General features: G+C 64.1%; 112 protein-coding genes, 4 tRNA genes and 1 other RNA gene (2 of these 117 only partly in view). 46 read left to right on the forward strand and 71 right to left on the reverse strand.

All coding sequences use genetic code 11. The features are described 5' to 3' along the window. The 6 genes from D9R08_RS09610 to D9R08_RS09635 all read right to left on the reverse strand — a co-directional run. Positions 1-1,197, reverse strand: partial view of a cryptochrome/photolyase family protein gene (locus D9R08_RS09610; protein WP_121897832.1) — the 5' portion only. It extends 225 nt beyond the left edge of the window; only the first 1,197 of its 1,422 coding nucleotides appear in the window; the start codon lies at positions 1,195-1,197; the stop codon falls past the left edge of the window. 171 nt (positions 1,198-1,368) lie between these two features. Continuing rightward, entirely contained in the window at positions 1,369-2,358 is a 990-nt protein-coding gene (gene acuI / locus D9R08_RS09615; RefSeq protein ID WP_121897833.1) for an acryloyl-CoA reductase, read from the reverse strand. Between the two features lie 10 nt (positions 2,359-2,368). Further along, positions 2,369-3,478, reverse strand: coding sequence for a dimethylsulfoniopropionate demethylase (locus tag D9R08_RS09620; protein WP_121897834.1), 1,110 nt, complete (start codon positions 3,476-3,478; stop codon positions 2,369-2,371). Beyond that, positions 3,469-3,990, reverse strand: a complete 522-nt coding sequence (locus D9R08_RS09625) for a DinB family protein (RefSeq protein WP_121897835.1) — start codon at positions 3,988-3,990, stop codon at positions 3,469-3,471. The genes D9R08_RS09620 and D9R08_RS09625 overlap by 10 nt, the downstream gene beginning before the upstream one ends. Continuing rightward, positions 3,987-4,703 carry a DUF1326 domain-containing protein gene (locus D9R08_RS09630; protein WP_121897836.1) on the reverse strand — a complete coding sequence of 239 codons (717 nt, stop codon included), beginning with the start codon at positions 4,701-4,703 and terminating at the stop codon, positions 3,987-3,989. The genes D9R08_RS09625 and D9R08_RS09630 overlap by 4 nt, the downstream gene beginning before the upstream one ends. 16 nt (positions 4,704-4,719) lie before the next feature. After that, positions 4,720-5,436, reverse strand: a complete 717-nt coding sequence (locus tag D9R08_RS09635) for a DUF2182 domain-containing protein (RefSeq protein WP_407690605.1) — start codon at positions 5,434-5,436, stop codon at positions 4,720-4,722. 141 nt (positions 5,437-5,577) lie between these two features. On the opposite strand from D9R08_RS09635, the gene D9R08_RS09640 reads away from it, so the two are divergent. Next, on the forward strand, positions 5,578-6,315 hold the full coding sequence (locus D9R08_RS09640) for a FadR/GntR family transcriptional regulator (RefSeq protein WP_121897837.1): 738 nt from the start codon (positions 5,578-5,580) through the stop codon (positions 6,313-6,315). A gap of 89 nt (positions 6,316-6,404) precedes the next feature. Then, complete coding sequence (locus D9R08_RS09645) at positions 6,405-7,448, forward strand: extracellular solute-binding protein (RefSeq protein WP_121897838.1); 1,044 nt, start codon at positions 6,405-6,407, stop codon at positions 7,446-7,448. 128 nt (positions 7,449-7,576) lie between these two features. On the opposite strand, the gene gcvA is transcribed toward D9R08_RS09645, so the two are convergent. Continuing rightward, a complete protein-coding gene (gcvA, locus tag D9R08_RS09650; protein ID WP_121897839.1) occupies positions 7,577-8,491 on the reverse strand; it encodes a transcriptional regulator GcvA in 915 nt (304 codons plus the stop codon). A gap of 104 nt (positions 8,492-8,595) precedes the next feature. Here gcvA and D9R08_RS09655 point away from each other — a divergent pair, with 104 nt between their 5' ends. The 8 genes from D9R08_RS09655 to D9R08_RS09690 all read left to right on the forward strand — a co-directional run bounded on the left by D9R08_RS09655 (position 8,596) and on the right by D9R08_RS09690 (position 12,864). Further along, complete coding sequence (locus D9R08_RS09655) at positions 8,596-8,775, forward strand: hypothetical protein (RefSeq protein WP_121897840.1); 180 nt, start codon at positions 8,596-8,598, stop codon at positions 8,773-8,775. Positions 8,776-8,817: 42 nt separating this feature from the next. After that, positions 8,818-9,172: a transfer-messenger RNA gene (gene ssrA / locus D9R08_RS09660) on the forward strand. A 195-nt stretch (positions 9,173-9,367) separates the two neighbouring features. Next, complete coding sequence (locus D9R08_RS09665) at positions 9,368-9,736, forward strand: DUF4345 family protein (protein WP_121897841.1); 369 nt, start codon at positions 9,368-9,370, stop codon at positions 9,734-9,736. An 81-nt stretch (positions 9,737-9,817) separates the two neighbouring features. Further along, positions 9,818-10,324, forward strand: coding sequence for an SspB family protein (locus D9R08_RS09670; protein WP_121897996.1), 507 nt, complete (start codon positions 9,818-9,820; stop codon positions 10,322-10,324). Positions 10,325-10,416: 92 nt separating this feature from the next. Next, on the forward strand, positions 10,417-10,995 hold the full coding sequence (locus D9R08_RS09675; protein ID WP_121897842.1) for a class I SAM-dependent methyltransferase: 579 nt from the start codon (positions 10,417-10,419) through the stop codon (positions 10,993-10,995). Positions 10,996-11,081: 86 nt separating this feature from the next. Beyond that, the gene (fumC, locus tag D9R08_RS09680) at positions 11,082-12,473 is read left to right on the forward strand and encodes a class II fumarate hydratase (protein ID WP_121897843.1); all 1,392 of its coding nucleotides are present in this window, start codon (positions 11,082-11,084) and stop codon (positions 12,471-12,473) included. Beyond that, positions 12,470-12,649: a DUF4169 family protein gene (locus D9R08_RS09685; protein ID WP_121897844.1), complete on the forward strand. Its 180-nt coding sequence runs from the start codon at positions 12,470-12,472 to the stop codon at positions 12,647-12,649. Before fumC ends, D9R08_RS09685 begins: the two co-directional genes overlap by 4 nt. Beyond that, complete coding sequence (locus tag D9R08_RS09690) at positions 12,646-12,864, forward strand: ribbon-helix-helix domain-containing protein (protein ID WP_121897845.1); 219 nt, start codon at positions 12,646-12,648, stop codon at positions 12,862-12,864. The genes D9R08_RS09685 and D9R08_RS09690 overlap by 4 nt, the downstream gene beginning before the upstream one ends. Before the next feature lie 44 nt (positions 12,865-12,908). Here D9R08_RS09690 and D9R08_RS09695 read toward each other — a convergent pair whose 3' ends face one another. From D9R08_RS09695 to D9R08_RS09705, 3 genes are read right to left on the reverse strand one after another with little or no spacing between them, the layout of a single operon-like run. Then, a complete protein-coding gene (locus D9R08_RS09695; protein WP_121897846.1) occupies positions 12,909-14,249 on the reverse strand; it encodes a cytochrome P450 in 1,341 nt (446 codons plus the stop codon). Continuing rightward, positions 14,246-15,481 (reverse strand): alpha/beta hydrolase, encoded by a 1,236-nt coding sequence (locus tag D9R08_RS09700; RefSeq protein WP_121897847.1) that lies wholly within the window; start codon positions 15,479-15,481, stop codon positions 14,246-14,248. The genes D9R08_RS09695 and D9R08_RS09700 overlap by 4 nt, the downstream gene beginning before the upstream one ends. Positions 15,482-15,522: 41 nt before the next feature. Next, the gene (locus D9R08_RS09705; RefSeq protein WP_121897848.1) at positions 15,523-16,275 is read right to left on the reverse strand and encodes a cytochrome c biogenesis CcdA family protein; all 753 of its coding nucleotides are present in this window, start codon (positions 16,273-16,275) and stop codon (positions 15,523-15,525) included. Positions 16,276-16,370: 95 nt separating this feature from the next. On the opposite strand from D9R08_RS09705, the gene D9R08_RS09710 reads away from it, so the two are divergent. Then, a complete protein-coding gene (locus D9R08_RS09710; protein ID WP_121897997.1) occupies positions 16,371-16,598 on the forward strand; it encodes a sulfurtransferase TusA family protein in 228 nt (75 codons plus the stop codon). 54 nt (positions 16,599-16,652) lie between these two features. Here the strand turns inward: D9R08_RS09710 and D9R08_RS09715 are convergent, their stop codons facing one another. From D9R08_RS09715 to D9R08_RS09750, 8 genes are all read right to left on the reverse strand, one after another. Beyond that, complete coding sequence (locus D9R08_RS09715) at positions 16,653-17,735, reverse strand: ABC transporter ATP-binding protein (RefSeq protein WP_121897849.1); 1,083 nt, start codon at positions 17,733-17,735, stop codon at positions 16,653-16,655. 8 nt (positions 17,736-17,743) lie between these two features. After that, on the reverse strand, positions 17,744-18,544 hold the full coding sequence (locus D9R08_RS09720) for an ABC transporter permease (protein WP_121897850.1): 801 nt from the start codon (positions 18,542-18,544) through the stop codon (positions 17,744-17,746). Further along, positions 18,541-19,425, reverse strand: coding sequence for an ABC transporter permease (locus D9R08_RS09725; RefSeq protein WP_121897851.1), 885 nt, complete (start codon positions 19,423-19,425; stop codon positions 18,541-18,543). The genes D9R08_RS09720 and D9R08_RS09725 overlap by 4 nt, the downstream gene beginning before the upstream one ends. A 65-nt stretch (positions 19,426-19,490) precedes the next feature. After that, a complete protein-coding gene (locus D9R08_RS09730) occupies positions 19,491-19,811 on the reverse strand; it encodes an antibiotic biosynthesis monooxygenase family protein (protein WP_121897998.1) in 321 nt (106 codons plus the stop codon). 248 nt (positions 19,812-20,059) lie between these two features. Then, entirely contained in the window at positions 20,060-20,569 is a 510-nt protein-coding gene (gene rpsI, locus D9R08_RS09735; RefSeq protein ID WP_121897852.1) for a 30S ribosomal protein S9, read from the reverse strand. 2 nt (positions 20,570-20,571) lie between these two features. Then, positions 20,572-21,033 (reverse strand): 50S ribosomal protein L13, encoded by a 462-nt coding sequence (gene rplM / locus D9R08_RS09740; protein ID WP_121897853.1) that lies wholly within the window; start codon positions 21,031-21,033, stop codon positions 20,572-20,574. Between the two features lie 177 nt (positions 21,034-21,210). Continuing rightward, a complete protein-coding gene (locus D9R08_RS09745; protein WP_121897854.1) occupies positions 21,211-21,567 on the reverse strand; it encodes a DUF5368 domain-containing protein in 357 nt (118 codons plus the stop codon). An 18-nt stretch (positions 21,568-21,585) separates the two neighbouring features. Next, on the reverse strand, positions 21,586-22,911 hold the full coding sequence (locus tag D9R08_RS09750) for an NAD(P)/FAD-dependent oxidoreductase (RefSeq protein WP_121897855.1): 1,326 nt from the start codon (positions 22,909-22,911) through the stop codon (positions 21,586-21,588). A 169-nt stretch (positions 22,912-23,080) separates the two neighbouring features. Between D9R08_RS09750 and speD the strand changes: the two genes are divergently transcribed. Continuing rightward, positions 23,081-23,464, forward strand: coding sequence for an adenosylmethionine decarboxylase (gene speD, locus D9R08_RS09755; protein WP_233557403.1), 384 nt, complete (start codon positions 23,081-23,083; stop codon positions 23,462-23,464). A 3-nt stretch (positions 23,465-23,467) separates the two neighbouring features. On the opposite strand, the gene D9R08_RS09760 is transcribed toward speD, so the two are convergent. After that, positions 23,468-23,890, reverse strand: coding sequence for a PaaI family thioesterase (locus tag D9R08_RS09760; protein ID WP_121897857.1), 423 nt, complete (start codon positions 23,888-23,890; stop codon positions 23,468-23,470). 65 nt (positions 23,891-23,955) lie between these two features. Here D9R08_RS09760 and D9R08_RS09765 point away from each other — a divergent pair, with 65 nt between their 5' ends. Next, a complete protein-coding gene (locus D9R08_RS09765; RefSeq protein ID WP_121897858.1) occupies positions 23,956-24,750 on the forward strand; it encodes an enoyl-CoA hydratase in 795 nt (264 codons plus the stop codon). Between the two features lie 73 nt (positions 24,751-24,823). Continuing rightward, positions 24,824-25,543, forward strand: coding sequence for a hypothetical protein (locus D9R08_RS09770; protein ID WP_147450652.1), 720 nt, complete (start codon positions 24,824-24,826; stop codon positions 25,541-25,543). 82 nt (positions 25,544-25,625) lie between these two features. Here the strand turns inward: D9R08_RS09770 and D9R08_RS09775 are convergent, their stop codons facing one another. The 3 genes from D9R08_RS09775 to D9R08_RS09785 all read right to left on the reverse strand — a co-directional run bounded on the left by D9R08_RS09775 (position 25,626) and on the right by D9R08_RS09785 (position 29,120). Continuing rightward, positions 25,626-27,098 carry a carboxypeptidase M32 gene (locus tag D9R08_RS09775; RefSeq protein ID WP_121897860.1) on the reverse strand — a complete coding sequence of 491 codons (1,473 nt, stop codon included), beginning with the start codon at positions 27,096-27,098 and terminating at the stop codon, positions 25,626-25,628. A gap of 5 nt (positions 27,099-27,103) precedes the next feature. After that, on the reverse strand, positions 27,104-28,231 hold the full coding sequence (gene ctaA, locus D9R08_RS09780) for a heme A synthase (protein WP_121897861.1): 1,128 nt from the start codon (positions 28,229-28,231) through the stop codon (positions 27,104-27,106). A 154-nt stretch (positions 28,232-28,385) separates the two neighbouring features. Then, positions 28,386-29,120: an RNA methyltransferase gene (locus D9R08_RS09785; RefSeq protein WP_121897862.1), complete on the reverse strand. Its 735-nt coding sequence runs from the start codon at positions 29,118-29,120 to the stop codon at positions 28,386-28,388. Between the two features lie 97 nt (positions 29,121-29,217). Here D9R08_RS09785 and D9R08_RS09790 point away from each other — a divergent pair, with 97 nt between their 5' ends. After that, on the forward strand, positions 29,218-29,832 hold the full coding sequence (locus tag D9R08_RS09790) for a thiamine phosphate synthase (RefSeq protein WP_121897863.1): 615 nt from the start codon (positions 29,218-29,220) through the stop codon (positions 29,830-29,832). Here the strand turns inward: D9R08_RS09790 and D9R08_RS09795 are convergent. From D9R08_RS09795 to D9R08_RS09805, 3 genes are all read right to left on the reverse strand, one after another. Next, positions 29,804-30,637 (reverse strand): lysophospholipid acyltransferase family protein, encoded by an 834-nt coding sequence (locus D9R08_RS09795; protein ID WP_121897864.1) that lies wholly within the window; start codon positions 30,635-30,637, stop codon positions 29,804-29,806. The genes D9R08_RS09790 and D9R08_RS09795 overlap by 29 nt on opposite strands. Beyond that, positions 30,634-31,407, reverse strand: coding sequence for a GNAT family N-acetyltransferase (locus D9R08_RS09800; RefSeq protein ID WP_121897865.1), 774 nt, complete (start codon positions 31,405-31,407; stop codon positions 30,634-30,636). The genes D9R08_RS09795 and D9R08_RS09800 overlap by 4 nt, the downstream gene beginning before the upstream one ends. Before the next feature lie 147 nt (positions 31,408-31,554). Further along, the gene (locus D9R08_RS09805) at positions 31,555-31,740 is read right to left on the reverse strand and encodes a DUF3553 domain-containing protein (RefSeq protein WP_121897866.1); all 186 of its coding nucleotides are present in this window, start codon (positions 31,738-31,740) and stop codon (positions 31,555-31,557) included. A gap of 15 nt (positions 31,741-31,755) precedes the next feature. On the opposite strand from D9R08_RS09805, the gene D9R08_RS09810 reads away from it, so the two are divergent. After that, entirely contained in the window at positions 31,756-32,367 is a 612-nt protein-coding gene (locus tag D9R08_RS09810) for a histidine phosphotransferase family protein (RefSeq protein ID WP_121897867.1), read from the forward strand. On the opposite strand, the gene D9R08_RS09815 is transcribed toward D9R08_RS09810, so the two are convergent. The 3 genes from D9R08_RS09815 to D9R08_RS09825 are packed head-to-tail and all read right to left on the reverse strand — an operon-like array spanning position 32,364 to position 34,412. Continuing rightward, on the reverse strand, positions 32,364-32,885 hold the full coding sequence (locus D9R08_RS09815) for a gamma carbonic anhydrase family protein (protein ID WP_121897868.1): 522 nt from the start codon (positions 32,883-32,885) through the stop codon (positions 32,364-32,366). The genes D9R08_RS09810 and D9R08_RS09815 overlap by 4 nt on opposite strands. Further along, the gene (gmk, locus tag D9R08_RS09820) at positions 32,882-33,532 is read right to left on the reverse strand and encodes a guanylate kinase (protein WP_121897869.1); all 651 of its coding nucleotides are present in this window, start codon (positions 33,530-33,532) and stop codon (positions 32,882-32,884) included. Before gmk ends, D9R08_RS09815 begins: the two co-directional genes overlap by 4 nt. Before the next feature lie 4 nt (positions 33,533-33,536). Further along, complete coding sequence (locus tag D9R08_RS09825; RefSeq protein ID WP_233557404.1) at positions 33,537-34,412, reverse strand: YicC/YloC family endoribonuclease; 876 nt, start codon at positions 34,410-34,412, stop codon at positions 33,537-33,539. 212 nt (positions 34,413-34,624) lie between these two features. Between D9R08_RS09825 and D9R08_RS09830 the strand changes: the two genes are divergently transcribed. Next, complete coding sequence (locus D9R08_RS09830; RefSeq protein WP_158598970.1) at positions 34,625-35,254, forward strand: PAS domain-containing protein; 630 nt, start codon at positions 34,625-34,627, stop codon at positions 35,252-35,254. Positions 35,255-35,383: 129 nt separating this feature from the next. Here D9R08_RS09830 and D9R08_RS09835 read toward each other — a convergent pair whose 3' ends face one another. Then, positions 35,384-36,757 (reverse strand): class II 3-deoxy-7-phosphoheptulonate synthase, encoded by a 1,374-nt coding sequence (locus D9R08_RS09835; protein WP_121897872.1) that lies wholly within the window; start codon positions 36,755-36,757, stop codon positions 35,384-35,386. Between the two features lie 169 nt (positions 36,758-36,926). On the opposite strand from D9R08_RS09835, the gene D9R08_RS09840 reads away from it, so the two are divergent. Further along, the gene (locus D9R08_RS09840; RefSeq protein ID WP_121897999.1) at positions 36,927-37,916 is read left to right on the forward strand and encodes a GlxA family transcriptional regulator; all 990 of its coding nucleotides are present in this window, start codon (positions 36,927-36,929) and stop codon (positions 37,914-37,916) included. Between the two features lie 167 nt (positions 37,917-38,083). Here D9R08_RS09840 and D9R08_RS09845 read toward each other — a convergent pair whose 3' ends face one another. The 3 genes from D9R08_RS09845 to D9R08_RS09855 are packed head-to-tail and all read right to left on the reverse strand — an operon-like array spanning position 38,084 to position 41,539. Then, a complete protein-coding gene (locus D9R08_RS09845; protein ID WP_121897873.1) occupies positions 38,084-38,359 on the reverse strand; it encodes a hypothetical protein in 276 nt (91 codons plus the stop codon). Continuing rightward, positions 38,356-41,157 carry a [protein-PII] uridylyltransferase family protein gene (locus D9R08_RS09850; RefSeq protein ID WP_121897874.1) on the reverse strand — a complete coding sequence of 934 codons (2,802 nt, stop codon included), beginning with the start codon at positions 41,155-41,157 and terminating at the stop codon, positions 38,356-38,358. Before D9R08_RS09850 ends, D9R08_RS09845 begins: the two co-directional genes overlap by 4 nt. Before the next feature lie 22 nt (positions 41,158-41,179). Continuing rightward, complete coding sequence (locus D9R08_RS09855; RefSeq protein WP_233557405.1) at positions 41,180-41,539, reverse strand: DUF4440 domain-containing protein; 360 nt, start codon at positions 41,537-41,539, stop codon at positions 41,180-41,182. A gap of 77 nt (positions 41,540-41,616) precedes the next feature. Here D9R08_RS09855 and D9R08_RS09860 point away from each other — a divergent pair, with 77 nt between their 5' ends. Then, positions 41,617-42,087: a YbaK/EbsC family protein gene (locus tag D9R08_RS09860; protein WP_121897876.1), complete on the forward strand. Its 471-nt coding sequence runs from the start codon at positions 41,617-41,619 to the stop codon at positions 42,085-42,087. Between the two features lie 48 nt (positions 42,088-42,135). Here D9R08_RS09860 and lpxB read toward each other — a convergent pair whose 3' ends face one another. From lpxB to pyrH, 13 genes are all read right to left on the reverse strand, one after another. Further along, positions 42,136-43,308 (reverse strand): lipid-A-disaccharide synthase, encoded by a 1,173-nt coding sequence (gene lpxB / locus D9R08_RS09865; RefSeq protein WP_121897877.1) that lies wholly within the window; start codon positions 43,306-43,308, stop codon positions 42,136-42,138. Further along, a complete protein-coding gene (locus D9R08_RS09870; protein WP_121897878.1) occupies positions 43,305-44,087 on the reverse strand; it encodes an LpxI family protein in 783 nt (260 codons plus the stop codon). The genes lpxB and D9R08_RS09870 overlap by 4 nt, the downstream gene beginning before the upstream one ends. Positions 44,088-44,091: 4 nt before the next feature. After that, positions 44,092-44,892, reverse strand: a complete 801-nt coding sequence (lpxA, locus tag D9R08_RS09875) for an acyl-ACP--UDP-N-acetylglucosamine O-acyltransferase (protein ID WP_121897879.1) — start codon at positions 44,890-44,892, stop codon at positions 44,092-44,094. Then, positions 44,889-45,365 carry a 3-hydroxyacyl-ACP dehydratase FabZ gene (gene fabZ / locus D9R08_RS09880; protein WP_121897880.1) on the reverse strand — a complete coding sequence of 159 codons (477 nt, stop codon included), beginning with the start codon at positions 45,363-45,365 and terminating at the stop codon, positions 44,889-44,891. Before fabZ ends, lpxA begins: the two co-directional genes overlap by 4 nt. 120 nt (positions 45,366-45,485) lie before the next feature. Then, positions 45,486-46,154: an OmpH family outer membrane protein gene (locus D9R08_RS09885; RefSeq protein WP_121897881.1), complete on the reverse strand. Its 669-nt coding sequence runs from the start codon at positions 46,152-46,154 to the stop codon at positions 45,486-45,488. A gap of 12 nt (positions 46,155-46,166) precedes the next feature. Beyond that, a complete protein-coding gene (gene bamA / locus D9R08_RS09890; protein WP_121897882.1) occupies positions 46,167-48,479 on the reverse strand; it encodes an outer membrane protein assembly factor BamA in 2,313 nt (770 codons plus the stop codon). Between the two features lie 180 nt (positions 48,480-48,659). Continuing rightward, positions 48,660-48,797, reverse strand: coding sequence for a hypothetical protein (locus D9R08_RS19215; RefSeq protein ID WP_199709316.1), 138 nt, complete (start codon positions 48,795-48,797; stop codon positions 48,660-48,662). Positions 48,798-48,930: 133 nt separating this feature from the next. Beyond that, complete coding sequence (rseP, locus tag D9R08_RS09895) at positions 48,931-50,262, reverse strand: RIP metalloprotease RseP (protein WP_121897883.1); 1,332 nt, start codon at positions 50,260-50,262, stop codon at positions 48,931-48,933. A 1-nt stretch (position 50,263) separates the two neighbouring features. After that, on the reverse strand, positions 50,264-51,442 hold the full coding sequence (dxr, locus tag D9R08_RS19220; RefSeq protein ID WP_199709318.1) for a 1-deoxy-D-xylulose-5-phosphate reductoisomerase: 1,179 nt from the start codon (positions 51,440-51,442) through the stop codon (positions 50,264-50,266). 9 nt (positions 51,443-51,451) lie between these two features. Then, positions 51,452-52,243 (reverse strand): phosphatidate cytidylyltransferase, encoded by a 792-nt coding sequence (locus D9R08_RS19225; RefSeq protein ID WP_199709320.1) that lies wholly within the window; start codon positions 52,241-52,243, stop codon positions 51,452-51,454. Positions 52,244-52,257: 14 nt separating this feature from the next. Next, positions 52,258-52,995, reverse strand: a complete 738-nt coding sequence (locus D9R08_RS09905) for an isoprenyl transferase (RefSeq protein WP_121897884.1) — start codon at positions 52,993-52,995, stop codon at positions 52,258-52,260. 37 nt (positions 52,996-53,032) lie between these two features. Continuing rightward, entirely contained in the window at positions 53,033-53,596 is a 564-nt protein-coding gene (frr, locus tag D9R08_RS09910) for a ribosome recycling factor (protein ID WP_121897885.1), read from the reverse strand. Positions 53,597-53,645: 49 nt separating this feature from the next. Next, complete coding sequence (pyrH, locus tag D9R08_RS09915; protein ID WP_121897886.1) at positions 53,646-54,377, reverse strand: UMP kinase; 732 nt, start codon at positions 54,375-54,377, stop codon at positions 53,646-53,648. A 128-nt stretch (positions 54,378-54,505) separates the two neighbouring features. On the opposite strand from pyrH, the gene miaA reads away from it, so the two are divergent. From miaA to D9R08_RS09950, 7 genes are all read left to right on the forward strand, one after another. Continuing rightward, positions 54,506-55,375, forward strand: a complete 870-nt coding sequence (miaA, locus tag D9R08_RS09920) for a tRNA (adenosine(37)-N6)-dimethylallyltransferase MiaA (protein WP_121897887.1) — start codon at positions 54,506-54,508, stop codon at positions 55,373-55,375. Between the two features lie 81 nt (positions 55,376-55,456). Further along, complete coding sequence (locus D9R08_RS09925; RefSeq protein WP_121897888.1) at positions 55,457-56,245, forward strand: helix-turn-helix domain-containing protein; 789 nt, start codon at positions 55,457-55,459, stop codon at positions 56,243-56,245. A gap of 215 nt (positions 56,246-56,460) precedes the next feature. Further along, positions 56,461-58,104, forward strand: coding sequence for an ABC transporter substrate-binding protein (locus tag D9R08_RS09930; RefSeq protein WP_121897889.1), 1,644 nt, complete (start codon positions 56,461-56,463; stop codon positions 58,102-58,104). A 132-nt stretch (positions 58,105-58,236) separates the two neighbouring features. Next, complete coding sequence (locus D9R08_RS09935) at positions 58,237-59,325, forward strand: ABC transporter permease (protein ID WP_121897890.1); 1,089 nt, start codon at positions 58,237-58,239, stop codon at positions 59,323-59,325. Positions 59,326-59,341: 16 nt separating this feature from the next. Then, complete coding sequence (locus D9R08_RS09940) at positions 59,342-60,766, forward strand: ABC transporter permease (protein ID WP_121897891.1); 1,425 nt, start codon at positions 59,342-59,344, stop codon at positions 60,764-60,766. A 133-nt stretch (positions 60,767-60,899) separates the two neighbouring features. Continuing rightward, positions 60,900-62,987, forward strand: a complete 2,088-nt coding sequence (locus D9R08_RS09945) for a dipeptide ABC transporter ATP-binding protein (RefSeq protein ID WP_121897892.1) — start codon at positions 60,900-60,902, stop codon at positions 62,985-62,987. 106 nt (positions 62,988-63,093) lie between these two features. Continuing rightward, entirely contained in the window at positions 63,094-63,900 is an 807-nt protein-coding gene (locus D9R08_RS09950) for a DUF1206 domain-containing protein (RefSeq protein WP_233557406.1), read from the forward strand. Between the two features lie 180 nt (positions 63,901-64,080). On the opposite strand, the gene D9R08_RS09955 is transcribed toward D9R08_RS09950, so the two are convergent. From D9R08_RS09955 to pdxH, 6 genes are all read right to left on the reverse strand, one after another. Beyond that, positions 64,081-64,431, reverse strand: a complete 351-nt coding sequence (locus D9R08_RS09955) for a GrlR family regulatory protein (RefSeq protein WP_158598971.1) — start codon at positions 64,429-64,431, stop codon at positions 64,081-64,083. Positions 64,432-64,590: 159 nt separating this feature from the next. After that, the gene (locus D9R08_RS09960) at positions 64,591-68,292 is read right to left on the reverse strand and encodes a vitamin B12-dependent ribonucleotide reductase (RefSeq protein ID WP_121897895.1); all 3,702 of its coding nucleotides are present in this window, start codon (positions 68,290-68,292) and stop codon (positions 64,591-64,593) included. Positions 68,293-68,768: 476 nt separating this feature from the next. Continuing rightward, a tRNA-Pro gene (locus D9R08_RS09965) sits at positions 68,769-68,845 on the reverse strand. Positions 68,846-68,894: 49 nt separating this feature from the next. Next, the gene (locus D9R08_RS09970) at positions 68,895-69,365 is read right to left on the reverse strand and encodes a DUF192 domain-containing protein (RefSeq protein ID WP_121897896.1); all 471 of its coding nucleotides are present in this window, start codon (positions 69,363-69,365) and stop codon (positions 68,895-68,897) included. 1 nt (position 69,366) lies between these two features. Continuing rightward, positions 69,367-69,888 carry a cold-shock protein gene (locus tag D9R08_RS09975; RefSeq protein ID WP_121897897.1) on the reverse strand — a complete coding sequence of 174 codons (522 nt, stop codon included), beginning with the start codon at positions 69,886-69,888 and terminating at the stop codon, positions 69,367-69,369. A gap of 177 nt (positions 69,889-70,065) precedes the next feature. After that, positions 70,066-70,671: a pyridoxamine 5'-phosphate oxidase gene (pdxH, locus tag D9R08_RS09980; RefSeq protein WP_121897898.1), complete on the reverse strand. Its 606-nt coding sequence runs from the start codon at positions 70,669-70,671 to the stop codon at positions 70,066-70,068. Between the two features lie 154 nt (positions 70,672-70,825). Here pdxH and fabI point away from each other — a divergent pair, with 154 nt between their 5' ends. Continuing rightward, on the forward strand, positions 70,826-71,638 hold the full coding sequence (gene fabI / locus D9R08_RS09985) for an enoyl-ACP reductase FabI (protein WP_121897899.1): 813 nt from the start codon (positions 70,826-70,828) through the stop codon (positions 71,636-71,638). Between the two features lie 2 nt (positions 71,639-71,640). Next, a complete protein-coding gene (gene gpt, locus D9R08_RS09990; protein ID WP_121897900.1) occupies positions 71,641-72,147 on the forward strand; it encodes a xanthine phosphoribosyltransferase in 507 nt (168 codons plus the stop codon). Between the two features lie 73 nt (positions 72,148-72,220). Here the strand turns inward: gpt and aroB are convergent, their stop codons facing one another. Continuing rightward, entirely contained in the window at positions 72,221-73,339 is a 1,119-nt protein-coding gene (aroB, locus tag D9R08_RS09995) for a 3-dehydroquinate synthase (RefSeq protein ID WP_121897901.1), read from the reverse strand. Then, positions 73,336-73,902, reverse strand: coding sequence for a shikimate kinase (locus D9R08_RS10000; protein ID WP_121897902.1), 567 nt, complete (start codon positions 73,900-73,902; stop codon positions 73,336-73,338). Before D9R08_RS10000 ends, aroB begins: the two co-directional genes overlap by 4 nt. Positions 73,903-74,018: 116 nt before the next feature. On the opposite strand from D9R08_RS10000, the gene D9R08_RS19515 reads away from it, so the two are divergent. The 4 genes from D9R08_RS19515 to D9R08_RS10015 all read left to right on the forward strand — a co-directional run bounded on the left by D9R08_RS19515 (position 74,019) and on the right by D9R08_RS10015 (position 78,010). Continuing rightward, entirely contained in the window at positions 74,019-74,144 is a 126-nt protein-coding gene (locus D9R08_RS19515; RefSeq protein WP_267898150.1) for a hypothetical protein, read from the forward strand. After that, positions 74,134-75,651 (forward strand): hypothetical protein, encoded by a 1,518-nt coding sequence (locus tag D9R08_RS10005; RefSeq protein WP_121897903.1) that lies wholly within the window; start codon positions 74,134-74,136, stop codon positions 75,649-75,651. The genes D9R08_RS19515 and D9R08_RS10005 overlap by 11 nt, the downstream gene beginning before the upstream one ends. A 1-nt stretch (position 75,652) precedes the next feature. Continuing rightward, on the forward strand, positions 75,653-76,603 hold the full coding sequence (locus tag D9R08_RS10010) for a tyrosine recombinase (RefSeq protein WP_121897904.1): 951 nt from the start codon (positions 75,653-75,655) through the stop codon (positions 76,601-76,603). Between the two features lie 108 nt (positions 76,604-76,711). Then, the gene (locus D9R08_RS10015) at positions 76,712-78,010 is read left to right on the forward strand and encodes an HlyC/CorC family transporter (protein ID WP_121897905.1); all 1,299 of its coding nucleotides are present in this window, start codon (positions 76,712-76,714) and stop codon (positions 78,008-78,010) included. A gap of 34 nt (positions 78,011-78,044) precedes the next feature. On the opposite strand, the gene D9R08_RS10020 is transcribed toward D9R08_RS10015, so the two are convergent. Beyond that, positions 78,045-79,310, reverse strand: coding sequence for a DUF2254 domain-containing protein (locus D9R08_RS10020; RefSeq protein WP_121897906.1), 1,266 nt, complete (start codon positions 79,308-79,310; stop codon positions 78,045-78,047). A gap of 110 nt (positions 79,311-79,420) precedes the next feature. Here D9R08_RS10020 and D9R08_RS10025 point away from each other — a divergent pair, with 110 nt between their 5' ends. After that, complete coding sequence (locus D9R08_RS10025; protein WP_121898000.1) at positions 79,421-81,835, forward strand: GcvT family protein; 2,415 nt, start codon at positions 79,421-79,423, stop codon at positions 81,833-81,835. A 91-nt stretch (positions 81,836-81,926) separates the two neighbouring features. Further along, entirely contained in the window at positions 81,927-82,499 is a 573-nt protein-coding gene (locus D9R08_RS10030; RefSeq protein WP_325048879.1) for a nucleotidyltransferase family protein, read from the forward strand. Positions 82,500-82,596: 97 nt separating this feature from the next. Here the strand turns inward: D9R08_RS10030 and D9R08_RS19520 are convergent, their stop codons facing one another. Beyond that, positions 82,597-85,938, reverse strand: coding sequence for a Hint domain-containing protein (locus tag D9R08_RS19520; RefSeq protein ID WP_121897908.1), 3,342 nt, complete (start codon positions 85,936-85,938; stop codon positions 82,597-82,599). Positions 85,939-86,244: 306 nt separating this feature from the next. Here D9R08_RS19520 and D9R08_RS19110 point away from each other — a divergent pair, with 306 nt between their 5' ends. Then, entirely contained in the window at positions 86,245-86,496 is a 252-nt protein-coding gene (locus D9R08_RS19110) for a hypothetical protein (protein WP_158598972.1), read from the forward strand. A 197-nt stretch (positions 86,497-86,693) separates the two neighbouring features. Here D9R08_RS19110 and D9R08_RS10040 read toward each other — a convergent pair. From D9R08_RS10040 to D9R08_RS10060, 5 genes are all read right to left on the reverse strand, one after another. Beyond that, a tRNA-Leu gene (locus D9R08_RS10040) sits at positions 86,694-86,778 on the reverse strand. A 95-nt stretch (positions 86,779-86,873) separates the two neighbouring features. Further along, on the reverse strand, positions 86,874-88,241 hold the full coding sequence (locus D9R08_RS10045) for a TRAP transporter large permease (RefSeq protein WP_121897909.1): 1,368 nt from the start codon (positions 88,239-88,241) through the stop codon (positions 86,874-86,876). After that, positions 88,238-88,822, reverse strand: coding sequence for a TRAP transporter small permease (locus D9R08_RS10050; protein ID WP_121897910.1), 585 nt, complete (start codon positions 88,820-88,822; stop codon positions 88,238-88,240). The genes D9R08_RS10045 and D9R08_RS10050 overlap by 4 nt, the downstream gene beginning before the upstream one ends. A 33-nt stretch (positions 88,823-88,855) precedes the next feature. Further along, complete coding sequence (locus D9R08_RS10055) at positions 88,856-90,109, reverse strand: flavin-dependent oxidoreductase (protein WP_121897911.1); 1,254 nt, start codon at positions 90,107-90,109, stop codon at positions 88,856-88,858. An 86-nt stretch (positions 90,110-90,195) separates the two neighbouring features. Further along, positions 90,196-91,248 carry a TRAP transporter substrate-binding protein gene (locus D9R08_RS10060; RefSeq protein WP_325048877.1) on the reverse strand — a complete coding sequence of 351 codons (1,053 nt, stop codon included), beginning with the start codon at positions 91,246-91,248 and terminating at the stop codon, positions 90,196-90,198. A 256-nt stretch (positions 91,249-91,504) separates the two neighbouring features. Here D9R08_RS10060 and D9R08_RS10065 point away from each other — a divergent pair, with 256 nt between their 5' ends. Together D9R08_RS10065 and D9R08_RS10070 are read left to right on the forward strand one after the other, a co-directional pair. Next, positions 91,505-92,083, forward strand: coding sequence for a YqaA family protein (locus D9R08_RS10065; protein ID WP_121897913.1), 579 nt, complete (start codon positions 91,505-91,507; stop codon positions 92,081-92,083). Then, positions 92,080-92,559 carry a disulfide bond formation protein B gene (locus D9R08_RS10070; protein ID WP_121897914.1) on the forward strand — a complete coding sequence of 160 codons (480 nt, stop codon included), beginning with the start codon at positions 92,080-92,082 and terminating at the stop codon, positions 92,557-92,559. Before D9R08_RS10065 ends, D9R08_RS10070 begins: the two co-directional genes overlap by 4 nt. A gap of 4 nt (positions 92,560-92,563) precedes the next feature. Here the strand turns inward: D9R08_RS10070 and D9R08_RS10075 are convergent, their stop codons facing one another. Then, positions 92,564-92,998 carry an Lrp/AsnC family transcriptional regulator gene (locus D9R08_RS10075; RefSeq protein ID WP_121897915.1) on the reverse strand — a complete coding sequence of 145 codons (435 nt, stop codon included), beginning with the start codon at positions 92,996-92,998 and terminating at the stop codon, positions 92,564-92,566. Positions 92,999-93,115: 117 nt separating this feature from the next. Between D9R08_RS10075 and rocF the strand changes: the two genes are divergently transcribed. Then, the gene (rocF, locus tag D9R08_RS10080) at positions 93,116-94,048 is read left to right on the forward strand and encodes an arginase (protein WP_121897916.1); all 933 of its coding nucleotides are present in this window, start codon (positions 93,116-93,118) and stop codon (positions 94,046-94,048) included. Further along, positions 94,045-95,097 carry an ornithine cyclodeaminase gene (locus D9R08_RS10085; RefSeq protein ID WP_121897917.1) on the forward strand — a complete coding sequence of 351 codons (1,053 nt, stop codon included), beginning with the start codon at positions 94,045-94,047 and terminating at the stop codon, positions 95,095-95,097. Before rocF ends, D9R08_RS10085 begins: the two co-directional genes overlap by 4 nt. A gap of 53 nt (positions 95,098-95,150) precedes the next feature. Here D9R08_RS10085 and D9R08_RS10090 read toward each other — a convergent pair whose 3' ends face one another. Continuing rightward, the gene (locus tag D9R08_RS10090; RefSeq protein ID WP_121897918.1) at positions 95,151-95,420 is read right to left on the reverse strand and encodes an usg protein; all 270 of its coding nucleotides are present in this window, start codon (positions 95,418-95,420) and stop codon (positions 95,151-95,153) included. 195 nt (positions 95,421-95,615) lie between these two features. Here D9R08_RS10090 and gyrA point away from each other — a divergent pair, with 195 nt between their 5' ends. The 5 genes from gyrA (at position 95,616) to gluQRS (ending at position 102,538) form a co-directional block, all read left to right on the forward strand. Next, the gene (gene gyrA, locus D9R08_RS10095) at positions 95,616-98,366 is read left to right on the forward strand and encodes a DNA gyrase subunit A (RefSeq protein ID WP_199709322.1); all 2,751 of its coding nucleotides are present in this window, start codon (positions 95,616-95,618) and stop codon (positions 98,364-98,366) included. 523 nt (positions 98,367-98,889) lie between these two features. Next, positions 98,890-99,513: a DoxX family protein gene (locus tag D9R08_RS10100; RefSeq protein WP_121897920.1), complete on the forward strand. Its 624-nt coding sequence runs from the start codon at positions 98,890-98,892 to the stop codon at positions 99,511-99,513. Between the two features lie 130 nt (positions 99,514-99,643). Beyond that, positions 99,644-101,017 carry a methylenetetrahydrofolate--tRNA-(uracil(54)-C(5))-methyltransferase (FADH(2)-oxidizing) TrmFO gene (gene trmFO / locus D9R08_RS10105; protein ID WP_121897921.1) on the forward strand — a complete coding sequence of 458 codons (1,374 nt, stop codon included), beginning with the start codon at positions 99,644-99,646 and terminating at the stop codon, positions 101,015-101,017. Between the two features lie 22 nt (positions 101,018-101,039). After that, the gene (locus D9R08_RS10110) at positions 101,040-101,651 is read left to right on the forward strand and encodes a class I SAM-dependent DNA methyltransferase (protein ID WP_121897922.1); all 612 of its coding nucleotides are present in this window, start codon (positions 101,040-101,042) and stop codon (positions 101,649-101,651) included. After that, positions 101,648-102,538 (forward strand): tRNA glutamyl-Q(34) synthetase GluQRS, encoded by an 891-nt coding sequence (gene gluQRS / locus D9R08_RS10115; RefSeq protein ID WP_121897923.1) that lies wholly within the window; start codon positions 101,648-101,650, stop codon positions 102,536-102,538. Before D9R08_RS10110 ends, gluQRS begins: the two co-directional genes overlap by 4 nt. 35 nt (positions 102,539-102,573) lie before the next feature. Here gluQRS and hisI read toward each other — a convergent pair whose 3' ends face one another. Continuing rightward, entirely contained in the window at positions 102,574-102,930 is a 357-nt protein-coding gene (hisI, locus tag D9R08_RS10120) for a phosphoribosyl-AMP cyclohydrolase (RefSeq protein ID WP_121897924.1), read from the reverse strand. Positions 102,931-102,998: 68 nt separating this feature from the next. Between hisI and D9R08_RS10125 the strand changes: the two genes are divergently transcribed. After that, entirely contained in the window at positions 102,999-103,451 is a 453-nt protein-coding gene (locus D9R08_RS10125; protein WP_121897925.1) for an iron-sulfur cluster assembly scaffold protein, read from the forward strand. Between the two features lie 220 nt (positions 103,452-103,671). Here D9R08_RS10125 and D9R08_RS19525 read toward each other — a convergent pair whose 3' ends face one another. The 5 genes from D9R08_RS19525 to sciP all read right to left on the reverse strand — a co-directional run bounded on the left by D9R08_RS19525 (position 103,672) and on the right by sciP (position 109,478). Further along, complete coding sequence (locus D9R08_RS19525) at positions 103,672-103,803, reverse strand: hypothetical protein (RefSeq protein WP_267898149.1); 132 nt, start codon at positions 103,801-103,803, stop codon at positions 103,672-103,674. Between the two features lie 97 nt (positions 103,804-103,900). After that, a complete protein-coding gene (gene recG / locus D9R08_RS10130) occupies positions 103,901-105,997 on the reverse strand; it encodes an ATP-dependent DNA helicase RecG (protein ID WP_121897926.1) in 2,097 nt (698 codons plus the stop codon). Continuing rightward, a complete protein-coding gene (ligA, locus tag D9R08_RS10135; RefSeq protein ID WP_121897927.1) occupies positions 105,990-108,272 on the reverse strand; it encodes an NAD-dependent DNA ligase LigA in 2,283 nt (760 codons plus the stop codon). Before ligA ends, recG begins: the two co-directional genes overlap by 8 nt. Before the next feature lie 98 nt (positions 108,273-108,370). Beyond that, positions 108,371-109,084: a response regulator transcription factor CtrA gene (gene ctrA, locus D9R08_RS10140; protein ID WP_121897928.1), complete on the reverse strand. Its 714-nt coding sequence runs from the start codon at positions 109,082-109,084 to the stop codon at positions 108,371-108,373. Positions 109,085-109,202: 118 nt separating this feature from the next. After that, positions 109,203-109,478, reverse strand: a complete 276-nt coding sequence (gene sciP / locus D9R08_RS10145) for a CtrA inhibitor SciP (RefSeq protein WP_121897929.1) — start codon at positions 109,476-109,478, stop codon at positions 109,203-109,205. A gap of 133 nt (positions 109,479-109,611) precedes the next feature. Here sciP and mnmA point away from each other — a divergent pair, with 133 nt between their 5' ends. Further along, a complete protein-coding gene (gene mnmA / locus D9R08_RS10150) occupies positions 109,612-110,757 on the forward strand; it encodes a tRNA 2-thiouridine(34) synthase MnmA (protein WP_121897930.1) in 1,146 nt (381 codons plus the stop codon). A gap of 194 nt (positions 110,758-110,951) precedes the next feature. Here mnmA and D9R08_RS10155 read toward each other — a convergent pair. The 3 genes from D9R08_RS10155 to D9R08_RS10165 all read right to left on the reverse strand — a co-directional run. Further along, positions 110,952-111,028, reverse strand: a tRNA-Asp gene (locus D9R08_RS10155). 37 nt (positions 111,029-111,065) lie between these two features. Then, positions 111,066-111,142, reverse strand: a tRNA-Asp gene (locus tag D9R08_RS10160). A gap of 213 nt (positions 111,143-111,355) precedes the next feature. After that, positions 111,356-111,788, reverse strand: the 3' end of a protein-coding gene (locus D9R08_RS10165; RefSeq protein WP_121898001.1) for a DMT family transporter. 524 nt of this gene lie beyond the right edge of the window; only the last 433 of its 957 coding nucleotides appear in the window; the start codon falls outside the window, past its right edge — the gene reads right to left on this strand; the stop codon is at positions 111,356-111,358.

Genomic DNA, 111,788 nt, shown 5'->3' on the forward strand with positions numbered 1-111,788 from the left:
GAAGATGCGGAAATAGGGGGCCGCGTCGGGCCCCGACCCGGCGACCCATTGCCAGCCCATCGCGTTGGAAGCCGGATCCCAGTCCACAAGGCACTCCTCGAACCATGCCTGACCGACACGCCAATGGGTCATCAGATGCTTGGTGAGATAGGAGGCCACAAGCATCCGGGCCCGGTTGTGCATCCGCCCCGTCACATACATCTCGCGCATCGCCGCATCGACCACCGGCAGCCCGGTGCGCCCGCGCTTCCAGTCGCGCACCTCTTTCAGGCGTTCATCCTCGTTCCACGGAAAGCTGTCCCAGCCCTCGCGCCAGTTGTCGCGGGTGATGTGCGGCGTGTGATAGATCAGGTGATAGGCAAAATCGCGCCAGATCAGTTCCTTGACGAAATGCTCGGCGCCCTTGGCGCCGGTCTCCGCCTCCCGCCACCCGGCGTGCCAGCAGGTCCGGGCACTGATCTCGCCATAGCTCAGCGGCTCACTGAGACCCGAGGTGGCGTTGACATCCAGAAAATCCCGTTTGGCCTTGTATTCCGCGATCCGCTCCTGCGTGAACATGTCCAGCCGGTCGCGCGCCGCGTCTTCGCCAAGCAGCAGGTGCGGGCGCACCACATCCGCGCCGCGCCGCATCGCCGCCCCCATATGCCAGTCGTCAAGGCTGTCTGTCGCGGGCCATGTCCCGGGCGCGGGAATCTTCCCGGGCGCGGCCAGCGGCTCGGGCACGTCCAGTCCGCGCACGGCCCGCCAGAAGGGCGAATAGACCTTGTAGAAGCCGCCCGCCCCGGTCTCGACCCGCCAGGGTTCGAACACCACATGCCCGCCATGGCTGACGGCGTCCAGCCCATCATCCTTCAGCGCGGATTTCACCGCTTCGTCCCGCCGCCGGGCATCCGGATCATAGAGCCTGTTCCAGTGAACCGCCTGCGCGCCCGTCTCGTCCACAAGCGCGCGCAGCACCTCCAGGGCGGCGCCACGGCGCAGGATCAGACGGCTTCCCGCGTCTTTCAGGGTTTCCGCGAACCGCTCCACCGCAAGACCCAGCCGCCATTTCGGGGCCGCACCGTGGCGCTCCACCACCTCGTCGAGAATGAAGACCGGGATCACCGGATGCCCGTCTTCACAGGCGGCCCGCAAGGCGGCATTATCCGCAAGGCGGAAATCCCGGCGCATCCAGTAAATAACGGGGGTCTTGCTCATCTTGCTGCCTGCTGTCTTGTTTTGGCCCAAGCTAGCGCGCCAGAGCCAAGGTCAAGCGCCCACCCGTCTTCCGATGGAAAAACCGCACGGCGGAAGGCACAGCCCGCGCCTTGTCCCGTCGGGCGTAGCTAGGTGCCAGCCCCTTGCTGTCCGCGCCCGAATTTCCCGGTCTCAGGCCGTCACATCCACCACGACGCGGCCACGGACCCCGCCTTTCAGAATTGCCGCGCCAAGCTCGGGAAGATCGGCCAGACCCGCGGGATGGATCATCGCCTCCAGCTTCTCCATCGGCAGGTCGCGAGCAATCCGCCCCCAGGCCCGGACCCGGTTGTCATAGGGCTGCATGACGCTGTCGATCCCCAGCAGGTTCACGCCCCGCAGCAGAAAGGGAATGACGGTTGCGGGCAAGGCCGCCCCGCCCGCCAGCCCCACCGCGGCGACCGAACCGCCATAGGCCATCTGACCCAGAACGCGGGCCAGCATCGCGCCGCCCACCGCATCGACGCAGCCCGCCCAGGTTTCAGCCTCCAGCGGGCGCTTGACGGTCTCGTTGATCTCCTCGCGGGCGACGATCCGCTCCGCACCGAGGGACTTCAGATAAGCTTCCTGTTCGGGCCGCCCCGTCACACCGGCAACCCGATATCCCAGATTACCCAGAATGGCCGTCGCGACCGAGCCGACACCGCCCGCCGCGCCGGTCACCAGAACTTCGCCCTTTTCCGGCGTAAGCCCGTGATCTTCCAGCGCCATTACGGCCAGCATCGCGGTGAAGCCGGCGGTTCCCACGGCCATCGCCTGGCGTGTGCTCAGACCCTCGGGCAGCGGCACCAGCCAGTCGGCCTTGACGCGCGCCTTTTCGGCATAGCCGCCCCAATGCACCTCCCCCACGCGCCAGCCTGTCAGAACAACCTTGTCGCCAGGCGCATAGCGGGGGTCGTCCGATGTCTCCACAGTGCCCGCGAAATCGATGCCCGGCACATGCGGATAGGTTCGCACCAGCCCGCCGCCCGGCCCTATGCACAGCCCGTCCTTGTAGTTCAGTGTGGAGTACTCCACCGCGACCGTCACCTCGCCATCCGGCAGCCGCGCCTCGTCGATCTCCTGCACCTGGGCGCTGGTCTTGCCGGTGTCTTCGTTCTTTTCCACGATCAGGGCGCGCATGGCGTCTCTCCTATTTGAAAATCCAGAACTTCTCGCGGACCACCGCGTCGCGGGGCCCGTCCTGTGTGATCACCGTCAGCGTCGTTCCGGGATCCCAATGGGTCATGCGGACCATCCCGATTGCAACGCCCTCCCCGAAATCAGGGGAGACCGCCGCCGAGGTGACCTGCCCCACCCGTCTGTCACCCGCCATCAAAGGCCAGGGTCGGTCGCAGGGCGGCAATGTCCCGGCGGCGATCGCAATCGGGCGGATCTGTTGCACAGGCCCTTCACGCGCCACCCGCAGCAGCGCATCGCGGCCGATGCACCCCACCGCCGTCAACGTATCGCAGAACCGGCCCAGCCCGCATTCATGGGGCGTATTGGCCGCCGTCATGTCGTTGCCATAGCTCAACAGGCCGCTTTCGATCCGCTCGATCCCGTTGGGACAGCCTGCGCGCACATCCAGATCGCGCCCCGCCTCCAACAGCGCATTCCAGAGCGGCATGCCAATATCGCCGCCATCGACATAAATCTCGAACCCGCCCTGTCTCGAATAGCCGGACCGTGCGATGACCAGATCGCGGCCCTGAAACTCGAAATACCCGAACCGGAAGAAGCGGAGATCCCGAATCCCGTCGCCGAAGACCCGCGCCGCCAGATCGTCCGCGCGCGGGCCCTGAACCGCCAGCGGCGAGATGTCGGGCTCATCGACCAGCACATCCAGCCGAAACCCCTGCGCCACGCCCTTGACCCAGAGCAGCAGGTCACTGTCGGCAATGGAAATCCACCAGCGATCCTCGGCCAGCTTCACCGCCACCGGATCGTTCAGCATGCCGCCCGTTTCGTCGACGATGGGCACGTAATAGCATTGGCCCGGCAACATCCCGCGCAGATCGCGGGGCGTCAGCATCTGCATCAGACGCGCCGCATCGGGCCCGCGCAGTTCCACCTGTCGCTCACAGGCGACATCCCAGATCTGCACCGCCTCTTTCAGATGGCGATAATCCTCTTCGACACTGCGGAAAACCGTTGGCAGCAGCATACGGTTGTAAACCGAATAAGCAGTCACGCCCGCCGCTTCGACACCGTCTGAAAACGGCGTACGGCGGATCCGGCGGGAGGGCGAGATCAGCGCCATTCCGGTATCTCCCCGGGCATGTAGGGCAGATCGGTCGGCTCGGTTGCGCAGCCCGCCGCGGTCAGCATCGCATGGACCTGGCCCCGGTGATGGGTCTGGTGGTTGAATATCTGCATGACGCAAAGAGCGCGGCTGCAGGTCATCTCGGCGCCGGTCGACCCTGAAATCCAGCTCAGATCGCCCTCAAGGTCGTCTTGCCCGATCGACCACGCCCAGGATGCGATCCGCGCGTCGAGCTTCGGGCGCTCCGCAATCAGGGCGGGCCAGTCATAGGCCTCCGCCGTCGCCTGCGAGGTATTGACCTTCAGCGGCCCCGGACCGCCATCGAACCGCGCGATCCAGAGCATGTCTCCCCACAGCAGATGGCTGAGCGTGCCTTCGATCCCGCCGAAAAACGCGCCGCGGTCCCGGCGCCGCTCCCCGGGCGAAAGCGCGTCCGCCGCCTGAAACATCCATTGGTTCTGCCAGGCATTGTAGCGCGCCATGGTCTGGCACCATGCGGGGGTTATCATCTGCCCGCGCCCGCGCTGCCGCCCCAGTCGATGGGGCAGATTTCCGCCGATTTTCCGCCGAAATCCCAGATCCGCCCGAAATCGCGCACCTTGGATTTCAGGCCCACGGCCGCGATGATATCCGGGCCCATCCAGTATTTCGAATTGGAGATCATCACCGGGTGATCCGGGCTGGCGCCATCGATCATCTCGATCTCGCCCTGGATCTTGCGGCCCACGTACAGCCCGCGTTTCTTGCCCTCGCGCACGATCTCCACCTTCTCGCGCTCGGCCCCGACAATGTCGGACACCAGCATGGTGAACAGGCCCGTCGTGCCCCCCGCCGCACCGGAGAAAATCTGCAGGATACCGTTATAGGCCTTGCCGCTGGCGCGCTCGTCCACATAGGCCGCGACTTTCCAGCCGCCTTCGGCCATCCGTCCCGGGATCTCGACCATAAGGCCCACATTCAGGCCCGAAAGATCCTCGCCCTCGTAATGCCCCTCATCGATGGCAATCGCCATCCAGGCGCGGCAATCCCCCTCCGTCGGGGGGTGTTTGCCAAGCGAGACCACGCAAGGGCAGAAAACCGTGCAGGAGCAGTTCAGGAACAACTCCCCCTTGATCGCCCAATCCGTGGGCCGCATGCGCCGCCGCTTCGGATTTTCCATCCGCTGGTCGATCCGCTGGCTGATCGGCAACCGATCCGCATCGGGGCGTTTTCTGGCGGGCATCGGGTCTCTCCCTCTTTTATCCTTGAAACAACGGGCTGGCGATCACGGCGATCCCGCTAAGGACCAGAAGCGCGCCAAGCGGTCGGGTGACATACTGGCCAATCTGCGGCAGCTTCTCCAGCACCATGAAAAACGTGGCGAGGCCCATCCAGAGCAGGTTCATCACGCCACCGGCGAACCCGAGCGCCATGAAGCCCCAGCAGCATCCCACGCAGAATACGCCAAGCCCCAGCCCCATGCGCAGCCCCCCGGCGGCTCCGCGGCGCCAATGGCCCAGGAAATAGCCCATCGGCGAATGGCACACGCCGTGGCATATCTCTTTGGTGCGCGTGAACTGGAACAGGCCCACGGCAAGCAGCAAACCGCCGGCGACCAGCGGCGAACGGGCGATCCCCAGCATGTCGATCACGCCGCCGAACAGCAGCGCCAGCTGAACGGTCGTGATCACCGCCGCGAAACAGAGCCAGACAAGGAAGTAGCCCGCAAGCACACCGATCCAGCCCATGCGGGTGCCATCGGCGCTGAGGATCAGGTCTTCATAGGCGCGCAGGGTCGGCACCATGGTGGGCAGCATCATCGCGGCCATCATCACAGCCCACATCCCGAAAAGCGGCCCGAACTCGGCCATCGGCATGGCCATATCCATCCGCGGATCCATCGCCGCCATGCGGGCGGCCATCTCGTTCGGGCGGCCCAGCAGATCGAGCCCCATGCCCGTGGACATCGAGTACATGATCCACCAAGCCCAGAGGATCAGGGCGAAAACCCCGAGCCAGAGCGTGGTTCGAAATGGAATGCGGGTCAAATCTGCCCCCTCCCAAAGAGCGAGACTCAGCTTGCCAACCTTAATGTCAGACCTTTAAATGTCTGACAAATGAAAATCGATCCGAACAGCACCGCCGATCTGTCGGCGCAGATTGCCAAGGCGATCCGCGATGCGATCGTCTCGGGTGCGCTCATCGTCGATGCGCGTCTGCCTTCGGAGGCGGAACTGGCCGAGCAGTTCGAGGTATCGCGCCCGACCGTGCGCGAGGCGCTGAAGCGGCTGGCCGCGCAATCGCTGATCCGCACCCAGCGCGGCGCCTTTGGCGGGGCCTTCGTGAACCGGCTGAGCTACGAGGAGGCCTATGGTCAGCAGATCACGACCTCCACGCTGCTGTTGTCGATGAACTCGGTCGGGTTCGAAACCGCCTGCGAAGCGCGGTTCGCGCTGGAGCGGGCCTGCGCGCCCCTGTCGGCGGAGCGGCGAAGCGCCGATCATCTGGCGACCATGCGCGCCGAGATCCACCGCCAGTCGCAGCCAGGCCTGACGGACGAGGCGTTCTGCGCCTCCGATGTGGCGTTTCACCGAGCGCTGGTCGACGGCGCGTGCAATCCTGTTCTCAGCTACCAGTTGGCCGGCGCGGTCGAGGCGATGCAGCCGCTGATGAACATGATCACCTTCACCGCCCGGTCCCGCGATGCAATCGTGGAGCTGCATACCGGCATCGCCGATGCGGTCGAGGCGCATGATGGCCCGCGCGCCGTGGCCGGGCTTGCATCGCTGGAGGCCCATACTCAGGATCTGGCCCGGACCGTCATCACCGCGCGCGCCAGATCCCACGACGGCTGAACCCGCTCTTTGCTCTTGCGAGCGACCGTGCGCTTTCCTAACCTCTGCTCTGGTTTTTCACCTCTTTCATCTCATGAGGACCAGACACCATGACCCACCGATTTCTGCTTGGCACGGCGACCGCACTTGCGTTTGCCCTTCCAGCCTTTGCCCAGGATGATGACCTGCTGGTCTTCGATTACTCGGGGTTCGAGGATCCGAGTTTCCACCAGCCCTATATCGATCAGCATGGGGAAAGCCCGACCTTCGTGTTCTTTGGCGACGAGGACGAGGCGTTTCAGCGGCTCGTGTCCGGGTTCCGCTCCGACGTAACCCATATCTGCGCCGGATCGGTGCCGCGCTGGCAGGCATCGGGGATCATCGAGGCGTGGGATACCGGCCGGATCCCGGCTTTCGGCGATCTGGACGGCAGTCTGCTGGGCGAGGACGTGATGGCGGGAACGGCGGAGCTGTTCTTCCTGCCGACGGATTACGGCTCCACCGCAGTCACCTACAACACCGATGAGGTGACAGCCGAACAGGTGGCTTCGCTTCAGGTATTCACCGACCCCGCCTTTGCAGGCCGCCTATCGATCCCGGACAATGTGGATGATGCCTATGCGCTGGCCTATCTTGCCACCGGCGTGAGCGACTGGTCCGATGTGAGCGACGCGGAATTCGAGGCGGCGACCGATTGGCTCCGCGCCATTCACGAGAACCTGCGCACCTATTGGACAGATCCGGGAGAGTTGGGCCAGCTGATGGGGTCGGGCGAAGTGCTGGTCGCCTGGGCCTGGAACGAAGTGCCGGTGGCGCTGGCCGATGAGGGTTTCCCCGTCGGGTTCGAGCGCAACACCACGGAAGGCACCTCCGTCTGGCTGTGCGGCTACGTGAACATGGCCGACGGCCCGGGCAGTGAGGACAAGGCCTACGATTACGTGAACGCGCTTCTGGATATCGCCTCCGCCCAACCGCTGATCGAAGGCGGCTTCGGCTCGGCCAACACGGTGGCGCTGAACTCGCTCGGGGCCGAAACGCTGGAGGCCAACGGTCTGGGTGAGGTCACGGTGCCGGTTCTTGCGCAGCTTCCAATTTCGAACGAGCAGCGCCAGCGTCAGGCCGAAGCGTTCGAGCGGATCAAGGCCGGGTTCTGATCCGCCGCTGATAGCACGGAAAGGGCGTCGCGCAATCGCGGCGCCCTTTCCTTTTTACCCGGTCATAGGCGCGGCCGCGGGCGCAACCGCCTGCCAAATGGGCGCTGCCCGCCTGTCGGGTCACGGGCTCAGCCACTCGCCACAAGCGCATTATCAGCCTCCGCCTCTGCCAGGATCCACTGGCGAAAAGCCCGGATCTTCGGCATGTTCCGCCGCGCGGTCGGATAAATCAGCCAGTAATGACCGCCATCGGTACTGACCCGGTCGAAAGGCTGCACCAGACGCCCGGTTTCCAGCTCGTAGCGAAAGAACCTCGGCGTCAGCATGGCGATGCCCTGACCGGACAAGACCGCCCTGACCTCGACCGTTTGCGCCCCGAGATGGCTGCCAACGCGATCCGACAGACCGTCGGTCGCGACACCCGCCTCGGCCAGCCAAAGCTTCCAGAACGGATCGGTCGGGTCGATGATTTGCAGGTTCAGAAGATCCGCGGGGCTTTGGATCGGGCCTTCCGCGTCAAGAAGCTCACGACTTGTGATGGGCGTGAATTCCGACGGGAACAGCGCATGCGCCACCACTCCCGGCCAGTCGCCCTTGCCATAGCGGATCGCCACATCGATTTCATCCTGGGCGAAATCGATCAGCTTCGGATCGGATTCCACGCGCACGGCCAGATCGGGATGGGCCATCTGGAACCGGCCGATCCGTGGCGCCAGCCAATTGGCCGCAAATGTAGGCAGCGCGCTGATCGCCAGCGTGCGGTTCAGTGCATCCTGGTCGGCGCCGTAGGTTGCGCGCAGCCTGTCGAACGCCTCGATCGTCGGTGTGGAAAGCTGACGACCGATCGCGGTCAGCGTCACCTTTCGGGCCTGTCGCAGAAACAAGGGGGCGCCGATCCGCTCCTCCAGCACCTTTATCTGATAACTGACCGAAGCCTGGGTCATGCCCAGCTCCGCAGCCGCCTCGGTGAAGTTTTCGTGACGGGCTGCTGCCTCGAATACACGTATCGCCGCGAGCGACGGCAGCCTGACGATTTTATTCATAAGCTCACCTTATTCATGAGATGGCTCGTTCGATTGGTAATAGATGCTTTCACGTATCATATTCAATTCCAGAGATTGACACCACCTATATCAGAGGTTTCCAAATGCTTCTAAGAGATCTATCGACCCACGCCGCCAGAACCGCCCGGCGACTGCGCCGCTCCCTGAAGAGTCACATCGGGCAAACCCCCTCGCAGGATCTGGGCGATCTGCCACCTCATATCCGTCGCGATATCGGGATCGACACAAGCCGGGGGCCGTTCCGTCCGCTGGACCGCCGCTGACATCACATCCGCGCCGCGGGCAAGTCTTTTCCCCTGTCGAGCTTGCTTGAAATCCGGCCCGCGAACCCCCATAGTCAGGATGTTCCGGCAACGGAACTATGGACATAAACGCGCTCGCAATAAGCGGATCGGACCCGGGGGCGGTACCCGGCGGCTCCACCAAACCTCGCTCATTTGGCGATCATGGGGCCGAAACAGGATCGACGAACGTCTAAAGGGGTTAGCTTTGTCCCGGTGAGGTACCACCGTTATCGGTCCGAAACGTACAGTTGCAAATGACAACCGTGCTCCGGCAATGGCTCTGGCAGCGTAAGCTGCTTAAGTCGCCGACTTTAAGCCCTTGCGCCTAGCAGCGTAAGGCGGGGTTCGCAGGCACCTGGCAACAGAAGCCTGCACTTTCCCCCTTCCTGTCCCATCCCTGATCTGTCTCGCCCGTCCGGACGGACCATCCGAAGACGCTCCGTTCCATCGGGCGGCGCCCGTGCGGATACCGCTTCGATCCCGCCCACCGGTGATGTTTTTTCAACTGCAAGTGATCCATCCCGACACCCCGCCCGTTTAAGTGGAAACTTGGCAATGCAGGGAGAGCCATATGCTTGGCGCACTGACAACGGTCGATATCGTCAACATGCTGGTAGCGTTTCTGACGATTGGTCTGGGTCTGACCGGCTGGCTTGCCCCCCGCTGGACCATGGACCTGCTGGATATGCGCGCCGGGCCCAGCAACATGGCCTATACGGAGATTTCCGCCGCGTCGGGCTGTCTCTTCGTCGGGCTGGCCGGCGGTGCGCTCCTGCTCAACGAACCTCTTGGCTGGCTGGTCATGGGCTTTGCCTATGCGGGCGCGGCAATCGGGCGGATCACATCCATTTTCCGTGACGATGCCGGGTCGCGCCAGAGCTGGACTTTTTTCGGTTGCGAGGCATCGCTCGCGGCATGGCTGGTTCTGGCCAATATCTAGCGGCGGCGCAAAGCCCATCGGCTTTCAATCCGAAACGAATCTTCTATGGTGAAAGGGCATATGCCGCCAGCCGGGGAAGAAATGCCAGACACACCGCCGGACACCATCGCCTATGGCCGCCTGATGCACCGTGCCATGCGGGGTCTGATCCAGACCGTGTTGCAGGATGTGGCCGATCACGGCCTTCCCGGCGAGCACCATTTCTTCGTCACCTTCGACACCCGGCACCCCGAGGCGGATCTGGCCCCCTGGCTGATCGACCGCTACCCCGAAGAGATGACCATCGTCATCCAGCACTGGTATGACGGGCTCGAGGTCGATGACGAGGGGTTTTCGATCACCCTGAACTTCGGCGACAACCCGGAATCCCTGCGTATTCCCTTCGATGCGATCCTGACTTTCGTGGACCCGTCGGTGGAATTCGGCCTGCGGTTCGAGACAAGGGGCGCCAAAAGCGACGACCCCGAAGACGACCCGCCGCCGCCCGATGGCGACGAGCGCCGGACCCGCGCCGACGACACCGCAGAACCCCCGGCGGTCCGCGATGCCGAGGTGGTCAGCCTGGACCGGTTTCGAAAACCACACTGAATGCCCCCCGCGCCCAAGCTTTGATCTTGCCTGACCGGCACATTCATGACTTGTGGCCGGCAACGCCTTTCAGCACCCGAGGATGCCCCCCGATGGCAAGCGATTTCCGGCTTTTCATGACCCAGCTTCTGAAACGGCCGCATCAGGTCGTGGCCCTTGCGCCCTCTTCCGAGGGGCTGGCCCGCGAGATGGCCGCGCGGGTCGATCCGGCGGCCGGGCCGGTGATCGAGCTTGGCGCGGGCACGGGCAAGATCACCAGGGCGATCCTTGACCGGGGCCTGCCGCCGGAACAGCTTCATTCGATAGAGATGAACCCGGTGTTCTGCGATCGCCTTCGCACCGCGTTTCCGGGCCTGAACGTCTATCAGATATCCGCAGGCGATGTGGGCAGCCTGCCGGTCGAAGATGCGCAGGCCGTGATCTCGGGCCTGCCGCTTCTGTCGATGCCGGTTGCCCTGCAACGCGCGATCCTGACCGGCACTGTCACCAAGGTCCGGCCCGGCGGTGATTATGTGCAGTTCACCTATGGCCCGAAGCCGCCGGTGACGCCCGTTATCCGCGAGGAACTGGGTCTTAGCTGGGATGTCAGCCACAAGATCTGGTGGAATATGCCCCCCGCCCGGGTCTACCGGTTCCGCCAGGCGACGGCAGAGGCAAGTGCGGCGTCCTAGGCGGGCGCGATTCTTGCCGTTGCACCCGGCCCGCCGCCCGGGCTATCCCCTGCCCTGCGACATGCGAAACCCCGGAGGACGACCTGATGACCGCAACCCGCACCGAAACCGACAGCTTCGGCCCGCTGGAGGTTCCCGCAGACAAGTACTGGGGCGCGCAGACGCAGCGCTCGATCCTGAATTTTCCGATCGGTTGGGAAACGCAACCGGTGGCCATCGTCCGGGCTCTGGGTGTGATCAAACGCGCCTGCGCGGAGGCCAACAAGGCCTCGGGCAAGCTGGATGCGAAACTGGCCGATGCCGTGATCGAAGCGGCACAGGAAGTGATCGACGGCAAACTCGATGACAACTTCCCGCTGGTCGTCTGGCAGACCGGGTCGGGCACCCAGTCGAACATGAACGCCAATGAGGTGATCGCGAACCGCGCCATCGAGATCCTCGGCGGCGAGATCGGCAGCAAGTCGCCCGTCCATCCCAACGATCATTGCAACATGGGCCAGTCCTCGAACGACACCTTTCCGACGGCGATGCATATCGCAACGGCGGTCACGGCCCATGAGGTTCTGATCCCGGGCCTTGAAAAGCTGCACGCGGCGCTGGAAGAGAAGGTCAGGGCCTTCGACGGGATCATCAAGATCGGCCGGACCCATACGCAGGACGCGACGCCGCTGACGCTGAGCCAGGAGTTTTCCGGCTACACCCATCAGGTGGCGATGGGCATCCGGCGGGTGAAAGCCGCGCTTGGCGCGATCTACGAACTGGCGCAAGGTGGCACCGCCGTGGGCACGGGTCTCAACACCAGCCCCGGATGGGCCGAAGAGGTGGCGGGCAACATGGCCCGGATCACCGGCCTGCCCTTCGTCACAGCCCCCAACAAGTTCGAGGCGCTGGCCGCCCATGACGCGATGGTGGAAATGTCCGGTGCGCTGAGAACGGTCGCCGCGTCGCTGTTCAAGATCGCCAACGATATCCGGCTGCTCGGCTCCGGCCCGCGCTGCGGTCTGGGCGAGCTGATCCTTCCGGAAAACGAACCCGGCTCCTCGATCATGCCCGGCAAGGTTAACCCGACCCAATGCGAGGCGTTGACCCAGGTCTGCGCCCATGTGATGGGCAATGACGCAGCCGTGGGTTTTGCCGGGTCGCAGGGCCATTTCGAGCTCAACGTCTACAAACCGATGATGGCCTATAACGTTCTGCAAAGCATGCAGCTTCTGGGCGACAGCGCTGTGGCCTTCACCGACAATCTCGTGGTCGGGCTGCAGGCAGACGAAGTGCGGATCGACAAGCTGATGCGTGAATCACTGATGCTGGTGACGGCACTTGCCCCAACCATCGGCTACGACAATGCCACCAAGGTCGCAAAGACCGCGCATAAGAACGGCACCACCCTGAAGGAGGAGGCCATCGCGCTCGGCTTCGTCGATGAGGAGACCTTCGAAGCGGTGGTCCGGCCCGAAAACATGGTCGGCCCCAAATGAGCGAGATCGTCAACCTGAACAAGGCCCGCAAGATCCGCAGCCGGGCGGAGAAGAAGGCGATGGCGGACGCGAATGCCGTCAAGCACGGACGCAGCAAGGCCGAGCGGATGCTAGACGCCACGCGGGACGCGCAGGCGCGCAAGCTGCTTGACGATCACGAGCGCGAAACCGAATGAACGCCCGGCCCCGCAAGCGGTCCCTGACCTTGCGGGGCCATCGCACATCCGTTTCGCTGGAAGATGCGTTCTGGGAGGAATTTCAGCGCATCGCTCTGGACCGCGGGCTTTCGGTGAACGAACTGGCCGCCGAAGTCGACGAGGCGCGGGGGCTGGAAAGCGGGCTCGCCTCGGCCATACGGGTCTATGTGCTCCAGACCGTCGCGAGGCGTTGAGCGTCTCCCAAAGCACCGGCGCAAGCCCATAGGCAGACGGCAGCTTATCGCCTTGTCACGCGCAGGACGATCCCGTCACGCGCCCGCACCGTCAGATAGGCCACGGGCACCGGGTCATGCCCCGCGACGCGCTCGAAGCGGAACTCCCGGACCAGCATAGACAGCAAGAGCGGCCCTTCGACCATCGCGAACCCCGCGCCCGTGCAGACCCGCGCGCCCGCGGAAAAGGGGATATAGGCCTCCCGCATGCAGCGTCGCCCATTCTCGGTCTGCCATCGGGCTGGATCGAAACCGTCGGGATTGTCCCAGATCCGGTTGTGCCGATGCAGATGCCATGGCGAGATCACCAACTGGCTGCCCACCCGGATATCCCTGTCGCGGAACCGTTCCGGACAGGAGTTCTCTCGCACCATCATCGGCACCGGCGGATAGAGCCTGAGCGCCTCGCGGAACACATCGCGGCTGAGTTTCAGCCTGGACATCACGGAGAAATCGGGCCCGTCCAGCACCTCTGCCTCCCGGGCCAGCTTTTTCTGCCAGTCGGGATACATCGCCAGAAGACAGAGCGCCCAGCCAAGCGCGCTGGCGCTGGTTTCATGGCCTGCGAGAAAAAAGATCGCCACCTGATCGACCATTTCCTCGGTCGAGAAGGTCTCGCCGGTCAGCGGGTCGGCGGTTGTCATGATCTTCGTGGCCAGATCGTCGGGCGCGGTTCCAGCCTCGATCTCGGCCATGCGCGCGGCAGTCAACTGGGTGATCAGGGCCCGGATCGATCGCGCCGTCGCCCGGGTTCTGGCCCTGTGACCGCGCGGCATCCAGCGTGGCAAACTCAGGAAAGCGGCGGCGTTCAGAATCGGCTGCGTGCGCTGATATTCCCGAAATTCGGCAAAGACGCGCGCGGCGATCTCGTTCTCGATCGGAAGCGAGAAAAGCGTGCGAAAGATCACATCCGCCGCCGCGTGGCTCATCTCGGGCTCCACATCGACGGTGCCTTCGTGCATCCGCGCCACCGCGGCCTCGCCCGCGGCCCAGATCGCCGGGAACGTGTCGCGCAGACGCCCGCCTTCGAAAGCCGGATCGATGATCCGCCGCTGGCGCTTCCAGGTCTCGCCATTGGTCAGAAACACCGAATTGCCCAGAAGCGGGCGCAACCCCTCCCCCACCCTGTCGGATTTCGGGAAATCCTCGGGGCGTTCCTTCAGGACCGTCTCGATCAGGGCCGGCTGGTTCAGCAGATAGGAACGGAAGAACGGCGTGCGGAACTCGGCCATCCACGCACGATAGAGCCGCGCCGGCTGCGCCGACAGGATATCGTCGCGGAACAGCCGCAGATAGCGCAGCAGCGAAACCCTGTCCGGGCGGGGCAGCGGTTTCGGCGGGATCATGCGGCCACGCTCGTGAACCGGTTCACCGCGCGCTCGATCCGGCTTCTGGACGGCGCGCGCCCGGCAAACCGGCTGTGCAGGCTGCGCGGCCCGGCGGTGATCCGGAAATAGTCATAATCGCGCGGCCGGTCGAACGCGTTGAGATACTGGAAATGCAGCTCGAACAGCCGCCAGCGAAGCGCCTTCCACCGCGCCGGGCTGAGCGTTTGAGTGAAGGCCGCTGAAATCACGAGGGGCCAGCGTTTCTCCGCCGGTGCGACGCCGGTCACAGCCACCGGATCGCACAGCGCAAAGGCGCAGCCGTCACCGGGTGCGGTCACATCGACCCACGTGATCTCCGCGCGCGCGCTCAGAAAGGCCAGATCCGCGCGCAACCTGTGCGCCTTCGGCAGGAAGGACACCATCGGGATCACCTGCCCAAGGCTCAGAAGCGCCAGACGCGGGCCCTGATCCGGCAGCCGGCCCGCGCGGATCAGATCGGCGAGGATCGACACCGCGATATAGGCGCCCGAGGAATGGCCCACGATCAGCACCTCGTCCAAATCCTCGCGCAGCGCCCTCTCGATCCGGTCGGCGAACTCCGCCATCCGCGCTTCCTGCGCCGGTGGGTAGGCGCCCCCATAGCGCGCGGAAAAGGCGTAGTCATGCATCAGGTAATAGGCCAGAAACCGGCCATCCTGCCGGCGGAACAGATCCAGCACCGCCCAGACCATCACCAGCCCCACCACCAGACCGAAAAAGGACAGCGGTATTCCCAGAGCCCGGACACCCAGCCATTCCACCGTAAGCGCGATCGCAAGCCCGACACCCAGCGCCAGAAGCAGTTGTGCAAGCAGGAACACGACCGGATAAAGCGCCGCGATGACCGGCCCCTTGCGCAGCCGCATCAGCCGGAAGAGCGCGCCCGACCCGATATAGATCCAGGCCGTGCGGACAAGCTGGCCATAGGTGGCCAGGATCCCCTGTTTCATGGAGGCCCGCACGATATCGGACCAGTACATGACCTCGACATCGGTTTCGACGGTCTGCCTCTCCATGACGGCCTGCACATGCCAGCCGAACCTGCCGTCGGTCCGCTTGGGCCCGAGCGCGATCTCATAGCCCGAAACGGCGGCCTGCTCCGCCGCCTCGCGGCGGTATCGTTCGCGGTACTTGCGGGGAGGAACCGGGTCATAGCCGGGGATATACATCACCCGGCGGCGGTGGACCTCTTGGGGGGACGGGTCGCTCATCAGCCCTGCCTAGATCTGGAGTTGGGCCAACCTATGGCAATTCAGCCCAAAAGGCCAAGCGCCGGGAAGGTTTCCAGCAACCAGAACGCAAAGGCCGAAAACGCCCCCGTCATCAGCGCCACGCCGACGCCGACCAGCAACAACCCCATGATCCGTTCGATCGTCTTCATGTGGCGTTTCAGCCGCGTCATCAGGCCCATCGCCCGTTCGATGAAGGCCGCGGCCAGCAGGAAAGGCAATCCCAGGCCCACGGCATAAACACCCAGAAGCGCCGTACCCCGTTCGACGCTCGATTCCGTGGCCGCGATTGACAGGATCGCCCCCAGTTGCGGCCCGATGCACGGTGTCCAGCCAAAGGCGAAGGCCAGCCCCAGAATATAGGCGCCAAAGGTCGAACCGCCGCGGTCGCCCGCATCCATCCGCGCCTCCCGGTCCAGGATCGGAATTCGGAACACACCCAGAAAATGCAACCCGAAGACGATGATGACGGCACCTGAGATTTGCGCCAGAAGTATCTGGTTTTGCAAAAAGAACTGACCGAATATCGACGCGGTGAAGCCAAGGAACAGGAACACCGTCGACAGACCCAGAACAAAGAACAGCGCCGCGACCACGGCCTTGCGGCGCGCGGCACCCGCGGCGGCCATCTCGTTCATCGAAATGCCGCCCATATAGGCAAGATAGGGCGGCACAATGGGCAGGACACAGGGGCTGAGAAAACTCAGCACGCCTGCTGTCAGCGCCACAAGCATCGCCGGCAACAGCGACGCATCGAAGAGATCGATTCCGAACATGTCTCCTGCCTATCCCGGTCGGGCGCAAAGGTCACGTGCGCTGCGGTCACATATCCGTGGACAGAAACGCGGCGGCGATTTATGCCGCATATCCGATGGAGTTCGATCTGGATATCGACGCGCGCGGGCTTTTGTGCCCGCTTCCCGTTCTGCGGCTGCGCAAACGCATGGGCCCGCTGAAGCCGGGTCAGGTCGCGCGGCTTCTGGCCGATGATCCGGCGGCATTCGTCGACGTGCCCCATTTCTGCGCCGAACAGGGGCACGGCTTTCTGGGGACCGAGGATCTTGACGGCGCGACCGCCTATCTGGTCCGAAAGGGCTGACAGCCAGATCCGCAGCGAGCGGGCCTCTCGCAGGTCACGGGATTTACCGCAAAGTCAACAGAACAGGACCATGGCACGCGCATCCCAGGCCAGATCGGCCCGGTCCCCGCGGTCCAGCACCCGCCGGCCCGGCATGTTCCGCATCGAAACCTGGACTATGTTCGGGGCGCCATCCAGACGGATGTCGTAATAGGTCATGTCGCCGTAATAGGTCCGCTCCTCGACCACGCCCTGCGCCACGCGCTCGGCGTTCTGCCCATCGAAGAGCAGCGTCATACTTTCCGGTCGGAGCCCGATGCTGATCTCTCCACCGGTTCCCATCGGGCATTGATCGGGCTCCAGTATCGCGCGGCCAAGGCCCGGCACCTCCACCTCGACCGACGGGTTGCCGGCCTCGATCAGGCGGGCGGGCAGGAAGTTCATCATTCCGATGAACTCGCCCACCTTGCGGCTGGCGGGGCGGCGATAGAGGTCCTGTGGCGGGGCCAGTTGCGCGATCCCGCCCTCGAACATCACGGCGATCCTGTCGGACATGATCAGAGCCTCTTCCTGATCATGGGTCACCAGAATGAAGGTGATGCCGACCTGCCGCTGCAAACGGCGCAGCTCGGTCTGCATCTGCTCGCGCATCTTCTTGTCGAGCGCCGAAAGCGGCTCGTCCAGCAACAGCACCTTCGGCTTCAGGATCAGCGCGCGCGCCAGTGCCACGCGCTGCCGCTGCCCGCCCGACAGTGCATGGGCCGCGCGGCCGCCATAGCCGCCAAGCCCCACCATCTCCAGCGCCTCGCCGACGGCCGTCTTCTTCTCCGCCCCGCTCATGGGCGATTTGCGCAAGCCGAACCCCACATTCTCGGCCACGCTCAGATGCGGGAAAATCGCGTAGCTCTGAAACACCATGTTGGTGGGCCGACGGTTCGGCGGAACGCCGTCCATGTCCCGTCCGTCCAGCAGGATGCGCCCGCCCGAGATATCCTCGAACCCTGCGATCGCCCTCAACAGAGTGGTCTTGCCGCAGCCCGACGGACCAAGCAGCGAAAAGAACTCACCCTGCCCGATCTCGGCGTCGATGCCGCGCAGCGCGTGATATTCGCCATAATACTTCTGCACCCCCTCAAGGGTGATGATGGGGCCGCGCATGGTGTCGCTCACAAGAACCCTCCGGTGTCTTCAAGGCCCGCCCGGCGCAGACCCCGGCGGCGGAAATACTCGGCGGTGACCAGCAGCAGAATGGACAGAATCACCAGGATCGTCCCAAGCGCCATAATCACCGGCAACCGGCCGGGGAAGCGCAACTGCCCCCATAGATAGACCGGCAGGGTCGGTTCGTTCCCCGACAGGAAAAAAGCGATGATGAACTCATCCAGACTGATCGTGAAACAGATCAGCAGCGACGCAACGATCCCAGGCATCACCAGCGGAAGGGTCACCAGTCGGAAGGTCGAAACCGGCGTCTCGCCAAGATCCACCGCAGCCTCCTCCAGGCTTTTGTCCATATTCGCGAAACTGCCGTTCAGGATGGCGATCGAGAAGGGCGTGCAGATCAGCACATGGCCGGCAATAACCGTCCAGATCGAGGGTGACAGGCCCACCTGCAACATCGCCACCAGCAGCGAGACCGCGACGATGATTTCCGGCAGGACCAGCGGCAGCATGACGAAGCCAAGGATACCGCCCTTGCCCGGAAAGCTGTGACGATTTCCGGCGCGCGCCGCGAAAAGACCGAAACAGGTGGCCAGAATCGCCGTGGTCACCGCGATGAAGATCGAGTTGACGGTGGCATCGTGCAGCGCCTCGGTCCGGGCCAGTTCCACGAACCAGTCGAGTGTGAAGCCCTGCAACGGGAAGGCGATGATCGTGCCGTCATTGAACGCGAAAAGCGGCAGCAGGATGATCGGCGCATAAAGAAACACCAGATAGGTGATGGCGTAGACCTTCAGCCCCCTCATCTGCCGCGTGTCCAGCGACGGGTGACGAAGACCAGCAGAAGCGAGATGACCGTGACGCTCAGCATCGCGATCACCGCCAGCGTTGCCCCCATGGGGGCGTTGTTCAGGCGCATGAACTGGGTCTGGATCATGTTGGCGATCATCGTTCCGCCGGAGCCGCCGACCAGACGCGGCGTCACGTAATCGCCAATCGTGGGAATGAAGACGATCAGGATCGCGGCCAGCACGCCGGGCATCGCCAGCGGCAGGGTCACACGGAAAAACGTCGCGACACGGCTTTCGCCCAGATCGCGCGCGGCCTCCAGCAGGCTGCGGTCGATCTTTTCGAGGCTGACGAAGATCGGCAGGATTGCGAAAGGCGCGAATGCATGGGCCAGGGTGATGATGACCGCATTGGCATTGTAGAGGATCCAGCTCAGCGGCTCGTCGATGATCCCCAGGCCCATCAAGGTGCCATTCACCGGCCCGTCGAAGGCAAGGATCACGCGCCACAGGAACACCCGGATCAGGTAGCTGGTCCAGAACGGAATGGTGATCAGGAACAGCCAGAGCGACTTGCGGTCCGGGCGCACGTGGAAACTGACGAAATAGGCGATGGGAAAGGCCAGCAGCACGGTGACCACCGTCACCGCACCGGCAATGCGAAGCGAGCGGAACAGCAGTTCCGAATAGAGCGGATCCGACAGCGCCTCGCGGTAGTTGTCTAGCGTGAAGGTCCGGTCGATGGTCAGGAAATCCTGCGTCCAGAAACTGAACAGCAGGATCGTGCCCAGAGGCGCGGCCAGCATCACCAGCGCATAGATGAATGGCGGAGCAACCAGCGTCAGACCCTTGCCGCTGTCTGTCCGAAAAGCTCTGCGCAGCCGCGCGGTCTGACTCATCGAGGTCCCGTACCCCCTGCCCGGTTCAGGAACCTAGGTTTACGACAAGCGCAGCCGCGCGCAAGCTATTCCTCGACGCTGAGCGCCTGAACACTGTGCAGGATCTCAAGCTGCGGCGGGCCGTCATACATCTCCGCATTCCCCTTTGCGCCCTTGTGTGCGGCGCGGAAGGCCTCGGATTTGGTCCATGCGACAAAGCTTTCCTCGTCCCGCCAGACGGTGTGAGAGATGTAAAGCCGGCTGTCGTCATCCGCCGCACCTTTCAGCAGGTTGAAGGCTTGAAACCCGTCGACGGTCTTCAGATGGCTGTCCCGGGTCTTCCAGACCGTCTCGAAGGCCTCCTCCTGACCGAGCTTCACCCTGAAACGGTTCATCGTCAGATACATAAGCGGCATCCTTTCTTCGCTTGCGTAAAAAACCGACCGCCTCTGGGACATTGCGCAGCGCAATGCGATTGCCTCGATCAAGGTCATGTGCGGTGTATGTAGCGGCATCCGGCGGGAATGAAAATGCGCGTCGGACATGATGGCCCGGCGATATCGGCCCGCCGCCTCGCCGGAAAGCGCACCGGGTTCGGAAACGGGAAAAGGGCCACCCAGTCGGGCGGCCCTTTTGCCATGAGATATCGCCGAATTCAGCGCTTGGAGAACTGGAAGCTCTTCCGCGCCTTTGCCCGACCGAATTTCTTGCGTTCCACCACGCGGCTGTCGCGGGTCAGGAAGCCTGCAGCCTTCAGGGCGCCGCGCAGGCCCGGTTCGTAAAGCTGCAACGCTTTCGAAATCCCGTGCTTCACGGCACCGGCCTGACCCGAGAGACCGCCGCCCTTGACCGTGGCCATGACGTCGAACTGGTCCTCTCGACCGGCAACCGTGAACGGCTGGCGGAGGATCATTTGCAGAACCGGGCGCGCGAAATACTCGCTTTGGTCCTTGCCGTTGACCACGACCTTGCCGGAGCCCGGCTTGATCCAGACGCGGGCAACCGCATCTTTCCGCTTGCCGGTGGCGTAGGAGCGGCCAAGCGCGTCGCGCACCGGCTCGCGGGTGATTTCGGGCTCCGGGCTGGCGGGAGCCTCGGGGGCGGGAACGGCGCCGTCTTCAACGGCCCCTTTCAACTCGTCGAGCGATGTCAGTGTCTCGGCCATGCTCATGCGCTCCGCGTATTTTTAGGGTTCATGGATTTCACATCCAGCACGACAGGCTCCTGCGCCTGATGGGGATGTTCGGCGCCGGCATAGACGCGCAGATTGGTCATTTGCTGACGGCTGAGCTTGCCGCCGGGCAGCATCCGCTTCACCGCCTGGGTCACCACACGTTCGGGATGATCCCCTTCGAGGATCTGGCCCGTGGTGCGGGATTTGATCCCGCCCGGATAGCCGGTGTGCCAGTAATTGGGTTTGTCGCGCTTGTTGCCCGTCAACTGCACCTTGTCGGCGTTGATGACGATCACGTTGTCGCCCATGTCCATGGAGGGCGTGAAGCTCGGCTTGTGCTTGCCGCGCAGCCGGGTGGCGATGATCGAGGCAAGGCGGCCCAGAACAACGCCCTCGGCGTCGATCAGGATCCATTGCTTGTCGATATCCGCCGGAGTGGCAGAAAAGGTTTTCATATTCGGTGTCCTTTGAAGACGTCGTCTTGGGGCACGTCATCCGGTGCCCGCGGGATGGGTGTCTTCTAAAGGAGTTATGCCCCGCGTCAAGGGCCTTTGTTTCGGCAAAACACTTGCAAAACAACGTCTTGCAATTAAGGTATTATTTTACCCCAGCTTATCTTCGCGTCACCCGCCCTATTCCGCCGGTCCCGGCCCCTTCAGGACCGATTGCACGGTATAGACCAGGATCGCGGCGCCCACCGCGCCCAAAGTGGCGATGCCCAACACAAGGATCAGGTCGATCGGGCCGCCGATATCCCGCAAATGGGACTTGGTGATCGCGAACACGAACCAGACCGCGGCCACCGCGCCTATGGGCATGAAAAGCTGCGCAAGCAAGAACTTCCGCCAGCTGACCGACCGGTCGCGGATCAGCACGAATATATAGGCCAGCGTGATCACCACCGCCAGCACGACAAGGCCCCAGAACAGGCCGCGGCCGAACATCTCCTCGAAAACGGCGATGAAGGTTCCGATCGTCGGGTTTTCCATGGTCTTTCCCCTTCTCTCTCAGGCCCGGCCACGCAGCATCGCGTTATAGGTGGCTTTCAGACCGATCTCCTTGATCAGCCAGCTGACCCACAATTCCTCAAGCGGCGCGATGATGCCCGGGAAACTGGGAACCAGATCGTTGTTGTAATCGAACTCGATCAGCATCGCGCGGCCCACCCGCGTGATCAGCGGGCAGGAGGTATAGCCGGTATAGATATGATCCGTCTGCCCCCCGGCGATCTGCGCGATCAACTGGTCCTCGACCACGGGCACCTGCCATTTCGCGCTGGCCGCGGTCTTGCCCTTGGGCACACCGGCCACGTCGCCAACCGCAAACACCGTGTCGTGACGGGTATGGCGGAGCGTGTATTGATCGACCTCGATCCAGCCCTGTTCCCCGTTCGCGCCGGTCTGCCAGGACAGCCCGCCGTCGCGCACCACCTGCGCCGCGCGCATCGGCGGAATGACATTGGTGAAATCGAACGCGATCTCCTCGCTGCCGCCATCAGGAGTGCGGAATGTCGCGATCTTCCGGCCCGGGTCAATTGCCGTCATCACCCTGTTGTAGCGGGTGTCGAAGCCTTGCCGGTCGTACAGCATACGGACCTTCTCGTTCACGATGGGGACGCCGAAAAGCGAACCGGAATGAGCACAATAGATAATCTCCATCCGGTCCCGGGTGCCTTTGCGCCGGGCATAGTCATCGGTCAGGAAGGTGTATTTCAGGGGCGCGCCGGCGCATTTCATTTCCGTCGCGGGCCGGGTGAACAGCCCCACGCCACCCTCGTCGGTGAACCGGTCCATTTCGCGCCAGGTCGCTTCCGCCTCTTCGGGGCCCGCATAGACAGAGCCGATACCGTTCTGGCCGATCAGATCGCGGGACATCCCCTCGATCCCCTCGTAATGCAGCTCCAGCCCCGAGGCGACGATCAGATAATCATAGTCGAGCCTGTCCCCGGTGGATGTGGTGACGCGCTTCGCTTCGGGGTCGATGCCGGTCGCCGCGCCCTCGATCCATGTGATGCCGCGCGGCAGCCAGTCCGCCGTGGCCGATACCGAGTATTCCGCCGGACGCAGCCCCGCCGCGATCAGCGTGAAACCCGGCTGATAAAGATGCCGCTGGCGCGGGTCGACGATGGTGATCTGCGCGCCGTCGATCCGGGTGCTGAGCCGGTTGGCAATGGCCGTGCCCGCCGCCCCGGCCCCGATGATCACGATCCGGGCACTGCTCTGGATGGTCTGCGCCCTGGCCGCGGGCGCGGATGGCAGCGCGCTGATGGCCCCGCCTGCCGCGATCAGGCCCAAGAGACGGCGACGTGTTTCGAAATCGGGTTGGTCAGGCATCTGTCCTCTCCCCCAAGGTACAGTAATTGGCTTCCGGTGATATAGTATACAGAGACAACCATTAACATTGATGTAGATCAAACCGGCTGAAACCGCTTGATCCGACTCGCCCGCCTGAATAGCCAGAACGGACCACACCGCCCGCAGATACCGAAAGGTCGGCCCTTCATTGCCCGACGCCACCTCACCTGCCCAAGCCTTTGGCACCCATCTTCTGATCGAACTGACCGGCGGCACGGGTCTGGATGATGCCGCGCGGGTCGAACGGGCTTTTCGCGATTGCGTGGCGGCCTGCGGAGCGACGTTGCTGCATCTGCACACGCACCGGTTTGAGCCCTACGGGATCACCGGCGTCGCCATGCTGGCCGAAAGCCACATCACAGCGCATACATGGCCCGAAATCGGCTATGGCGCGTTCGACGTGTTCATGTGTGGCACCGCCACGCCCTGGCCCGCCGTCGATATATTGCGGCGCACCTTTTCGGCCACCGACATTTGGGTCAGCAAGATCGAACGGGGCCCGGGCGGCGCCAAAAACCTTGCGGCGGAGTAACCGTCAGCGCTCGGGCGGGATCGAATAGGTCAGCGTCGCGCGCGCCACCGGCTTGTCGCCGCCTTCGGAATAGATCAGGCAATCGCCCACCGCCAGAGCCCGGCCCAGCTTCAGGAGGGTCGTATGGCCGATCAGATCCGCGCCCGCCACCGGCTTGCGCATGAAATCGATGGAGCAATTCGTGGTCACGGCCAGCGCCTTGGGTCCGATCATCGCCAGAACCGCCAGATAGACACCCACATCGGCCAGCGAAAACATCGTCGGACCCGACACCGTGCCACCCGGGCGCAGATGCTGTTCCGTGACCAGCAGGCGCACACGCACAGTACCCTCGCCCAGTTCTTCGATCCGGAAGATATCGGCAACCTGTGGAAATTCAGTTGCCAGAAACGCCTGCAACGCTTCCTTGTCCATCGCCAACGCCATTGCGCCACCCCCTTCTTTCGCCCTAGGCTTCGCGGGTTTTCTGCGACTTGGCAAGGGAGTGCGACGTGGCCGAGCAAATCTTGATCCGGGAAGATATCGGCGCGATCACACGCCTGACACTCAATGCGCCCGGCAGCCTCAACGCCCTGTCGGATGCGATGCTGGCACGGCTGAAAGAGGAGTTTTCAAGCCTGATGCAGGATACCGGCCAGCGCGTGGTCATTCTGCGCGGCGCGGGCAAGGCCTTCTGCGCAGGCCATGACCTGAAGGAGCTGCGCGCAAAAAGACAGGAGGCCGACAAGGGCGCGGTTGCGATCCGCGACCTGTTCGATCGCTGCGCCGAGGTGATGCAGATGATCCCGCGGCTGCCGCAGCCGGTCATCGCACAGGTCCATGGCATCGCCACGGCGGCGGGGTGTCAGCTTGTGGCCTCCTGTGACCTGGCCGTGGCGTCCGACGAAACGCGCTTTGGCGTGAATGGCGTGAATATCGGGCTCTTCTGCTCCACGCCGATGGTGGCGCTGTCCCGCAATGTGCCCCGCAAACACGTGTTCGAGATGCTGACCACCGGCCGTTTCATCTATGCCAATCGCGCCGCCGAACTTGGCCTGATCAACAAATCCGTCCATTCCGAGGCGCTGGAAAGCGAGACGATGGACCTCGCCGAGACCATCGCCGCCAAACTCGGCAGCGCCGTGACGGTCGGCAAGCGCGCTTTTTACGAACAGCTGGAACTGCCTTTGAACGCAGCCTACGAGATGACCGGGGCGGTCATGGTGGAAAACATGCAGAATAACGACACAGCCGAAGGAATCTCGGCATTTCTTGAAAAGCGGGTCCCGAACTGGTCGCAAGACTGATACCCCTAGACAAGGGCAGTGAGGCTCGGAACAAGCCGGCGGATGACCGGCAGCACGGATCGGGGCAGAACACATGACATTCAGACTATTGCCGGCGCTCGCGCTGGCCTTCTTTGGCACATCTGCCTTTGCGCAAAGCCTTGATGGCGCAAGCATCGTTTTAGAACAGCAGCATTATGACGATGGAGGGGGCTTTACCGTCACCTCGCGCGAAATCGGCGCGGATATCGCTTTCGCCTTCAACGGCGGCTTCGGCATGCAACTGGGCTTTGCCCACTCGTCCGAAACCGACAGTTCCGACCCGTTTCTGGATTTCCAGTCGGACAATTCCTACGCGCTGCATCTCTTCTACGATGCCTCCGACGCGGTTCGGCTTGGCGTACTGGCCGCTGCCGACACGTTCAACGATGGCGACCGGTTCCTTGGGATTGAAGGGATTTTCCTCAATGACCGGGTGCGTGCCGAGGCGCGGATCGGGCGTTTCATCTCGGATGTGGAGCCTGCAAATCTCTACGAACTCCACGGGGCCTACGCGCTGACCGACAGGGTTCGCCTGCTCGGCATGCTGCGCCGGGTCGATTTTGACGATAGCCTCGGCCATTACAATCTGGGCTCGCTCGGCTTTGGCTTTGGTGTGACCGAGAGCGCGGAGTTTTATGCCATCTACGCCCGCCACGAGAACGATTTCGGCACCGTCACCGATGTCTATAACGGCGACGTGGTGAGCTTTGGATTGCGCGTGACCTTCGGGCCGCGAAACGACCGGATGTTCACCTACACACCGTTCTACTGAGCGCCTGAATACTGTCGGTGCAGCAGCAGGACGGCCCTGCCGCACCGACACCCATGCGTCCGCGTTTGCGGGGGCACCGGGATCAGAACCCGTAGATCTCTCCGAACTTCGTGTCCAGATACTCCAGAAGCGGCTCGACACCGACCGGTGCACCTGTGGCGTGCTCAATCGTCTCGCGCGGGGGGCGCATCCCGCCATGGCGCTGCAACCTGTCCCGCAGCCAATCCAGTGCCGGGGACGGATCGCCCGTGGCCAGCGCAGCGTCCAGATCCGGCAGGTCGCGGCGCAGCGCCTGATGCAGGCACCCGGCATAGACATTGCCAAGCGAATAGGTCGGGAAATACCCGATGAGCCCCGCCGACCAGTGCACATCCTGCAAGACGCCGTTCGAGGGCTTGTCGACCGCCACCCCGAAATCGGCCAGAAACCTGTCGTTCCAGGCCGCTTCCAGATCCGGCACGGCCAGATCGCCGGCCAGCATCGCGCGCTCCAGATCGAAACGCATCAGGATATGGAGGTTGTAATGCACCTCGTCGGCTTCGGTCCGGATATGGCCCGGTGCCACGCGGTTGACGGCGGCGTGAAACGCCTCCTCCCCCTGCACGTTCAGCGCGCCGAACCGGTCCCGCATCCGGCCATAGAGCCAGCAGGTGAAGGCCCGGCTTCGGGCAAGCTGGTTCTCGTAGATCCGGCTCTGGCTTTCATGCACACCCATCGACACGCCCTGTCCGAGCGCGCTGAGCGTCAGATCCGGGGCGATGTTCTGCTCGTAGCAGGCATGCCCGACCTCGTGGATCGTGGAATAGAAGCAGCCAAACGGCTCCGCCTCGTCGACTCGGGTGGTGATCCGCACATCATGACCGCTGCCGGAACTGAACGGGTGCACCGCCTCGTCGATCCGGCCGCGGTTGAAATCGTAACCGAAGGCCCGGGCGAGCTCCTCCGACAGGGCCAGTTGCTGGGCTTTCGGGAACACGCCCTTGAGCGGCACCGGGTCATGACCGCTTTCGGCCACCGCCGCGCGCAGCGCCACAAGGCGCGGGCGGAGCACACCGAACATCTCGTCCAGCGCCGCGCCCGTCATGCCCGGCTCGTAATCCTGCAACAAGGCGTCATAGGCATCGCCGCCGCCCGAGAGCGCCGCAGCTTCCTGCTGCCGCAAGGACAGGATTTCCGACAGAACCGGCAGAAAAGACGCCACATCCTCGCTGGCGCGGGCCCGCGCCCATTGCCCATGGGCAAGTGCGGTGGTGCGCACGATGGCCGCGGATAGGTCGGCGGGCACTTTGGTCGCCCGGTCATAGGCCCGCCGGATCAGCCTGACATGGGCCTGCTCGGCTTCGGTTTCGGGGTTGGACGCCGCCAGCCACTCGGCCACCCGCGGATCGACCCGGCGGCCATGCAGCACGGCCTCCAGTGCGGCCAGTTCCTCACCGCGCTGCTCCACCGCCCCTTGGGGCATCACGGTCTCCTGATCCCAGCTCAGCCGCCCCATCACCTGGGCCAGCGCCTCGGTCTGGCGCTGAAACGCCAGAAGCTCCGCCATCGCGCTCATCGGTGTTATCCCCTTATCGATTGTGGCAGCGGATAGATGCTCAGGAACCGCGCGCGCAGCACCAGAACCACCAGCACCACCGCTCCGAACTGATGCAAAATCGCCAGATGCCACGGTGCCGAATGCATCACGGTCACGATCCCCAGAACCATCTGCCCGAACAGGATCACCGCCAGCCAGTCAAAGGCCCGCCGTGTGCTGACAAGCGCCGAACGCCGCGCCGCGAACCAGGTCCCGATACCGAAAAGGACCAGCAGATAGCCCACGATCCGGTGGAAGAACTGAACCGTCCCGTCATTTTCGAACAGGTTGCGCCAGACCGGATCCAGCGCCCACATATCGGGCGGGGTGAAACCGCCCGCCATCAGCGGCCAGTCAACATAGTTGCGGCCCGCATCGATGCCGGCCACCAGCGCCCCGATCACCACCTGCAGAAACGTCAGATGGAGCAGCCCCGTGGCCATGCCCTTCAGGCGCCGGTCGCCGTTGCGCCGGGCCTGCATCAGGGCCGCTTCCTCCCGGCCAAGCGCCATCACGTACCATGCGATCAGCGCCAGGATCACGAAGGCCAGCCCCAGATGCACCGCCAACCGGTAGGAGGCGACATCGAGCATGCCGGCCTCCAGCCCGGAGGAGACCATCCACCAGCCGATCGCGCCCTGCAAACCGCCAAGCGCCCCGAGCAACAGCAACCTCCCGGTCCAGCCCACGGGCATCCTGCGCGTCGCGAGAAAGCCGACGAAGCCAAGCGCCCAGACCAGCCCGATGATCCGGCCCAGCTGCCGATGGCCCCATTCCCACCAATAGATCACCTTGAACTCGTCAAGACTCATCCCGCGGTTCTGGAGCTGATATTCCGGGATCGCGCGATAGGCGTCGAACTCGGCCTGCCAGTCCTCCGCGCTGAGCGGCGGCAGGGCGCCCGTCACAGGGGCCCATTCGGTGATCGACAGGCCACTGTCGGTCAGCCGCGTCAGCCCGCCCACCGCAATCATCACCACGACCAGCGCGAAGAGCACCATCAGCCAGGCCCGCACCAGCGCGCGCCCCCGCCCGCGCCCGCCGCTGACCCCGCCGGGCACCGCCGCGGGTTTCTGCGTCTCCGTCACATCTTCGAAAATACTCCGGCTCATGCCGCCTGCCCCGCCTCGATCGACCTTTCGCCAGAGCTATCGCAAGCGCCGCGCCCCTTCAAGCGACGGCGGCATCCTGTCACGGAATCCCCGGCACCTTGCATTGTGCCACCCCAAATCGACGTGCGGCCCGAAGCGCCGCGCGCCCCCGCGATCAGCGCGACTTTCCGGCCCAACGCACCATCTGCCGCAGGATCCCGTGCAGGATCTGAACATCCGCGCGGGTCAGGGGCAACCGGCCCCACATGTTGCGCAGGTTCACCTTCATCCCCTCGGCCTTGGTTTCGGGAAAGAAGAACCCGGCCGCCTCCAGTCTCTGCTCGAAATGATCGCCGAGCTTCTCCAGTTCCAGACCGGTCGCGAAATCGGTGCCCGCCATTTCCATCACTTCCGGCGGCGCCTCCGCCCCTTTGCGGCGCCATTCATACGCCGTCAGCAAGACGCATTGTGCCAGATTCAGCGATGGAAACTCCGGGTTCACCGGCACAGATATGGTGGCGTCCGCCAGAACGATATCCTCGTTCTCCAGCCCCGCGCGCTCGGGGCCGAACATCACCCCGACCTTGCCGCCTTGGGCCTGAATGGCGCGCGCCTGTTCCATCGCGCGCTCCGGCGTCACGATCGGCTTGGTCAGGCCGCGTGCGCGCGCCGTGGTCGCGAACACATAGGTGCAGTCTCGGATCGCCTCGGGCACGGTGCTGTACAGTCCGGCCTCGTCCAGCAGCCGCCCCGCCCCGCTGGCCAGCGCCACCGCGCGCTCGTTCGGCCATCCGTCGCGGGGGGCCACCACCCGCATCCGGTCCAGCCCGAAATTCCACATCGCCCGTGCCGCGGCACCGATATTCTCGCCCATCTGCGGACGCACCAGAATAAAGACAGGATCGCTCATGCCGCCCGTCTAGTGCCGCACAGGTCGCCGCGCAATCCCCCCATTGTTCGGCTGGGCCGAACCCGCTATCACCCCCGCCAGACCGAAGGACAGCGCCATGACCGAAACCCCGCAGCTTTACCTGATCACGCCCCCCGTTTTCGACCCGCAGGCCTTTGCGCCGCGTCTGGCGGCCGTGCTCGACGCGCATCCCGTCGCCTGCCTGCGCCTGACGCTGGCCACCAGCGACGAAACCGACGTGACCCGCGCGGCGGACGCGCTGCGTGAGGTGGCCCATGCCCGCGACGTACCGCTGGTCATCACCACCCATCTGCAACTGGTCGAGAAGCTGGGGCTTGACGGCGTGCATCTGACCGATGGGGCCCGTTCGGTTCGCAAGACCCGGAAAGAGCTGGGCGCCGACCCCATCGTCGGCGCCTTCTGCGCGGCCTCCTCCCATGAGGGAATGACCGCCGGCGAGGCGGGCGCCGATTACATCGCCTTCGGTCCGGCCGGCGACAGTGCGCTCGGCGATGGCACGCGGGCCGGGCATGATCTGTTCGCCTGGTGGTCCGAGATGATCGAGCTTCCGGTGGTCGCCGAGGGTGCACTCGATACGGGGCTGATCGAAACGCTTGCCCCGGTTGTCGATTTCTTCGCCATCGGAGAGGAAATCTGGCGCGAAGACGATGCCCCCGCCAGCCTCAGCCGGCTGACCGCGCCGCTTCGCTGAGCCCGGCGCGCACCGCCGTTTCGCAGGCCAGCGCCAGCGCCTTGCGGTCCGGCATGTCGGCCACCGCAATATCCGGGTGGTAGATCACCTCCACCCGCCCGTGGGCCCGCGTCGCCAGCATTCTCAGCAGGTTCGGTCCAAAGCCCATATCGCCCCACCAGCCATAGAATTGCGGTGCCTCGCCCGCCGGGGCGACATAGCGCAAGGTGACCGGCTGGATATGCAGGATGTCGCGCAGCCGGTCGGCCTGGAAGGCCGCGAAAAGCGTCGATTTGAAATCAAGCACGCGCTGCCCGTCGGTGCTGGTGCCTTCCGGAAAGAACAGCAGCCTGTGACCGGCGGCCAGACGATCCTCGAAAAGCGCCTGTTGTGCCCGTGCCTCCCCCCTGCGGCGATTGATGAAAAGCGTTCCCGTCCCGCGCGCCAGCCAGCCGATGCCACCCCAGCCGCGAACCTCGGATTTCGCCACGAAGTAAAGCCGCTTGTTTGCGTTCAGAACGAAGATATCCAGCCAACTGACATGGTTGGACACGAAAGCGCCGCGCGCGTGCATCGGCGTGCCGATCACCTGTCGCCGCAGACCCAGTATCCGGCATGCCCAGATGCAGACGAATTGCGTGATCCACGGGGTGATAGGCCGATCCATCCCCCAGATCGGCGCTTCCACAAGCCGCAGCAAAAGGAGCAGGGGAAAACAGACCGCCAGAAGCAGCAAAAGGGCCCCGCCGCGCAGTCCCACGCGCAGCCACCCGGCCGGACCGATGGGTGGGTCCTTCGGCGGGGGCACCCCGGCCCAGGTGATCACGCGACCGCTCCGCGAGTGTAGATATCGCGGTGCCGGGCCGACATCCGGCCCGTGTCCAGCACCAGACAGATGTCGATGCAGTTGAAGGGCCGGTCGATGAACGCCCCCTCCCCCACGAAGCCGCCCAGACGCAGATAGGCCTTGATCAGCGCCGGGATCTCGCGGGTGGCGGCGGGCCGGTCCAGATCCGCCTCCGCCATCAGATCCATGCGCTGGAACGCCGCCGCTCTGGCACGCACGCGCAACTCCGCCGGGGCCAGATGACGGTGATGCAGAAAAGACAGGGGCTGCGCCAGCGGCGCGGGGTCGGTTCCGTGAAACGACGCGACCCCGAACATCACTTCGATCCCGTGATCGGCCACATAGGCCGCCAGCCCGTTCCAGAGATGCATCAGCGCCGTGCCGCCGCGATACTCCCGATGGACGCAGGAGCGCCCAAGCTCCAACAGCCGCCGACCCGAGGATTTGAGCGGGTCCAGATCGTACTCGTCCTCGGAATAGAACTGGCCCGCCGCCCGCGCCTGATCCGAGCGCATCACCCGGTAGACACCGACGACCTTGTCATCGCGGGGGCGGCGGTGATCCAGAAGCAGCAGATGGTCGAAATGGGGGTCGAACCGGTCCCGCTCCAGCCGCGCCGCGTGATCGACAAGCGCCCCGTCGCCGCCAAGTTCGGCCACGAACACCTCATATCTCAGGCGTTGCGCGGCCCGCATATCGGCCGTGTCCTGCGCAAGACGCAGCTCAAAATGGCCATCATCGATCTGCATGCCTCTCCTCACAGCGTCCCGGGCGCGGTTTACCAAAGCCCCGCTTGAACGCAAGCATCCGCCGTGATCGGCGCTTTGCCGCCGAGCCGGATGGTGTTAGCGTTCCATTAACCAGGCGGTTTCTAGAGTGCCGGTTGCCGCCGGATTTCAGGAAAGGATGTCGATGACCAGCCCCACATGTGCGCCATCAATCACGACCTTTCCCTCATGTTCGAAATTCACCGTGATCTTGCCGCCGATATTGGACTGTACCTGCCCCAGGCCCCAATCGGGACGGTCGGGGTGGCGCACCAGCATTCCGGGCTCCAGGATTGCGTTCAGATCGTCTGACATATCGAGGCTCCGCTGATGGATGACAGAAAGATGTTTCCGCCCGAGGATCTGGCCGCACTGGTCGGCTCGCGGCTCTGCCATGATCTGGTCAACCCGCTCGGCGCGATCGGGAACGGCGTCGAGCTTCTGGCCATGACAGGCAGCGCCGATGGACCGGAGATGGCGCTGATCGGCGATGCGGTCAAGGATGCACAGGCGCGGATCAGGTTCTTTCGCATCGCCTTCGGCGCGGCGGGAGCAGAGCAGGAGATCAGCCGGCGCGAAACCGACGAGATCTTGACGGCGCTTTTCGCCACAGGCCGCCTGCGGGTCACATGGCACCCGGACACCGCTTTGCCCCGGATCGATGTGAAACTGGCGTTTCTGATGCTGAATTGCGCCGAAACCGCCCTGCCCATGGGCGGCACCGTCGAGATCCGACGGCGCGATGCGCGACTGGAACTGATCGCGGAAGGCCCGCGCGTCAACGCGGACCGGGCCCTTTGGCAATTGCTGGAACTTCCGGGCCAGACGACCGATGTGCGCGCCGCCGAGGTCCAGTTTCCACTGTTGCGCGACACAGCCTTCGGCGTCGGGCGTGCACCCAGCGTGACCATCGGCGATGCCGGACTGACGATCACCCTTTAGCCAAGCCGGGCCAGTCCGGCGCGGAAACGCCGCATGTTCTGCCGGTAATGCGCGGCGGAGGCCAGAAGACCTGCACGCGCCGCGTCATCCAGCTCCCGCACGACCTTTCCGGGTGCGCCCATCAGAAGGCTGCCATCGGGAATGGTCTTGCCTTCGGTCACCAGCGCGCCGGCACCGATCAGGCAACCCTTGCCTATCACCGCGCCATTCAGCACCGTGGCGCCCATCCCGATCAGGCTGCCATCGCCGATGGTGCAGCCATGCAGCATGGCCTTGTGTCCGATGGTGCAATCCGCGCCGATGCGCAGCGGGCAGCCCGGATCGGTGTGAAACACGCAGTTTTCCTGAACATTGGATCCCGCGCCGACCCGGATTTCCTCGTTATCGCCGCGCAGGGTACACCCGAACCAGATGCTGGCCCCCGCCTCCAGAACCACCCGCCCGATCACATTGGCGTCCGGCGCGATCCAGGTGTCTTCGGCGATCTCCGGGGTGATCCCGTCCAGCGAATAGATCATGTCATCCCCTCCTCGAACTGGTCGTGCAGCATCCGCACATGGCCCTGAAGGCCCGGCTGCTGCGCCTGTTTCAGCCGCTCGGCCTCCACGATCTGCTTCAGCCGGGCCTCGGTCCTGTCCAGATCGTCGTTGATCAGCACGTAGTCATAGCCGTCCCAGTGGCTGATTTCGTCCCAGCTTTTCTGCATCCGCTTGGCGATGGTCTCGGGCGTGTCCTGCCCGCGCGCCTCAAGGCGCCGTCTCAACTCGTCGATGGAGGGCGGGAGAATAAAGATCGACAGAACGTGATCGCGAAGCGCGCTGGTCTTGATCTGTTGCGCCCCCTGCCAGTCGATATCGAACAGGACGTCACGCCCCGCCTCAATGGCCTCGGCCACCGGCGCGACCGGGCTGCCGTAGAAATTGCCGAAGACGAAGGCATGTTCCAGCATCGCGTTCTCGGCGACCATCTTCTTGAACGCCGCCTCGCTGAGGAAATGATAATGCTCGCCATCGACCTCTCCCGGCCGCGGGGGCCGGGTCGTGGCGGAGACCGAGAAGCTCAGCGACGGGTCCCAGTCCATCAGCCGGCGCGCCAGGGTCGATTTGCCCGCGCCGGAGGGCGACGACAGGATGATCAGCAATCCGCGGCGGGTCTGGGGGGCCATCCGGCTACTCCACGTTCTGAACTTGCTCGCGCATCTGATCAATCCGCACTTTCAGGTCAAGGCCGATCCGTGTCAGTTCCGTATCGGAAGATTTGGAACACAGCGTATTGGCCTCGCGGTTGAACTCCTGCATCAGGAAATCAAGCTTGCGGCCCACCGGCCCCTCGGCGCCCAGCAGATCGCGCGCCGCGGTGACATGGGCGCGCAGCCGGTCGATCTCCTCGGTCACGTCGGCTTTCACCGCCAACAGCGCCAGCTCCTGCGCCAACCGCGCGCTATCGACAGCCTCGGCCGCCTCGATCAGCTTGGCAACATTGGCGCGGAACGCGTCCGCGATGGCATCCTGGCGGGCCGCGGCGCGCGCGGCTGAGGCCTCCACCAGCGTGGCTATCTCGTCCAACTGCCGGTCCAGCACGCCCTTCAACGCGGCCCCTTCGGCGGCGCGCATCTCCTGAAACGCGGCCAGAAGCCGTTCGAAATCGTCCAGAAACACACGGGCTTCGGGCGGATCGGGCTCGGCGCCCCGGCCATCGAAAACGCCCGGCATCGCCAGAATATCGGCCGGGCGCGGCGCGGCCACGACGATGCCCGCCGCCTCAGCGGCACGGGTGGCCTGCGCCATGGCGGCAAGCGCGGCCTGCAGCGCGGCTTCATCGACCGATTGCGCCGTCGATCCGGCAGTCCGGGCCAGCCTGAGCGTCAGGTTGATGTTGCCGCGCCCCAGGGCCTTGCTCATCCGGTCCCGCAAGGGCGCCTCCAGCGCGCCCATCCGGTCGGGCAGCCGCAGCCGCAGATCCAACCCCTTGGCATTCACGCCCCGCATTTCCCAGGACCAGACCAGCCCCGGAGCGGACCCTTCGCGGGCCGCGTATCCCGTCATCGAGTTAACCATTTAAGAATTTACCCCCATGCAGGTCGCATTCTATTCAGTTATTAAGAAATGGTTAAGTATTACGCGGCTAGCGTTAACATATTCGATGTCAGCATCACAACGCGCTCATCCCTGCGGCCTTCGCCGAAATGCGCATGACCCGATCACGGATGCAGCAGCGGCGGCCCGAATGCGGTAGCACCCGGCAACGCAAGGACAGCATGACCTACCCGATTATCAGAGATGTCATCACCTACTGGGACCGTCTGCGGGCAGACCGTGACATGCCGGATCGGGTAGAGATCGATCCACGCGAAATCTGCGATCTGCTCAGCTACATGTTCATCCTCGATCGCACCCGCCCCGGTGTCGTGCGGTTCCGCCTGTCCGGCACCCATCTGAACGAACTGATGGGGATGGAGGTACGCGGCATGCCGGTGCGGGCCCTGTTCGAATTGCCGGAACGCGAGCGCTTGATGACAAATGTGGAACGCGTCTTTGCCGGGCCCGCAGCCGTGCATCTGCATCTTGAGGCCGGCGGCCATGGCCGCTCTGCGCTGACGGGCCGGATGGTTCTGCTGCCGCTTCGCGGCACCGACGATACGATCAGCCGCGCGCTCGGCGTACTCACCACCGATGGGCTGATCGGGCAGCCGCCGCGGCGGTTCCGTGTCGCGCGGGCCGATGCCACGCCGCTCCTGTCCGGCAAGGCGGTTCTGGACGCGGTCTTCGACGCGGATCGGAAAAACCGGGGATTGGCGGAAGCCGCGGAACCGTTCCGGGGGGCCGGACCGCGCCACACGCCTGGAAAGCGGCCAAGGCTCTACGTCGTGAAGGGCGGCAAGCCATAGTCGCGACGCATAAGGCCATTAACCAATATGTCGGACCGATCGCCGGAAACATGTTTAACAACGCCGCCCGTCCAGACCCCTGATCCGCGGGGTCCGGACGTGGTTTTCAGCCGAGCGGCGGCGCAGGCCCTAGCCCACCGCGCGGGTCGCCTCACGTCCGGCCGAAAGCTCCTCGGCCACCAGAAAGGCCAGTTCCAGCGACTGGCTGGCATTCAGGCGCGGATCGCAGGCGGTGTGATAGCGCGACGACAGATCCTCGTCAGTCACCGCCCGGACCCCTCCGGTGCACTCGGTCACGTCCTTGCCCGTCATCTCGAAATGGACCCCGCCCGGCACCGTACCCTCGGCCCGGTGGATGGCGAAAAACTCCTGAACCTCGCGCAGCACTCTGTCGAAGGGCCGGGTCTTGTAGCCGCTGGCGGACTTGATCGTGTTGCCATGCATCGGATCGCAGCACCAAACGACATTGGCGCCCTCTTCCCGAACGGTTCTGATCAGCCGCGGCAGATGATCGGCCACGCTGCCGGCGCCGAATCGCGCGATCAGGGTCAGACGCCCGGCCTCGTTTTCCGGGTTCAGCCGCGCCATCAGCAGTTTCAGATCCTCGGGCGTCGTCGTCGGTCCGCATTTCAGGCCGACCGGATTCTGCACGCCGCGGGCAAATTCCACATGCGCGCCATCGGGCTGGCGCGTCCGGTCGCCGATCCAGATCATGTGCCCCGATCCGGCAATCGGAAGACCGCTGGTGGAATCGATCCGGGCCAGAGCCTCTTCGTATTCCAGAAGCAAAGCCTCGTGCGAGGTATAGAAATCGACCGTCGACAGCTCATGATTGGTGTCCGAGGTCAGGCCCGCCGCGGTCATGAAATCCAGACTGTCCTGAATCCGCCCCGCCATATCGCGGTAGCGTTCGGCATCGTCCCCGTCGGTGAAGCCGAGCGTCCAGGAATGCACGCGGTGGATATCGGCGAACCCGCCGGTCGAAAACGCGCGCAGCAGGTTCAGCGACGCCGCCGCCTGGGTGTAGGCCTGCAACATCCGGCTCGGGTCCGGGTTTCGCGCCTCGGGCGTGAAATCCAGTTCGTTGATGATATCGCCGCGGTAACTGGGCAGTTCGACGCCGTTCTTCACTTCGGTCGGGGCGGAGCGCGGCTTGGCGAACTGACCGGCCATCCGGCCCACCTTCACCACCGGAACCTTGGCGCCGTAGGTCAGCACCATCGCCATCTGAAGCATCACCTTGAACGTGTCGCGGATCGCATCGGCGCTGAACTCGGCAAAGCTTTCGGCGCAGTCCCCGCCCTGCAGCAGAAATGCCTCGCCACGGGCCACGGCGCCAAGCTCGGCCTTCAGCCGCCGGGCCTCTCCGGCAAAAACCAGCGGCGGGTACTTTGCAAGCTGCGCCTCGACGACGGCCAGCGCCGCCTGATCGGGATAGTCGGGCATCTGCACCCGCGGTTTCGCGCGCCAGTCCGATTTGCTCCAGCTTTTTGCCGCTGTCATGACAGCCTCCTTTGAAAACACGGCTCCGCTTATAGGGGCGACCGGCCTGGCATCCAATGGTCTATTTTAAGGTTACCGGGGATTGCCACGGATGGAAAATGATGGTTTCGCTACCAGACCGGGTTTCATTGGCATGGTATCCGGTCGGGAGGAAAGAAAGGACCGGCGCATGGCCAGCCTGAAGAACGGCGTGCCGAGCCAGCCGAAACGCTATGTGTTCGTGCTGCTTGACCAGTTCACGATGCTTTGCTTTTCCTGCGCAGTCGAGGCGCTGCGCATCGCCAACCGCATGGCCGGCGAGCAGCTCTATGACTGGTCGCTCGCCGGAGAGGGCGGCGAGATCGCCTATTGCAGCGCCGGGATCGGCTACAAGCTCGATCACGATCTGGAGGAGGTGGGGCGCGACGACACCGTCCTGCTCTGCGGCGGGATCGACGTGCAGGCCGCCACCACCAAACGGCTGCTGAACTGGCTTCGGCGGGAGGCGCGCAAGGGCGCCGTCATCGGCGGGCTCTGCACCGCGGGTTATACGCTGGCGCGCGCGGGGCTTCTGGATGGCAAACGCGCGACGATCCACTGGGAAAACCAGGACAGTTTCACCGAGGAATTCGAGGATGTGGCGCTGACGAAATCGGTCTTCGTGATCGACGGCAACCGGATCACCACCGCGGGCGGCACCGCCTCGATCGACCTGATGCTCAAGATCATCGCCACCGATCACGGGGAAGACCTTGCCAATCTGGTTGCCGATCAGTTGATCTACACGTCCATCCGCACCGATCAGGACACGCAGCGCCTTTCGATCCCCACCCGCATCGGTGTGCGCCACCCCAAGCTAGGGCAGGTGATCCGGATGATGGAGCAGAATATCGAGGACCCGATCAGTCCCTCGGTCCTGGCTTCCGAAGTGGGGATGTCGACGCGCCAGTTGGAGCGGCTGTTCCGCCGCTATCTCAACCGCTCCCCCAAGCGATACTACATGGAACTCAGGCTGGCCAAGGCGCGCAACCTGCTGATGCAGACCGATATGAGCGTGATCAATGTTGCGCTGGCCTGCGGGTTCGCCTCGCCCTCGCATTTCTCGAAATGCTATCGGGCCCATTACGACACCACCCCCTACCGGGAACGCGGCAGCCACGCGACACGCGAAAAGGTATAGCCCCGGCCTGATCCTGACCGGCCTCCCGTCTCCGCTGCCTTGCGGATTGCCTGGCCTGCGGCCCAGGATGGGCATCCGCTTTCGTCACGATTGGGCCGTTGCGCCGATCACCGGCCTGCCTTGCCACACCGCCCCGACCGGCCTTCGCAGGTGGCGGACCTGTGATGTTACGCGCCCGGAACCCGTGCCGCGCGCCCGCCCCGGCGTCTGGCGGCGGGCGACACCTCCAACCCGTCGCGCAGGACCTGGGTCATCGGGTGCGTGTCATGCGCGGCCCCGTGGCGCTCCAGCAAGGTGGCAATCGCCGCGCGCGGGTCGGGCGCGGACAGGCTCAGCGCCCAGTCCATGAAAATCGACCGGCATTCGGGCGCGGTGATGCCCTCGATCAGATAGGCCTCGCGGATCAGTCCCTTGGGGTCGTTGATATCGCCCGGTTTGCTCATATGTGCTCTCCCCGTTCGGTGGTGTCCCGGTTCAGAACGGCCTCGACAAGTCTTGCGGCCTCGTGGCGGGCGCCGTCAAGGGCGCGGGCCAGGTCCGCGATTGTCTCCGCCCCGGCCGTGCGGCACAGGAACCCGCGCCCGCCGGCACCGATCCTGTCCAGATCCAACGGCCCGTCGGTCAGGAGCCGGGTGGCCTGCTGGACCCGGGCGAATAGCTGCTGCGCCGATGTCAGCGCCGCCACCTCATCGGCGTTCAGCCAGCCTGCCGCCTGCCCTGCCGCGATCTGGCCCGCTACGTCGCGGACCGGCGCGCCCGCGCGCAACGCCGCAGCCTGTGCCAGAAGCTCGATATCCTGGCTGCCCCCCGGACCATCCTTGACCGTCCAGGTGCTTCCCACGCGGCCCGCCGCCTGCAACCGGCTGCGCATCTCCCGCGTATCGGCCAGCAGCCTGTCGGGCGCGGGCGCGCGCGCCAGAACGTCCAGCCTGACCGCCTCGATATCCGCCAGCAGGCTTGCGTCGCCCGCCACCGGGCGGGCACGGGTCAGCGCCATATGCTCCCAGGTCCAGGCTTCCTCCATCTGATACTGCCGGAAGGCCTCCAGACCCGTGGCCACCGGCCCCTGCCGCCCCGAAGGCCGAAGCCGCATGTCCACTTCATAGAGCTTGCCCGCCGCCGTCGGCGCGCTGAGCGCGGTCACCAGCGCCTTGGTGGCCTTGGCGAACCACGCCCGCGGGTCGAGTGGGCGCCGGCCTTCGGTGATCTCCACGCCACCGGCATCATAGATCACGATCAGATCCAGATCGGAGCCCGCGCTGAGCCGGCCCGCGCCAAGGCTGCCCATCGCCAGCACCGCCCCGCCACGCCCCGGCGCAGGCCCGTGGCGCGTGGCCAGATCGGCGCAGACAGCGGGCCAGAGACCGGCCACCACCGCGTCTGCCAGCATCGAATACTGTGCGCCCGCATCCTCGGCCGTGATCAGCCCGCGCAGGTGATGCACCCCGATCCGGAAATGCCATTCCTTCTGCCAGCGGCGGGCCACGTCCAGTTGCGCCTCGTAATCCAGCCCGCCCAGATGGGCCGCCAGCCCGGCCGCAAGGGCCTCGGGCTTTGGCCACGGCTCGAAGAAGGAGCCACCCAGAACCGCATCCAGAACGCCGGAATTGCGCGACAGGTACTGCGCCAGGGCGGGCGCGGTGGCGCAGATATCGACCAACAGATCGACCAGCGGCGGGTTCGCCTTGAAGAGCGAGAACAGCTGCACCCCCGCCGGTAGTCCGCGCAGGAACCCGTCGAAATTCCCGAGCGCCTCGTCCGGGCGCGCGGCGCGCTGGAACCGGGCCAGAAGATCGGGCTTCAACTGTGCGAAGATCTCCTGCCCGCGGGTCGACCGCAAGGCGGGATATCCGGGCCAGCGGTCCACGATCTCGCGCGCCGTGTCACTCAGGCTCACCTCCGCTACGGCGGCCGGTCCGGGGGCGAAAAACGGCTCCGTCAGACGATCGACGGCCTCCAGCCGCGCCTTCAGCGCCGCCTGAAAGGCGGCGGTGTCCCCCTGCCCGCAGAACCGCGCCAGCCGGTCGAAGCCGTCCGGCGAATTGGGCAGATCATGGGTCTGCGCATCGGCGATCATCTGCAACCGGTGTTCCACCTCCCGGTGGTGGCGATAATGTCCGCTCAGCGCCTCGGCCTCGGGCGCTCCGATCCAGCCCTTGGCGGCCAGCGCCGCCAGCGCCGGCACCGTTTCGCGCGCCCTCAGCTCCGGGTCCCGGCCGCCGGCCACCAGTTGCCGGGTCTGGGCGAAAAACTCGATCTCGCGAATGCCGCCCGCGCCCAGCTTCATGTTGTGCCCGTCCAGAGTGATCGGCCCGTGAAGCCCCTTGTGGGACCGGATCCGCTGCCGCATCTCATGGGTGTCCTGGATCGCCGCGAAATCCAGATGCTTGCGCCAGACAAAGGGCACCAGCACCTTAAGAAACCGCTTGCCCGCGGCGATGTCGCCGGCCGCCGCGCGCGCCTTGATATAGGCGCCCCGCTCCCAACTCCGCCCCTCGGCTTCGTAATACCGCTCCGCCGCGGCCATCGAGATGCAGACCGGCGTGACCGATGCATCAGGGCGCAGCCGCAGATCGGTGCGGAAGACATAACCCTCGGCCGTGTTTTCCGACAGGGTCGCCGCCATCCGCCGGGTCGCGCGGATGAACCCCGCCCGCGCCTCCATCTCGTCGGCGGGGTCGAAGCGGGTTTCGTCAAACAGGCTGATCAGGTCGATATCGGAGGAGTAGTTCAACTCCCCCGCGCCCATCTTGCCCATCGCCAGCGCCACCATCCCGGCCCCGCTGGCCGCATCATCCTCGGTCATGCCCGGCAACTTTCCGCGCTTGATCTCGGCCCCCACATGGGCGACCAGCGCGGCCTGCACGGCGGCATCGGCGAAGTCCGTCAGCGCGCCGGTCACCTGCTCCAGCGACCAGATCCCGCCGAGATCGGCCAGCGCCGTCAGCAATGCCGCGCGGCGCTTCTGCTGGCGCAGATCCCGGCCAAGAGCCGGACCTTCCAGCGCCGATGTCGCGGCGAGGATCTGCTCCTGCGCGGCCTCGGGCGTACCGGCCAGCGTTGCCGCAAGCCACGCGCGTTCCTGTGCCATCAACCGGGCCAGATAGGGGCTGCACCCCGCGGCCCCTTCGATCAGCGGGCGCAGTTCACCCGGCAGATCCGGCAACAGAGCCAGCGCCTCGGCCCCTCTGTCGGGATCGAAGGCAATCGGGTGACGGGTCAGGCGGGCGACGAAGCTCATGGCCCTTGATGGCGCGCGCGGCTCAGCCCGTCAACGCAAGCGGGGTATCCTGACTGAAGACGTTGATCCAGCCGGCGCCCTCGCGGCGCCAGACCGAGCTGACCAGCATCGCCTCCCACCCGCCGGCGGGTCGCTGGAAATCGGCACGATACGCGTAAAGCATGTGATCGGGCCCAAGCGGCATCAGATGCTCCTCGCCGATCCGGTAGGCGGCAACGGTCGGTCCATCGGCAAGTTGTCCGGCATGGGCGTCCCGATCCGCAAAGCCGGACGGGTAGACCCCAAGGAAATCCGCGGCCAGAGAGGCCGCATCGGCACCGGCATCCCCCGCTTTCAGCGCCTCCCAGACGGCGCGTTCGGCAGTCCTGATTTCGTCGTCCATCGCCATCGTCTCACCTCGCCTTGCCGTTCAGTAAGATCCTTGCAATGGTCGCCTCCGGCAGACAAGGGACAAACCGGATGAGCAAGAGCCTGAAACGGGTGGAACGCGCATTGGCCGAGGCCGGCGTACGGGAAACCGTGCTGGAGATGCCTGCAACGACGCGCACGGCCGCAGAGGCGGCGGAGGCCGCCGGGTGCGAGATCGACCAGATCGCCAAGTCGATCATTTTCCGGGCCGAAACCAGCGGGCAGGCCGTTCTTTTCATCACCGCGGGCGGCAATCAGGTCAATGCCTGCAAGGCCAGTGCGCTGGCGGGTGAGCCTCTGGGAAAGGCCGATGCCGGTCTGATCCGCGCACAAACCGGCTTCGCCATCGGAGGCGTCGCCCCGATCGGCCATCTCAATCCGATCCGCGCCTGGTTCGATCCGCGTCTTCTGGACTTCGCGCAGGTCTATGCCGCGGCCGGCACGCCGCGCCATATCTTCCCGATCGAACCGGGTCTTCTGCAACAGATGAGCGGCGCTGATCCGACCGATTTCACGGGCTGAGCCCGCCCCGCGCTGGCCATCGCCCACAGGCCATTCGGCGGGCCCAGATCAGATCACCCGCAATACGGATCGCGCAGCGCGCAGGCCCGGCGCCTCGCCGCCCCGCCCGAGCAGTTGCATGCTGCGCGTGGCGGCCGCCTGTTGTGCCGCCCGCGCATCCTCATCCTCCAGCAGCGTCGACAGCGCCCCGGCGATCGGTTCCGGCAGGCATTTCTCGGCCAGAAATTCGGGCACGGTCCGGGTGCCTGACACTAGATTGACAAGGGTCACCGTGTCGACCTTCAGCATCGCCCGGATCACCTGTTTGGACAGCCAACTCATGTCATAGGCGATGACCATGGGCGTGGCCGCAGCCGCCAGTTCAAGACTGACCGTGCCCGAGGCGGCAAGCGCCACATCCGCCGCCATGAAGGCCGCGCGCTTTTCGGCCTGATAGGCTTCGGGCGTCATCGCAGTCGGGTCGAGGATCACTGGCGCGTCCGGCCAGTCCGCCACCTTTTCGGCCAGAAGACCGGCCACCGCCGGAACGGTGGGCACCACCATCCGCACCTGCGGATGGGTGTCCTGCACGTGTCGCAGCGCCGCGCCGAAGACCGGCGACAGACGCGTCACCTCGCCCCGCCGCGACCCCGGCAGCACCAGAACCAGAGGCGCGTCCGAAGCGATCCCGCGGTCCGCGCGGAACGTGCGCGCCTCCGCCTCGCTGGCCAGCGGTTCGGTCGCGACGGGGTGGCCCACGAAATCGCAGGTCATGCCGGCGGCCTCCATCAGCCGCGGCTCGAACGGGAAAAGCGCCAGCACGTGATCGATGGATTTGGCCATTTTCTGCGCCCGCCCGCCGCGCCAGGCCCAGACCGTCGGCGCAACGTAATGGATCGTGCGCACCGCTTTTGCGCGGGCCTTCACCTTGGCCGCCACACGCAGCGAAAACTCCGGAATATCGATGGTGATCAGGGCGTCGGACCGCATCGCCACCACACGGTCCGCGGTTTCGGAAACCCGTTTCAGAAGCCCCCGCAGCCGCGGCAGGATCTCGGCAAGCCCGATAACGCTCAACTCCTCCATCGGAAACACCGTCTGCAGGCCCTCGGCCTGCATCAGCGGTCCGCCGATCCCGTGAAATTCCGTATCCGGCTGCAACGCCTTCAGCCCTGCCATCAATGCCGCCCCCAACCGGTCGCCCGAGGGCTCGCCTGCGATCAGGAACAGCCGGACGCTCATGGCGTGGCCCATATCGCGACATCGCGCGCCTCGGCCTCGGCCAGCACGGCGCGGCGCTCCAGAAGCAACACGCCGCCTGCGGCGATCTCGATCCCCGCAAGCCCGGCATCGGCCGCGCCGCGCACCGTATCGGGCCCGATGACCGGCATGTCGACACGCAGATCCTGCCCCCGCTTGGGCCGCTTGACCAGGACCCCGCGCGAGCCGGGCCGGGTCCGGCCCACGAAGTCCAGCATCGCGTCGGTGCCCTGAAGCGTCTCGATCCCCAGAACCTGGCCTGAAGCCACGATCGCGCCCTGCCCCACATCCAGCGGCCCCAAGGCGGCCAGAACGGCGCGGGCGCGGGCCGCATCGGCCAGCTGGCGCTCGGTCGGGATACCGGCAAGCCCGCCCTCCCCGGCCACGAGGTCCGGGCGCAGTTCATGGGCCGCGCGCACTGCAAAGCCCTCGTCTTCCAGAAGCGAGATCACGCTGCTCAGCAGCCCGTCATCCCCCTGCCCCATGGCCGCCATCAGCCGCGGCATCAGCGCCTTGGTCTCCTCATCCAGCGCGGAGGGGTCAAACCGGGGGCGCGACATCGCACCCGCCAGGCAAAGCTCATCGATACCCTCGGCCCGCAATGCCCCGAAAAGATGGCCCAACTGTTCGAACCGGGCCGGGATCACCGGAGCTCCGCCGCACGTGATTTCCACACCTTCGAACGCGACCAGATGCGCGGGCCCCGCCTTCAGGAGCAGCGCCGGCAAGGTGCCGGCCCCGGCAATGATCGCACGCGCCATCTCCCTATCCCGGCGTCAGGAAGGAACGGTCGGTCGCCGACAGCACGAAATCCGCGATTTCCCGCACATAAGTGCTGTCGCCGCAAGTTTCGGGCAGGCGCCGGGCGCGATCCTGAAACGCGCCTTCCCCTTGGGCCAGCGCCTGAAACGCGGCCCTGAGCGCGGTGATGTCCTGCCGGCTCACGCCCTTGCGTTTCAGCCCCACGAGATTCAGCCCCTGCAACTCCCCGCGTGGCGAATGAACCAGCCCGTAAGGGATGACGTCATGGGTGACCATCGTAACCGCCCCGATGATCGCCCCGCGCCCGATCCGCACGAATTGATGCACCCCCGAAAGCCCACCGATGATCACGTCATCCTCGACCACACAATGCCCCGCGAGCGATGCGTTGTTGACCATGACCACGTTGTTGCCGACCTGCGCGTCATGCGCCACATGAGAGCCGGCCAGGAAAAGCCCGTCATCGCCCACCCGGGTCACGCCGCCGCCGCCCGCGGTGCCGGTGTTCATCGTTACCCCCTCGCGGATGCGGTTGCGCTTGCCGACGATCAGCCGGGTGCGTTCGCCCGCGAACTTCCGGTCCTGGGGGATGTCGCCGATATTGGCGAACGGAAAGATCACCGTGCCCGCCCCGATCTCGGTCCAGCCGGTCACCACCGCATGGGATTTCATCATCACGCCTTCGGCCAGCGTCACCTCGGGGCCCACCACGCAGAACGGACCGATCTCGCAATCCGGCCCGATCACCGCGCCCTCCTCGATCACGGCGGAGGCGTGAATTCTCGCCGATCCGTCGATGCTCATGGGGCGGCCTCGGCGGGCAGGTCCATCATCGCGGTGAACTCCGCTTCTGCCGCCATCTCTCCGTCGACAGTACCCTTGCCCAGAAACTTCCAGACCTTGCCACCCGGTTTGCCGCGCGTGACGCTGACGGACAACTCCAGCACATCGCCGGGGGTCACCTTGCGGCGGAATTTGCACTTGTCGATCGCCATGAAGTAAACCAGCAGATCCTTGTCGGCCATGTCCATGCTGACCCCTACCATCACCGCGGCGGTCTGCGCCATCGCTTCGATGATCGTGACGCCGGGCATGATCGGCGCACCGGGGAAATGCCCCTGAAAATGCGGCTCGTTGAAGGTGACGTTCTTGACCCCGACGGCGCTTGTGAAGGGCTCGATCTCACGCACCTTGTCGATCAGCAGGAACGGATATCTATGCGGAATGATCCGCTGGATCAGATGAATATCGGCGGTCGTGGGGGTGTCGGCGCTCATGGATGCCGGTATCCTTTGGTGTCGTTGCCTGCCTTGGTGCGGATCGGCCCATCGGCATGGGCTGACGCATGTGCCACCGTGGTAGCAACTCGGCTCCTGCGCGGCAAGGTTGCTTGGCGCCTAGGGATCCGTCTGCGGGGGAGATGCCTCCGGCGCCGGGCGCGGCAAAGGTGGGGACGGATCGGGCAGCGGCAGCAAGGCTGCGTCTCCGCCATCGCCGATCTCCGCATTGACACGCGCCAGCGCGTCGGAGGTGATATCGACGCTTTCCGCCGACAGCAGAACGGCCCGGTTGTCCATGATCACAGCCGCCCCGCGCTCCCGCACCAATTCCAGAAGGATCGGAAAACTCAGCTCGAAAAACCGCTGGCGCGCCTCATCGGCCTGGTCGCTCAGCGATTGCGCCTTGGCTTCCTGCGCCGCACGGATCTCGCCGACGCGGGCGTCAAATTCTTCGGCCAATACGCGAAAGGCGGCCGGGTCCATCTGGGGCCGCTGCTCGGTCAGGCGCAGTTCCTCTTCGGTCAGTTGCGCCTCGATCTGCCGGTTTTCCGCGGCCAGACGTTCGCCGGCCGTTTCCAACTCACGTTGAACGCGCGCCCCATAAAGCGAGGTGGAAAACAACCGGTCCTGATTGAGCACCAAAATACCCTCCGGTGCGGATGCGGGCGCCGAGGGGGCCGAGAGTTGCTGCGCCAGCGCAGGCGCGCCTGCGGGCCCATCCGCAAACAGCATAAGCGCGACCGCCAGGGTCGCGCTCAGCCAAGGCCTGCTGCGCAAAAGCGCCATGCCGGCTCCCCCTCAGAAACGCGCCTCGATCGTCAGATCGAACTCACGGGTCTGGTCATAGGGCTGGGTTTCCAGCGCCCGGCTGAAGTTGAAGCGCAAGGGTCCGATCGCCGTATCCCAGAAGATCGAGAAACCGACGGAGCTGCGGAAATGTATGTCGTCATCCACAATCGCACCACCGGCGCCCACCACATCATCCAGCCCCCAGACCGTGCCGATATCGTAGAACACACCGCCCGAAATGCCGTACTCGTCCGGCAATCCCAGAGGGAAGGCCGCCTCGAACCGCGCCACGGCGAAGTAATTGCCGCCCAAGGCATCATTGTTGACCGCGTTGGTGTCACGCGGGCCCAGACCGCGCGGCTCGAAGCCGCGCATCTGCCGGCTGGACAGGAAGAAACGGTCGGTGAAGCGGCTGTTACCGTCGAGCATTTCGAGAGCACCACCCTCGATGGTCGCGCGCAACGTCACCTCTTCGCGGGCAATGCCCCTTTCCGCAGATGCAAGCGCCGTGGTGCGAATGTACTCGCTGTCGCCGCCAAGACCCGCCAATTCCTGATTAAACCGCAGCAGGACGCCTGCATTGGGGTTCAGGCCGGTATTGCGGGTATCATAGCTGAACCCGTAGCCCAGGGAGGAAGTCACGCGCGATCCCTCCTCGCGCTGCAGAATGGGCGAGCTGTTGGCCGGAACGTTCAGAACGCTGTCTTCCGAGATACGATAGAACACGCTCATTCTGCCATATTCGCTGATCGGGAAGCCAAGCGAGGTTCGCAGTCCAACATTCTCGGTGTCGAAGGCGGCGTTTTCCTGATTGGTCTCGTTATAGAAAACATCCAGACCAAACGACAGATCCCGTCGCAGGAAGGCCGGCTCTACGAAGCCGAAATTGAAGGCCCGGCTGTCCTGAGCGGTGCTGAAAGAAAACTCGACGGCCTGCCCCCGGCCCAGAAAGTTCTGCTCGGCGAAGGAGACGGCCAGACCGGTCCCGACATCGCTTGAGAAACTGACCGAGAAGCCAAGCGATCCGGTCGGCTGCTCCTCCACATCGACATCGACGATCACCGAGTCGGGCGAGGTGCCCTGTCGGCCCTCCACCTGAACATCGGAGAAATAGGCCAGCGCCCGGATCCGCTCCGAAGCCTGCCGGATCGCGCGCGGATCGAACGGATCGCCCTCGACCGTGTCGAACTGCCGCCGCACCACCCGGTCCAGCGTCGTGGCATTGCCTTCGATATCGATCCGCTCGACGAATACACGCTCGCCGCGCACTACAGCAAATTCCACATCCAACGTCAGATCCGCATCGTTGCGGGTGATGCGGGGCTCGACACGGATGAACCGCAGACCCTGCCGAGTGGCGAGGTTTTCCATCCGGCTGATCGTGTTGTCGATCAGCCGCGGACTATATGTGTTGCCGCTGCTGATACGGATCACGTCGCGATACTCGTCGATATCGATCTCGGGCAGGTCGCTGACCACCGTGATCTCGCCGATATCGAAGCTCTGGCCCTCGCGAATGTTGAAGGTGATGAAATAGGCATCCCGCCCCCGCGCGAGTTCCGATGTCACGCTCAGGACTTCGAAATCGACATATCCCCGGTCCCGGTAGAAATCGGTCAGCAACTGCTGGTCGAAAGCGATCCGATCGGCCACGAAACTGTCACGGCGGATGATGGCACGGAAAAGACCGGCCTGCGTGCTTTCCAGAACGCGGCGCAGGCGCCGGTCGGAAAACTCGCGGTTGCCGACGAAGGCGATGCGCTCGGTCTCCACGACCCGGCCCTCGGTCACTTCGAAGACCAGATCGACGCGATTGTCGCTGCGGCGGATGATCTGCGGCGACACGGTCGCCGTCAGGCGGCCGGCCTGGCGATAGGCATCGGTGATCGCGGCTGCATCCTGTTCGGCCACGGAGGGCGAGTAGACCCGGCGCGGCTGCGAGGTCAGCAGCGGCAGCAGATCATCGTCGTTGAGACGGCGGTTGCCCTCGATATTGATCCGGTTGATCGTCGGATATTCCTGCACGATGATCACCAGGGTGGAGCCGCGCGGAACGACCTCCACGCTTTCGAACAGGCCGGACTGCTGCAGCCGCTGCTGCGCATCGTTGACCTGCCCTGCGGATACCGCCTCGCCGGGATTGATATTGGCGTAGGTCAGGATCGTACTGGCCTCGATCCTCTGATTTCCCTGAACATCGAACTGGTTGAAGCGGAAATTCTGCGCCGCAACCGGCCATGCCAGCAGGGCGATCAGGGCTAATGCCAAAAGGGCCGCAACCGCGCCCCGCCAAATCGATGCGTTCTCTGCGCGACTGCTCATCGAATCCTGCCCCGTTTCTGATCCGTATCCTTCGCTCCTGACTACCGAAGCCGAGGGACGTTGTCAAAACGATCCATTACAGCCGGTGGGGGTTATCCACAGGCTGTGTCACAATATATACACAAGGGACGTGTTCGGGGAAGTGTCGCGACGGCCCGTCAGGGCGCGTAACTGGCCGGATCAGTAAACCGTCGCGTAGGACATCAGCCAACCGGCAATGGTCAGGGCGCCGATGATCATCAGCGGAACCAGCAGACGGTCCACATTGATCTGCATGAAAAAGCTGATGCCGCGATATCCGTCGGTGATCAGTTTCATCTTCTCCGGCCTCTCTGTGTGCCACGCCAAGGGGCGGTTGCCCCGTCATGGTCAGAGGATCAGCTTTGAATATGGCGCAATTTGGGCGCCGGATGGGCGCTTTGGTGATCCGCCGCCCCCCAGCATCCTAACCTTACGGGCAGAAAATGTCATTGGTCAGCGCAAAGAGCATCAAGGCCAACAGCAGCGTCAGACCGATAGACATGAAGACTTTCAGGGCCTTGTCGGAAGGCGGTTTACCTGCCACCGCCTCATAGGCGTGAAAGATCAGGTGACCGCCGTCCAGAACGGGAATCGGAAAGAGGTTCAAGAGGCCCACCGCGGTGGACAGGACCGCAATGAACCAGATGAAATTCTCGATCCCCTGACTGGCCGCGGCGCCGCTGGTTTCGGCAATTCCGATGGGGCCTTGCAGATTGCAGCTGGAAATCGCCCCGGTGATCATGTGCCAAAGGCCCGAAAGCGACGACTGGATGATGAAGCCGGTCTGACTGACGCCGAAGCCTGCCGCCTCCCAGAGACCCACAGGCTCGGTCACCGGCTCGAAGAACAGCCCGCCCGTGATCCCGATCAGCCATCGGGTCTCGAACCCGCCTTCGGCCAGCGGCAGATCCATCCGCCTTGGGCTGAGCGTGATCTCCATCATCTCGCCCGCACGCCAGACATCCAGCGCCAGCGGCGCGCCTTCCGACGCCTCGACCGCATCACGCAACTGGGAAAAGGCGTAGATCGGCTGCCCGTCGATTGCGCGGATGACATCGCCCCGCTCAAGCCCTGCGTCGATCGCCGCCGATTGCGGGGTCACCGCTTCGATCACCGGGATCAGGGGGAAGCTCGCCTCCACCTGCATCGCCCGGCCGTCGCGCTCGATATCGTAGGTCAGGCTTGGCGCGGGCGGCAGCGTCTCGCGGCTCAACTCATAGAGATCGGCCAGACCGTCCACCGGCTCGCCGGCCACTGCGGTGACCAGATCGCCCTCCTGCAACACCGCGATATCGGCGGGCAACATCTTTGCCGGGCCGATCCGCGCCTCGTCCACCGCCTGCCCCGATACCAGCACGACGCCCGCAAAGATCAGGATCGACAGGATAAAGTTGAAGATCGGTCCCGCCGCAACGGTAGCCGCGCGCGCCCAAAGCGGCGCGCCATGCATGGAGCGGCGGCGTTCGGCCACGTCGAGCGAATCTATCGCCGCCCCGTCCTTGCCCGAGGCCGCATCCGCATCTCCCAGAAATTTCACATAGCCGCCAAAGGGAAGCGCCGCGATCTGCCAGCAGGTGCCATGCCGGTCGACCCGGCTGGTCAGAACCGGACCGAAACCGATGGAAAACACCTCCGCATGGATGCCGGACCAGCGGCCCACGATGTAATGCCCGTATTCGTGGATCGCGACGATGATCGACAGCGCCAGAATAAAGGCCAGGATCGTGAATGCGACACTGCCGAACTGGGGGATGAATTCCATACTATTTGCGTCCCTGCATTTTCTTGACCTGCTCTTCGGCCTCTACCCGTGCCAGATGGTCTGTTTCCAGCACCGTCTCAAGGGTGTCTATGGCATCAGTTAGGCGAAACCGGCCCGAAATCTCGTCAAGCGTGGCCTCGACAACGCGGGCCATATCCATGAAACCGATCCGCCCGGCCAGAAATCCGTCCAGCGCGATCTCCTTGGCCGCGTTGAAGACGGCGCCCGCGCGACCGCCGGTTTCCATCACCGCGCGCGCGATGCCGAGCGCGGGGTAGCGCGTGTCGCAAGGCGCCAGAAACTCCAGCGTCGCCAGTTCCGCCAGATTGATCCGCGCGACCGGCAGATGCCGGCGGTCTGGCCAGTGCAGCGCATAACCGATGGCATGGCGCATGTCCGGCGCACCCAGATGCGCCATCAGCGCGCCGTCGCGAAACCCCACAAGCGCATGGATGATGGATTGCGGATGCACGACCGCCTCGATCTGATCGGGGCGGACACCGAAAAACTCTTTGGTTTCGATCAGTTCCATCGCCTTGTTGAACATCGACGCGCTGTCGATGGTGATCCGCTGCCCCATGTCCCAGTTCGGATGCGCCCCGGCATCGGCCACCGTCGCATCGGGCAATGCCTCCACCGGCCAGTCGCGCAAGCCCCCGCCCGATGCGGTGATGATGATCCGTTCCACCGCCGCCATATCCTCGCCGACCAGCGCCTGAAACACCGCCGAATGCTCGCTGTCCACCGGCAGGATTGTCGCGCCATGGGCGCGCCCTTCGGCCAGCAGAAGCGGGCCTGCTGTGACCAGGCTTTCCTTGTTGGCCAGCGCCAGCGTGGTGCCATGCCGCAAGGCCCGGAACCCGGGCGCAAGCCCCGCCGCCCCGACGATCGCCGACATGATCCAGTCCGCGGGCCGGTCCGCCGCTTCGATCAGCGCGGCCTCCCCGGCGGCGGCGATGATCCCGGATCCGGCGAGCGCGTCGCGCAGTGCGGACAGTTCCTGCTCATAGGCGGTCACCGCGATATCGGCACGGACGGCGCGCGCGTCGCGCGCCAGCTGCGCCACGTTCCGCCCGCCGGTCAGGGCCACCACGTCATAGGCATCGGGCGCGCGTTTAATCAGGTCGAGCGTGTTCTGCCCGATTGATCCGGTGGCACCGAAAACACTGACCTTTCGCATGGACACTCCCTAAAGCGGCGGCGGCGGGAACACGATCAGGCTTTCGACCAACAGCAGCAGAAGCGCCGCGCCAAGCATCCCGTCAAAGCGGTCGAACACGCCTCCGTGCCCCGGCAGCAGGGTCGAGCTGTCCTTGACCCCCATCCGCCGTTTTACCGCACTTTCGGCGATATCGCCCATCTGGCTCGCCATGCTCAGCGCAACGGATATTCCTATCAGTTCCACCCCCGTTCCGGTGGTCTGCATGAACGCCGCGCCCACGATCCCGGCGCTGACCCAGCCCGCCACCGTGCCTGACCATGTCTTCTTGGGGCTGACACGTGGCCAGAATTTCGGACCGCCGAAAATCCGCCCGGCAAAGTAACCCAGCACATCGGTCGCGGCGACGACCAGCACCAGCCACAGCATCCAGGTCAGCCCGAAATCCTCGCGATGGACCAGAAGACCGAACCCCGCGAACATGATCAGAGCGGTATACATGATGTAGAGTGTGCGGTTCTTGTCCAGAAACCCGATGCCCGCGATGCTCGCCAGAAGCAGGAGCGGCAGGCCCAGCCCCACGGGCAGCAGCTTTGCCGCCAGCAACAGCCCGGCGGCCAGACCGCCAAGCGTCATGGCACGGCGCGGGCCGCCGCCCAGCATCCTCACAAGCTCCCAGACCAGCGTGCCGACGATCAGCAGGACAAGCCCGATGAACCACCAGCCGCCGGCCCAGACCGCCGCAAGCCCCACAATCGCCATCGCAACGCCCGTGACCATGCGAACCGCAAGGTCGGAAAAGCTGTCGCGACTGAAATTCATCGACCGCGCCGGGATCAGGCCGGCACCGCGCCGAAACGTCGCTCACGATTGCCGAAGCGGCGCAAGACCTTGTCGAACTCCGCGGGCGTGAAATCGGGCCAGAGCGTGTCGATGAACTCGTATTCCGCATAGGCCGACTGCCAGAGCAGAAAATTCGAGATCCGCGCCTCGCCGCTGGTCCGGATCACCAGATCGGGGTCGGGCAGCAGGCAGGTATCGAGGTATTTCGGCAGCGTCTCGTCGCTCACATGGCGCGGGTCGAGCTTGCCTGCGGCCACGTCATGGGCAAGCCGCCTTGTGGCGCGCGCCACCTCGTCCCGGCCGCCATAGTTCAGCGCGATGGTCAGATGCGTGCCCGCATTGCCGGCCGTCAGCAGCTCCAGATTATCCATCATATCGACCAGCGACGGCTCCAGCCGCACCCGGTCGCCGATGAACCGCACCCGCACATTCTCGTCGATCAGCGATTGCGTCTCGCGCCGGATATAGCGCTTGAACAACTTCATCAGCCCGGCCACCTCGGTCTGGGTCCGCTTCCAGTTCTCGGTCGAAAAGGCAAAAATCGTCAGGTATTCCACGCCCAGATCCGGGCAGGAGCGCACGATCTCCTTGACCCGCCTTGCGCCTGCGTGATGGCCCACCAGCCGCGGCCGCCCGCGCATCTGGGCCCACCGGCCGTTGCCATCCATGATGATCGCCACATGGCGCGGCGTCTTGTCCTTGTCGGCGGTCTCGGGGCTCGATCGGGCCATGTGCGGCTCCTCAATTGTCGGGAATGTCGCTCGTTACTCAGACTTGCATGATTTCGGCTTGCTTGGTCTCCAGCGCCGCATCGACCCGCGCGATATGGCCATCGGTCAGTTCCTGCACCTCGGCCTCCCACAGCTTCTGGTCGTCTTCCGACATGCCGTCTGCCTTGGCCTTCTTGATCTGATCCATGCCGTCGCGCCGCACATTGCGGATCGCGACCCGCGCGTTTTCGGCGTAATGCGCCGCAACCTTGGTCAGCTCACGCCGGCGTTCCTCGTTCAATTCGGGGATCGGCAGCATGATGATCGTCCCGTTCAGTTGCGGGTTGATGCCAAGCCCGCTTTCGCGAATGGCCTTCTCGACCTTGCCGACCATGGATTTATCCCAGACGTTGATCGTCACCATCCGGCTTTCGGGCACGTTCACCGTGCCGACCTGATTGATCGGGGTCATCTGACCATAGGCTTCCACCTGCACCGGCTCCAGCATCGCCGCGGATGCGCGGCCCGTGCGCAACGAGGCGAATTCGGTCCTCAGATTGGCAAGCGCCCCGTCCATCCGCCGCTCAAGGTCGGCTACATCAATTTCAATATCGTCGGACATGTCCCTGCCCCGTTCTTATCAACGCGTGTTAGTCAGTACTTCTAAGCCCTTACTGGACTTTTGTATAGGTGCCTTCCCCGGCAAGAATGCCCTTGAACCCACCAGGTTCATCCAGCGAGAACACGATGATCGGCACATCGTTTTCACGGGCCAGCGCGATGGCGGAGGCATCCATCACGCCCAGATGCTGGGCCAGAACCTCGTCATAGCTGATCCTCTCATACCGGACCGCATCGTCATGTTCGACCGGATCCTTGTCATAGACCCCGTCCACCTTGGTGCCCTTGAAGATCGCCTCACATCCCATTTCATTCGCGCGCAGCGTCGCGGCGGTGTCGGTGGTGAAATACGGATTGCCGGTGCCCGCGGCAAAGATGACCACACGCTTCTTTTCCAGATGGCGCACCGCGCGGCGACGGATATAGGGCTCGCAGACCTGATCCATCGGGATCGCGCTGATCACGCGGGTGAACACGCCCAGGCTCTCCAGCGCCGATTGCATTGCCAGCGCGTTCATCACGGTCGCCAGCATCCCCATGTAATCCGCGGTCGTGCGCTCCATGCCCTGCGCTGAGCCCTGAAGCCCGCGGAAGATGTTGCCGCCGCCGATCACCATGCAGATCTCCACCCCCAGATCATGGACGGATTTGACCTCCTGCGCGATCCGCTCCACCGTGGGCGGATGCAATCCGAAGCCCTGGCTCCCCATCAATGCCTCGCCCGAGATTTTCAGCATCACGCGGTTATAGGCAGGGCGGGTCGCGGGTGTATCGTCTGGCATGGGATCCTCGGAGGCGGCCGCTGGCACGGCAGGGTCATTGAGATTGCCGCAACATGGCGTAAAAGGGCTTTGGGTTCAACGCCCGTCTCGGCGCAACGGCGCATACTTCAAGAACGATCCGCAAGATATTGATAGATATAAAAACTCTCTCTCCGGAATGCCCCGTTCTGATCGCCGGGCCCACGGCGTCCGGCAAATCGGCGCTGGCGCTGTCCATCGCCGAGGCGCAGGGCGGGCGCATTCTCAACGCCGACGCGTTGCAGGTCTATGACGGCTGGCGCGTTCTTACCGCGCGTCCGGGCCCCGAGGAAGAAGCCCGTGCGCCGCATGCGCTTTACGGCCACGTCCCGTTCGAAGCGGCCTATTCGGTGGGTCATTGGCTTCGCGATCTGGGTCCGCTTCTGGACGGTCCCCGCCCGATTATCGTCGGCGGCACGGGGCTCTACTTCCGCGCCCTCACCGAAGGTCTGGCCGAGATCCCGCCGACACCGCCCGCGATCAGGGCCGAAGCCGATGCCCTGCCCGCTGCGACGCTGCTCTCCGATCTCGATGCGGCCGACCCGGTGCTTGCCGCCCGCATCGACCGGCAGAACCGCGCCCGTGTTCAGCGTGGATGGGAGGTCTGGCGCGCCACCGGCCGGCCGCTTTCGGAGTGGCAGGCCCGGACCGCGCCGCCGCTCCTGCCGCTGACCCAGACCCAGCCGCTCCTGCTCGACGCGGATCGGGACTGGCTGAATGCGAGGATCGAAACCCGTTTCGATCTGATGCTGCGAAACGGCGCGCTGGAGGAGGCACGCGCCAATCTGCCCCGCTGGCCACAGGCCGGGGGCAGCGCCAAGGCGATCGGAGCACCCGAGCTGATCGCCCATCTGTGCGGCGCGCTGTCCCTGGACGCCGCACGTGATGCGGCGATCATCGCCTCCCGCCAATACGCCAAACGGCAACGCACATGGTTTCGCGCGCGCATGTCGGGCTGGCGACATATTGCTCAGCCATAGGCAAAATCCTGCACAGATACTGTAAATTATAGGAAAAAGGCGGCTTCCCTTTCACTTTTGCGATCATTAGGCTTATTGGCGATGTCCGCCTCCTACGCCGTCACCTCTCTTGGCCAATTGCGCATGCGCCCCACCTGGCGGGTGGAGACGCTGCACTCCAACACCCGCCATCACCTCTATTGGATCACCCGCGGTCAGGGCCGCGTCTCGGTCGGCTGCATCACCCGCGGCTACGGGCCGAACACAGCGGTTTTCGTGCCCGCCGGCACGGTCATGTCGCTGGAACTGCCGCAACAGATCCAGGGTCTCTTGCTGCATATGCCGCCCGATCCGCTGGCAGAACTGCCTGCCGATCCGTTCCATCTGCGGATTTCCAATATCGAGGCCCAGGCCAACCTGACCGGCCATATCGAACGTATCGAACGGGAAATCGCGGCGCAGGCGCCGGCACAGGACCGCGCACTCAGAGGGTACGGTCTGCTCGTGTCGACCTGGATCACCCGCGAGCTTGGCCGGCAGGAAGGGGCGATCCTGCGCGACAGGGCCCATCATCTGGTGGAGAAATTCGCGCGTCTGCTGTCGATCAGCTACCATACCGGCGCGGGCGTCGCCGATTACGCGGATCGTCTGGGCGTGACGCCCACCCATCTGAGCCGGGTCTGCAAGGAAGCCTCCGGCAAACCGGCGCATGCGCTGATCCACGAACGGCTGATGCATGAAGCCCGCCGCATGCTGGCCGATACCGACAAATCCGCGCGCCTGATCTCCGAAGAGCTCGGATTTTCCTCGCCCGCCTATTTCACAAGGGCCTTTTCCCAGTTCACAGGACGCACCCCCACCGCGTTCCGAAGCTCTCCACGGCGCAATTAGCTGCGGGACAGATTATTTGCCACGATGTCGCTTTTGCGGTCGATGTCGGTTTCAGACCTTGCTAATGTCGCAAAAGTTACATCAATGGACGGTCCTGCCCATTGACGCCCGGGTTGGAATATTGCGCAATATTCCCTGCGGCGTTGTAAGAAATGTCGAAGGGCATCGGCAGGCCGCCAAGACAGAACCAATCATACCGTCACAGGGAGATAAGGATGACGCACCCGACCAAAACTGGCACACGGGTACACCCCGCCGCCAAAATGTATGCCGATGAGTATCGGGAGGGCAAACTCAGCCGCCGCGAGTTCCTCGTCCGCACCTCCGCATTGGGGGTGGCAACAGCAACCGCATATTCGATGATCGGTCTGAGCCCGGCCCAGGCGATGAGCCATCGTCAGACCCCGCCCATGGGCGGAACGCTGCGCATCCAGATGGAAGTGCGCGCCCTGAAGGACCCCCGCAGCTATGACTGGTCGCAAATGGCGAATGTCAGCCGCGGGTTCCTTGAGTATCTGGTGGAGTATAACGCCGATGGCTCGTTCTCCGGCGTCCTGCTCGACAGCTGGGAGGTCAATGACGACGCCACCCAGTATACGCTGCGGCTTCGCCCCGGCGTGAAGTGGAACAACGGCGACGATTTCACCGCCGCTGACGTGGCCGCCAATTTCGAGGGCTGGTGCGATGCCAGCGTCGAGGGCAACTCGATGGCCGCGCGGATGGGCCAGCTTGTCGATCCAGAAACGCAGCGCGCCATCGACGGCGGGATCGAGATCGTCGATGATCTGACCGTGCGGCTGAACCTGCCCGCGCCCGACATCACCATCATTCCCGGCGTGGCCGATTATCCGTCGGCGGTGCAGCACCGCGATCTGATCGGGACCAACCCGCTCGATCATGGCGTGGGCACCGGTGCCTACCGCATCACCAACTACGAGGTGGGCGTTCAGGCGACGCTGGAGAAAAACGCCGATCACGAATACTGGGGCGAGGCCTATCTGGACCGAATCGAGTTCATCGACCTCGGGCAGGATCCGGCCGCGTGGCTGGCCGGCGCCGAGGCGGGCGAGTTCGACATGACCTACGAAACCGTGGGCGAATTCGTCGATCTCTTCCAGGCGATCGGGTGGGAGCAAAGCGATGTGGTGACGGCCGCCACTGTGGTGATCCGGCCGAACCAGAACAACGCGCCCTACGAAAATCTTCAGGTGCGCAAGGCAATCGCTCTGGCGGTCGACCCGCAGGTCTGCCTCGATCTGGGCATCAACGGTCAGGGGGAGCTTGGCGAGAACCACCATGTGTGCCCGATCCACCCCGAATACGCCGAACTGCCGCCGATCACGATCGACAAGGATGCCGCCTTCGCGATGTTGCAGGAATCCGGCCATGCGGATTTCGATTTCGAGATCGTGTCGATCGACGACGACTATCGCCGCAACACCACCGATGCGGTTGCTGCGCAGCTTCGCGATGCCGGCTTCAACGTCACACGCACGGTGATCCCCGGCTCCACATTCTGGAACGACTGGACAAGCTATCCGTTCAGCTCGACCGACTGGAACCACCGGGAACTGGGTGTGATGATCCTGGGGCTGGCCTATCGCTCGGGCGTGGCCTGGAACGAAAGCGGCTTTGCCAATGCGGAGTTCGACGCGCTGCTCGATCAGGCGCTGGCGATCCAGAACGCCGATGCCCGGCGCGAGATCATGGTTCAGCTGCAAACCATCATGCAGGAGGAGGCGGTGACGCTTCAGCCCTACTGGCGGTCGCTCTTCCGGCATCATGTGCCCGGCGTGATCAACGCCGACATGCATCCGAAATTCGAGATCAACGTGCATTACCTCGGCATGGACGCGTGATCCCGAGCGGGGCGGCCCCAAAAGCCGCCCCGCTCTCTCTGCCGGGCCCCATGGCCCGCCCCATCCAGCCAACGGGCCCGTCAATGAGGCCCGATATCCGGCCGCCGTGGCCGAAAACCGACAGGGAACCAAATGGGACTATTCATCCTCAAACGGATCGGGGTCATGCTCTTGACCGCGCTCTGCCTGACCTTCGTGGTCTTCTTTCTGACCAATCTCTACCCGAACCTCGAAAAGCTCGCGAAAACCCAGGGCAATGCCCGGATGACCGATGCCGAGGTCTCCAGTTGGCTGGATAACAACGGCTATGGCGCACCGATGCTGGTGCGCTACGGAGAGTGGCTGGGCGTGGTGCCAGGCTGGACCCGGACGGATGAGGAAACCGGAGAGATCCGGGGCCGTTGCATCGATTTCGGCGACGATCCGGCCGAGGCGCCGCGGTTCTGCGGCATGTTGCAGGGCGATCTGGGCTATTCGACCGTCTCCGATGACGAGGTTTCCAATGTCGTCGGCGGGCGGCTTCTGCTTACCGGCAAGCTGATGGGCTGGGTCCTGATCGTGATGATCCCGGCGGCGCTGGTCGTGGGCGTGCTGGCGGGGATGCGCGAAGGTTCCCGTCTCGACCGAACGCTGTCCACCGCCTCCATCGCCACGACGGCCACGCCGGAATATGTCTCGGGTGTGATCTTCATCGTCCTTCTCGCCTCTTCCACTGCTGGCCTGTCGCCATGGCTGACGGAAAACGGCTGGATCGAGGGGCGAACGCTCTTCCTCGGCTCCGCACGGTCCGCGATGGAGGATATCACCTTCTGGAACTTCACCCTGCCGGTGATGACGCTGGCCCTTTATGGCATGGGCTATATCGCGCGGATGACCCGGGCCTCCATGGCAGAGGTGATGACCGCGCAATATATCCGCACCGCGCGGCTGAAAGGCGTGAAATTCAGGACCATTGTTCTGAAACACGCGCTCCGCAACGCCCTGATCGCGCCCTTCACCGTCATCATGCTGCAGATCCCCTGGCTGCTGACCGGCGTGGTGATCGTGGAAACCCTGTTCAACTATAACGGCTTTGGCTGGACGCTGGTGCAGGCGGCGTCAAACAACGACATCGAACTTCTGATGTCCGTTTCCATCGTCGCAGTGATCGTGGTGCTGGCCACACAGCTGATATCGGATATCGGCTATGTGTATCTGAACCCGCGCATCCGCATTTCTTGATAAGGAGCCCTGAGACATGGACCCGATTACCTGGACAGGCTCCCTTGGCCCCCTCCTCAACCCGCTGATGCTGGCTGCGATTGCGGTCTTCGTTCTGGGTTTTTTCGCGCAGCTCTTGCTGAACTTCGCAGGCGTGCAACCCGGCGAGGTGCAGATCAATCCGGACCACACGCTGAGCGTCGCGCGCTCGCCAAACGACTATGCGCTGATGGCGATGAAATACTCCGTGCTTCTGTTTCTGGCCTGCGTGGCCGTGTTCATTGTCGGGGGCATCGTGCAGCCCTCTCTGGAACAGAAGGGCATCATCGGCGCCATGGGGCAGCGCTTCCTGCCGGTCTGGATCGCGATGATCCTGATCTTCGCGGTGTCGGTCACCTTCAAGCGCAGGCTTGGTCTCTACGGAAAGCTTTTCGACAGCCCGATCGGCATGGTCGGCTTCTTCCTGGTGATGTTCTGGATGCTGACCGCGATCTTTGCCGGCCTCGTCGCGACCCATGGCGCCATTGATGTGGTCAGCCAGATGCGGAACGAGGTGCCGGGCAGCTTCATGCCAGACCCTGACGAGGGCGAATATCTCGCATACCTTCTGGGTGGCGACAATCTGGGGCGCGATGTGTTCTCGCGGATGGTCTTCGGCGCGCGGGAGGTGCTGAAAATCGCCCCGGCGGCGACGCTGTTCGCCTTCATGGTCGGCATCACCCTCGGCCTGCCCGCAGGCTATTTCGGGGGCAAGCTCGACACCGTGCTGACCTTCATCGCCAATCTGGTTCTGGCGTTTCCGGTCATCCTGCTCTTCTACCTGCTGGTGACACCGGAAATCGTGGCCTCGGGCATCCCGACCTATATGGCGGCGGTGCTGTTTCTGTTCCCGATCATCTTTTTCGTGATCCTGTTCAACAGCCGGTTCTTCACGCAACCGTTCACACGGAACATCTATATCTTCCTGACGGTGCTGATCGGCGGTTGGCTCTATCTGGGCCTTGCGTGGAACTCCGACCCGCTTGGCATCATCTCGATGCCGGGCAATATCCTCATCGTGTTCGTCTCGGTCGTCTTCGTGAACTCGCCCACTGTTTTCCGGATCGTTCGCGGCATCGTGCTGGATATCAAGACCCGCGATTACGTGGCCGCCGGGCAGACCCGCGGCGAAGGCCCGTGGTACATCATGCTGTGGGAGATCCTGCCCAATGCGCGGGGGCCGCTGATCGTCGATTTCTGTCTCAGGATCGGCTACACTACCATCCTTCTGGGCACGCTTGGCTTCTTCGGGCTTGGCGTCAGCCCGGAAAGCCCCGACTGGGGCTCGACCATCAACGAAGGCCGCCGTCTCCTCACCATCTATCCGCACCCCGCCCTGCCGCCCGCCATCGCATTGATGACGATGGTTCTGGGCCTCAATCTGCTGGCCGACGGGTTGCGCGAAGAGAGCCTGAGGGACTGACGAAGATCGCGCGCGCCCGCACCGACCGGATTACCGACCGGAGGCAGGCGCGCCGCCACACGGAATGTGCACCGGGCGTGCGTGCATGCAAATCATACGAGGCCGAACTGGCCCGACAGGGAGAAGAGTATCGATGGCTGAAGACACCGCTTATGACGGGCCAATTCTGGAGATCGACAAATTGTCGATCTCCTTTTTCACGCGACTGCGCGAAATTCCCGCCGTCATGGATTTCTCCGCCAATGTGATGCCGGGCGAAGCGCTTGGTCTGGTGGGGGAATCCGGCTGCGGAAAATCCACCGTGGCGCTTGGCGTCATGCAGGATCTGGGCGTGAACGGCAAAATCGTCGGAGGCACGATCAAGTTCAAGGGCCGCGACCTGTCCGAGATGTCGCCAGAGGAGTTGCGCGATATCCGCGGATCGCAAATCGCGATGATCTATCAGGAACCCATGGCGTCGCTCAACCCGGCCATGAAGATCGGCAAGCAGCTTGCCGAAGTGCCGGTCATCCATGAAGGCATCAGCGAAGAAGAGGCGATGAAACGCGCCCGCCAGGTGGTCGAGGATGTGAAGCTCCCCGATCCCGACCGCATCCTGAAAGCCTATCCGCACCAGCTTTCCGGCGGACAACAGCAGCGCATCGTGATTGCCATGGCGCTGATGTCCAAACCCTCGCTGCTCATCCTCGATGAACCCACCACCGCGCTCGACGTGACGGTGGAGGCCGCGATTGTCGAACTGGTCAAGGATCTGGGCAAGAAATACGGCACCTCTATGCTGTTCATATCCCACAATCTGGGGCTGGTGCTCGAAACCTGCGACAGGATTTGCGTGATGTATTCCGGCGAGGCGGTCGAACGCGGCTCCATCGAGGATGTGTTCGACGAGATGCAGCACCCCTACACGCAGGCGCTGTTCCGCTCGATCCCGCTGCCCGGCGCCGACAAGAACGCCAGCCCGCTGATCGCGATCCCGGGCAACTTCCCGCTTCCCCATGAACGACCGAACGGCTGCAATTTCGGCCCCCGCTGCGACTATTTCGAGGCTGGGCGCTGCGATGCGGGCCCGATCAGCATGGCTCAGGTCGAAGGAAACGACCGCCACGCGACCCGCTGCCTGCGGTTTCAGGAAATCGACTGGTCCGCGCCGCCCATCCTGGCCGACAAGAAGGAAAAGGGTGTCATTGGCGACACCGTGCTGAAGGTCGATAATCTCAAGAAGTATTATGAGGTTGCGGCCAATTCGATGTTCGGCGGGGCCGACAAGAAGGTGGTGAAGGCCAACGAGACCATCAGTTTCGAGGCGCGCGAGTCCGAAACCCTCGCCATCGTCGGTGAAAGCGGCTGCGGCAAGTCCACGCTGGCCAAGGTGCTGATGGGGCTGGAAACCGCCACCGAAGGCCAGGTCATGCTCGACAACCTGTCGATCGAAAGCACAGAAATCCAGGATCGCGACACCAAGACTGTCTCCTCCATCCAGATGGTGTTTCAGAACCCGTTCGACACGCTGAACCCGTCGATGACCGTGGGCCGGCAGATCATCCGCGCGCTGGAGATATTCAAGATCGGAAACACCGAGGCCGAACGTCGGGTCCGGATGCTGGAATTGCTCGATCTGGTGAAGCTGCCGCGCGAATTCGCAGACCGCATGCCGCGCCAGCTCTCCGGCGGGCAGAAACAGCGCGTCGGCATCGCGCGCGCCTTTGCCGGCGGCGCGCGCATCGTGGTCGCCGACGAGCCGGTCTCCGCGCTCGACGTGTCGGTACAGGCCGCAGTGACCGACCTGCTGATGGAGATCCAGCGCAACGAGAAAACCACCCTGCTCTTCATCTCGCACGACTTGAGCATCGTCCGCTATCTCTCTGATCGCGTTATGGTTATGTATCTTGGCCATGTGGTCGAACTGGGCTCGACCGATCAGGTCTTTTCGCCGCCCTATCACCCCTATACCGAGGCTCTGCTTTCCGCCGTGCCGATCGCCGATACCTCGGTTGAGAAAAAGCATATCGTGCTGGAAGGAGATATTCCTTCGGCCATGAACCCGCCTTCGGGCTGCCCGTTCCAGACCCGCTGCCGCTGGAAATCGGAGGTTCCGGGCAATCTGTGCGAGACCGAGGTGCCGCCGCAGCGGACGATGGCCGCAGGTCACGAGATCAAGTGCCATCTGGCAGACGATATCCTTGCCCAGATGGACCCGGTGATAAAGATCGCGGCTGAATAGCGTCACGCCCCACCCGGGGAACACAAACCGGGCCGGTGCGTTGATCTTCATCTGACAGATGGAGATTTCAGTGCCGACCCAGAGTTTCCAATGGACCCTCCCCATCATGAGAGCGGGCTATGCCGGGCGCGGGATCGTCTATGTCGTCGTGGCCGGTCTGTCGCTTTGGGCGATCTTCCGCGGCGGAGAAGCGGAAGGCACCGGCTCTGCCTTCTCGACGCTTACCGGGGCGCCCTTTGGTTGGGTGCTTCTGGCATTGATCGTTCTGGGCATGGCCGCCTACGCGATCTGGCGCGTTCTGGACGCGGCGATGGATCTTGAGGATTACGGCACGGACGCAAAGGGCCTGATCGCCCGCGCAGGCATGGTCGTCACCGGCCTTATTCACGGCGCCATCGGTGTGCTTGCCGTCAGCCTGATCATCGGGGCAAGCCGGTCGGGCGGCGGGATCGAACAAGCGGTCGCGGCGGTCCTGCAAATGCCGGGCGGCCGCTGGATCATCGCTTTCGCCGCCATCTGCACCCTTGGAGCTTCCCTCTACTACCTGCAAAAAGCCCTTCGCCGCACCTATCGCGACAAGTTGCGGGCCAGCCACTTCACCCGTAACTGGGATTGGGCGATGCGGGCCGGTGTCGCGTCGCAGGGCGTGGTTGTCGGCGTGATCGGCGGATTTCTGGCCATGGCCGCCCTGCGCGCCGACAGTGCGCAGGCCGGCGGCATGGGCCAGGCCTTCGACTGGCTGGGCCAGCAGCCATTCGGCCAGGCGCTGGTGATCCTGCTCTGCCTCGGTCTGCTTGGCTTTGCGTTTTTCTGTTTGGTGAATGCGGGGTATCGCATCATCCCGCGGATCGCCGAGCCCGGCACGGAATCGCTTGGAGAGTTGCTCAAACGCAAGGCCCGCGCGGCCACCTGATCCGCAGCGGCCAAAGAAAAAGGGGGAGCCGAGGCTCCCCCAGGTTCGCTGTTCAGGCTCACTCTTTATGTACCGCCCGGTTTCTGCCTGCGGCCTGAACCGCGTCAGGGGCGAGCGCACCCGCCCCGTGTCTCAGGTCTCCGCTCCCGGGCAAGGGTGCGGGAAACCCGATTTCGTCACTTAGGTCTTGGACCCTTCGTCTTCGTGAAGATCCAAGCGAACGGTCAATTGGAACATCGGAAAACCGGCCACGGCGCCCTTGAAAATGCCCCGGCCATGTATCACGCGTCCCTTCAGGTCGATTTCAAACTGTTCGATATCGCCGAAAACCGACTCCATCGTCTTGTCATGTTGTGTGACCTTCACATGCCCCACCACATCATCGCCCTGTTCTTCCAATTGCCCCTCGTAGAAGTACCCAATGTCACCGCCTGAAATCCGGTGACCCTCAATCATCACTGTGCCTCCCCCGAAAGCGCCTAGGCTACTTTCAAAGGACACCACATATGCTCCGTCAATGAGTTGTGGCACTCTCTCATCTCCTGTTTGTCGTGTCGTGCAGCCCCCACTAGAATATAGAATTGATTACTTTGTGCAGTTCCGTACGTATTCTAGGTCCCTTGTCCGGCCCCGAAACCTCGGGGCCGCTGTTGGCCTGGGCACGGAGTGATCACGCCCAGACCGCTCTTGTCAGCTACAGCCCGAGGTTGCCCCACAGGTGTTGCACTTCATGCAGGTGCCATTGCGGACGAGAGTGTAGTTTCCACACTCGCCGCAGGCTTCGCCTTCATAGCCCTGCATTTTCGCCTTGGTCCGTGCGTCCATGCCCACGGTTCCGGTTGCGACGGCGGTGGTGCTTGAAATGGTCGCGACCGTGGTGGTCGTTCCCGACGTTTCAGGCACCAGTGTCTGAAGCGCCGCGATCGGATCACCGTCAGGCACCAACGCGCCGGTCTGTGCTCCGCCTTGCAGCACGACCAGTTCCTGAGGCACCCGCTTGCGCAGGTACCCGGTGGAGCTGATCTGTTTCAGAACCGCCAGAGATTTCGAGGCGGCGCTTTCGCTGACCGGCGCCACATTCGACACGCCTTCCTCCACACCGCGACCGACACTGTCGAAGCTTTCGCCTTCCGGCTTCACATGGGCCAGATCGGTCCGGTCCAGATAGCTGACCGCCAGTTCGCGGAAGATATAGTCGAGGATCGACGTCGCATTCTTGATCGAGTCGTTGCCCTGCACCATGCCCGAGGGTTCGAATTTGGTGAAGGTGAATGCATCCACGAACTCCTCCAGCGGCACACCGTATTGCAGACCCACGCTGACCGCGATGGCGAAATTGTTCATCATCGCGCGGAAGCCGGCGCCTTCCTTGTGCATGTCGATGAAGATCTCGCCCAACTGGCCGTCGCCGTATTCGCCCGTACGCAGATAGACCTTGTGGCCGCCGACGATGGCTTTCTGCGTATACCCCTTCCGCCGCTCGGGAAGCTTTTCGCGATGGGCTCGGATCACCTCCTTGATCACCACTTTCTCGATGATCTTCTCGGCCAGAACCTGCGCCTTTTCCATCGTGTTGCCGCTCTCCAGAACTTCTGCGGCCTCGTCGTCATCCTCGACCAGTGCTGCGGCCAGCGGCTGCGACAGCTTGGAGCCGTCGCGATAAAGCGCGTTGGCCTTCACGCCGAGGCTCCAGGAAAGCTCATATGCCTTCTGGCAATCCTCGATGGTCGCGTCATTCGGCATGTTGATCGTCTTCGAGATCGCGCCCGAGATGAAACTCTGCGCGGCGGCCATCATGTGGATATGGCTGTCGACCGACAGGAACCGCTTGCCCTTCTTGCCGCACGGGTTGGCGCAGTCGAAAACGCTCAGATGCTCGTCCTTCAGAAACGGTGCCCCTTCCAGCGTCATCGTCCCGCAGACATGGTCGTTGGCCGCGTCGATATCGGCTTTCGAGAACCCCAGATGCCGCAGCATGTCAAAGGTCGGATCGTTCAGCTTCGCTGCCGGGATGCCCAGGGTCTTGGTGCAGAATTCCTCCCCCAGGGTCCACTGGTTGAACACGAACCGGATGTCGAAGGCCGATGGCAGCGCCTGTTCGATCTTCTCGATCTCGGCGGGGCCGAAGCCGTGCCCGATCAGCGCGGTGTGGTTGATCCCCGGTGCATTGCCCATGGTCGCGTGACCGACCGCGTAGCTGATGATTTCCTCAATCTGGGAAGAGCTGTAGCCAAGCGTCGTCAGCGCGCCGGGCACCGACTGGTTGATGATCTTGAAGTAACCGCCACCGGCCAGCTTCTTGAACTTCACCAGCGCAAAATCGGGCTCGATCCCGGTGGTGTCGCAATCCATCACCAGACCGATGGTTCCGGTCGGCGCGATCACCGTCGATTGCGCGTTGCGGTAGCCGTGCTTTTCGCCCAACTCCAGCGCCTCGTCCCACGCCTGCTTGGCCAGTGCGATCAGGGATTGGTCCGGGCAATTGCCGTGGTCCAGTGCGACCGGCTTCACCGCCAGCCCCTCATAGCCATCGGTCCGGCCATAGGCGGCGGTCCGGTGGTTCCGCATCACGCGCAGCATGTGCTCCCGGTTCCGCTTGTAGCCCGCGAACGGGCCCAGTTCCGACGCGATCTCGGCAGAGGTCGCATAGGCCACCCCGGTCATGATCGCGGTCAGCGCCCCACACATCGCCCGGCCTTCCGGGCTGTCATAGCCATAGCCCATATTCATCAGCAAACCGCCGATATTGGCATAGCCAAGGCCCAGGGTCCGGAAGTCGTAGGAAAGCTGCGCGATTTCCTTCGACGGAAACTGCGCCATCATCACGCTGATCTCCAGCGTCAGCGTCCAAAGCCGCGTGGCATGCATGTAGCTTTCCGCATCGAACCGGCCTTCATGGTAAAAGGTCAACAGGTTCATCGACGCCAGATTGCAGGCGGTGTCGTCAAGGAACATGTATTCCGAACATGGGTTGGAGCCGCGGATGGCACCGTCGCTCGGGCAGGTATGCCATGAGTTGACGGTGTCATGGAACTGAATGCCCGGATCGGCGCAGGCCCAGGCCGCGTGGCCGACCTTTTCCCACAGATCGCGGGCCTTCACGGTCTTCGATACGGTGCCGTCCTTGCGGTTGATCAGGTTCCAGTCCGCGTCCTCCTCGACCGCTTTCAGAAACGCGTCGGTGACCCGGATGGAGTTGTTGGAGTTCTGGCCCGAAACCGAGCTATATGCCTCCGAATCCCAGTCCGTATCATAGGTGGGGAACTCGATGGCGGTGTGGCCCTGCTTTGCATAATCCAACACGCGCTTGATGTAGGTTTCGGGAATGGCCACCTTTTTGGCTTCCCGAATTGCAGATTTCAAACTTTCGTTCGCGCCCGGGTCCACCGCATCCTCAAGCGCGCCATCCCAGGTGCGGATCGCATCGAAAATGCCGTTCAGCATCTTTTCATGCATCTTGGAGCCGGCGACGATGGAGGCCACTTTCTGCTCCTCGATCACCTTCCAGTTGATGAATTCCTCGATGTCGGGATGGTCCGCGTCGACGATCACCATCTTGGCGGCGCGCCGCGTGGTGCCGCCCGATTTGATCGCGCCCGCGGCCCGGTCGCCGATCTTGAGAAAGCCCATCAGGCCAGACGACTTGCCACCGCCCGAGAGCTTCTCGCCCTCGCCGCGGAGAAGCGAGAAGTTGGTGCCGGTGCCCGAGCCGTATTTGAACAGACGCGCCTCGCGGACCCACAGATCCATGATGCCGCCTTCATTGACCAGATCGTCCTGAACGCCCTGGATGAAGCAGGCATGCGGCTGCGGATGTTCGTAGGACGAGGTGGATTTCGTCAGCTTGCCGGTCTTGTAGTCCACATAATGATGGCCCTGCGCGGGGCCGTCGATGCCATAAGCCCAGTGCAGACCGGTGTTGAACCATTGCGGGCTGTTGGGCGCGGCCATCTGGCGGGCCAGCATCAGCTGCATCTCGTCGAAATACGCGCGCGCATCCTTCTCGGAGGTGAAGTAACCGCCCTTCCAGCCCCAATACGCCCACGCCCCGGCAAGACGCCGGAAGACCTGCTTGGCAGATGTTTCCCCGCCATAGCGTTGGTCCTCCGGCAGAGCCTCCAGCGCCTTTTCGTCGGCCACGTGGCGCTGCAGGAACGAGGGAACGCCCTTTTCCTTGACCGGTTTCAGAGCGGCGGGCACACCGGCCTTGCGGAAGTACTTCTGCGCGATCACATCGGATGCGACCTGGCTCCAGCCGGCGGGCACTTCCACCTCGTCCAGCTTGAAGACCGTCGTGCCGTCGGGATTGCGTATCTCCGACGAGGTGATGGTGAAGTCCAGCCCGGCATATGTGTCTGCGCCTGCGGTCGTGAATCTGCGTTCAATTTTCATCGCTGCCTCTAGCTAACCTGTTCCTCTGAACGGTCTTGCCGGTGTGGTCCCGGCGCGTACCGCCCTCATCTTCGCGGTGGCACAAACCTCCCGCCCGGGCCCAACAGGCCCGCTGCCATGCTTCTGGTCCGCATGCGCATGAAAGAAAGCTGGTCTGTCCCGTGCCGCGCCGCCCGCACTATATGTTGTGCTGATCAACCCGGCCCACACAACCTGACGTATGATTGCCCCTTGGGTCAACGCATTTTTTACGGATTTGTGACGGTTTTTTGGGTTGCAATTGGCGCGAGGGAGCCCGTGCCGGTCTAGCGCGTGATTCAGGCCTGTCCGTCACCGCGATTGCCATGTCGAAAAAGCTCAACAGCCATAGACCGTTATGCAGCGGCGCTGAGCAATCGGGTGAAGTCGCGCCATGTTCCGGCCACAAATAGATGACCGCGGCACGCAGGACACAGTATCTTGTGGATTGTTGAGAATGGTCGGGGCGGCGAGATTCGAACTCACGACCTTCTGTACCCAAAACAGACGCGCTACCAGGCTGCGCTACGCCCCGAACGACGCCTCGTCTATCCCGGCAGGCCCGCCTTGGGAAGCCCCCCGTTTCATTCCGTGGCGCAGGGCCAGGCGGCCAGTTCCTGTGGCAGGCCCGGATGGCGCAACTCCGCCCCCTCGCGGATCCCGATCCGCGACGACAGACCGCCATTGATTTCCAGCACGGCCAGCACGTCGGGCCCGCCCGGGATCGGGGTCCGGTCGAGGGGAATCGCATTTTCATGAACCCGCGTCACCGTTCCGGTCTGATCCATGAAGATCATATCCAGGGGGATCAGCGTGTTTTCCATCCAGAAGCTCACGCGCTGCGGCCGCTCGTAGATGAAGATCATGCCCGCGCCGCTCGGCATGCTGGGACGATGCATCAGACCGACGGCGCGTTCCTGCGGATCGTCGGCCACGTCTACCCGGAAACTGGCAGCCCCGAAATCGCCGCGCAGATCGACCCGGTCCGGCCGGCATTCGGCCAAAGCCGTGGCAGCCGACAGAACCAGTGTCAGCAGCGCCGCGAATATGCGCATCTCAATCCTCCTGGACGTAATCCCAGCTCCGCACTTCAGCGGCCATCTTGCCACGCGGCCCGTCAACCATACGGATCGAGACGGCTTCACCAGGTTGCAGATCGGCAAGTCCGAAGCGGCGCAGCACCTCGATATGAACGAACACATCTGCAGAATGCCCGAATATGTTCACGAATCCAAAGCCTTTCGCCTTGTCGAACCATTTGACCCGTGCCGCCAGAAACGGCGCATCGGGGCTCAACTCGGCAATCGGCCCGGCGTCCGGATCGTCGGGATCGCTTTCGGGCGGCTCGATCTCCAGCACCTGCTGAGCCTGTGCGCCGCGTTCGGTCTGCTGCACCAGAACCGTGATTCGAGCACTGTCCGCAACGGACCCCTGCCCGAAATTCCTCAACACATTGGCGTGAAGAAGGATATCGGGCCCGCCGTCTTCGGCCACAATAAAACCGAAGCCTTTCGCCACATCAAACCACTTCACCCGCCCAACAACCGGCTTGGTCGTATCGCTCCGCTCATCCGACATTTAGGATGGTCCTCATTCTCAAATGGACCGTAAATGGCCTGTCCCAACGTCAGGCTTGCCGTTTGTGACACCCGGTGCAAGCGAAATTTTTATATATAAAACAAATGGATGACATTTCACGCATCGTGGAAATGCAAAAAGGTTAATAAAACTAGACAAATCCGGGAGGATGTCGGGTCAGGGGTTGAGCCGGGTGATCTGCCAATCCGCACCCGGCCCGGCGCGTGTCCAGCGGAACCGATCATGAAGCCGAAAAGCCCCGTCAGCCCAGAATTCGATCTCTACGGGACGGATGCGAAACCCGCCCCAGAAGGGCGGCCGCTCCGGTGCGGTTCCGTGCTTGGCCGTCACCCGGGCGACCTCGGCCATCAGGGTCATGCGGCTGTCGAGAGGCTGCGACTGGTCCGAGGCCCAGGCCCCAAGCCTGCTTTTCAGCGACCGCGACCTGTAATAGGCGTCCGCCTGCGGGCCCTCCTCCCGCTCGACAAGGCCCCGGACGCGGACTTGCCGGCGCAGGGATTTCCAGTGCATCACGAAGGCGGCCTTGCCCGACGCGGTCAGCTCACGGCCCTTTGCGCTTCCGTAATTCGTGTAGAAGACAAACGCATCCGCCTCGATGTCTTTCAGCAGGACCATCCGCGCATTGGGCAGCCCGTCTTCATCGACGCTGGCAAGAGCGATCGCGTTCGGATCGTTGGTTTCGCTGGTTTCGGCTTCGAAGAGCCAGCTGCGCACAATCTCGAACGGGTCGTCGCCCGCAAAAATTCCGGTTCGATCGCTCATCCGCCCTGCCCTTCCCTGCCCGCGCCTGATGCGGCGCAAGCTAACGCCGGGGCCAAAGCGCGGCAAGGCAACCACCCGCATTCTCTTGAAGCGCCCCGATCAATCGCCTAAACCCAGACTATAGTCAGATAAAACAGGCCGGACGGGAGCAGTGATGGGGTTGATGAGCGGGAAACGCGGGCTGATCATGGGGCTCGCCAATGACAAGTCCATCGCCTGGGGTGTGGCAAAGGCTCTGGCCGCCGAAGGTGCGGAACTGGCCTTTTCCTATCAGGGGGATCAGTTGCTCAAGCGCGTCACACCGCTTGCCGCCGAGCTTGGCAGCGACATCGTCATTCCCTGCGACGTGGGCGATGCAGACAGTATGGACGCGCTTTTCGAGGCGCTGAAGGACACATGGGGCAGCCTGGACTTCGTCGTTCACGCCATTGGTTTTTCAGATAAAAACGAGCTTCGGGGGCGGTATGTCGACACGTCGGCGGAAAACTTCGACATGACCATGAATATCTCCGTCTATTCCTTCACGGCGATCTGCCAGCGCGCCGAAAAGATGATGCCGAACGGGGGCAGCCTGCTGACGCTGACCTATTACGGGTCGGAAAAAGTCATGCCCCATTACAATGTCATGGGCGTGGCCAAGGCGGCGCTGGAGGCCAGCGTGATGTATCTGGCCGAGGATCTGGGCCGGGACGGCATCCGCGTGAATGCGATCAGCGCGGGCACCATCAAGACACTGGCCGCTTCCGGCATCGGAGATTTCCGCTATATCCTGAAATGGAACGAGAACAACTCCCCGCTGCGGCGCACGGTCAGCCAGGACGAGGTCGGCAAATCCGCGCTCTATCTTCTGTCCGATCTGTCCAGCGCCGTGACCGGCGAGATCCACCATGTGGATGCGGGCTATAACGTGATCGGAATGAAAAACCCCGAAGCGCCGGATATGTCGCTGGAAAAGAAAGGCCACTAAGCATGGTCACACCGCTGCCGCATGAAAAGGGGTTCCACATTTCCTGGGATCAGATCCATCGCGACAGCCGCGCGCTGGCGTGGCGGCTGGACAAGCGCGGCCCCGGCGCGGGCGGCGCGTGGCATGCGATCGTGGCGATCACCCGGGGCGGCATGGCCCCGGCAATGATCGTCGCGCGGGAGCTCGACATCCGGCAGGTGGCGACGATCTCGATCAAATCCTACGACCATCAGACGCAAGGCGAGCCGAAGGTCCTGAACCGCCCCGACCCGGAATTGATGGGCGATGGAGAGGGGGTTCTCGTGATCGACGATCTGGTCGATTCAGGCAAGACGCTGGAGGTCGTGCGTACGCTCTATCCAAAGGCGCATTTCGCGACCGTCTACGCCAAACCCAAGGGTGAGCCGATGGTGGATACGTTCATCACCGGGGTCAGTCAGGATACCTGGATTTTCTTCCCCTGGGACATGGCCCTGCAATATGTGGAGCCCTATCGCGGCACGGATTGACGCTCGAACGGGCTGACGCGCGGTTGCTGAGCGCCCGTCCGATACCTCTTTCCCCGCCTTCGTTAACGCACCTCTAGCCCCGCGCCGACAGCGCGTCGGACAGTACGCCGCGCAGCAGATCAGATGGCACATCCGCCGTCACGAAAGCCTCTCCGATCCCATGGGCCAGGATCAGGCGCAGATGCCCGTCCACGACCTTCTTGTCCTGTGCCATCAACTCCAGAAGACCGTCCGTATTCGGCAATTCTCCCGCAATATCAGTCAGGTCACGCTTCATCTTCATGTTAGTCAGATGGGCCCGAACACGGCTCGGTTCCTCCTGTGCGCAAAGCCCCATGCGCGCCGAGAGATCGAAGGCCAGCGCGCAGCCGATCGCCACGCCCTCGCCATGAAGCAACCGGTCGGAATAGTCCGTTGCCGCTTCCAGCGCATGGCAGAAGGTATGGCCGAGATTGAGAAGCGCGCGCTCTCCCTGCTCGGTCTCGTCACGGGCGACGATATCGGCCTTCATCTGCACCGCGTGGCGGACCGCCTGCTGCCGCAACCCGATATCGCCGGCGGCCAGCGCCGGGCCGTTGGCTTCCAGCCAGGCGAAAAACGCCGCATCGCCAAGCAGCCCGTATTTCATCACCTCGCCGTAACCGGCCAGAAAGTCCCGCGCCGCAAGGGTGCCGAGCACATCGATATCGGCCAGCACCAATGCCGGCTGATGGAAGGCGCCCACCAGATTCTTCCCGTGGCGGGTGTTGATCCCGGTCTTGCCGCCGACGGAACTGTCCACCTGCGCAAGGAGGCTCGTCGGCACCTGCACGAAACGCACGCCGCGCCGCAGGATCGCCGCCGCAAAGCCGACCAGATCACCGATGACACCGCCGCCGAAGGCCACAACCATGTCGCGCCGCTCGACTTTTTGCTCCAGCAGCCATTCGACCACACGGGTCAGATACTGCCAGCTCTTGGTGGCCTCCCCCGGAGGCAGGCTCAGCGCCTCCATCTCCACGCCCTCGGCGGCCAGACCGGCGTGCAGGGCGGCCAGATGCAGCCCGGCCACGGTCTCCTCCGTGATCACCCAGACCTTAGGCCGCGACAGGATCGGCGCGATTTCGGCCCCGGCCCGGCCAATCAGACCCTGCCCGATCCGCACATCATAGGCCCGCGCGCCCATGGCGACCCGCACCGTATCCACACTCATCCCACCCCCTCCACCACGCCTTCGGCCAGCAACCGCGCCAGCACCTCGTCGGTCGTCCTCGCGATGGACCAGGCAGGCTCGACCTTCACCTTCATCGCGGCCGTGGCATAGGCGGGCGTGCGCGCCTTCAGCAAACCCGCCAGGGTGGCGCGCGGGTTCTCCGTCTGCAGAAGGGGCCGCGTGTTCTTGTGCCTCACCCGCTGCCAGAGCAGGTCGAGATCCGCCTCCAGCCACATGACGGCGGCGCGCGCCGAAATCATCTCCCGGTTTTCCTTCGACAACCACGCCCCGCCGCCGGTGGACAGGACACAAGGCGGGCTCTCCAGCAGCCGCGCGATCACCTGCGCCTCCTTCTCGCGGAAAAACGCCTCGCCGTCGCGCTCGAAAATCTCGGCGATCGACATCCGCGCGCTCTGCACGATCTCGGCATCGGAATCCTGCAAATCCACCCCCAGGCGGCCCGCCAGCGCGCGGCCGATCGCGGTCTTTCCGGCACCCATCATGCCCACCAGAACAACCGTTCTGGCCAATCGCAACCGGCCCTTTGGCATGGTTTCGCCCATTGTCAAAAAAGTGTCCTCCAGGCTGGCGTAATTCCGCCCGAAAAGGCTTATAGTGAAAGTGAAGCGGCGGCAAACGCCGATAAGACAAGTAAAAACGAAGGGCATAAATGGGGCGGTTGATCAAGCTTTTGGCTGTACTGGTTCTATTGGCGGTGCTGGCGCTGGTGGGCTATTCCTATTCCGGTCTGATCACTCCCGAAACGCGGGAGATAACCCAGCCGGTGGTGCTCGATGCGGATTAGGGCGACCCTTTGCGCGCTGGCCCTGGCAGGCGCTCCGGCGCTGGCCCAGACCGAGAATACCGACGCGCCGTTTTCCGGGCCCGACTGGCTCTCCGACACGATCACGCGGCCCCATGCCAATGTCGCCACATCGGCCGCGCCGCAGACGATCACGGTGATGCCGCTTGGACAGGTACGGCTCGACGCGGTGGGGATTCTGCCGTTTTCAAGCACCGGTCTGCCGCCGGATCTCTGGGCCGACAGCGCGCCCGAGACGCTGGCCCGCCTGTTGCTGTCCCAACCTGCCGAGGGGCTGCCCGCCATTCTTGGCTTCACCCAGCAACTGGCTTTGGCCGAGCTTGATCCGCCCCGCGACGCGGGTACCGATGCGGTGCTGTTTCTGGCCCGGCTGGATCTGCTGTTGGGCCGCGGCGCTCTCGCACCCGCGCGGGCGCTGATGGAACGGGCCGGGCCTTCCGATCCGCGCGTGTTCCGCCGCTGGTTCGATGTCAGCCTGTTGACGGGTCAGGCCGACCGGGCCTGCGCCGCGATGCGGGCAAGCCCCGACATCGCCCCCACATTCCCGGCGCGCATCTTCTGCCTTGCGCGGAGCGGAGACTGGCCCGCCGCCGCACTCTCGCTCGGCACCGGGGAGGCGCTTGGCTACATCACCACGGCCGAGGCCGATCTGATCGCCCGCTTTCTCGATCCGGAACTGTTCGAGGGTGAGCCGCCCCTGCCGGTTCCCGCCGAGATAACACCGCTGCATTACCAGATGCTGATTTCCCTTGGCGAACGCCCGCCTTCGGCGGGCCTTCCGCTGGCCTTCGCCCATGCGGATCTGGCCGATCTGGCGGGCTGGCGGGCCCAGCTTGACGCCGCCGAACGCCTGATGCGCGCCGGCGCGATCGAGCCCGAGGAATGGCTGGTCATCTACACCGCGCGGGTTCCTGCCGCCTCCGGCGGAGTGTGGGACCGGGTGGCCGCACTTCAGGCCTTCGATGCAGCACTTCTGGCGGGTGATCCGGTGGCCGTGACCACGCGGTTGCCCCAGGTCTGGGCCGCGATGCAGCAGGTCGGGCTGGAGGTGCCGTTCGCAAGGCTCTATGCCGACCGCCTGCTCCGTCTGCCGCTGACCAGGGAAGCCGCGATGCTGGCCCGCCGCGTCGGGCTCCTGTCGCCGCTCTACGAGGCCGTGGCGCAGGGCGCGGTCCCGCAGGACGCCTATGAGCGGCGCCTTTTCACCATCGCCCGGGGGGAGGCGCCGGGGACGCCGCCAACCGGATCGGATGAGGTGACCGCCGCCGTGGCCGTGGCCTTCGCGGATGTCACCCCGCCCGAGCGGTTCACCCGGCTCCTCACGCTCGGGCGCACCGGGGAGGCGTTGCTGCGCGCCGCGCGCACCCTTGGCGACGGCACCGGAGATGTGGACGACATCGCCGATGCGCTGCGCCTGTTCCGCGCCCTCGGGCTGGAGGACACAGCGCGCCGCGCAGCCCTGCAACTGCTGATTCTGGACCGGACCTGAAATGGCCGCCATCATGAAGGACACCCGCTGGATCCAATCTTTCATCGAAGCTCAGGCCGCCGAACTGAACGCCGCCCACAACACTCAGCTCGCCTACACGCGCGATCTGGACGATTTCCGCCGATTTCTCGGCGCGCGCGACACCGACCTGCCAAGGGCGACGCGCGCGGATATCGAGGCCTATCTGACCGCTCTTGATGCCAATGGAATGGCGCGCGCAACCCGCGCCCGGCGCCTCTCCTCCATTAAGCAGCTTTACCGTTTCACCTATGAAGAGGGGATGCGCAGTGACAATCCGGCTCAGTTGATCAAGGGGCCGGGCCGTGACAAGCGCCTACCGAAGACGCTGACGCTGGAACAGGTGGACCGGCTACTTGACGCCGCCGAAACCCATGGCCGCAGCCCGGGCGACCGGCTGCGAAACGCCTGTCTCATGCAGATGCTCTATGCGACCGGGATGCGGGTCACCGAGTTGATCTCGCTGCCGGTCTCCGCCGCGCGGGGCGATCCGCAGGTCCTGCTGATCAAGGGCAAGGGCGGCAAGGAACGCATGGTGCCCCTGTCTCCGCCGGCCCGGCTGGCACTTGCGGCATGGCTTGGGCATCGCGATGCCGAGGAGGACCGCAAGGCGGACGAAACCGGCACGCCCGTCTCCCGCTTCCTGTTCCCCTCACACGGGAAATCCGGCCATGTCACCCGCGTGCGGTTCTTCACGCTGGTCAAGGAAATCGCGGTGGCCGCCGGCATCTCGCCGGGCGACGTGACGCCCCACACGCTTCGCCATGCCTTTGCCACGCATCTGCTGGCCGGCGGCGCCGATCTCCGCTCGATCCAGACGCTTCTGGGCCATGCGGATATCTCCACCACCGAGATCTACACGCATGTACTGGACGAGCGGCTGAAATCCCTTGTGTTCGACTATCATCCGCTGGCGAAACCCCGCCCGCGATAGCACCGGGCCGCCGCGCGCGAAACCGGCCCGCTTCGGCCATGCAACACCTGCCACCTCGCGCCGAACCCCGCTCTTGAAGAACCCGCATCCGCACCCCATAACCTGCTCATGGACGAGACCCCCCTTCTGGACACTGCTTTCTGGACCACCGCCGCTGCGATCGTCGGCCTTCTGGTGCTGTCCGCCTTCTTCTCCGGCTCCGAAACGGCGCTGACGGCCGCGTCGCGGGGCAAGCTGCGCTCGCAGGCCGACCGGGGCAACAAGGGCGCCGAGCGGGCGCTCCATCTGACCGAAGACAGCGAGCGGCTGATCGGATCGGTCCTGCTTGGCAACAATCTGGTCAATATCCTCGCGGCCTCTCTGGCGACCGCGCTCTTCACCCGCGTCTTCGGCGAAAGCGGCGTGGCGCTGGCGACGCTGGTGATGACACTGCTGGTGCTGATCTTTGCCGAGGTGCTGCCGAAAACCTACGCCATCACCAATGCCGAAACCGCCGCCGCGCGGGTGTCGCCGGTGATCCGTGTCGTCATCTTGCTGTTTTCGCCGGTGGTGCGCATGGTGCAGATTCTGGTCCGGGGCGTCCTGCGCGTCTTCGGGGTGCAGACCGACCCCGACAGCAGAGTGCTGAGCGTGCATGAGGAAATCGCTGGCGCCATCACCCTTGGCCATTCCGAAGGCGCGGTGGGCAAGGAACATCGCGATCGTCTGCTCGGCGCGCTGGATCTTGGCGACCGCACGGTGGAGGAGATCATGCTCCACCGCTCCGCCATCGAGATGATCGACGCCGATGCCGAGCCCGAGCAGATCCTCAGCCAGGCGCTGCAATCGCCCCATACCCGCCTGCCCGTCTATCGCGGCGAACAGGAAAACATCATCGGCCTGATCCACGCCAAGGATCTGTTGCGCGCGATGGACCGGCTGATGCGCGGCGACGACGCGCCGGGCCTGGGCGAGTTCGATATCGCGCAAGTGGCGATGAAGCCCTATTTCGTGCCGGAAACCACCACGCTGGACGACCAGATGCGCCAGTTCCTGCGCCGCCATACCCATTTCGCCCTCGTGGTGGATGAATATGGCGCATTGCAGGGCCTGATCACGCTGGAGGACATCCTCGAAGAGATCGTGGGCGAGATCACCGATGAGTTCGATGTGGAAGAAACCATCAACCTGACACCGGGCCCGGACGGCAACTATCTGGTCGATGGCGGCATGACGATCCGGGACCTGAACCGCGCAACCGACTGGTCGCTGCCCGACGAGGAGGCCAATACGGTGGCCGGTCTGGTCATTCACGAAGCGCAGTCGATCCCTGTCGAGGGGCAGTGTTTCAGCTTCCACGGGTTCCGCTTCGAGGTGGCAGCGCGTGAACAGAACCGCCTGACCCAGCTCAAGATCCGCAAGCTCTGAACGGGTCGGGCGCCCCTGAAAGGCCGCCTGCCCGCTACGACGCGGCTGCTTCCCTGATCGACATGGCCGCAGCCAGCCGCTCCCGGTCACCGGCATTTTCAAGCGCGCCATTGGCACGCGCGAGGCACCGCAGCGCCGCCTCCCCTGCCGCGGCCGCCACGGCCGGGTGACCGATCCGGACGATATCGGCAAGACTGCTCTGCAGCGCCAGATGCACCTCCACCGCCTCATTCGCACAGCGCGCGATCGGATCGAAACTGGCATAGAACAGCTCCTCCGGCATCAGGGGCTCGATCCAGACCCGGTCATGCTCGGGGGTGTCGGGCTCCTTCGATGGCCCCGCATCGCCGATCACATGGGACAACCGATGCAGGATATCGATGGCGGTGCCAGGGTCGTTCACCCCCGGCGACAGCGCCCGGGTGGCGATTTCGGACAGGACGGTGACGCAAAAAACCGGATCATGGTCGAAACTGCGCACATCGCTGACCGGGATCGCGGCGCGCACCGCCTCCTCCATCTCCTCATCGGGCGTTGTATCCGCCACCAGCGCCAGCACATCGCCGCGCTGCACATAGGCTCCGGCCGGGCGCGCCACATAGATCCGCGCCTCGCGCGCTGCGGCAATATCCTGCAGTTCGGCCTCGAATATCTGCTGCACATACCCGGCATCTGCGGCATGAACCGGCACCGAATCGCGTGGAATGGTGTTTGCGGGATCGGTCAGGCGGTTAGCGCCCTGGGCGGGCTGTTCCACCGCCTGCGCCACGGCTCTCGCGGCGCGCACTTCCAGCCGCCGGGCGGTGACCTGAAGGCTGCCCAGCCCTTCCAGGTGGGAGATCCAGCGGATGATCGACCAGACGATCGAGGCGATGACCACCATCGTCATCCCGAAGACCACCACCATCTCGCGTTCGCCGAACAGGTCCGCCGCCCGCAGAATGATCGCGATCAGCGCATAGAGATAGGCACCCAGAAATGTTGCGAGCACCGAATGGGTTACCGTGTCCTCCCGCATCAGCATGTGGCTGCGCGGAGTCCATTGCCCCGCCGCGCGGGCAAAGGCGCTCGACATGATCGTCAGCGAGAAGGTGACGACCGCCAGCATTGACGTAGCGATCACCTGCAGGATCGTGTCAACCGCATCGGCGCCGATCAGCCGTCCAAGGCTTGCCGGTATGATCGGGCCGAGCAGTGTGGCCACCCCCAGCGCCACAACGTTCAGCACCGCATAAATCGTCACCCGCACATAGATGCGGCGCGAAAACTGCCGCAGGCGGCGTATCAGAGAAATCACCATTCTGGCCCGATCACTTACCCAAAGAATTACGACCTCAAATGTCGCCTTTCGACTTGCCGCGCGGCTATGCCGGGCGCAACCCTGCACCACATTACGAAACGGAGAGCCTCATGAACACCACCACCCGGGTTTGCGTTATCGGCGGCGGTGTCGTCGGCGCTTCGGTCCTCTACCATCTGACCAAACTGGGCTGGTCGGATGTGATGCTCCTGGAACGCTCGGACTTGACATCCGGGTCCACATGGCACGCCGCGGGCGGGTTTCACACCCTGAACGGCGATACCAACATGGCCGCTCTTCAGGGCTATACGATCCGGCTTTATCGCGAACTGGAGGAGCTGACGGGCCTCTCCTGCGGGCTGCACCATGTGGGCGGCGTGACGCTGGCCGACACGCAGGAACGCTTCGACATGCTGAAGGCGGAGCGCGCCAAGCATCGCTTCATGGGGCTGGAGACCGAAATCCTCGGCCCCGAGGAGATAAAACAGGTCGCCCCCATCACCAATATCGATGGTATCCTCGGCGCGCTTTACGACCCGCTCGACGGCCATCTTGATCCGTCCGGCACGACCCATGCCTACGCCAGGGCGGCGCGGATGGGTGGCGCGGAAATCACCATGCATTGCAAGGTTTTGGAAACCAACCCTCGTGTGGATGGCACCTGGGATGTGGTCACCGAAAAGGGCACGATCCATGCCGAACATGTGGTCAATGCCGCCGGTCTCTGGGCCCGCGAGGTGGGGGCGATGGCGGGCGTCTATCTGCCTCTTCACCCGATGGAGCACCAGTACATCGTGACCGACGAGATCGCCGAGATCTACGAGCGCGCGACCGAACATCCCCATGTGATGGACCCCGCCGGCGAGAGCTATCTGCGGCAGGAGGGGCGCGGGCTTTGCATCGGCTTTTACGAGCAGCCCTGCAAACCCTGGGCGGTGGATGGCACGCCCTGGAGCTTCGGCCATGAATTGCTGCCCGATGATTTCGACAAGATCGAAGACAGCATCGCCTTCGCCTACAAACGTTTCCCCATCCTCGAAACCGCCGGGGTGAAATCCGTGATCCACGGGCCCTTCACCTTCGCCCCCGATGGCAACCCGCTGGTCGGCCCGGTGCCGGGCCTGCGCAATTACTGGTCGGCCTGCGGCGTCATGGCCGGGTTCAGCCAGGGTGGCGGCGTCGGGCTGACGCTGGCGCAATGGATGGTCGATGGCACGCCCGACCGCGATGTCTTCGCCATGGATATCGCCCGTTTCGGGCGCATCCTCACGCCCGGCTACACCCTGCCGAAGGTGATCGAGAACTACCGGAACCGCTTTTCCGTCGCCTATCCCAACGAAGAGCTGCCCGCCGCCCGGCCGTTTCGCACGACGCCGCTTTACGACGTGTTCGACCGGATGGGCGCCGTCTGGGGCCAGCAATACGGGCTGGAGGTTGCCAACTACTTCGCCGGAGACGGCGAACCGCGGTACGAGACCCCGTCCTTTCGCCGGTCCAATGCCTTCGCGGCCACCGCGCGGGAGGTCAGGGCAGTGCGGGAAGCCGTCGGCATCAACGAGTTGCAGAATTTCGGCAAGTATCTGGTCATCGGGCGCGACGCGCGCGGCTGGCTCGATCGGGTCATGGCGGGCCGCGTGCCTGCTCCGGGCCGCCTGTCTCTGACCCCGATGCTGAACCAGAACGGCCGGCTGATCGGCGATTTCACGATCTCCTGCCTGTCAGAGACGGAGTTTCAGCTGACCGCGAGCTATGGCGCTCAGGATTACCATTTGCGATGGTTTGACAATTGGTTGGAAGGCGATGTTCATGTGAGTAACATCTCCGACACCAGAACCGGCTTCCAGATTGCGGGGCCCAATGCGCGCGCCCTCCTGCAAGAGGTGACCCGCGCCGATGTCGGTGCCGGGGCGTTTCGCTTCATGGATGTCAAGGCGCTCCAACTCGGGTTTTCCACCGCACTCGTCCAGAGGGTCAGCTATACCGGCGATCTGGGATATGAGATTTATGTCGATGCGATGGAACATCGCGCACTCTGGGATCTGCTCTGGCAGGCAGGGCAGGCCTTCGGGCTCCGCCCCTTCGGCATGCGCGCGATGATGTCGCTCAGGCTCGACAAGTTCTTCGGCTCCTGGCTTCGGGAGTATTCCCCCGACTACACCCCGGCGGAAACCGGGCTCGACCGGTTCATCAGCTTCGGGAAGCCCGTGGATTTCATCGGGCGCGCCGCCGCCGAAGCCGAGCAGGCGACGGGCCCGGCACGCAAGCTCTGCGCCTTCGAGGTGGACGCCGCCGATGCGGATGTGAATGCCTATGAACCGATCTGGCTGGATGGCAGCGTGCAGGGGTTCTGCACCTCCGGCGGCTACTCCCACCACGCGGGCAAGTCCATCGCCCTCGGCTTCGTTCCGACCGGCCGCGCCGAAGACGGGCTTGAGGTGGAAATCGAGATCCTCGGCGACATGCGCCCCGCCCGGCTGATCACCACGCCACTTTTTGACGCCGATGGCGCCCGCATGCGAGGCTGATCTGCCATAACGGTCAGGGCGCGCCCTCTTTCCCGCGCCGGACATTCCCGCCGGAGGTTTCGACATCTCTTCATCCGATCCCATCCTTCTTCTGCTCGCCGCCGGCCGCGCGACACGCATGCGCGGCACGGACAAGCTTCTCGAACCGATCGATGACCAACCGCTTCTCACGGTCATGGGCCGACGCTGCGCGAGGGCGGGAGCCACGCGGGTCGTGCTCGGGCCAGATCAGCCCGCCCGGCGCGCCGCGCTGAAAGGCATTCCTTGCGAGATCGTCGAAGCGCCCGAAGGCGCGGGCATGGCCGCCTCAATCACCGCCGGGATCGCCGGTGTCACTGCGTCGGCCGCGCTGATCGTTCTGGCGGATATGCCCGAGATCACCGCCCATGATCTGCATCTGATCCTGGCGCTTCATGCAAGAGTGCCGACTGCGATCCTGCGGGCCGCGGGCGAAGACGGCACACCCGGCCACCCTGTGCTTCTCCCCGCCGACCTGTTTCCCGCACTGCAAAAACTCACCGGCGACACGGGCGCGCGCGAGGTTCTGAAAGCCCATGCAAACCGGACCCATCTGGTTCCCCTGAAAGGCCGGCGCGCATTGATCGATCTGGACACGCCCGAGGAGTGGGCAAGCTGGCGCGCTACGCACAAGGGCGGCCTGTAGAAAGACCGCCCTTATCATCCTGAACCTCGGGCGTGGCGCCGCACCGGCGCGCGCCGGATCGGGCCCGGCCCGTAAGGCCGCAAAGACGCCGCCGCACCTACCGCGTCAGCAGCTTGGCCTCATGGCTTTTCAAGGCGCGCCGGGCCGCCACATAGGTTTCGCGACCCGCCGGGGTTTTCAGTTCGGGGAAGATCTCCAGGATCTCGGTGCGCGCGCCATTGCCCATCGCCCCGAGGGACTGGTCTCCCGGCTGGAAGCTTTCGGTCCATGCCCCGTCGGCCAACACGACTTCGTGGTGATCGAACATGAAATGCACATAGGTCGCGCGCAGCGGGTCCACCCACTGAACCGCGCTGTGATCAACCAGGTGCTTGGCCGCGACCAACACCTCGCTTTCCTCGAAGTAAAGCTGCGTGCGGTCGCCAGAAACCAGCATCCGGTGCTGTGGCGACACCATCATGTCGCGCTCCGGCAAGCCATCGCCAAGCGCTCCCGCCTTGATCAGGATCGGGCGCAGATAGGGCGCGCGGCGCAGTTCCGACCGGTTCAGGGTACGGGTGCCGATCCAGCGGATTTCCTGAATGCCGTTGTCGCGGGTGATGATCTTGTCGCCTTCGCGCAGGGTCTCCACCGGAACCTCACCCTTCGGCGTCGCGATGCGCGAGCCCGGCGTAAAGCAGGGGATGACATTCTCGATCTCCTTGAATGTCAGCGTGCCGGTGACGTTCTCGGGCGCATATCCATTGCCGTCGAAGAAGGTCACCGTGCCGGATTCGCCCGGGGTGCCACCGGGGTCGACCGCATCGTCGAAATTGATCTTCAGCGGCCCGGCGCTGGACAGATCCAGCGTGTCGTTGTCTTCGCCGCCTTCGCCGCCTTCGATGTAATCGCCGATGCCGTCGCCATCCGGGCCGATCGCGAAGGTGTCCTTGTCATCCCCGCCGAACATCGCATCCGCGCCCTGCCCGCCGATGATGCTGTCATCGCCGCTGCCGCCGGTGATCTCGTCGTCATCAATGCCGCCATCAAGCGTATCGTTGCCCGCGCCGCCATAGATCGTGTCATTGTCGTCTTCGCCGAAGACAAGGTCATTGCCGCCGCCCGCGTTGATCAGGTCATCGCCGTTGTCGAGGATCGGATCGTTAGGCCCATCGGGGTTCACGTCGGGGATATTCACCACATCCGGGAAGCTCGGTCCAAGCCCGCCATAGATCGTGTCGTCGCCGTCGCCGGAATTGACCGTGTCCGATCCTTCACCGCTGGTGATCAGATCGGCGCCGGCGCCGGATGTCACCTGATCGTCGTCAAAGCCCGCGTCGATGACATTGTCGCCATCGCCCGCATCGATCGTGTCGCGGTCATCGCCGGTGGTGATGGTGTCGTTGCCATCGCCGGTCGTAACCAGATCGCGGTCGTTCTCGGTATTCTGGTCCTGCGAGCCCGGCACGAAGGGAAACCCGCGATCCGGCAACGCCGAAAGCGACCCATCGGAGGTGTTGATCAGATTGTCGCCGTCGTTATCGGTGACCGTGTCATTGCCCGATCCGCCATTGATGGTGTCGGCATCCGCGCCGCCATCCAGGCTGTCATTGCCCGAACCGCCGGTCAGCGTGTCTTCGCCCGCGCCACCCGTGATCGTGTCGTCGCCCTCGGCACCACCCATGCTGTCATTGCCCGCGCCGCCATCGATGACGTCATCGCCGGTGTTGCCACGCAACTCGTCATCGCCGTCGCCGCCTTCGACGGTGTCGTCCCCCGCGCCTCCGCGCAGCAGATCGTCGCCGCCATTGCCGAGGATCAGGTCGTTCCCGTCCCCGCCGTCCAGCGTGTCACTACCCGCCGCTCCGTCATCGATGAGGCCGATCGTGTCGAAATACACATCCGTGACGTTGATCCCGCTGTCGCCGCCACCGTTCTGGGAATGGGTGATCTCGATCCGGTCGACGGGACCGGGAATATCAACCAGGATCGAATAATTCGCACTCGTGTCGCTCTGATAGCCGCCATTGCTGTCGGCCGTATCGGCGCCGGGCACGCCATCGGTGTCGGACAGGGTCAACCGGCCACCGGCGGTCAGCGAGACCTCGATCGGCATGTTGTCCTTGTCGAAGGCGCGGATTTTGACCACGCCGTCGCCGTCGATATCGTTGACCCGGAAGGAGACGTTTTCGACCGGCTCGGAGAATTTCAGCTGGTACTTGGCGAAATCACCCCTGTTATCCAGATCGCTGCTCAGCGAGCTGTTGTCGTCAACCGGATCGCCATCGCCCTGAATACCGGCGATGTTCTGATTGTTGCTGGCGAACTCCGTGTCCACACCGCCCCGCTCGGACAGGACCGAGAAGCTCACATCGACGCTGCCGGTGTTCTGGGTGAACCCGGTCAGATCGTCGCCGTTTTCGATCGGCGGCGCGCCGTTCGGGTCGGGCGCCAGATCCCATTCGAATTTCTCGCGCGTTCCGGTAAGCGGCTGGCCGGTATTGTCATCGCCGATCAGCGTGTCATCGCCCGCGCCGCCATCGACGCTGTCATCGCCGCTGCCTGCGTAGACCAGATCGTCACCGGCCCCCGCCTCGACCGTATCGTTGCCCGCGCCGGCCACCACGGTGTCGGCATCCGTACCGTCCACGACCGCGTTGTCGATCTGATCGGGCGGTGTGTCCGGGTCGCCGGTATAGCCTGCGTCGATCAGATCGTCGCCGCTGGACCCCTCGACGATCATGTCGCCGGATTCGGCGAGCACATCGGCATCGAAGATCGCCACGTAGTCGATCGCGCCGTCGAAATAGTTGCTGTAGCGGCCGTCATCCGCCTCGCGCGCCCCGAAGGTAAAGCTTTCGTCGTCATTGTCGGTGATGTCGAAGGTCAGCCCGGTCGTGCTGCTGGATACCTCGGTGCTGTCGCCGGTGGTGACATTCTCCACCACAAGCTGGTTACCGGTGCTTTCGTCCCAGATGTAATAGGCCTTTACGGTGTCGCCTTCCTCGAAAAAGCCCGGCCCGGTCGACAGGATCGAGTCGATGCCGGGCACGCAATGCATGACCTCCACAGCCCCGTCCTGGGTCACACGAAGCTCGAAAAAGCCCTCTCTGCCGGCATCGTTCAACTCCCCGCGGTTGACGATCGTATCAGGGCCGGAGCCCACATGATGTTCTTGGGTGAACTCCACAATGAGCGTGCCACGATCCAGATCGAAGGGTGTGTCGTTGCCCGGGAATTGCGATGTGCCATCCCCGTTTGACAGGGTGCCGCCATTGACGTCGAACAGGCCGGAACTGCCATTGGTGTGCAACTGATCGCCCGAGATCGTGGCTCCGCCCTGGATATGTCCGTTCTGGGCAAAACCGTCGTCAAGACCCGTATCCCGCGTTTCGGAGCCGCTGCGGAAGTCCCAAAGCCCAACCAGGTTCGCGGCAAAAGACTCGTTAAAATTGGTCACACTCGTACACTCCGTCTCTTCGTGACACCGGCCTGTCGTTCTGACAGAGGGTGCGTTCTGCAATTACAGCCGAGCGATGCCGAAACACTTGGGCAGCGCGCACATTCCCGCCATGAATTGAAGGAAGAGGTCCGTTATCAACGGATGGTCCGGCCGTTGGTCACGCCCAACGGCATCGGATCCACGCGCCACAAGTTGCAGATCGCAACCCTGCGGTACGCACATCTCTTCGCATCGCGATGACGCGGTATGTGCGGCCGCCCCCGTGGCCTTGAACAGACATCGCCCCCCAGTTGGGCTCCCGGTTTGGTTAACCCGAAGATGCCCGTTCCAGAAGCGAAAAATGTTCTAAAAGTGTCGAAGTCGTGGCCGGACGGCCTGTCGGCAACAACAGTATGCATGACGGAATCCAGCATTGCTCCGCCGCTCCTTTTTTTCTTCCAATTGAGTGCACTAGCTTGGACGACCCTTGAAAAATTGGTGTTTGAGCGGAAATCCGCCGGTTTCGAACGCGCTTTCAACCGTCTCTGCCGTGCGGACAGACTATCAATTTTCTGATTTATTGTTTCAGTTTCGGAAACACCGATTTGCCGCCACGCGGAAACAATGTGTCAACCGTAATCGAAATCAGGCGAGATTGTGGCACGAATGCGCTGGCTGAAAACCTGTCTAAAAGGTCAGGTTCGGGCCGGCTTCGCCACGGTGAAACGCGGAATCCGGCGAATCGTCCGGGCCGGAACCATCTGCGATTGGGCTGGTACCCGAGGTCGGACTCGAACCGACAAGCCTTGCGGCGGGGGATTTTGAATCCCCTGCGTCTACCAATTCCGCCACTCGGGCCCAGAAATGTCCGTCTAGCGCCGCGCCGAAGCAAGGTCAACGGGGGAACATGGCCCCCCGATCACCCGCCGGCGCAGGCGCATTCCGGCCCCTGCCTAGAACATCACGCCCACCAGCCACAGGGTGATCCCCGGAAACGCCACCAGCACCACAACCCGGATCAGGTCGGACGCGACGAAGGGAGCGACGCCCGCATAGGTCCGCACGATCGGGATGTCGCGCGCCATCGAATTGATGATGAAGAGGTTCATTCCCACCGGCGGCGTGATCAGCCCCACCTCCACCACGATCAGCGCCAGGATCCCGAACCAGATCGCGGCCTCCTCGGGTGTCAGGGCATAGCCCAGAATGTTGAACTCCAGCGCCTGAATGATCGGAAAGAAGATCGGAATGGTCAGCAGGATCATCGACAGCGAGTCCATCACGCAGCCGAAGATCAGATAGGCGACAAGCATGATCGACAGCACCAGAAGCGGGGCAAATCCCTGCGTCGTGATCCACTCCACCAGTTGCGCGGGCGCCTGGGTGAACGCCAGGAAGGAGTTGAACAGCTGCGCGCCCAGCACGATGAAGAAGATCATCGCCGTGGCCTGCGCGGTGGCCAGAACCGAGTCCAGAAATCCCTTCCATGTCAGCCCGCCGGTCGCCAGCCCGTAAAGCCCGGTGGCCACGGCCCCGACGGCAGCGCCTTCGGTCGGCGTGAACAGCGCCTGAACACCGTCCTGCGCCCAGTTCCAGTCCGCCGCGATACCGCCCATCACCAGCCCGAAGATCACCACGACGGGCCAGATGCCCGCCAGCGTCCTGAACCGCTGCGCCATCGGCACCCGGTCGGCGGTCGTGGCCGCGCCCGGGCGGATCCGGACATAGATCGCGACGGTCAGCATGTAGCCGATTGCCGCCAGAATGCCCGGGATCAGTGCCGCCACGAACATCTTCACGATGTTCTGCTGCGCGAGGATCGCGTAGATCACCAGGATGATCGATGGCGGGATCAGGATGCCAAGCGTGCCGCCCGCCGCCAGAACCCCGGTCGACAGACTGTCGGAATAGCCGCGCTTGCGCATCTCCGGCAGCGCCACCTGCCCCATGGTCGACGCGGTGGCCAGCGACGAGCCGCAGACCGCGCCGAAGCCCGCGCAGGCGCCCACCGCGGCCATGGCCACGCCGCCCTTCCGATGACCCAGCCAGTCGGACGCCGCCTGAAACAGCGCCCCCGACATGCCCGATTTCGTCGCGAACTGCCCCATCAGCAGAAACAACGGCACAATCGACAGGTTGTAGTTGGAAAACGTGTCATAGGTCAGCGATTTCAACTGGCTGAGCGGCGCCGAGGGCCGGCCCAGCACAACCCAGGTGCCCACGAAACCGGTCACCGCCATCGCCACGCCAATCGGCACGCGCAGGAAAATCGCCAGCAACATCAATGCGAACGCGATCATCGCGAGTTCCAAGCCGGTCATGCTGCGGCCTCGTATCCGACGGAGACCCAGTTGATGGATCGCCAGACCGTGTAGAGCGCGACAACGAAGAACAGCGCCGCTCCCAGCACCGAAAGCCCGTAGGGGATCCAGGTCGGGATCTCCAGCTCATAGGTCGTCTCGGGGAAGAACGGCCGCGGACCGAAGCCGAACCACGCCCGCAGCCCGTCCGAGCCATAGGGAAACTTCTCTCCGAACCCCAGCCAGATCCGCCACAGGATCACATAAGCCACGATCGCCAGCAGGATGTCCCCGACAAGCCCGGAAAACGCCTTCACGCGGGGGTGCATGTTCTGCACCACGATATCCACCGCGACATGGCCGCGCTTGAGCTGACACCACGGCAGGAACGCAAAGACCGCAATTGCGCATCCCGCCTCCACCAGTTCGTAGTCGCCCTTGATCGGCGAAAGCCCGAACCCGTCGAGCGCCCGCCCGATGATCGAGACGCAGACCATCCCCGCCACTGCTGCCAAAAGGAAGCCGCCGAAATAGGCCAGCCCCCGGGCCATCCGCTCCATCACGCGGCCTGTCGCCGCCTCCCATCTGGGTGCCAGTGCCATTGTTGTCCCTATCTCTTTCGTGGCGCGCGGCCGTTACATCTCTATCAGCGACGGGCGCGCATTCAGCGTCTCCACGTCGAAGCCTGCCAGCGCCTTGTAGCCTTGCGCCACCCGGGCCAGCTCCTCGGCGCTCATCACATCACCGATCGTCTCGAACCCGTCCGGCGCACGCGCGGCCACCACATCCAGCACCTTGTCCGGCCCGTCCCCGCGATTGGCCAGAACGATCTTGTTCACATCCTCGCGCCGGGCCGCGTCATAGGCGGCCAGCGCCTCCGGCGCGCGGCCATGGCGCATGACTTCGCGGGTCAGCACGCGGGCATCCAGTATCGCCTGGCTCGCCCCGTTAGAACCGATGGGATACATCGCATGGGCCGCATCGCCAAGCAGCGTCACCCGCCCGAAGGACCATTGCGGCAGCGGGTCACGGTCCACCATCGGATATTCCCAGATCCCTTCGGCATTGGCGATGACCCAGGGGATGTCCAGCCAGTCGAACGACCAGTCGGCGAAGTGCGGGGCAAAGTCGCCAAGCCGCCCCTCACGGGTCCAGTCCTGCCGGTTCCAGTCGGTCCCCGGCGGCAGTGCCAGATCGGCAACCCAGTTGATCCGCACCGTGCCGTCGCCATTGTCCTCGATCGGATAGCAGACGAATTTCCGATCCGCCGTGCCCGCCATCGCCATCGACCGCCCGCTCAGGAACGCAGGGCCATCGGTGATGCCGCGCCACATCATTGTGCCACGCCAGACCGCGCCGCCCTCGTCGGGATACAACTTCGCCCGGGCGGTGGAATTGATGCCGTCGCAGGCTATCAGCAGCTCCCCGTCCAGATCGTCCCGCCGTGCCCCGGTGGCCCGGTCGATCAGCCGGGCGCGGATGCCATGGGGGTGCTCCTCCCAATCCGCAAGCGCTGTGCCGGTCTGCACGATGTCCATGCCCGCGCGGGCCTGCAGACTGCGCAGCAGCAAAAATTGAAGCTCCCCGCGATGGATCGAGTATTGCGGCCAGTTATATCCGGCCTCCGTGCCCCGCGGCTCGGACCAGATCGGATTGCCCTGGGCAGAGAAATAGGCCACCTCGCCTGTGCGCAGGCCGATCCGCTCGAGATCCGCCTCCAGCCCCAGTTCATAAAGCTCACGCACCGCATGGGGTTGCAGATTGATGCCGACGCCCATCGGCTTGAGGGCACTCACCGCCTCCACGACGCGAAACGGAATGCCCTGCTGATGCAGCGACAGGGCCAGTGTCAGCCCGCCAATCCCCGCGCCTGCGATGATCACCGTCATGGCCCCGCGTTGCCCCCGCTATCTGTCATGTCAGGAAAACAAAGAGGCCTCGGGCGGCGCGCGATGCGCCGCCCGAGGCCGGTGGATCAGTTGGCCGTATCGTGGCGGGCCACGGCCGCGCGGGCGAACTCGACCATCGCCGCCCCGTCGAGGCCAAGACCGTTCATCTCCTCGACCCAGGCCGCCGTCACCTCGTCGCCCACGGCGCGCAGTTCGGCCACCACGTCATCGCTCAGCGTCACGATGGTGTTTCCGCGCGCGGTGATGGCCTCTTCGGCGATCGTGTCGCCCCGGTCCATCGCCGCCCCGGCCGCAGCCGAGGTGTCGATCCCGGAATTGGCGTCAATGATCGCGCGCAGGTCATCCGGCAGGCTGGCATATGTGTCGTTGTTCATGCCCCAGATGAAGAAGGTGTTGTAAAGCGCCCGGTCGCCGCCGATCTGGGTGTGGCTGTCGGCAAGTTCCTCCACCCGCAGGGCAGGCACGACCTCCCACGGGATCACGCCGCCATCGACCACCCCGCGCGACAGGGCCTCGGGAAAGGCCGGAACCGGCATGCCCACGGGCGTGGCACCCAGACGCTCCAGAAGCGCGTTGGCCTGGCGGGAGGGGCCGCGCAGTTGCAGCCCGTCGAAATCTGCAATCGCCTCGATCGGGGCGCCGGTCTTGTGGATCACGCCCGGCCCGTGCACATGCACCGCCATCACGTGGATATCCGCAAACCTGGTGTCCATCATGAACTCTTCGGTGAACTCCCACGCGGCGCGGCTGCTGTCCTCGGCATTCATCGAGGTCATGAAGGGCAGTTCCATTACCTCCGCCTCGGGGAAACGCCCGGGCGTATAGGCCGGCAAGGCCCAGCCGCAGTCGATCACCCCGTCGCGGATCTGGTCGTACAGCGCCGGCGGGGCACCGCCCAGTTGCATCGCGGGATATAGCTCCACATCGATCCGACCGCCCGATTGCTCCTCGATCGCCGCGGCCCACGGCTCCATGAAAAAGCGCGGCACCGATCCCATCGGCGGCAGAAAATGCTGGCAGCGCAGCGTGACTTCCGCCTGCGCCTGCGCGATGCCCGCCTGGCCCATCGCCCCCATGCCAAGGGCCACAAGCCCGATGGCCGCTGTTTTCAGCGTCATGTTCATTCTGATCCTCCCTAAATCCGGCATCATGCCAAATTCCCTTGTCTCGTCGCGAAGACTAAGCCCCAGCTTCCCCGCAGCGTCAAAGCTTTTCGCGGGCGATCGTTCCAAACGCAACGACCGGGACCGTTCGCCTCCCCGCAAGTATTCTTAACCAGTCGGTCGGGTTTGTCATCAGCTTTTTTGCACCCGACGTGTTGACCTGTGCGGGCCGATGCGGCATCGCGCCTGAACGGTTCAGGAAAGGACGGCAATGATCGGAAAGCTCTATTTCTGGACGATGCGAATGGCGGGGCACCCGCATGCGCTGCTGGTGTTGGCGGCCATTTCCTTCGCCGAAAGCTCCGTTTTCCCGATCCCGCCGGATATCCTGATGATCCCGATGATCCTGGCCGCGCCCCACCGCGCGTTCCTGATCGCGGGCGTCTGCCTGGTCGCGTCGGTGCTGGGCGGATTGGCGGGCTACGGCATCGGCTATTTCTTCTACGAGCAGTTGGGCCAGCCGATCCTCGCATCCCTCGGCAAGGCCGATGCGATGGCCGAATTCAACACCCGCTTCAACGACCTGGGCTTCTGGCCGGTGCTGATCGCCGGGCTGACCCCGTTTCCCTACAAGGTCATCACCATCATGTCGGGCTGGACCGGGCTGCCGCTCGGCACCTTCATCGTCACCTCGATCATCGCGCGCGGCATGCGCTTCTTCATCGTCGCCGCATTGCTCCGCCACTATGGCGCACCTATTCGTGATTTCATCGAGCGGCGCCTCGGCTTGATGTTCACCCTCTTCGTGATACTGCTCCTTGGAGGGTTTTACGTGGTGAGGTTCCTGTGACGCGGCGAAGTCTGATCCTTCTGTCCGGGCTCGGCTCGGCGGCGCTGCTGCTGGCGGCTTTCGGCTTTCAGCATATCGGCGGTCTGGCCCCCTGCGCGATGTGCCTCTGGCAACGCTGGCCCCATGCCGCGGCCATCGCCATTGCCGCTGTTGGGGCGGCCGTTCCCGCGGCAGCCATCGCCGTTCTGGGTGGGCTCAGCATGGTGGTCAATGCCGGGATCGCGCTCTTCCACACCGGCGTCGAACGCGACTGGTGGGAAGGGCCGCAAAGCTGCACCGGTGCGGCGGGACAGGATCTGGGCGCGATGTCGGCAAGTGACCTTCTGGCCACCGATACCGGGCCCAGAATCGTTTTGTGCGACGAGGTCGCATGGGAAATGCTCGGCCTCTCCATGGCCAGCTGGAACGGGCTGGCCAGCGTGGCGCTGGCGATGATCTGGTTTGCCGCCGCCATGCGCCGCCGTACGGCCGGATAGGCCTCTATCTGCGCCGAGCGCCGGTCTGCGTCGTCAACAACAGGCTGGTTTCGCTGGTCTCCACACCCTCCATGCGGCGGATGTCGAACAAGACCCGGTCCAGCTCTTCCAGCGTTTCGGTGCCAAGCTCCACGATCAGATCCCATTTGCCATTGGTCGAATGCACCGCCTGCACCGCGATCAACCCCACAAGACGCCGCCTGACCCGCTCGGCTCCCGGCCCCGAAATCGCCAGCATCATCAGCCCCCTGACCGCCGCCTGTGCCAGATCGGCCTTGGTCAGCACCGTGAAACCGGCGATATCGCCCCGCGCCTGCATCTTGTCGATCCGCGTCCTCACCGTTGCGCGCGACACGCCAAGCAGCGCCGCCAGATCCGACAGGGAGGCGCGGCCATCCCGCGTCAACGCCGCCAGCAGATCCTGATCCATTTTGTCCATTCGGCACCTATAGCTGACATTCCGGCAGTTCTGCCTTCAACTTGCGCAATCTGATGCCTGTTGTCCAATCCGATCCGGCAGATACTCAGAGGCAAACGCGCAACCAACGGATCCCACATGCCCCTGCCCCCCTGCCTTTTGCTTGGTGCCCCCGTCGACAGCGGCAAACGCCGCGCCGGCTGTCTTATGGGCCCCGATGCCTATCGAACCGCCGGACTGGCCGCCGCGCTCGGCTCGCTCGGGCGCGAAACCCGCGACCTGGGCAATCTGGCCCCCGCCCCGCGCCGCGCGGTGTCCGCGGTCAACCCCGCCCTTCACAATCTTGCCGAAACGGTCGCCTGGACCGAGGCGCTGACCGACGCCGCGCGGGACGCCATGGCCGAGGGGTTCCCGATCTTTCTGGGCGGCGATCACAGCCTGTCGCTTGGCTCCGTCGCGGGCGTCGCGGCCCATGCGGCGGCCCGAAACCGCCCCCAGTTCCTGCTCTGGCTCGATGCGCATGCGGATTTCCACACGCCCGAGACGACCACCTCGGGCAATCTGCACGGCACACCGGTTGCCTATGTGACGGGGCAGCGCGGCTTCGACGCCTTTCCGCCGCCGCCTGCCCTTGTCGCGCAGGAGAATGTCTGCATCCTCGGGCTCCGCTCCGTCGACCCGCAGGAAAACGCGGCCCTCGCGCAGTCCGATATCGCCGCCCATGACATGCGCGCGATCGACGAACACGGCATCGCTCCGCCGCTTCGCGCCTTTCTGTCCAGGGTTGCTGCGGCAAACGGCTTCCTGCATGTCTCTCTCGACGTGGATTTCCTAGACCCGTCCATCGCGCCCGCGGTCGGCACCACGGTTCCCGGCGGCGCGACCTTCCGGGAGGCGCATCTGGTCATGGAAATTCTTCACGATTCCGGGCTTGTCACCTCTCTCGACCTTGTCGAACTGAACCCGTTTCTCGACGAGCGCGGGCGCACCGCCTCGCTGATGGTCGATCTCACCGCCTCTCTCATGGGCCGTCGCGTCTTCGACCGCCCCACACGGAGCTTCGCCGCATGAGCCTGCCCCAACCCTCCGAGCGCGCCTTCGTCCCGTTCGTCTCCGTCGCGGCAATGATGAAGCTGATCCATCAGGTCGGGCTCGACCGCATGCTGCGCGACCTTGCCGATTATATCGAGGATGATTTCCGGCGCTGGCCGCTCTTCGACAAGACGCCGCGCGTGGCCTCCCATTCCACCGATGGCGTGATCGAACTGATGCCCACATCCGACGGGGCGCTCTACAGTTTCAAATACGTCAACGGCCACCCCAAAAACATGAGGGACGGCCTGCAAACCGTTACCGCATTTGGGCTTCTGGCCGATGTGGCAACGGGCTATCCGATGTTGCTGAGTGAGATGACATTGCTGACCGCGCTGCGAACGGCAGCGATGTCGGCCATGGCTGCGCGCCATCTGGCGCCACAGGACGCCACCACGATGGCGATGATCGGCAATGGCGCGCAATCGGAATTCCAGTGCCTCGCTTTCCGGGCGATCTGCGGCATCCACACGGTGCGTCTTTATGATGTGGACCCGGCCGCAACCGCCAAGGCGATGGCGAACCTCCGGGATCAGGGCCTCACCCTCATCCCCTGCAAAACCCCCGAAGAGGCAATGGAAGGCGCCCAGATCGTCACCACCTGCACGGCGGACAAGCAATTCGCCACCATCCTGACCGACAACATGATCGGCAGCGGCATCCATATCAACGCGATCGGCGGAGATTGCCCCGGCAAGACCGAGCTGCATCGCGACATCCTGCTGAGGTCCGATATCTTCGTGGAGTTTCCGCCGCAGACCCGGGTCGAAGGCGAAATCCAGCAACTGGACGACGATCATCCGGTAACCGAGCTTTGGCAGGTGATCGCAGGCACCGCCCCGGGCCGCACCGCGCCAGCCCAGATCACGCTGTTCGACAGTGTCGGCTTCGCGATCGAGGATTTCTCCGCCCTGCGCTATATCCGCGACCGGCTGGAGGAGACCGGGCTTTACCAGCAGCTCGACCTGCTGGCCGACCCCGACGATCCGCGGGATCTGTTTGGCATGCTGCAGCGCGCGCGGCCCTGACGCAGACACCGCCGCGCCTGCGGGACCGGCCAGCCGGGCACGCCCGTGTCCCGTCAATGCAGCGGGAACTCTCCCACCACGTTCCGCCATTCCCCCGGCGCAATCATCTTGCGATGGGTGAATCGAACCGAATGCAGCGGCCCGTCGATCTCGCCCTGCCAGAACTCGATGAATTTGAAGAGCCGCGGGTAATCCGGCGCCAGATCATAGTCCTGCCAGACGAACGTGTTGAGAACGCTTTGGAAATCCGGCATGCGATAGACCATCTCCGCCGTGGTAAGCCCATAGCCCTTCAACATCAACTCGGTCTCGGTTTCTGCCATCAGGCACCTCTCTTGTTGCCCTTGCCTGCCTCCAGCTTGCCATGACTTCGTAAACTTTCAAGAAAAACAGTTTGTTAGCAAAGCGCTCCCCCGGCTGACAAGCGGGTCGCGCATCCCCCATTGCACCCCATATGCAGTTGCAGTTATACTCAGCGGCAACAAAATATAGACGCAGCCAAAAGCGAGCACATCCGCGTGACTGACACGCCAGAACCCCCTGAAAACATGGACGAAACCGTGCCGGAGCGCCCAGAGTATTCCGGCCCGTCCATCGACATCTCCGAAGAAATGAAAACCTCCTTCATCGATTATGCGATGTCGGTAATCATTTCGCGTGCCATTCCAGACCTGCGTGACGGTCTGAAACCGGTCCATCGCCGGATCCTTTATGCGATGCACGAAACCGGCAATACGCATGACAAATCCTACCGCAAGTCGGCCCGCCCCGTCGGCGATGTCATGGGGAAGTATCACCCCCATGGCGACAGCGCGATCTATGACGCGCTGGTGCGGATGGCGCAGGATTTCTCCATGTCGCTTCCGCTGCTGGACGGTCAGGGCAACTTCGGCTCCATGGACGGCGATAACCCCGCCGCGATGCGCTACACCGAAGTGCGCATGGACAAGCCTGCCGCGTTCCTGCTGAGCGATATCGACAAGGATACGGTCGATTTTCAGGACAATTACGACGGCAAGGATCAGGAGCCCACGGTCCTGCCCGCCCGCTTCCCCAATATGCTGGTCAACGGCGCGGGCGGCATCGCGGTGGGCATGGCCACCAATATCCCGCCCCACAATCTGGGCGAGGTCATCGACGCCTGCCAGGCGCTGATCGAACGCCCGGATCTGAGTTCCGAAGAACTGATCGAATATGTCCCGGCCCCCGATTTCCCCACAGGCGGCATCATTCTGGGCCGCTCCGGCGCGCGAAAGGCCTATCTCGAAGGCCGCGGCAGCGTCATCATCCGCGCGAAAGCCCGGATCGAGGAGATCAGGAAAGACCGCTATGCGATTGTTCTTGATGAGATTCCCTATCAGGTGAACAAAGCCTCGATGATCGAGAAGATCGCCGATCTGGTGCGCGAAAAGAAGATCGAGGGCATCAGCGCGGTTCAGGATGAATCCGATCGTATCGGCGTCCGCGTGGTGATCGAGCTGAAACGCGACGCCACGCCCGAGGTCGTCCTGAACCAGTTGTTCCGCTTCACCCAGATGCAGACGCATTTCGGCTGCAACATGCTGGCGCTCAACGGCGGGCGGCCCGAACAGCTGACCCTGCGCGGCTTTCTCACCGCCTTCCTGGATTTCCGCGAAGAGGTGGTCGCCCGGCGCACCGCATTCGAACTCAGAAAGGCGCGCGAGCGGTCCCATGTGCTGTGCGGTCTTGCCGTCGCTGTCAGCAATGTGGACGAAGTCGTTGCCACGATTAGGAAATCCGCCGATGCGGCCGAGGCTCGCGAGGCGCTGATGACGCGCCGCTGGCCCGCCGGGGAGATCGCCGATTACATCCGGCTGATCGACGATCCGACCCATAAGATGAATGACGACGGCACCTATAACCTGTCCGAAACGCAGGCCCGCGCGATCCTCGATCTGCGCCTGCAACGCCTGACGCAGATCGGCGTCAAGGAAGTGACCGACGAGCTTCAGGAGCTGGCCGGCAAGATCAAGGATTACCTGGCCATCCTCGCCTCGCGGGAGCGGATCATGGCCATCATCGCGGCGGAACTGGCCGAGGTGAAGGAGCAATTCGCCGTCCCGCGTCGGACCGAAATCGTCGACTGGTCCGGCGATATGGACGACGAAGACCTGATTGAACGCGAGGACATGGTCGTGACGATCACTGCGGGCGGCTATATCAAACGGACGCCGCTTGCCGATTTCCGCGCGCAGAAACGGGGTGGCAAGGGCCTCTCGGGCGGCGCACTGAAAGAGGACGACGTGGTGACGTCCCTGTTCGTGGCCAATACCCATACACCGCTTCTGTTCTTCACCTCCGACGGCATGGTCTACAAGCTGAAGACATGGCGCCTGCCGCAGGGCTCGCGCGCGTCCCGCGGCAAGGCGGTGGTCAATATCCTGCCGATCCCCACAGGCGTGGGCATTGCCGCAGTGATGCCCGTCGACCGGGATGAGGATCACTGGGACGAGTTGCAGATTGTCTTCGCGACGACCGCCGGCGATGTCCGCCGCAATCAGCTGAGCGATTTCACGAACGTGAAATCCAACGGCAAGATCGCGATGAAACTGCCCGAGGACGGATCCGTCCAGCTGGTCAATGCCCGGATCTGCACCGAAGACGATGATGTGATGCTGGTCACAAATGCCGGGCGCGCGATCCGGTTCCGCACCACCGATGTGCGTGTGTTCAAGGGCCGCGATTCCACCGGCGTGCGCGGCATTCGCCTGCCCGAGGGCGACCGGGTCGTCTCCATGGCCGTGATCCGCCATTTCGAGGCCAGCGCCGACGAACGCGCCGCCTATCTCAAGATGCGCCGGGCCGTGGCCGGGCTGACGGACGAGCAGGACCCCTCCGAGGAGGAGGAGGAAGCCACTGGCAATCTGGCGCTGGCGCAGGATCGCTACGCGGAGATGTCCGCGGCGGAGGATCTGATCCTGACGATCACAACGGGCGGGCTGGGCAAGCTCTCCTCCTCCCACGACTATCCCGTGCGCGGGCGCGGCGGCCAGGGCGTGGCCGCCATCGACAAGGCGATGCGCGGCGGCCCGCTTGTGGCAAGCTTCCCCGTGGAGATGGACGACCAGATCATGCTGGCGACTTCCACTGGCCAGTCGATCCGCGTTCCGGTGGATGGCATCTCCTTCCGCTCCCGCAGCGCCGGTGGCGTCAAGGTGTTCAACACCGCGCCCGGCGAAGAGGTGGTGAGTGTCGCCTGGATCGCCGATCAGGGCGCGGAGGATGAGGCGGAGGGCGAGACGGAATAGGGCAGGATATGGGCAGGACGCCCTATCGCCCCAACTGGCGAATCACTTGCCCCGTCCGGCGCCGATTCCCGCCCCGAAACGGGCTTTCCCGGCGTTTTGCCCCCCAGGCCCCGAAAACCGGCTTTCAACAACTGTTGCATGTTTGCGAACAATAACCTGACCAAAAAGACAGGTTTCGGTCCGATCGAACGCCCTATTGTCTATCAGAACACTGCGTTTCCGAATTGGAACAGGCCAAAGCTTGACCCAAGCCCCCTGTTTCGGTCATGACCATGGGTGAGAGACCCAGAAAACATTGACCTTGCGGCCCCGTCCGGGGCAAGAGAACACAATTCTGGCCCATTTACCGACCATTTCCGCCGCGGAATGGCCGGTTTCTTGTCGTGGAAATACTTCAATTTCTGCACAGTTTTCCCGCAAAGCCGCCACAGTTCGAAATCACCATTAACCCACTGGGACCGAAAGGTTGGGGGTGAGGACGGTGCAAGTTTCCTCGGAGCACACGTCCACAGCAAAAGCGGGCATGACCATGAATACTCACACTGCAGACCGGATCACACTGAACAGCACCGCACAAAACCTGCTGCGGATTGTCATTGCGTCATATTTCCTTGCCGTCGGCTTGAACCTGATCCCCGGAACAAGTCTGACACCGCTTCTTGCACAGGTCGCGCCCGAGCAACTGGCCGCTCCCTTGGCCTCCATGGTGGTCTTCAGCCTGGCCTTTCTCGTCATGATCGGGCTCTACATGCGCCCGGCCGCCCTCATTCTCGGTATGATGACCTTCCTGTCGAGCTATCTCACGATGCTGGAACTGGGCGTCGCGGATGAACTCGGTGCCTTCTGGCGCGATCTGGTTCTGGTCGCCGCGCTCATGCTGACCTATGCGGAAAATGCACCGCGCGACTACCGGTTGCGCAAGATGATCCGTCACAAGGTCACGCCGCGCCGGGTTGTTCTGGCCGAAGGCCGCGCCAAGACCGAGCGTCCTGCCCCCATCGCGCCGGCTGTCGAACCTGCCGCCCCCGCGCCGATGCCCGAAAGCGAAGTGATCCCTTTCGTTGCCCGGCACCGCAGGGCCCGGGTCGCGGCGGCAAAGGTGGAAAACATCTTCGCCGATCTCGACGATACCGCCATCGCAAGCTGATCTCCCTTCCCGAAACCGCTTGCTGAGAAACGCCATCCCCAGTGTCCCGGGGGTGGCGTTTCCATGTCCGGGGGGTGCGCGCGCATCGCGGGGGTTTTCAACACGGCGCCGGGCCGCTACATCCCGGGCCATGACCCAATCCTTGCATATCATCGGCGGCGGCATGGCCGGATCCGAAGCCGCCTGGCAGGCCAGTCAGCGCGGCGTGCCCGTCATCTTGCATGAAATGCGCCCCAGGACCGGCACCTTTGCCCATCGAACCGGCGATCTGGCCGAAATGGTCTGTTCCAACTCTTTCCGCTCCGATGACAGCGAGCAAAACGCCGTCGGTCTGCTGCATTGGGAAATGCGCGCCGCGGGCGGGCTGATCATGGAGATGGCGGACCGGCACCGCCTGCCCGCGGGTGGCGCGCTCGCCGTCGACCGGGAGCCGTTTGCCGCCGCCGTCACCGAGCGGCTGCGCGCCCATCCCCTCGTCACCCTCTCGCAGGAAGAGGTCACCACGCTGCCCGCCTCCGGCCCGACCATCGTGGCCACCGGCCCGCTCACCTCCGGCGCGCTCGCCGGCGCCATCGCCGCGGAAACCGGGCAGGACAGCCTTGCCTTCTTCGACGCCATCGCGCCGATCCTCTATTTCGACTCGATCGACATGTCCAAGGCCTGGATGCAGTCCCGCTACGACAAGGGCGAAACGGAGGAGGAGCGCACCGCCTATCTCAACTGCCCGATGGATCGCGACCAGTACGAGGCCTTCATCGATGCACTGCTGGCCGCCGACAAGACCGAATTCAAGCCCGGCGAGGCGTCGTCCGCCCCTGACACCACCCCTTATTTCGACGGCTGCCTGCCGATCGAGGTGATGGCCGAGCGGGGCCGGGAAACGCTGCGTTTCGGCCCCATGAAGCCCGTCGGCCTGACCAATCCGCACCAGCCGGACGTGAAGCCCTACGCGGTCGTGCAACTGCGCCGCGACAACAAGCTGGGCACGCTCTACAACATCGTCGGCTTTCAGACCAAGATGAAGTACGGCGCGCAAACTTCTGTTTTTAAAATGATCCCGGGGCTTGAGAATGCTCGGTTTGCGCGACTTGGCGGCATCCACCGCAACACATTCCTCAACTCCCCCACGCTTCTGGACGACCAGATGCGGCTGCGCAGCCGTCCGCATATCCGCTTTGCCGGCCAGATCACCGGGGTGGAAGGTTATGTGGAATCTGCGGCCATGGGCCTTCTGGCGGGGCGCCTTGCCGCGGCCGAGATCCTCGGCGAGCGGCTACCCACGATCCCCCAGGTGACCGCGATGGGGGCTCTGATCCATCACATCACCGGCGGGGCCGAGGCCAGGACCTTCCAGCCGATGAATGTGAATTTCGGCCTTTTCCCCCCGGTCGAGGGGCTCAAGGGCGGGCGGCGCGGCCGCAAGGACCGCTATAAGGCCTATACCGACCGCGCCAAGGCCGCCTGGACCGACTGGCTTGCCGCGACACGACTGGACGCCGCCTGACCCGCACTGCTAGCCTTGGCCCATGACCGGGAAATTTCTGAAAAAGACCTACGGCATCGAAGGCATTCCCGCCGTGCGCGCGCATTACAACGAATGGGCCGCAAGCTATGATGCCGAGGTGGCGGAAAACGGCTATGCCACGCCTGCGCGCTGCGCGGCGGCGCTCAAGGCCGGCAGCCTGCCTCCGGAGGCGCCGATCCTCGACATGGGCTGCGGCACCGGGCTGGGCGGGCTGGCGCTGCGGGCCGAAGGCTTCACCACGCTCGACGGCACCGACCTGTCGCCCGGCATGCTGGCGGAGGCCCGCGCGCGCGGCATCTACCGCCATCTCTTCCCCGCGACCGAGGGTGCGCCCGACATTCCCACCGGCGCCTACCGGGCGGTGTCCGCGATCGGCGTCATCGGCTCCGGCGCGGCCCCGGCCAGCCTCCTCGATACCTGCCTCGGCCTGCTGGACCCGGGCGGCTATTTCGTCTTTTCGTTCAACGATCATACCCTGGCGATGCCGGAGTTCACCGATCATGTGGCGCGCTGGGAAACCGCCGGAACCGTCCGTATCCTGGTCGAGGAACACGGGCCGCATCTGCCGGGCCTGGACATGAACTCCACCGTCTATCTTCTTGAAAAAAATTGACCTTCCGTACAAGATTTGCACCGTCACCCACCGGCCCCCTGCATCTTGGCCATGCCTATTCGGCGATCCTCGCCCATGACATGGCCCATGCAGCGGGCGGTGCGTTCCTGCTCAGGATCGAGGATATCGACCGCGACCGCGCCAGACCGGAATGGGAAGACCAGATCTACGAGGATCTGGCCTGGCTCGGTCTGGACTGGGAAAGGCCGGTCTGGCGGCAATCGGACCACACGGAACGCTACGCCGCCGCCCTTGACGATCTGTGGCAGGCGGGCCTGCTTTACCCCTGCACCTGCAACCGCCGTGACATTCTGGCCGCGGCCAGCGCGCCCCAGGACGGGTCCGCGCCCCTGACCGGCCCCGATGGCCTCCTCTACCCCGGCACCTGCCGCGACAAACCGGGACCGCGCCCTGGCCAGGACCCGCGCCCCGAAGGCGTGGCGCTGCGGCTGAACATGGCGGTGGCGGTCCGGCGGGCCCTGCACACCGGTCGCGCTGCGCATCTAACCTTTCAGGAAACCGGGCACGGCCCCGATGGCCAGCACGGGCAAATCGCCTTTCCGCCCGAAGATCTGACGGTGCTGGCTGGCGATATCGTCCTCTCCCGCAAGGATTTCATCGGCTCCTATCATCTCGCGGTCGTGCTGGACGACGCCGCCCAGGCCATCACCCATGTGGTGCGCGGCGAAGACCTGTTCGACGCAACCGCGATCCATGCCCTGCTGCAACGGCTGCTGGATCTGCCGACGCCGGTCTATCATCACCACCGGCTGATCCGCGACGATCAGGGCAGGCGGCTGGCCAAACGCGACGACGCGCGCGCGATCCGAACCTATCGTGACGAGGGCGCCACGCCGCAGGATATCCGCACGAAGGTCGGCCTGTAAAATATTAGCCTTGTGGTAAAAATGATCTCCACGCCTCAATCCGGCGCCATCAGCTCCAGCTCGTCGCCATCCCGCACCGCAGTGTAGAAGCAAACCCGCCGGTTGGTATGACAGGCCGGCCCCTCCTGCCGCACCAGCACCAGCAGCGCGTCACGGTCGCAATCCACCCGCATCTCCACCAGATGCTGCACATGCCCGCTGGTTTCGCCTTTTATCCAGAACGCCTGCCGCGACCGCGACCAATAGGTCACGCGGTCCGTCGCCAGCGTCCGCGCCACCGCTTCGGCATTCATCCAGGCCAGCATCAGAACCTCGCCCGTCTCCGCCTCCTGCGCGATCACGGGCACAAGCCCGTCGGAATTGTAGCTCAGCGTGGCAGGGTCAAACCGCATCGTCGCACCTCTTTGCAAATCGGACGGGCGCCGCTACCTATAGGCATGACAGGTACGAAAGCAACGCCATGACCGCCGAAACCGACCTCATCAAGCTCTATTCGCAACGCATTCTGGCGCTGGCCGCCGACATTCCTCATGCGGAGCGGCTGGCCTCCCCCATGGCCAGCGTCAAGAAGCGCGCGCCGCTCTGCGGCTCGACGGTGACGGTGGATCTGGATGTGGAAGACGGCCGGATCACGCGCTTTGGTCAGGACGTGAAAGCCTGCGCCCTCGGACAGGCCTCCGCCGCCCTGTTGGCGCAGAACATTCTTGGCCGAAATCAGGTCGAGGTGCAGGCTGCGCGCGATGCGCTCAAAGCCATGCTGAAGGAAAACGGCCCGCCCCCTGGCCCGCCTTTTTCGGGCTATGAGGTGCTGGAGCCCGCCCGCGATTACAAGAACCGCCACGCCTCGATCATGCTGTCGCTGGAAGCCACGCTTCAGGCCATGGCGGAGGCGCAACAGGCGCATTGCGCCTGAGCCTCTGCGGAGGAGCGTCTCCGCGTAACTCTCTTGCATATGCAAAAAAACCGCCGCACCCCGGGGCAACGGGGGCGGCGGAGGATGCGTGTCTCATGGTCAGGGCCGGGGATGTCGCTCCAGGGAAAAAGCACATCCGTCAGGCAGTTGAGCCGGGCGCAGATGGGGATATCACGCGCGGCATCGGCCTCTGACAGACCGCAGGCAGTCTCGGGAAAGCTCAGATCAGTCCAGGCAGGTGAAACAGGCCCACCGTCAGACCGGCCAGAAGCAACACACCAATGCTGTCATAAAGCAGCGTGTCACGGGATCGGGCGAGGATACGGGCGGCTTGGGTGATCATGTCGTTCATCCTGTCTCAACCTTTTGTTGACCCTTTGTTCTCATTTTCCGGCCGCCCTGTAAAGAACTTTTTGAGAACATACGCGAACAAAAGACGATTTAAGTGATTAACCGACTGAAATCAGGCGAATCGCTTTGTCCTGCTCCAGCAGCCACAGCAGCACGCGCGTCGACTGGCCGCGCGGGCTTTTCAGAACCGGGTCGCGCTCCAGAAGCGCGCGCGCATCGCTTTGCGCGATCGCCATCAATGCGGTCTGGCTTTCCAGATCGGCTACCCGGAACCGGGGCAGCCCCGATTGCGCCGTGCCGATCAGGTCGCCCGCCCCGCGTATCGCAAGATCCTCCTCCGCGATCCGGAAGCCGTCCTCGGTTTCGCGCAACACGCTCAGCCGCCGCTTCGCGCTCTCGCCCAAGGGGCTGCGATACATCAGAAGACAGGTGGAGGCCGCCGCCCCCCGGCCCACACGCCCGCGCAACTGATGTAGCTGTGCCAAGCCGAAAATCTCCGCCTGTTCGATCACCATGATCGAGGCATTGGGCACATCCACCCCCACTTCGATCACAGTGGTCGCCACCAGAACGCGGGTGCGGCCGGCCTGAAAATCCTCCATCGCGCGGGTTTTCTCGGCGGGCGGCATTTGCCCGTGAACAAGGCCCACCACCCCCTCGCCCAGCTCCGCCCGCAGCGTCTTGAACCGCTCCTCGGCCGCCGTCGCCTCGTATACCTCGCTCTCCTCCACCAGCGGGCAGACCCAATAGGCCTGGCGTCCGTCGGCGACCGCATCGCGCAGATGCTGTACCACCTCGGCGATCCGCGCGGCCGAAATCAGCGCGGTCTTTACCGGGGTCCGGCCGGGCGGTTTTTCGTCCAAAACGCTGATATCCATGTCGCCATATTGCGCAAGGCTCAGGGTGCGCGGGATCGGCGTCGCCGTCATCACCAGCATGTCCGCCGCCCGCCCCTTGCGGCTCAGCCGGATGCGTTCGCGCACACCGAACCGGTGCTGTTCATCCACGATCGCCAGTCTCAGATCGGCAAACTCAACATCTTCCTGAAACACCGCATGGGTGCCCACCAGAATCTGGATATCGCCCCGCGCCAAGGCTGCCAGCTTCGCGCGCCGTTCGGCGCCCTTGTCCGCCCCGGTCAGCATCTCGATCACCACGCCCGCTGTTTCCGCCAGCGTTTTCAGATTGGCATAATGCTGCCCCGCGAGGATCGAGGTGGGCGCCATCATCACGCCCTGCCCGCCCGCCTCCACCGCGATCAGCAGCGCCATCAGCGCGACCAGCGTCTTGCCCGCGCCCACATCGCCCTGCAGCAGGCGACTCATCCTGACCGGCGCGCCCATATCCGCCGCGATCTCGTCTATCGCGCGCAACTGCGCCCCGGTCGGGCTGAACGGCAGGTGATCCAGCACTTTCTGGCGCAAACCGCCATCCCCGACAGAGGCGAAGCCCTTCGCCTTGCGCACCGACAGACGCGCCAGCCCCAGCGTCATCTGATGGGCCAGCAGTTCGTCATAGGCCAGCCGCTCCCGCGCCTTGGCGCTGCGCGACACATCCTCCGGCCCCTTCGGATTATGGGCCTGCTCCAGCGCGTCGGGCCAGGCCGGCCACCCCTTGCGCTTCAGCAATTCCAGGTCGATCCATTCACCCAGATACGGCGCCCTCGGCAGGGCCGAGGCCACGGCCCTTGCCATTCCCTTCTGCGTCACACCCGCCGTCAGCGGATAGACCGGTTCGAAGCCGGGGATCTGCGCCGCCTCTTCCGGTGGCACGATATGGTCCGGATGCGCCATTTGCGCGACGCCGTCGAACAACTCGACCCGGCCCGAAACCACCCGCCGGCTGCCGGTGGGCAGGATCCGCTCCAGGTAATCGCCCTTGACGTGGAAGAAAACGAGCTGAAACACGGTCTCCGCGTCGCTCACCTCCACCCGATAGGGCCCCCGGCCGGCCGGTTTCCGGTGCCGCCCGACCGTCACCTCCACCGTCGCCATCCCCGGCAGATCCACCTCGCGGATCGTGCGTTTGCGGCTGCGGTCTATCCCGCCCACCGGCAGGGTCAGCAACAGATCCTTGGGCGTTTCGATATGCAGGCCGCTGTAATGCTTTGCGGTTTTGGGGCCGATACCCTCAAGGGTCTCCAGACCCGCGAAAAGCGGGAACAGGATCTCGGGCCTGCCGCGCTCCTCAGGCATCGCCGCGCGCCGCCCGGCCCCCGCCCTCGCCGATCAGCGCCAGCCAGCCATCCTCGTCGATCGTCTCGATACCCAGATCGGCGGCCTTCCTGGCTTTCGATCCCGCCCCCGGGCCCGCGACAAGCAGATCCGTCCTGGCGGAAACCGAGCCGGCGACCTTCGCGCCCAGGGCCTCCGCCCGCGCCTTGGCCTCGGCGCGGGTCATCTTTTCCAGCGTCCCGGTGAAGACGACGGTCTTGCCAGCCACCGGGCTGGCGGCGGCATCCCGGATCTCCATATCCTCGATCTCAAGATGCGCGACCAGCCGTATGATCGACGCCCGCTCCCGGGCCTGCTGAAAGGTGGTGGCCAGCGACACGGCAACGGTCGGGCCGATCCCGTCGATGCCCACCAGATCGTCCCACGCCTCCCGGGCCGCCGGGTCCAGCCCGTCCCACATGGCGGTGCGGTTGGCAGCCAGATTGGCGCGACGCCCCTCCGCTTCGGCCTGCCGGCGTTCCGCCAGAACCGCCTCTTCGGCCGCGCGCTGGCAATCGGCGGCCGGCCCGGCGGCATCGACGGCGGTCAGGAACGCATCCCAGCTCACGTAATGCCGCGCCAGATCCGCGGCCGCCACCTCGCCCACATGGCGAATACCAAGCGAAAAGATCAGCCGCGCCAGCGGGATACGGCGCTTGTCGCGGATCGCCGCGAACAGATTGCCGGCCGATGTCTCGCCCCAGCCCTCGCGGTTCCTGAGCTGTTGCAGGCCGCTTCCGAACCGCGCCTCAAGCTCGAAGATGTCCGCAGGTTCCGCGATCCAGCCGTCCTGGTGGAACTGCTCCACCTGCTTCGCACCCAGTCCCTCGATGTCAAAGGCCGCGCGAGACACGAAATGCTTCAGTTTTTCAACGGCCTGCGCCGGACAGATCAGGCCCCCGGTGCAGCGGCGCACCGCGTCACCCTCCTCACGGACCGCGTCCGAGCCACATCTCGGGCACAGTTTGGGGAAGTCATAAGGCGCCACGCCATCGGGCCGTTTCGACAGATCGACATCGGCGACTTTCGGGATCACGTCGCCGGCGCGGTAGACCTGAACCCAATCCCCTTCGCGGATGTCCTTTCCGTCGCGGATCGGCTTGCCGCGCGCATCGCGCCCGGCGATGTAATCCTCGTTGTGAAGCGTCGCATTGGACACGACCACACCGCCGACCGTCACCGGCGTCAATCGCGCAACCGGCGACAGCGCGCCGGTGCGGCCGACTTGGATCTCGATCTTCTCCAGTCGGGTCCATGCAAGTTCGGCGGGGAATTTATGGGCAATCGCCCATCGCGGCGTGGTCGACCGGACCCCTAGGCGGCGCTGCAACTCCAGATCGTCCAGTTTGTAGACGACCCCGTCGATGTCATAGCCAAGCGTCGCGCGCGCCTGTTCGATCGCCGCGTAATGGGCCAGCAACTCCTCGGTGCTGTCGCAGCGGCGGGTCAGATCGTTCGTCTGGAAGCCCAGCGCCTTCAGCCGCGCGATCGCACCGGTCTGCGTCTCGGCAAGCGGCTCGGAGACCTGCCCCCAGGCATAGGCGAAAAAGCGCAACGGCCGGGCCCGGGTGATCGCCGGATCCAGTTGGCGCAAGGATCCCGCCGCCGCGTTGCGCGGATTGGCGAAACTCTTCTCGCCCGCCTCCGTCTGGCGCGCATTCAGCGCGGCGAAATCCTCATGGCTCATATAGACCTCCCCGCGCACCTCCAGAAGCTCCGGCGCATCGGGCAGGGTTTCGGGGATATCGGCAATGGTGCGGGCATTTGCGGTCACGTTTTCGCCGACGGCGCCATCGCCCCGGGTGGCGGCCTGCACGAGGGAGCCGTCTTCGTAGCGCAGCGACAGGGACAGCCCGTCGATCTTGGGCTCCGCCGTGAAGGCGAGCGGCGCGGTGTCGTCAAGTCCCAGATAGCGGCGGATGAAGCTCACGAACTCGCCCACATCCTCCGCATCGAAGGCATTGCCGAGCGACAGCATCCGCTCGGCATGGGCGATCTTGGAAAACCCCTCGGACGGGGCCGCGCCGACCTGGTCGGAGGGGCTGTCCGCGCGTTTCAACTCGGGAAAGGCCGCTTCCAAAGCGGCGTTTTCCCGTTTCAGCGCGTCATATTCCGCGTCGCTGATCTCAGGGGCGTCGTTCTGGTGATAGGCCGTGTTGGCCGCGGCGAGACGCGCCGCCAACTCCGCCAGCCGCGCTTCCGCCTCGGATCTGGAGACGCCTTTTACACTGTCCGGCCCTGTCGAGAGGTCACTCATTCGCCGCTGGTCCCCCGCCCGCAATCACTGTCAAAGTGATAGGAGGCGGCCGCCCTCAGGTCCAGCCCGCGATCGCATGCGCGGGACGCCGGCCGCGGTCAGGCGCTGGCGGCAATCTCTTCCTTGCCGAGCTCAGGCTGCGGGTCACGCAGCACATAGCCGCGGCCCCAGACCGTTTCGATATGATTGTCGCCGCCGGTCGCTTCGCTCAGCTTCTTGCGCAACTTGCAGATAAACACGTCGATGATCTTCAGTTCCGGTTCGTCCATGCCGCCGTAAAGATGATTCAGAAACATCTCCTTGGTCAGCGTCGTGCCCTTGCGCAGGCTCAGCAGTTCCAGCATCTGGTATTCCTTGCCAGTCAGATGCACCGTGCGGCCCTGCACATCCACCGTCTTGGCATCCAGGTTCACCGAGATCTCGCCGGTCTTGATCACCGATTGCGCATGGCCCTTGGAGCGCCGGATGATCGCATGGATCCGGGCCACCAGCTCTTCGCGATGGAAGGGTTTGGTAAGATAGTCATCGGCCCCGAACCCGAAGCCTTTCAGCTTGTTTTCCGTGTCGTCCGCCCCCGAAAGGATCAGGATCGGCGTATCGATCCGCGCCAGACGCAACTGGCGCAAAACCTCATGACCGGTCATGTCGGGCAGGTTCAGATCAAGAAGGATCAAATCGTAATCATAAAGCTTCGCAAGATCGATCCCTTCCTCGCCCAGATCCGTCGAATAGACGTTCAGATTGGCGTGGCTCAGCATCATTTCGATGCTTTTTGAAGTGGTGGGATCGTCTTCGACCAACAGAACGCGCATCAACTCTCTCCGATTCTCAATCCGGCGTTGGCACTACCCTGAGGCGAAATGGTTAATTACAAGTTACCTTGTTAAATAGTTCCGCACGGTAATGACAATTGATGCCGCCTGAATCCGGTTACTGACGGTAACGTTGCAACGCCGTGGCACGCAGCGCAGCTTCTCCGTGATTGGCAACCGCCTCCTTCCAAGAGGTTAACTCTTCTTCGGACAAGGTCCAAATGTCCATCGCTTCCGTGGCGGAAATCAGCCCATGCTCCACCGCGCGCACCACGGCGGCCTTGCGACTGGCCACCCAGCGGCGTGTCGTGGGGCTCGGCAAATCGGCGCGGGTCATCTGCGTACCGTCTGGCAGGGTCACCGCATGCGGCCCCTTTATGCGTCGGATATACATCACGGGTCCTCTCTCACCTCGTATTCCATGGCAGATTTGCCCGAAACTGCTTAAAGAGGGGTAAGCGGCAGCCTTGTGGATAGGATGCATTTTCCTATATTGCGCCCTAACCCGCCGATCGGAGCCCGCACCCATGCCTCTCGACACGCCCCCGTCCGAGCTGAACTCGCTCGGTCTGCCAAAAGCCCCCGCGGATACCCGCGTCGTCGTCGCCATGTCGGGCGGGGTCGACAGTTCCGTCGTGGCCGCACAACTGGCGGAGGAAGGCTATGACGTGGTCGGCGTGACGCTGCAGCTTTACGACCACGGCGCGGCGCTGGCCAAGAAAGGCGCCTGCTGCGCGGGACGCGACATTCACGATGCGCGCCGCGTCGCGGAGGAGATGGGCTTTCCGCATTACGTGCTGGATTACGAAAACACCTTCCGCGAGGCGGTGATCGACGAATTTGCCGACAGCTATCTGGCCGGCGCCACGCCGGTGCCCTGCATCCGCTGCAACGAGCGGGTGAAATTCAAGGATCTGCTGGAAACCGCGAAGGATCTGGATGCCGATTGCATGGCCACGGGCCATTACATCCAGCGCAAGATGGGTCCCGCCGGGCCCGAGCTGCATTCCGCCGCCGATGCCGCGCGCGATCAATCCTATTTCCTGTTCTCCACCACGCCGGAACAACTCGATTATCTGCGCTTTCCCCTCGGCCATCTTGCCTCCAAGGCCGAGACGCGGGCGCTGGCCGCGCGATACGGGCTCAGCGTGGCCGACAAGCCCGACAGCCAGGACATCTGCTTTGTGCCCAACGGCGACTACGCCGCGGTGATCGAGAAACTGCGCCCCGGCGCGGGTGAGCCCGGCGATATCGTCGATATGGAGGGCCGGGTTCTGGGCCGGCACACGGGCGTCATCCACTACACCATCGGGCAACGGCGCGGTCTTGGCCTCGGCGGTCTGGCCGATCCGCTTTACGTGGTCAAACTGGACCCGGACACGCGCCGCGTGATCGTCGGCCCGAAAGACGCGCTCTCCACCCGAACCATCCCCGTGCGGGAAATCAACTGGCTGGGCGACACGCCCTTCACCTCGCAGCGGGAGTGGCATTTGGGCGTCAAGATCCGCTCCACCCGCCCCCCGCGGGAAGCGATCCTGCGCCCGCTATCGGAAACCGAGGCGGAGGTCGAACTGCTCACGCCAGAGCAGGGCGTCAGCCCCGGGCAGGCCTGCGTCTTCTATGCGTCCGAAGGTTCCCGCATCTTCGGCGGCGGCTGGATCTGGCGCGGCTAGGCACCTGCCTCGCACGTGTGAAAGACATCGCCATACCCGGGCGCGAGAACCGGCTGGCCGCTAATCTCATGCAATCCCCACACCTGAGCGTGGCCACATACCAAGCCGCCGCATGGCCCGCAGCAAATGTAAAAGGCGGCCCATGGGGCCGGGAACAGGCCGGCACTGAAGGGGTGTGTCGAGTGGGGGAAACGTGGCGCGGTTGACGGGGCTCGAACCCGCGACCCCCGGCGTGACAGGCCGGTACTCTAACCAACTGAGCTACAACCGCGCGTGACGCGACGGCCCCTGACCGGGCGGGATGGTGGTGGCGCGGTTGACGGGGCTCGAACCCGCGACCCCCGGCGTGACAGGCCGGTACTCTAACCAACTGAGCTACAACCGCTCACCATCCGCCGGACCAAAGGCCCGTGGCGTGACGCGTGGTCTATGCTGTGCTTTGCGCCCCGTCAAGCGGGCAGAGGTGCAAAAACGCCCCGCATCGATCCAAGGTTTAGGCCATCGCGGCCGTCAGGCGAAACGGAAGCGCCCGGCCGCCGGATCGGACCTGCGGGCGCGGCCGGTTTGCGCGCCCCGCCCGGCCCGAAAAAGGCGGCATCTACCGCCTGCCGAGCTTCCGTTCGCGCCAGAACACGTAAAGCCCCGCCACCGCGATCAGGACGATACCCGCCCAGACATGGGCCTCCGGCACCTCACCGAAGACCATCCAGCCCCAGAAAATCGCCATCGGCAGGGCCGCATATTCAAACGGCGCGATGGTTGCCGGATCTCCCAGCCGGTAGGACTGGCTCAGGGCATAGCCGATGCAGCCGCCCAGAACGCCGATCATCACGAAAAGCCAGATCTCCTCACTCTCCGGCCAGACCCAGGCCCGCAGCAGGAACACCAGGCTTTCATTGCTCACCCCGTCCGCGAAACGCCCATCACCCGCGACGAGGAAAAACCCAGCCCCCACGGACAGAAACGCCAGATGGATGTAGACCGACATCGCCGCCGCGCTCGATCCCGCGCCCAGCTTGCGCGTCAGAACC

The sequence above is a fragment of the Rhodophyticola porphyridii genome (genome assembly GCF_003688285.1).
Taxonomy (GTDB): Bacteria; Pseudomonadota; Alphaproteobacteria; order Rhodobacterales; family Rhodobacteraceae; genus Rhodophyticola; species Rhodophyticola porphyridii.

Excerpts from the sequence above, each read along its gene's own strand:
- mnmA (WP_121897930.1), top strand. The coding sequence starts at position 109,612 with ATGCCTCTCGACACGCCCCCGTCCGAGCTGAACTCGCTCGGTCTGCCA.
- D9R08_RS09640 (WP_121897837.1), top strand. The coding sequence starts at position 5,578 with ATGAAAATCGATCCGAACAGCACCGCCGATCTGTCGGCGCAGATTGCC.
- D9R08_RS09835 (WP_121897872.1), bottom strand. The coding sequence starts at position 36,757 with ATGACAGCGGCAAAAAGCTGGAGCAAATCGGACTGGCGCGCGAAACCG.
- gpt (WP_121897900.1), top strand. The coding sequence starts at position 71,641 with ATGGTCACACCGCTGCCGCATGAAAAGGGGTTCCACATTTCCTGGGAT.
- D9R08_RS09940 (WP_121897891.1), top strand. The coding sequence starts at position 59,342 with ATGGACCCGATTACCTGGACAGGCTCCCTTGGCCCCCTCCTCAACCCG.
- D9R08_RS09710 (WP_121897997.1), top strand. The coding sequence starts at position 16,371 with ATGGAGTTCGATCTGGATATCGACGCGCGCGGGCTTTTGTGCCCGCTT.
- D9R08_RS09870 (WP_121897878.1), bottom strand. The coding sequence starts at position 44,087 with ATGGCGCGTGCGATCATTGCCGGGGCCGGCACCTTGCCGGCGCTGCTC.
- D9R08_RS09685 (WP_121897844.1), top strand. The coding sequence starts at position 12,470 with ATGAGCGAGATCGTCAACCTGAACAAGGCCCGCAAGATCCGCAGCCGG.
- acuI (WP_121897833.1), bottom strand. The coding sequence starts at position 2,358 with ATGCGCGCCCTGATCGTGGAAAAGAACGAAGACACCGGCAAGACCAGC.
- dxr (WP_199709318.1), bottom strand. The coding sequence starts at position 51,442 with ATGCGAAAGGTCAGTGTTTTCGGTGCCACCGGATCAATCGGGCAGAAC.
- D9R08_RS09625 (WP_121897835.1), bottom strand. The coding sequence starts at position 3,990 with ATGATAACCCCCGCATGGTGCCAGACCATGGCGCGCTACAATGCCTGG.
- D9R08_RS09935 (WP_121897890.1), top strand. The coding sequence starts at position 58,237 with ATGGGACTATTCATCCTCAAACGGATCGGGGTCATGCTCTTGACCGCG.
- ctaA (WP_121897861.1), bottom strand. The coding sequence starts at position 28,231 with ATGAGCCGGAGTATTTTCGAAGATGTGACGGAGACGCAGAAACCCGCG.
- rpsI (WP_121897852.1), bottom strand. The coding sequence starts at position 20,569 with ATGGCCGAGACACTGACATCGCTCGACGAGTTGAAAGGGGCCGTTGAA.
- D9R08_RS10000 (WP_121897902.1), bottom strand. The coding sequence starts at position 73,902 with ATGGGCGAAACCATGCCAAAGGGCCGGTTGCGATTGGCCAGAACGGTT.
- aroB (WP_121897901.1), bottom strand. The coding sequence starts at position 73,339 with ATGAGTGTGGATACGGTGCGGGTCGCCATGGGCGCGCGGGCCTATGAT.
- D9R08_RS09785 (WP_121897862.1), bottom strand. The coding sequence starts at position 29,120 with ATGAGCGATCCTGTCTTTATTCTGGTGCGTCCGCAGATGGGCGAGAAT.
- D9R08_RS19525 (WP_267898149.1), bottom strand. The coding sequence starts at position 103,803 with ATGAACGACATGATCACCCAAGCCGCCCGTATCCTCGCCCGATCCCGT.
- D9R08_RS09745 (WP_121897854.1), bottom strand. The coding sequence starts at position 21,567 with ATGGAAAACCCGACGATCGGAACCTTCATCGCCGTTTTCGAGGAGATG.
- rseP (WP_121897883.1), bottom strand. The coding sequence starts at position 50,262 with ATGGAATTCATCCCCCAGTTCGGCAGTGTCGCATTCACGATCCTGGCC.
- pdxH (WP_121897898.1), bottom strand. The coding sequence starts at position 70,671 with ATGAGCGATCGAACCGGAATTTTTGCGGGCGACGACCCGTTCGAGATT.
- D9R08_RS10060 (WP_325048877.1), bottom strand. The coding sequence starts at position 91,248 with ATGACGCTGAAAACAGCGGCCATCGGGCTTGTGGCCCTTGGCATGGGG.
- D9R08_RS09675 (WP_121897842.1), top strand. The coding sequence starts at position 10,417 with ATGGCAAGCGATTTCCGGCTTTTCATGACCCAGCTTCTGAAACGGCCG.
- D9R08_RS09705 (WP_121897848.1), bottom strand. The coding sequence starts at position 16,275 with ATGTTCGGAATCGATCTCTTCGATGCGTCGCTGTTGCCGGCGATGCTT.
- D9R08_RS10005 (WP_121897903.1), top strand. The coding sequence starts at position 74,134 with ATGCGGATTAGGGCGACCCTTTGCGCGCTGGCCCTGGCAGGCGCTCCG.
- D9R08_RS09775 (WP_121897860.1), bottom strand. The coding sequence starts at position 27,098 with ATGAGCGCGATGGCGGAGCTTCTGGCGTTTCAGCGCCAGACCGAGGCG.
- D9R08_RS09860 (WP_121897876.1), top strand. The coding sequence starts at position 41,617 with ATGAGCAAGAGCCTGAAACGGGTGGAACGCGCATTGGCCGAGGCCGGC.
- D9R08_RS09750 (WP_121897855.1), bottom strand. The coding sequence starts at position 22,911 with ATGCCTGACCAACCCGATTTCGAAACACGTCGCCGTCTCTTGGGCCTG.
- recG (WP_121897926.1), bottom strand. The coding sequence starts at position 105,997 with ATGCCTGAGGAGCGCGGCAGGCCCGAGATCCTGTTCCCGCTTTTCGCG.
- ctrA (WP_121897928.1), bottom strand. The coding sequence starts at position 109,084 with ATGCGCGTTCTGTTGGTCGAAGACGATCCCACCACTTCAAAAAGCATC.
- D9R08_RS10050 (WP_121897910.1), bottom strand. The coding sequence starts at position 88,822 with ATGGCACTGGCACCCAGATGGGAGGCGGCGACAGGCCGCGTGATGGAG.
- D9R08_RS09945 (WP_121897892.1), top strand. The coding sequence starts at position 60,900 with ATGGCTGAAGACACCGCTTATGACGGGCCAATTCTGGAGATCGACAAA.
- D9R08_RS09925 (WP_121897888.1), top strand. The coding sequence starts at position 55,457 with ATGTCCGCCTCCTACGCCGTCACCTCTCTTGGCCAATTGCGCATGCGC.
- D9R08_RS10010 (WP_121897904.1), top strand. The coding sequence starts at position 75,653 with ATGGCCGCCATCATGAAGGACACCCGCTGGATCCAATCTTTCATCGAA.
- rplM (WP_121897853.1), bottom strand. The coding sequence starts at position 21,033 with ATGAAAACCTTTTCTGCCACTCCGGCGGATATCGACAAGCAATGGATC.
- D9R08_RS09825 (WP_233557404.1), bottom strand. The coding sequence starts at position 34,412 with ATGACGGGATACGCGGCCCGCGAAGGGTCCGCTCCGGGGCTGGTCTGG.
- gcvA (WP_121897839.1), bottom strand. The coding sequence starts at position 8,491 with ATGAATAAAATCGTCAGGCTGCCGTCGCTCGCGGCGATACGTGTATTC.
- D9R08_RS09850 (WP_121897874.1), bottom strand. The coding sequence starts at position 41,157 with ATGAGCTTCGTCGCCCGCCTGACCCGTCACCCGATTGCCTTCGATCCC.
- D9R08_RS09805 (WP_121897866.1), bottom strand. The coding sequence starts at position 31,740 with ATGTCAGACGATCTGAACGCAATCCTGGAGCCCGGAATGCTGGTGCGC.
- rocF (WP_121897916.1), top strand. The coding sequence starts at position 93,116 with ATGCCCCTGCCCCCCTGCCTTTTGCTTGGTGCCCCCGTCGACAGCGGC.
- D9R08_RS09845 (WP_121897873.1), bottom strand. The coding sequence starts at position 38,359 with ATGAGCAAACCGGGCGATATCAACGACCCCAAGGGACTGATCCGCGAG.
- fabZ (WP_121897880.1), bottom strand. The coding sequence starts at position 45,365 with ATGAGCGCCGACACCCCCACGACCGCCGATATTCATCTGATCCAGCGG.
- D9R08_RS09730 (WP_121897998.1), bottom strand. The coding sequence starts at position 19,811 with ATGTATCTGACGATGAACCGTTTCAGGGTGAAGCTCGGTCAGGAGGAG.
- sciP (WP_121897929.1), bottom strand. The coding sequence starts at position 109,478 with ATGTATATCCGACGCATAAAGGGGCCGCATGCGGTGACCCTGCCAGAC.
- D9R08_RS09810 (WP_121897867.1), top strand. The coding sequence starts at position 31,756 with ATGGATGACAGAAAGATGTTTCCGCCCGAGGATCTGGCCGCACTGGTC.
- fabI (WP_121897899.1), top strand. The coding sequence starts at position 70,826 with ATGGGGTTGATGAGCGGGAAACGCGGGCTGATCATGGGGCTCGCCAAT.
- hisI (WP_121897924.1), bottom strand. The coding sequence starts at position 102,930 with ATGCGGTTTGACCCTGCCACGCTGAGCTACAATTCCGACGGGCTTGTG.
- D9R08_RS19215 (WP_199709316.1), bottom strand. The coding sequence starts at position 48,797 with ATGAAACTGATCACCGACGGATATCGCGGCATCAGCTTTTTCATGCAG.
- D9R08_RS10025 (WP_121898000.1), top strand. The coding sequence starts at position 79,421 with ATGAACACCACCACCCGGGTTTGCGTTATCGGCGGCGGTGTCGTCGGC.
- D9R08_RS09665 (WP_121897841.1), top strand. The coding sequence starts at position 9,368 with ATGCTTGGCGCACTGACAACGGTCGATATCGTCAACATGCTGGTAGCG.
- D9R08_RS09930 (WP_121897889.1), top strand. The coding sequence starts at position 56,461 with ATGACGCACCCGACCAAAACTGGCACACGGGTACACCCCGCCGCCAAA.
- fumC (WP_121897843.1), top strand. The coding sequence starts at position 11,082 with ATGACCGCAACCCGCACCGAAACCGACAGCTTCGGCCCGCTGGAGGTT.
- D9R08_RS09630 (WP_121897836.1), bottom strand. The coding sequence starts at position 4,703 with ATGCCCGCCAGAAAACGCCCCGATGCGGATCGGTTGCCGATCAGCCAG.
- D9R08_RS09800 (WP_121897865.1), bottom strand. The coding sequence starts at position 31,407 with ATGCAGATCGATGATGGCCATTTTGAGCTGCGTCTTGCGCAGGACACG.
- D9R08_RS09905 (WP_121897884.1), bottom strand. The coding sequence starts at position 52,995 with ATGGCCCGATCGAGCCCCGAGACCGCCGACAAGGACAAGACGCCGCGC.
- D9R08_RS09715 (WP_121897849.1), bottom strand. The coding sequence starts at position 17,735 with ATGCGCGGCCCCATCATCACCCTTGAGGGGGTGCAGAAGTATTATGGC.
- D9R08_RS09700 (WP_121897847.1), bottom strand. The coding sequence starts at position 15,481 with ATGAGCGACCCGTCCCCCCAAGAGGTCCACCGCCGCCGGGTGATGTAT.
- bamA (WP_121897882.1), bottom strand. The coding sequence starts at position 48,479 with ATGAGCAGTCGCGCAGAGAACGCATCGATTTGGCGGGGCGCGGTTGCG.
- D9R08_RS09635 (WP_407690605.1), bottom strand. The coding sequence starts at position 5,436 with ATGTACTCGATGTCCACGGGCATGGGGCTCGATCTGCTGGGCCGCCCG.
- ligA (WP_121897927.1), bottom strand. The coding sequence starts at position 108,272 with ATGAGTGACCTCTCGACAGGGCCGGACAGTGTAAAAGGCGTCTCCAGA.
- D9R08_RS09725 (WP_121897851.1), bottom strand. The coding sequence starts at position 19,425 with ATGAGTCAGACCGCGCGGCTGCGCAGAGCTTTTCGGACAGACAGCGGC.
- D9R08_RS09770 (WP_147450652.1), top strand. The coding sequence starts at position 24,824 with ATGACATTCAGACTATTGCCGGCGCTCGCGCTGGCCTTCTTTGGCACA.
- D9R08_RS10015 (WP_121897905.1), top strand. The coding sequence starts at position 76,712 with ATGGACGAGACCCCCCTTCTGGACACTGCTTTCTGGACCACCGCCGCT.
- lpxA (WP_121897879.1), bottom strand. The coding sequence starts at position 44,892 with ATGAGCATCGACGGATCGGCGAGAATTCACGCCTCCGCCGTGATCGAG.
- D9R08_RS10055 (WP_121897911.1), bottom strand. The coding sequence starts at position 90,109 with ATGACGGTGATCATCGCAGGCGCGGGGATTGGCGGGCTGACACTGGCC.
- D9R08_RS09855 (WP_233557405.1), bottom strand. The coding sequence starts at position 41,539 with ATGGACGACGAAATCAGGACTGCCGAACGCGCCGTCTGGGAGGCGCTG.
- pyrH (WP_121897886.1), bottom strand. The coding sequence starts at position 54,377 with ATGCCAGACGATACACCCGCGACCCGCCCTGCCTATAACCGCGTGATG.
- D9R08_RS09620 (WP_121897834.1), bottom strand. The coding sequence starts at position 3,478 with ATGGCGCTGATCTCGCCCTCCCGCCGGATCCGCCGTACGCCGTTTTCA.
- D9R08_RS09975 (WP_121897897.1), bottom strand. The coding sequence starts at position 69,888 with ATGTCGGATGAGCGGAGCGATACGACCAAGCCGGTTGTTGGGCGGGTG.
- D9R08_RS10100 (WP_121897920.1), top strand. The coding sequence starts at position 98,890 with ATGACCATGAATACTCACACTGCAGACCGGATCACACTGAACAGCACC.
- D9R08_RS10020 (WP_121897906.1), bottom strand. The coding sequence starts at position 79,310 with ATGGTGATTTCTCTGATACGCCGCCTGCGGCAGTTTTCGCGCCGCATC.
- D9R08_RS09720 (WP_121897850.1), bottom strand. The coding sequence starts at position 18,544 with ATGAGGGGGCTGAAGGTCTACGCCATCACCTATCTGGTGTTTCTTTAT.
- D9R08_RS09830 (WP_158598970.1), top strand. The coding sequence starts at position 34,625 with ATGACCTACCCGATTATCAGAGATGTCATCACCTACTGGGACCGTCTG.
- frr (WP_121897885.1), bottom strand. The coding sequence starts at position 53,596 with ATGTCCGACGATATTGAAATTGATGTAGCCGACCTTGAGCGGCGGATG.
- gmk (WP_121897869.1), bottom strand. The coding sequence starts at position 33,532 with ATGGCCCCCCAGACCCGCCGCGGATTGCTGATCATCCTGTCGTCGCCC.
- D9R08_RS10045 (WP_121897909.1), bottom strand. The coding sequence starts at position 88,241 with ATGACCGGCTTGGAACTCGCGATGATCGCGTTCGCATTGATGTTGCTG.
- D9R08_RS10075 (WP_121897915.1), bottom strand. The coding sequence starts at position 92,998 with ATGGACAAAATGGATCAGGATCTGCTGGCGGCGTTGACGCGGGATGGC.
- D9R08_RS10125 (WP_121897925.1), top strand. The coding sequence starts at position 102,999 with ATGACCGCCGAAACCGACCTCATCAAGCTCTATTCGCAACGCATTCTG.
- D9R08_RS09760 (WP_121897857.1), bottom strand. The coding sequence starts at position 23,890 with ATGGCGTTGGCGATGGACAAGGAAGCGTTGCAGGCGTTTCTGGCAACT.
- D9R08_RS09790 (WP_121897863.1), top strand. The coding sequence starts at position 29,218 with ATGACCGAAACCCCGCAGCTTTACCTGATCACGCCCCCCGTTTTCGAC.
- D9R08_RS09695 (WP_121897846.1), bottom strand. The coding sequence starts at position 14,249 with ATGATCCCGCCGAAACCGCTGCCCCGCCCGGACAGGGTTTCGCTGCTG.
- D9R08_RS09950 (WP_233557406.1), top strand. The coding sequence starts at position 63,094 with ATGAGAGCGGGCTATGCCGGGCGCGGGATCGTCTATGTCGTCGTGGCC.
- D9R08_RS09645 (WP_121897838.1), top strand. The coding sequence starts at position 6,405 with ATGACCCACCGATTTCTGCTTGGCACGGCGACCGCACTTGCGTTTGCC.
- D9R08_RS09655 (WP_121897840.1), top strand. The coding sequence starts at position 8,596 with ATGCTTCTAAGAGATCTATCGACCCACGCCGCCAGAACCGCCCGGCGA.
- D9R08_RS09815 (WP_121897868.1), bottom strand. The coding sequence starts at position 32,885 with ATGATCTATTCGCTGGACGGGATCACCCCGGAGATCGCCGAAGACACC.
- D9R08_RS10090 (WP_121897918.1), bottom strand. The coding sequence starts at position 95,420 with ATGGCAGAAACCGAGACCGAGTTGATGTTGAAGGGCTATGGGCTTACC.
- lpxB (WP_121897877.1), bottom strand. The coding sequence starts at position 43,308 with ATGAGCGTCCGGCTGTTCCTGATCGCAGGCGAGCCCTCGGGCGACCGG.
- D9R08_RS10065 (WP_121897913.1), top strand. The coding sequence starts at position 91,505 with ATGATCGGAAAGCTCTATTTCTGGACGATGCGAATGGCGGGGCACCCG.
- D9R08_RS09670 (WP_121897996.1), top strand. The coding sequence starts at position 9,818 with ATGCCAGACACACCGCCGGACACCATCGCCTATGGCCGCCTGATGCAC.
- trmFO (WP_121897921.1), top strand. The coding sequence starts at position 99,644 with ATGACCCAATCCTTGCATATCATCGGCGGCGGCATGGCCGGATCCGAA.
- D9R08_RS10110 (WP_121897922.1), top strand. The coding sequence starts at position 101,040 with ATGACCGGGAAATTTCTGAAAAAGACCTACGGCATCGAAGGCATTCCC.
- D9R08_RS10085 (WP_121897917.1), top strand. The coding sequence starts at position 94,045 with ATGAGCCTGCCCCAACCCTCCGAGCGCGCCTTCGTCCCGTTCGTCTCC.
- D9R08_RS09840 (WP_121897999.1), top strand. The coding sequence starts at position 36,927 with ATGGCCAGCCTGAAGAACGGCGTGCCGAGCCAGCCGAAACGCTATGTG.
- D9R08_RS19225 (WP_199709320.1), bottom strand. The coding sequence starts at position 52,243 with ATGAATTTCAGTCGCGACAGCTTTTCCGACCTTGCGGTTCGCATGGTC.
- D9R08_RS09690 (WP_121897845.1), top strand. The coding sequence starts at position 12,646 with ATGAACGCCCGGCCCCGCAAGCGGTCCCTGACCTTGCGGGGCCATCGC.
- D9R08_RS09960 (WP_121897895.1), bottom strand. The coding sequence starts at position 68,292 with ATGAAAATTGAACGCAGATTCACGACCGCAGGCGCAGACACATATGCC.
- D9R08_RS09970 (WP_121897896.1), bottom strand. The coding sequence starts at position 69,365 with ATGCGCATATTCGCGGCGCTGCTGACACTGGTTCTGTCGGCTGCCACG.
- D9R08_RS09885 (WP_121897881.1), bottom strand. The coding sequence starts at position 46,154 with ATGGCGCTTTTGCGCAGCAGGCCTTGGCTGAGCGCGACCCTGGCGGTC.